Genomic DNA, 110540 nt, shown 5'->3' on the forward strand with positions numbered 1-110540 from the left:
TTGAACCGGGCCAGTACAAGATTCTCGGGTATGACGCGGCCGGCGTGGTCAAGGCTGTCGGCCCCGACGTCAAACTCTTCAAGCCGGGCGACGAGGTCTATTATGCCGGCGCGATCAATCGGCAGGGCACCAATGCCGAATTCCATCTGGTGGATGAACGGATCGTCGGTGCAAAACCGAAGACGCTGAGCTTCGAACAGGCGGCGGCGCTGCCGCTGACCGCGATCACCGCTTATGAGACGCTGTTTCACCGGATGCGCGTTCAGGATAAGGTTGCCAGTGCCTGGAATGCTGTCCTGCTGATCGGCAGCGCCGGCGGCGTCGGCTCGATCGCCATCCAGCTTCTGCGCGAGCTTTCCGACGTCACCGTGATCGCGACCGCTTCACGCCCGGAAACCCAGGCATGGACACAGGAACTCGGCGCCCATCACGTCCTCGATCACTCGAAACCGCTCGCCAAACAGATTGCGGATTTGGCAATCGGTGCGCCCGCCTTCGTCTTTTCGATCACCGAAACGTCGCAGCATATCGGCGACATTCTGGAACTCATCGCCCCGCAGGGCCGCCTCGGACTGATCGACGATCCGAAGGAACCGGTTGATGTGCGCCAGTTCAAACGCAAGGCGCTGTCGATCCATTGGGAGACCATGTTCGCACGGCCGGTCTTCCAAACCGCGGACATGATCGAACAACACAAGCTTCTCAACCATGTGGCAGAGCTGGTCGACGCCGGAAAAATCAAGACGACGCTGTCGGACATTCTCGGTCCGATCAATGCGGCCAATCTGAAGGCGGCACACGCGCTGATCGAAAGCGGGAAGACCCGCGGCAAGCTGGTTCTCTCGGGTTTCTAAGGAGCCCGAAGGTTCTTATCCGGCCTCGCGACATACTTACCAAAATGCAAATTTCTCGCTATGATTGTTCCTCCAGCCTATGGGGGGACATCATGGCTACATCACAGACATCATCATTCGGCAATCCGGTCGCTGCGCTGACCGGTGCGACATGGTTCGGCTATCTCGCGCGCACCGTCCTGACATTCATGTTCTGGGCGAGCGGTCTTGCCAAGCTTATCGACTTCAATGCCGGCGTGGCCGAGATGGCGCATTTCGGGCTTGAGCCTGCGGTCGCCTTCAATGTCGCGACGATCATCACGCAGCTCGCCGGGTCCATTCTCATCATTCTCAACCGCTGGACCTGGCTTGGTGCGGGTGCTCTCGCAGTCTTCACCGCCCTGACGATCCCGCTCGTGCATCACTTCTGGACGATGGAAGAGCCTTTCAAGACGATCGAGTTCTATGTGGTGATGGAGCATATCACGGTCATCGGCGCACTGATGGTGGTCGCCTGGAAGGCCCGGACCTGAAACGCGAAAACCCGCCGCGAGAAACGCGGCGGGCTTGTTTTAGAGCAGAATATTCAGACCTCAGGCCTGGATAACGACGACCTTGGCGCCGACCTGAACACGGTTGTAGAGATCGATCACGTCATGGTTCATCATGCGGATGCAGCCGCTCGACATGGCGTGGCCGATCGATTCCGGCTGGTTGGTGCCGTGCAGACGGAACATCGTGTCATTGCCGCCGCGATAAAGATACATGGCGCGGGCGCCGAGCGGGTTGTTCGGGCCACCTGCCATGCCGCCGGCGAGCTTGCGGTAGCGCTCTTCGCGACGCTGCATAGCGGGAGTCGGGGTCCAGGACGGCCATTCGGCCTTGCGTCCGACATAGGCATTGCCGGAAAGAGCCATGCCTGCACGGCCGACGCCGACGCCATAACGGATCGCCTGCCCGCCACCAAGAACGTAATAGGCGCGTCTTGCCGGGGTATCGACCACGACAGTGCCGGGCGCATAGTTGCCGGGGAAGGCAACCTGCTGGCGACGCAGTTCCGGCTTGATCTTGTCGATCGGTATGCGGTGAAGAGGAAACTCCTCCTCCGGCACGGCAGCGTAGTTCTGCTGCTCATTATAGGTCGAAGCGCAACCGGCCAGCAGGAGCGGCAAGCCAGCCAGAAGGCCGCGGCGAGAAATCGGCATGAACGTGTCCTTGATGCGTCGAAAAGATGACGCAAGCTAAGGACGTTATGGTTAACGCTTCGCTAAAGACGCGCATTGCTGCGGCATCTGCCGGTCACAATCGTGTTTGATGTCACTCGTCTTCGCAGGGCCACTTGTCCGGCGTCTGCAGTCCGGCGGGCAATTTGGTCGCGCTGTCGCCACAAGCAAGCGCAATCTGTTCCTGCTCGAGACCTGTCGCTTTCGACAGATCAACGCCCTCGATCCGGGTCAGGAAGAGGAAGGCGTTGGTGAAATCGATCGGACCGCTGATATCCACATTGTGGAATGTCGAGCGTGACAGGTTTACCAAAGCGAAGCGTGTATTCGCCAGCTTTGCCTTGTAGAAAACCGCGCGACCGAGCTCCGCCTTGGTGAAATCCACATTGGTAAGGTCTGCATCGGAAAAATTCGACCGTTGCATTTCAGCCGATACAAAATTCGCGCCGCCCGCGGTAATTCCCGACAGGTTGCTACGATAGCCTTCGGCACGCTCGAAATTGGCGCCTTTCGCATCGGCACCGGCAAGCGAGGCACGAACCAGCATCGTCTTGCTGAAATTCGCGTTCTTAATGTTCGTCCGGCTGAGATCGGTCATGCTGAAATCGGCGCCGGAGAGATTGGCTCCCTCGAAATTGCTGTTGTCCAGCATGAGGAGACGCTTCTTGCAGTTGCTCCAGTCTACGCCGGGCGTCGGATATGCACGACAATCGACTGCAGCCGCATCACTGGCGCCAAAGACCGCCGCCATGATTGCAAGCGCGGCGAGAATAGGAGCCCCCCTGAAGGCTCCGATCAAGGAAGCGACGCCGAAGACTAAATCCCTGTTGCTCATCACATGCTGACCTGTTGGCGCAGAAGAAGCCCGATTGCCTATCTGGGACCATACTTATTCTTCTTTCAAACAACACGAAAGAGATAGGCAATCATCCAGATGTGATCAGATATAAGAATAAAATCAGCGTTACCAAGCCCTATTCATCACCTGACAAGGCCCGTCAGGCTCAACCGGCAAACGGCGGTTCAACGCACCGCCGTCCACCAACCATATCCTGCAGCATCTCCGCCCTTACAGTTTGACCATTACATGTTCGGATAGACCGGCCCTTCGCCGCCCTGCGGAGGCACCCAGTTGATATTCTGATTGGGATCCTTGATATCGCAGGTCTTGCAGTGGACGCAGTTCTGCGCGTTGATGACATAGACTTCCTGGCCATCCTTTTCGACCCACTCGTAGACGCCGGCCGGACAGTAACGCGCAGATGGCCCGGCATAGACGTCGTGCTCGGAGCGCTTCTGAAGCTCCATGTCCTTCACCTTGAGATGGACAGGCTGGTCCTCCTCGTGGTTGGTATTGGACAGGAAAACGGAGGAGAGACGGTCGAAGGTCAACACGCCGTCCGGCCGTGGGTAATCGATCTTCTTGTGTTTGGCGGCAGGCTCGAGCGACTGGGCATCCGTCTTGCCATGTTTCAGCGTACCGAACAGCGAGAAGCCGAACAGCTGGTTGGTCCACATGTCCAGACCGCCGAGCGGGATGCCGATGATGGTGCCGAACTTCGACCAGAGCGGCTTGACGTTGCGGACCAGCTTCAGGTCCTTGCCGATCGGGCCGTTGCGCCATTCGTTCTCGATCTCGACCGGCTCGTCATTGGCGCGGCCGGCGGCGATCGCGGCGGCCAGCTTGTCTGCGGCAAGGATGCCGGAGAGAACAGCGTTATGCGACCCCTTGATGCGCGGCACGTTGACGAAGCCCGCCGAGCAGCCGATCAGAGCACCGCCCGGGAAGGACAGCTTTGGAACCGACTGATACCCGCCTTCGGTGATCGCACGTGCGCCATAGGAGATGCGCTTGGCGCCCTCGAACACGTCCTTGATGGCAGGATGCGTCTTGAACCGCTGGAATTCCTCGAAAGGGAAAAGATAGGGGTTTTTGTAGTTGAGATGCAGGACGAAGCCGACGGCGACGAGATTGTCTTCGAGATGATAAAGGAATGAGCCGCCGCCTGTCTTCATGTCGAGCGGCCAGCCGAAAGAGTGCTGAACCAGGCCCGGCTTGTGCATCTCCGGCTTTACTTCCCACAGTTCCTTGATGCCGATGCCGAATTTCTGGACATCGCGGTCCTTCTGCAGATCGTATCTGGCGATCAGCTGCTTGGCCAGCGAACCGCGAACGCCCTCGCCGATCAGCGTATATTTGCCGAGCAGCGCCATGCCGCGGGTATAGTTGGGGCCGGGCTCGCCATTCTTTTCGATACCCATGTCGCCGGTCGCGACGCCGATGACGTTGCCCGCATCGCCATAAAGCACTTCGCTCGCGGCAAAGCCGGGATAGATCTCGACGCCGAGCTCTTCCGCCTTCCCCGCAAGCCACCGACAGACATTACCGAGTGATACGATATACTTGCCGTGATTGGTCATCAGCGGAGGCATGGCGAAATTCGGCAGGCGGATGGAACCTGCTGGTCCCAGGAACAGGAACTGGTCGTCGGTGACCTTTGTCTTGAACGGATGGCTCTCGTCTTCACGCCAATCGGGCAAGAGCGCATCGATGCCAACCGGATCGACCACCGCGCCAGACAGGATATGAGCGCCGACTTCGGCCCCTTTTTCCAGCACGACGACGGCGAGGTCCGGGTTGATCTGTTTCAGCCGGATCGCAGCGGACAAGCCGGCCGGGCCGGCACCGACGATCACGACGTCGAATTCCATCGATTCCCGTTCGGGAAGTTCCATCTCTTCGCTCATTCCAAATGCCTCCGCCTGGGCGGGATCCCCTTTTGTCAGACTCTTCCTTGGCAAATGCCAAGATGGTTGTCGAGCCGGGATGCGACACCGACTAACCTGACACGAAAACCCGCTCGTTTATCTGCAAGACAAATAACGTTTACGTCAACGTCAAAATGTCACACAAACCTCCGGATCTTTGTTGTCATACAACCTGACGACCTGCAATCAATCTTCGATACAGGTACATCCGTAAGGTTAAACTACGCCATAAGCCAAGCCTTGTTCCGCGGTTGCGTCCTAAGGCCGCCCCGCTTGTCTTCGAGCGCGGCGAAGGCCGTTCAAGGTCGGATCAAGTCTTCCAATGTGGGCACTGGCCACTATAACCGCATCAGACAACACCCTGACAGGAGAACGGAATGGATCTGGGAATTTCGGGCAAAAGGGCTCTGGTGCTCGCATCGTCGCGCGGGTTGGGCCTCGGCATCGCCACGGCGCTGGCCAATGAAGGCGTGAATGTTCTTCTGGTGGGACGTTCGGGCGACAAACTCGCCGAAAACTGCAAGACGATCAATGCCGCCGGCAAGGGCAAGGCCGAATGGGTCTGGGGCGATCTTGCCGACGAAAACTTCGTCGATTCCATGGTGACCGCGGTCAAGGAAAAGCTCGGTGGCATCGACATTCTCGTCAACAATACGGGCGGCCCGACGCCTGGTGGCACACAGGACATGAGTGTCGACAAGCTCGACACCTTCTTCCAGTCGATGGTGCTGCGCGTGATTACGCTGACCAATGCTCTGCTGCCGCAGATGAAAGAACAGGGCTGGGGCCGCATCCTGACGGTCGCCTCTTCCGGCGTCTTGGAGCCGATCCCGAATCTCGCGCTTTCCAACACCCTGCGCGGCGCACTGGTCGGCTGGAACAAGACGCTTGCGAGCGAAGTCGCCAGCTCCGGCATCACCGCAAACATGCTGCTTCCGGGTCGTATCCTGACGGACCGTATTGAGGAACTCGACGGCGCCAATGCCAAGCGACTCGGCAAAAGCATGGAAGAAATCCGCGAGGCCTCGGTGAAGACCATTCCGGTCGGCCGTCTCGGCAAGGTCGAGGAATTCGGTGCGGCCGGTGCATTTTTCTGCTCCGAGCAGGCAGGCTACATTACCGGCACGATGCTGCGCGTCGATGGCGGTGCTGCAAAGTCGCTCTGATGACCTCAGGCCCGGCCAAAAAGCCGGGCCTTTTCATGAGACGAGACGGTTTTCCGGTTTAGCGGGGGTCCCGCACATTGAGGACTGCGTCCTGCGCCATATCTTCCTTCCAACCAACGAAGACGGCGGAGTATGGCAATGCGCTTGATCAGGCTTCTCGCCGGTATTTTCGGCTTTCTCGTCGGCGTCATCGGCCTTGTCTGGATCGGCCAGGGCACCGGCGTCTTCCCCTACCCGCGCTCCAGCTTCATGATCGACCAGACGCCCTGGATCTTCTGGGGGCTGCTTGCATCTCTCATCGGAGTGCTGATCGTCTGGGCGTCGCGCCGCTTCCGGATCTGACGGGTTTCAGTTATCATCTGATTCCGGCGCGGCCCGCGCCTCCCCCCTCCGATCGGGAAAGTAGACTTCATACCGGGCACTCAAATTTCGAACCGACTGTTCGGGCAGAGCGCACAAGGAGGGATTGCGAATATTGCTCGCATCAGGAGGTTTATCGTTGAAACTCACTGCGCCTATCTATCACCTGAAACGCAAGGCCAAGGCCTTGTCGCGCGAACACTCCATCCCTCTCAATGCCGCGCTCGACCGCATCGCCAAGGCCGAAGGGTGTGATAGCTGGAGCCTGCTTGCGGCGCGCCATGTCGCCGCCTCTCCCGCCAAAGCGCTGTACCAACAACTGAAGCACGGCGATCTGCTTCTGATCGGGGCAAGACCCGGGCTCGGCAAGACGCTGATGGCGCTGGAACTGGCTGCCGAAGCGATGAAGGCGGGCGAACACTCGTTTATCTTCACGCTGGAATATAATGAACGGCAGGTCTTCGACCGGTTCCGTGCGCTCGGTGCAGATCCTGCCCAATATGGCGCGCTTTTCGCATTCGATTGCTCCGACGCCATCAGCGCCGACTATATCATCGCGAAATTGGCATCGGCGGCACCCGGCACGCTCGTCGTCATCGACTATCTGCAACTGCTCGACCTGCGACGCGCGAGCCCGCCTCTGGCAGAACAGGTCGCGGCGCTGAAATCTTTCGCGCGCGAAAAAGGACTGATCCTCGTTTTCGTTTCGCAGATCAGCCGGGCTTACGAACAGCGGGACAAAAGCTTTCCGACGCTCGAAGACGTTCGTCTGCCCAATCCGGTGAACCTCGCACTGTTCGACAGAACGTCTTTCCTCAACGACAGCGGTGTCCGTTTCCAGACTAATCCGTAACAAGGCAAAGCGAGCCGGAACATTTTCGTCCGGCTCGCTATCTCATCTCAGCGGCCGGCGGTCAGACCGGGCAGATCGGCGATCAGGCTGTCGCGCACCGTGTAACTGATCGGCTTGTCCGTGTGGCGCTTGTTGTCGACCAGCAAGCGGGCGAAGACCACCTTGCGGCCATCCTTTTCCGCCCAGCCGACAAACCAGCCGATCGGGCGGTTTCCGTCTCCCTTGCCACTGCCGTTGCGCATCGAGCCCGATCCGGTCTTGCCATGGATAATCCAGCCATCCGCCGCCTCGAAGACTGGCACGATCGCTTGCGTCCGCCTCAAGGCATCCGGCGAGATCGGCAGCTTGCCGGTGACGAAGCGGCGCATGAAATCCGCCTGCTGGTCGGATGAGATCTTCAAGGAGGACATCAGCCAGGCCTCGGTCAGGCCATCGGTACCGCCCGGCCCGCCGGAGACGTCGCGATTGCCGTAGCCGAAGCGGCTGACGTAATCGGCAAAGGACTGCTTGCCGAGGCGACGGGTAATCTCCTGCGAATACCAGACGATCGAGTCCTTTTCCCAAATGGTCGGATCGGTCGCCTTCCGCTCCCGCTGCGACCGGTTGAACTTCGCCTGATATTCCCAACGAGGATCATGCTCGTCCTTCAGGATGCCGGCGTCATATCCCATCATCGCCAGCGGCAGCTTGAACGTGGATTGTGGATAAACCGCCTGATTGCAGGAACCGCGACGGTGAACGACGCCACCCGTCTCGGCATCGAGAAGGACGGTACAGCGGATAGGCTCGGCGGCATGGGCCGGAGCCGCCTGCGCAAGCGCGGATAAGGGTGTCAACAGCAGGGCCAGAGACAACAGGCGACGAGAAAACAAGGGCAAGTCCTCCATTCGATTCGTGTGGAATGTAGACATTCCGGAACGGGCCAAAACATGGCGGGCGTGCGACTTGCGATCCCTTGCAACATCAAGTCGAAATCCATCGAGTAATCACATTTTCAACTGCTTAAATATTGATTTTATTTGTCATTCGCGCGTTGACCCGCTTTCAACGCGACACTGTTACAGGCCGCGCTACTTTAGTTAACTGCGGAGCAAATCGTGCTTATCGAGAATATTTTCGGGAGTGGAAACCAGTCTGGTTCGACAGGTCAGACGACGCCCTCGACCGGCTCTTCGAATGCCGGGGAGACGACATCAACGGAAACCACGACCGCACCATCGGCCGATAGCGGGCAGTCCGATCAGACGGAAAACACGACGCCCGAGGATATCGATGACGGCACCTATGGCCCTACCCCACCGGCAGACGCCGAAGATCAGGTAGAAGCGCCGTCAGAAAACGAAGTACCGGCCGAGACTGATACCGATATTGCCCCGGCAGACCCCGAGCCGGAAGTAGCCGAAACCGCACCGGGTGCGGAAGAGGATACACCGGACGTCGTTGCTCCCGAGAATGACGAGACACCCCAGACGGCACCGATCTCCGCAGCGCCTGAAGAAAATGAGTCGGATGCAGAAGCGCCGGCAGAAGGCGTACAGGACACCCGTGCTGCAGCATCCGCGAGCAAGGGCGTTCAGGACTTCCTCACGCCATTGCTCGGCGAGCTCGACACCATCCGGCAGCGCCAGGATGTAGACGCATCTGACGCCGAAACGGCCAGTCATCGCCGTGCGGCGGCCAATGTGCAGGACCAGTTGGTCCGGCAGATGCTCGACCAGATCACCACAAAAAGCGACAGCCGCGCATCGACGCAGCTTGTCAGAAGCGACGACGCGAAGCCGACGCAGTCCCTGCCGGCGCGCTGGTACGCCGAAGCCTGATCGAAATTACCGGAATCAAAGAAGGGGCGCCGCGTGCGCCCCTTCTGCATTTATCTGCCGCCTTCTCGCTTGCGTTGACGCCGAGCCTGTGGCATCAGGCCCGCTCTCAAAAAAGGGCAGCGTCTTTATGCGCCTGCCTCCGCGTCCGGGAGCGTCCCGGGTTCAATAATTTCAGCAGACCACAAGGAGCACGGCCATGGCACGGGCGCTCGGGCTTGATTTCGGCACGACCAATACCGTTCTGGCGCTGGCAGACAGCGGCAGCACCACCCATTCGATGCAGTTTTCGAGCAGCGCCGGCGAGACGGATTCGATGCGCACCGCGCTCTCCTTCATGAAGGATGCGCAGCTCGGCGCACAGGCACTGAAGGTCGAGGCCGGGCAGGCAGCGATCCGCCAGTTCATCGACAATCCCGGTGACGCCCGCTTCCTGCAGTCGATCAAGACCTTCGCTGCAAGCCCGCTTTTCCAGGGCACGCTGGTGTTTGCCCGCCGGCACATGTTCGAAGACCTGATGGAAGTTTTCCTCAAGCGCCTGAAAACCTATGCCGATGGCCATTGGCCGTCTGACGTCTCGCGTCTCGTCGCCGGTCGACCGGTGCATTTCGCCGGCGCCAGCCCGGACCCGGCGCTCGCCACCCAGCGTTATAACGAAGCGCTGACGCGGCTTGGTTTTCCCGAAATCCATTATGTCTACGAGCCTGTCGCAGCCGCCTATTATTTTGCGCAGACGCTGAAGAGCGACGCCAACGTTCTGGTCGCCGACTTCGGCGGTGGCACCACCGACTATTCGCTGATCCGATTCGAACGCCATGCTGGCAAGCTGACGGCCAAGCCGATCGGCCATTCCGGTGTCGGTATCGCCGGCGACCATTTCGACGCCAAGATGATCGAGCATCTGGTGGCGCCCGAGATCGGCAAGGGTTCGTTCTTCAAAAGCTTCGACAAGCTGCTGGAAGTGCCGTCGAACTATTATGCCAATTTCGCGCGCTGGAACCAACTGTCGATTTTCAAGACGACGCGCGAGTTCAACGACCTGAAATCGCTGGTGCGCTCAGCAGTCGAGCCGGACAAGCTCGAACTGTTCATCGATCTCGTCGAACATGACGAGGGTTATCCGCTCTATCAGGCGATCTCGGCGACCAAGATGGCGCTTTCGGGCGCAGAAGAGGCCGAGTTCAACTTCTCGCCGCTCGGCAAGGCCGGAAAGAAGATGGTCAAGCGCGCCGATTTCGAAACATGGATTTCCGACGATCTGGCCCGTATCGAAGGGGCGCTGGACGACGTGCTGACCAAGACGAACACGGCACCGGCCGACGTGGACAAGGTGTTTCTCACCGGCGGCACATCCTTCGTGCCGGCCGTGCGCCAGATCTTCACCCGCCGCTTCGACGCGTCGAAGATCGAGAGCGGCGGCGAGCTGCTTTCCATCGCCCATGGTCTGGCGCTAATCGGTGAAAGCGAGAATGTCGGGGAATGGGCCGCGTAAAGGCTGCCTGCACCTGGATAGCCCGCAAAAATCTCCTCACTTGCGATTTCAAGCACTTGGCTTCAGCTAAGTGCTAAATTTGGTTGGTGAGGGGATAAGCTCCTTGCGCTTCAAACAATTTCCCACTTTCAGCCAACATGCTGTAAGAACGGATCCATGAACGCCGCCTCAGATCTCAACCCGGCTGAACTTGCCGCCCTTCTGCATTTTTATGCGGATGCGGGTGTCGAATGGCTTGTCGATGACGCGCCGATAGATCGGATTGCCCAGTTCGAGGCCCAGAAGGCTGCCAAGACCCAGGCAAAGGTTCCGGCAAGCGCCCGAGAGCGCGATCCGCAGGAGCGTCCATCCTCCCTGAATGGCGGCAACGGCACTGCTCCACAGCGGTCGAACGGCGTAGCGTCGGCTCCCGCAGCGACAGCGTCGGTTGCCGTTCCGGCTGGGGAAGCGGTTGCAGCGGCGCGTGCGGCGGCAGAAAACGCCGGTTCGCTTGTAGAACTGAAGACGGCGATCGAGACATTCAATGGCTGCAATCTGAAGAACAGCGCCCGCTCGACGGTTTTTGCCAGCGGTGACCCCTCTTCCGGCATCGTCGTCATCGGCCCGATGCCGAATGCCGATGACGATCGTGGTGGTGCCCCCTTTTCCGGCCGCGCTGGCGATCTGCTCGACCGGATGCTTACAGCGATCGGTCTTTCCCGCGATGGCGTGCTTATGACCAATGTCATTCCCTGGCGTCCGCCGGGAAACCGCATGCCGTCATCAGCGGAGATGGATATCTGCCAGCCCTTCATCGAACGGCAGATCGCACTTTCCAAGCCGAAGGCGCTGCTGCTGCTCGGCAATTTCCCCGCCCGTTTCTTCCTCGGCGGCAATGGAACCATCCATACGATGCGCGGGCAATGGCGAAGCATATCCTTCGCCGGCATCGAGATGCAGGCGCTCGCGACATTCCATCCACAGGAACTGCTCGCAGCCCCCGCTAACAAGGCTTTGACCTGGCAGGACCTATTGACGTTTCGACATGGTCTCACCTAGCCAAAATTGCACATATTTCGTGCAGACCGCCTGCCGAAACGCAAAATATTACCGTTATATGAAGCAACCCATGCGCGTATTGCATGGCAGCGTGGCGTTCTGCCGCATTGTGGAATCGGGGTATTTTAGCAATATTACTAATGTCTTGGGAGGAACCAAGGCTCAGGGACTAAATCAATGACCACCCGCTTCCGCCCAATCCATTCGGGTTTTGAAACACTCCGCGCCGCAGGCGTCGGCCCGCGTTCGACGCAAGGCTACCACCGTTTCGGCTCCACGAATGAGCAGATCACGTCCCGCGCCATGGTGCGTCCGGCAGGTATCTCGCGTCCTTCGGCCATGTTCGCCGATTTTCGCGAACGTTGAGGAGACTGTGCGATGAGATCGATCTTCAGGCCTCTTCGCACACTCCGTGAGAACTTGCGTCAGATAAACGCGGCTGTGAATGCGTCGCGCGAGTTTTCCGAAGCGAGCAAGAACCGCGGCGACGTGACAAGCTCCATCAGCCCTTTATCCGGCATTCCGCTCTGATCTTCCTTATTGGCTTCATACACCCGGTGGCGATGCCTTGCGCGCCGCCTTGCGTTCCAGTCCCAGGCGATGCTCCCGGTAGATAATGAAGATGCCGGCCGAGACGGTGATAGCTGTACCAATCAATGTATTGATGGCCGGAATATCCCCGAAAAGCGTATAGGCAATCGCAATTCCGAGAATGATGGACGTATATTCGAACGGGGCGACCGTTGAGACATCCGCGTGGCGATAACTTTCCGTCAGAAGAATCTGGCCCAGGCCTCCGAAAAATCCCGCGCCGATCAAGAACAGGCGCTCGGAAACGCTCAGAGGCGCCCAGCCGAACGGCAGACTGACGATCGAGAACACTGCCGCCGTCAGCGAGAAATACAGCACGATCGTCGCAGTCTTTTCTGTCTGGACAAGCTGACGCACCTGGATCATCGCGAAACCGCCGAGCACGGCGCCGCATAGAACGGCAAGCGCGCCCATCGCCTGTTCTGAGCCGATGCCGTCAGAGCTGAACATGCTCATTTTCGGCCAGGAGATGATCACCACGCCAACCATACCGATAGCAACCGCAGTCCAGCGATAAAGCCTGACGGTTTCTTTCAGGAAAACCGCGGCAAAGATCACGGCGATCAGCGGCATCGAATAACCGAGCGCGATCGCATCCGGCATCGGTAGATGCACGAGGCCATAAAAGCCGCATACCATGCCCATGATTCCAAGAACGCCGCGCTTCAGATGCCCCGACAAACTATTGGTATGGAAAGCGTGAAACAGTTCCCGGCGAAATGCCAGATAGCCCATGATCGGGACAAGTGCGAAAGCCGACCTGTAGAAGGTGATCTGTCCGGCCGGGAGATCCGGCCCGGCGGACTTGATGCAGGTCTGCATCATCACGAATACAACGACGGACAATACTTTCAGCATAATCCCGTGGAGGGGATTCTGGGCATCGGAGGCCATGGGGGAACTCATTGTGGTTCAGGCCGTAAGCCTTGATCCGGGAAGCGGGCGGGGTGGATTCGCAACGACATTAACGCAAAAGTGGTAAGCCGTGTGTGAAAACTGACGAAAGTTTGCCATTGCGCCAATCGACGCAGCCTGCCGCCATACCGGACCGAAGTTTCTTCCCGTTCTATGGCCTCTCCTTCAAATAGCCCTGTATGAAAAAGAACCACTATACTGACAGTGCGACACTTTATTTTAGCCGCAGTTCAACAATCGTTTAGCATTGGATGTAAATATGCACGCGGCGTTGGGGAACGTGCCGGTCTGATCGGGGACTGGAATCCCATTGCCATGTCCAGTTGTTAAGCCGTTTCAGGAAACATCATGCGAACAGATACGGGCCAGATTGTGCATCTGGCGGATTACCGCCCCACTGACTTTGTCCTGGAACGGGTGGACCTGACATTCGAGCTCGATCCGACCAACACCAAGGTCGATGCCCGGCTTATCTTCCATCGGCGCGAAGGCGTCGACGCGTCGCTGCCGCTGGTTCTGGATGGCGACGAACTGAAACTCTCAGGTCTGCTGTTCGACCAGAAGGAAGTGCCGGCCAGTCAATATGACGCCACGCCTGACAGCCTGACTGTCCGCGACCTGCCTGCGGAAGCCCCATTCGAACTGACGATCACGACCTACATCAATCCGGAAGCCAATACCCAGCTGATGGGCCTCTACCGGACCAACGGCGTCTATTGCACCCAGTGCGAGGCCGAAGGTTTTCGCCGGATCACCTATTTCCCCGACCGTCCCGATGTTCTGGCGCCCTACACGATCACCATTATCGGTGACAAGGCAGCCAACCCGGTGATGCTGTCGAACGGCAATTTCCTCGGTGGCGCCGGTTATGACGAAGGCCGCTCCTTCGCTGCCTGGTTCGATCCGCATCCGAAGCCAGCCTATCTCTTCGCGCTGGTTGCCGGCGACCTGGGCGTGATCGAAGACACGTTCGAGACCATGTCCGGCAACGAAGTGACGCTGAAGATCTATGTCGAGCATGGCAAGGAGCCTCGCGCGGCTTACGCGATGGATGCGCTGAAGCGCTCGATGAAGTGGGACGAAGACCATTTCGGCCGCGAATACGATCTCAACATTTTTCAGATCGTCGCCGTCTCCGACTTCAACATGGGGGCGATGGAGAACAAGGGTCTCAACGTCTTCAACGACAAATACGTGCTGGCCGACCCGGACACCGCGACCGATCAGGATTACGCCAATATCGAGCGCATCATCGCGCATGAATACTTTCACAACTGGACGGGTAACCGCATCACCTGCCGCGACTGGTTCCAGCTGTGCCTGAAAGAGGGCCTGACCGTTTATCGCGACCAGGAATTCTCCTCGGACATGCGCTCGCGCGCCGTCAAGCGGATCGCCGACGTGCGCCACCTGAAATCGGACCAGTTCCCGGAAGATTCAGGCCCGCTGGCGCATCCGCCACGCCCGGACAGCTATCGTGAGATCAACAACTTCTACACGATGACGATTTACGAAAAGGGTGCCGAGATTACCGGCATGGTCGCGACCCTTCTGGGGCGAGACGATTTCCGCAAGGGAATGGATCTCTATTTCGAGCGCCATGACGGCCAGGCCGTCACCGTTGAGGACTATGTGAAGTGCTTCGAGGATGCCAGCGGCCGTGATCTCAGCCAGTTCTTCCGCTGGTACGTCCAGGCCGGCACACCGCTCGTCAGCGTCTCGGGCGCCTATGACGGTGTGACCGGCACGTTTTCGCTCTCTCTCGAGCAGACGACACCAGCGACACCCGGCCAGCCGAACAAGGAACCGCTGCATATTCCGCTTTCCTTCGCGCTGATCCTCGACAACGGACAGGTCGCCCAGCCGAAATCGGTTACCGGCGGCGAAGTGACGGGCGACGTACTGCATCTGACCGAACGCAGCCAGACCTTCAGCTTCTCCGGCATTTCGTCGCGTCCGGTCCTGTCGCTCAACCGGTCCTTCTCGGCCCCGATCAATCTTGCATTCGATCAGTCGCCGGAAGACCTCATCCATATCGCACGCCATGACAGCGATCTCTTCTCGCGCTGGCAGGCGCTGAACGATCTCGCACTGCCTAACCTGACGCAGGCGGCGCGCGATGCGCGCGACGGCAAGGATGTCGGTTGCGATCCCGCCTTCGTTGCCGCGCTGCTGGAATGCGCAGGCGATGCATCGCTTGAGCCCGCCTTCCGGGCACAGGCGCTGAACCTGCCGAGTGAAGCCGATATCGCCCGTGCGTTGGGCGGCAATAACGATCCCGACGCGATTCATGCCGGTCGCAAGGCGATCCATGAAATGATTGCAAAGACTGGTGAAGAGGTTTTCGTCCGTCTCTACGATGAGATGAAGACCGAAGGCGCCTACTCGCCGGAGGCCGAGGATGCAGGCAAGCGCTCGCTGCGCAGCGCCGCCCTCTCCTATCTCACATATGCGGAAAACAGCCCGCAGCGTGCCGCTGAAGCTTTCGGCGCCGCCAATAACATGACGGACCTCGCCCAGTCATTGACGCTGCTCGCGCACCGTTTCCCGGACGCTTCGGAAACGACCGCGGCATTGGCAAGTTTCCTCACCCGCTTCGACGGCAATCCTCTGGTCATCGACAAATGGTTCTCCATCCAGGCAACGATACCAGGCATCGATGCGCTTGAGCGGGTTACGGCTCTGATGGGAAATGCGCGTTACAACGCGGGCAATCCAAACCGTGTCCGTTCGCTCGTGGGAACGTTTGCCTTCGGCAACCCGACCGGCTTCAATCGCGCCGATGGCGAGGGCTACGGTTTCCTCGCCGACCAGATTCTGGCGATCGACCCGAAGAACCCGCAGCTGGCCGTACGCCTCCTGACCTCGATGCGCTCGTGGCGGTCGCTTGAGCCCGTCCGCGCCGAACAGGCCCGGCTGGCGCTTTCGAAGATCGCCAACGCATCCGGTCTTTCGACGGATGTCAGCGACATCGTTGGGCGCATGCTCAAGGACTGACATGCTTCGTTGCCTGCAGCGCCTATAACGCTGCGGGCAACCCCATAATCCGCCCTGCCACATTTTTGGCGGCGATTGACACATTTTGAAACACTTTGCTTGACGCGACCCAAAATCTCGCATTCGAGTTTGAGTATCAAGCGCAGCTGATTTGCGGCACAAAAACATGCAAATTCCAGCGCATTTCAAATGGTTAACAAAATATTACCAACCCTCTGGACACGAAGAATCACTATATGATTCATTAGGGTAGATTCGGACGGGCGGCGTACCGGATCATCACGAGGGACTAGATGAACACGGTATCGGATGTGCAGCGGGAAACCGCGGCCGGCGCTTGGCTGCGGCTGAAATTTCCGAAGGTTTCGGGCCTGCACAAGGCACCCGCGAGCGACGGCAATCTTTCGGCCAAGCCGATCGTGCGGCAGACCCCGCGTGTTGAGCTGGTGCTCAAGCGATCCATTCCGCTGCTCATCATCGCGTTCCTGATGGTCATAGCCGCATCGCGCATTCTCGGCGTCATGGGCGAAAACAGCCGCATGGAAGACGCGGCACGGCAATCGACCGCGCTGATGGCCGCGACCGCCAAGGCTATATTTTCCGGCCAGGAAGCCCTGTTCAGCTCCGCCAACCGGGCTGCTGCCGAAGCGCGGCTTTCATCTTATCTATCGTCGGATCCGCAGCCGCATGGTTCCTTCACCCTTTTTGTCGATAAGTCAGGCATCATCTTCGGCGGATCCAAGGGCACCGCTTCCGCCTATATCGGTCGTCGCCTCACCTCGCTTCTGCCTGAAACCGCAACGCTTCGCCGCTTCGACGGTGTGATCGAGACCTATCTCGGCGACATGCCGCATTATGCAGCGATACAGCCGATCGGCAATGACGGGGCGCTGATCGTGTCCGCCCATTCTCTCGACATGACGAACCGCTTCCTGCGCGGCGAGATCTCGCTCAATGTAACGCTCTTCACCGGAATTTCCGCCATCCTGCTCGTCATTCTCTATGCCTATTACATGCAGGTGAAGCGGGCTCGTGACGCCGACGAGATCTTCGTGGAATCCACTCTTCGGATCGAGGCCGCCCTGTCTCGCGGACGCTGTGGGCTTTGGGATTTCGATGTCGCCAACCGCCGGCTTTTCTGGTCGGGCTCGATGTACGAAATGCTCGGCCTGCCGCCGGCCGGCAGCGTCATCTCGTTTTCCGATGCAGCAAGAATGATGCACCCGTCCGACGGCAACATCTATGCTTTGGCCCGCGCCATCGGCCGCGGCAATGCCAAGCAGGTCGATCAGGTGTTTCGCATGCGCCATGCGGCCGGGCATTATGTCTGGATGCGTGCCAGAGCGCAGGTCATCCGCAACACCTCCGGCCGTATCCATGTGATCGGCATCGCCATGGACGTGACCGAACAGCACCGTCTGGCGCAACGTTACGCCGAAGCCGATCAGCGCCTCGCCGACGCGATTGAATGCACGTCCGAGGCCTTTGTGCTGTGGGACAAGAACGACCGCCTTGTGATGTGCAATGCGCACTTCCAGCAGGCATACGGCCTGCCTGACAACGTGCTGGTGCCCGGCACCGAGCGTGCGACCGTGACTGCCGCAGCGGCGCGGCCGGTAATCGAACGTCGCGTGGCCGATGCGGACGGCAGCGGTTTTTCACGCACGACGGAAGTCCAGCTTGCCGACGAGCGCTGGCTGCAGATCAACGAGCGACGCACCCGTGATGGCGGCACGGTATCAGTCGGCACCGACATCACGCTGCTCAAGCGTCATCAGGATCGCCTGCGCCACAGCGAGCGGCGGCTGATGGCGACGATCGGAGACCTCTCCGCATCGCAGAAGACGCTGGAACACCAGAAGTCCGAACTTTCGACGGCAAATTCCAACTATCAGGCGGAAAAGGAACGCGCGGAAGCCGCCAACCAGGCGAAGTCCGAGTTCCTCGCCAATATGAGCCATGAGTTGCGCACGCCGCTCAACGCCATTCTCGGTTTCTCGGAAATCCTGATGAACGGCATGTTCGGCCCGCTCGGCTCATCCAAATACGGCGAATATTCCAAGGACATCCACGACAGCGGCAAGCACCTGCTCAACGTCATCAACGACATTCTCGACATGTCGAAGATCGAGGCCGGTCACATGCGCATCCAGTCGGAAAGGATCGATCTGGCGCCTCTGATCGAGGAGAGCCTGCGCCTGACATCGATCGCCGCGCAGGAGAAACACATCACGATCCACCAGCATTTGCCGAAGGCGCTCGACATGGTCGGCGACCGGCGTGCGCTAAAGCAGGTACTGCTCAACCTTCTGTCCAATGCGGTGAAATTCACCGACGAAGGCGGCAGGATCGAGTTGCGCGTCCGCAGGCTGGAAAAGGGCCTGATGCTGACGATCGCCGACAGCGGCATCGGCATCCCGAAGGACGCGCTCCCCAAGATCGGCCAGCCTTTCGAGCAGGTCCAGCAGAGCCAGTATGCTAAGAGCAAGGGCGGATCTGGTCTCGGGCTTGCCATCTCCCGCTCGCTGGTGGCGCTGCATGGCGGCAAGATGCGCATCCGCTCGAAGATCGGCAAGGGCACGGCAGTCTCGCTGATCATTCCCGACCGCCCCTTTGTCGAACCGCGCAAGAGGGCAGCGTAAGTTTTCAGCCAACAGCCTTTCGAAACACCTTTCGCACTTCGCCTGACAACCGTTTCACCTCTCCCTCCAGCGTGCCCAGATCCGGGCAATCTCCGGCGCGGCAGATCCGCTCTAGCAGACCGGCAGGCGCATCCTTGGCGTCGAATGGCCCGTCGACACAAAGCCGGATGATCTGTGAGAGTTCGGTGAACAGGTGCAAGGCTTGCAGGCAGGTATCGAGGTCAGCGCCGGACAAAGAGGCCATGCCGAGTGCCTTCAGCGCCTGCTGCGTCGAGAATCCGTATGTATCGATGGCCGCACCGTCTGCAGGCGCCACCAACCGCAGATATTGCGCGATGAATTCGATATCGATCAATCCGCCCGGAATGAGCTTCAGGTCCCATATGTCTTGCGGCGGCTTTTCCTGAGCGATCAGAGTGCGCATCTCGGCCACGTCGCCGGTGATCTTCTTGATATCGGGCTTGGCCGACAGGACCTCGTCGATGATCGTCCTTGCCTCCCGTCCAAGGCTTTCGTCACCGCAGACGATGCGGGCGCGGGTCAAGGCCATATGTTCCCAGGTCCAGGCATCCTCGCGCTGATATTTGCCGAAGGCGTTGATACGAGACGCGATCGGCCCCTTGTTGCCGGATGGGCGCAGGCGCAGATCGACCTCGAAAATCACGCCTTCAGCCATGGGCGCGGAAAGGGCGGCGATCAATCGCTGGGTCACTCGGGTGAAGTAGCGTTGCGCATCGAGCGGCTTCGGGCCGGTGCTTTCCTGCGCCACACTGTCATAATCGTAAAGCAGGATGAGATCGACGTCGGAACCGGCCGTCAGTTCGAACGAGCCAAGCTTGCCCATGCCCATGACGGCCACCCGACCGCCCGGATAGTGGCCATGCGCCATCTCGATCTCAGCCATGACCGCCTTCAGTGCTGCATCGATCAGAAGGTCGGCGAGATGGGTGAAGGCGCGGCCTGAATCGCCGCCGGAGATCGCTCCGGTCAGCAGCCGTATACCGATGAGGAAACGCTGTTCGGCGGCAAAGATGCGCAGCCTGTCGAGCCTGTCTTCATAATGGCGCGAGCCGGACAGGAATGTATCCAACCGCTTCGACAGGTAATCGCGCGTCGGCACTTCCGACATCAGGCCCGGATCCAGCATGCCGTCGAAGACATGCGGCTTGGAGGCGATGATATCGGCCAGACGCGGCGCGGATGCCATGATGGTGACGATGAGAGACAGAAGCGGCGGGTTGTTGCCGATCAGCGAAAACAACTGGATGCCGGCCGGCAGCGCCTTCAGAAAGCTGTCGAAGCGCAGGAGTGCCTCATCGGCCCGCCGGCTTTCGCCGAACGCCTTCAGCAGCGCCGGCATCATCTGCGTCAGCCGCTCGCGGGCTTCCACCGATTGCGTCGCGCGATAACGGCCTGAATGCCAGGTGCGGATCATCCGCGACATGTCGGCAGGTCGCTCGAAACCGAACTCCGCCAGTGTCTTCAGCGTGTCGGGATCGTCCTTCTGGCCGGTGAAGACAAGATTGCCCTCGCCGCCTGACAACCCCTCCTCCTGTTCGAAGAGACGTGAATAACGTCTCTCGACAGTCTTCAGGATGCTCTCCAGTCGAGCGGAGAAGCTGGCGACATCGGCAAAACCCAGCATGAAGGCGATGCGTTTCAATTCTGTATTGCTGTCCGGCAAACGGTGCGTCTGTTCGTCATGCACCATCTGGATACGATGCTCGACATCGCGCAGGAACCAGTAGGCCTCGGTCAGCGCCGTGGCGATCTCCGGCTTGATCCACTTCGCTTCCGCCAGCGCATGCAGCGCCGGTTCGGTCTCGCGGGTTCTCAGCGCCGGCATGCGACCACCGGCGATCAGCTGTTGCGTCTGGGCAAAAAATTCGATCTCGCGGATGCCGCCGCGGCCGAGCTTCACGTCATGCCCCTTCACCGCAATCGCACCATGCCCCTTGTGGACATGGATCTGCCGCTTGATAGAGTGAATGTCGGCAATCGCCGCGTAATCGAGATATTTGCGGAAAACGAACGGCGTCAGAAGTTTCAGGAAATTGTCGCCGGCCGCGATATCGCCGGCCACCGGCCGCGCCTTGATGTAGGCCGCGCGCTCCCAGTTCTGCCCCCTGCCCTCGTAATAGATCAGTGCCGCATCGAGCGAGACGGCAAGCGGCGTCGAACCGGGATCGGGCCGCAGCCGCAGGTCGGTGCGGAAGACATAGCCGTCTGCCGTACGCTCCTGCAGGATGCGGATCAGCCGCCGCATCATCCGGCCATAGGTTTCGGACGCGTCCAGCGGATCGGCGAGGATACCGGCCTCCGGGTCGTAAAAAACCACGATGTCGATATCGGAGGAGTAGTTGAGCTCGCGCCCGCCAAGCTTGCCCATGCCGAGCACGATCAATCCCGATCCCCGGTTCGGATCGGCGGGATCGACAAGCGTCAGCTTGCCCCCCTCATGGGCCGCCAGCAGAAGATGATCGATCGCCGACGCGACGCAGGCTTCGGCGAACTCGCTCAGCCAGCGCGTCGTCTCCTTGGCCGTAAAGATACGGGCGAGATCCGCCAGTGCCAGAATGAAGCTGAATGCACGCTTGGCAGACCGCAAGGCGGTCATTACCTCGGCTTCTGAAGGGACTTTTCCCTCTGCGGGCCGCCAAGCGTTGCGCGTCTTTTCGATCAGGGTGGAGAGTAGCGGTTCGACGGGCTGGCCGATGGCCTCGGCGACGAGTTTCGGCGTGACGCTTGCCGCATCACGCAGATAGGGAGAAAGAGAAAAAGCCGCGACCAGAAAATCCTTGAGCGCGCCCTCACCCTTGATAACCGCACTCACGGCAGGTTCGGATTTGCCGACCTCCTTGAGAACCGCCAGCGCGACCTTGGCTTCCGCCTGGCTCACTGGACGAATGACATTTTCCGCCACCTTGTCGAGCCGCTTTACGGTTTCCATCGTTGCCCTCCCTCGTTCCGACGTCTCCTCATCCCCGTGCTTGTTACGGAGATGGGGGAACACGCGCCCTCCCGTAACCTTTATGGTTTCACCACCGGAAACACCATCGTCACCGTCAAACCCGGCGTCTCCGTCTTCGTCTCTTCGGTGGCGGAAAGTTCCAGCCGGCCGCCGTGCAATTCCATCACCGCCTCGACCAGCGAAAGGCCGAGGCCCGTCCCCGGCTTGGAGCGGCTGGCATCGAGCCGGAAGAAACGCTTGGTCACCTCACCACGCTTGTCGGCGGGAACACCCGGGCCGTTGTCGCAGACCGAAAGCCTGACCTCGCCATCCTGCGCAGACAGTTTCACCTGGATTGTCGGAGCCTCACTGCCCTCACCGGCATATTTGATCGCATTGTCGAGCAGGTTGAACATCGCCTGACCGATAAGCTCGCGATTGCCGTTGACAGCAATACCGGGATTGATATCGGTGAGAAGCGAAATCCCGGCCTCCTCCGCCACCGGCTCATAAAGTTCGGCGCTATCGGCGGAGACGGCGGAAAGATCGACATTCGACATTTCGGCGGCGATCGATCCCGCTTCGACGCGAGAAATCATCAGAAGCGCATTGAAGGTGCGGATCAGCTGGTCGGATTCGGCGATGATGCCTTCGAGCGCGACCTTGCGCACCTCTTCGCGATCTTCGTCCAACGCATCGGCCGCCTTGTTGCGCAGCCTCGTCAGCGGCGTCTTCAGGTCATGGGCGATATTGTCGGAAACCTGCCGCAGACCTTCGTTCAGCTTTTCGATACGGCCGAGCATCGCATTCAGCGATCCCGAAAGACGATCGAACTCGTCGCCGGAACGCCCGACGGGAAGCCGCTGGGACAGGTCACCCGCCATGATCTTCTGGCTTGCCGCCGACATGCGGTCGATGCGCTTCAAGGCATTGCGCCCAATACCGAACCAGATGACCAACGCGCCAAGACCCATGATCGCCAGCGCCACCATCAACGCCTGTCGAACGATGTAGCGAAAACGGCTCGGATCACCCAGATCGCGGCCGATCATCACCCGCAATCCGTTGTCGATGCGCAGCACATTGGCAATGGCGAGATGGCGTCGCGAACCGCCGACCTCGGAAAAAGGCTCATATGAAAAGGGAAGATTGGTCCAGCCCTCCTGGTCGAGCACACCTGGCTGAACGGAGGAGACGTTGCCGGCGAGCATTTCGCCATTCGGTCCGGCAATCACATAGAGGTTCGCACCCGGCTGCCGGGCGCGCCGTTCCATGATCCGCAGCAGCAGGTTCACGCCGCCGCGATTATAGGAGCGCTGAATGTCGCCGACCTCCTCCTCGATCGTCTGGCGCGTCTGCTGCACCAGCGTCTTTTCGGACAGCGCCGTGACATAGATGACGAGAAACGCGGCACAGATTGCAAATAGCAGGATATAAAGCGCCGAAAGCCTCACGGCCGTCGAGCGGAACATGAGGCGGGCACGCTGGAAAATGCGCGAAAGCATTACCCCTCGTCCTTGATCATGTAACCGGCACCGCGAATGGTCTTCAGCAGCGGCTTGTCAAAGTCCTTCTCGATCTTCGACCGCAGGCGCGACACATGCACGTCGATGACATTGGTCTGCGGATCGAAGTGATAGTCCCAGACGTTTTCGAGCAGCATCGTGCGCGTCACGACCTGACCGGCATTCTTCATCAGATATTCGAGCAGGCGAAACTCGCGCGGCTGCAGCAGAACATCCTTGCCGGCACGCTTAACCTCGTGGGAAAGCCGGTCGAGTTCAAGGTCACCGACCCGGTAGACCATGTCCTGTTCGGGCGTGCCCTTGCGGCGACCGAGCACTTCGACACGCGCTAAAAGTTCGGAAAAGGCATAGGGCTTGGGCAGATAGTCGTCGCCGCCGGCGCGAAGGCCGGTTACCCGGTCATCCACCTGGCCGAGCGCCGAAAGGATCAGCACTGGCGCATTGACGCCGCGCTTCCGCAGCTCGCTGATGACGGACAGGCCGTCGCGGCGCGGCAGCATGCGGTCTATGACCATCACGTCATAGGAATTCTCCGTGCCCATGAACAGGCCGCTCTCACCGTCGCTTGCGTGATCCACGATGATGCCGGCCTCGCGAAAGGCCTTGGTCATATAGGCTGCCGCCTCTAGATCGTCTTCGATAACCAGAATCTTCATGTGCGGGACAATAGCCTCGCCAGCGTTTTTTGCACTATCGGAATTTTCTGTTTCACTGGAGGAAAACGATGGGGTCTGCATGATGGGCTCCGTTACAAGAAGAGCGCCGACGTTGCCGGCGGCGCCCCTTGATGACGTTGATCCTGCGGATGGGCCTGGAGGTGCCACCCCCGCAGGATCACTCAAATGGTGTGCCCGGCATCAGCCTTCGTTGATCGGCAGGGCGACGAAACGGCTCGTGCCATTGGCCTCGACCTGGAACAGAGCGCGAGTGCGTCCGTCCTTCTTGGCCTGCTCGAGAACCTTGCCGATATCCGTGGCGCTTTCGACCTTCCGGTTGTTGACCGAAAGGATCTTCTCGCCGTTCTTCAGGCCGCGGGCTGCAGCTTCACTGTCCGGATCGACATCCGTTACAGCCAGGCCGGAACCGTCTTCAGCCGGAGCAACTGTGATGCCGAGGCTTGCAAGTGCCTGCTCGCTCGCCGGAGCTGGATCATCCGGCTGCGTGGTTTCGGCGGATGCCGCCTCGTCGCTTGCCATGTTGCCGAGCGTCACCGGAAGGGTCTGCTGCTTGCCGTCGCGCCACAGATCGACATCGACCTTGGTGTTCGGGCCGAAGGCAGCTACGCGGCGGGCAAGATCACGGGCATCCTTGATCGGCTGACCGTTGACGGCACGGATGACGTCACCCTGCTTGATACCGGCCTTCTGGCCCGGAGAACCTTCCTGCGGGGCTACGACGAGCGCGCCGGAAGCTTCCTTGAGGCCAAGCGAGTCGGCGATGTCCTGCGTCACCGGCTGGATCTGCACGCCCAGCCAACCGCGCTCGACCTTGCCGTCCTTCATCAGGTCGGCGATCACATCCTTGGCGGTGGAGGCCGGGATGGCGAAGGCGATACCGACGTTACCGCCCGACGGCGAGAAGATGGCAGTGTTGATGCCGACGACCTGACCGTTGAGGTCGAAGGTCGGACCACCGGAGTTGCCGCGGTTCACGGCCGCATCCACCTGGATGTAATCGTCATAGGGACCGGAGCCGATGTCACGGCCACGGGCAGAGACGATACCTGCGGTCACAGTGCCGCCGAGGCCGAAGGGGTTACCGACGGCGACGACCCAGTCACCGACGCGGACCTTGCTATCGTCGGCGAAGGAGACATAGGTAAACTTGCGGCTGGTGGCATCGACCTTGAGAAGTGCGAGGTCGGTGCGGCTGTCCTTGCCGACAAGCTTGGCGTCAAGCTCCGTGCCGTCGCTCAGCACGACCGTATAGGCCTGGCCATCGGAAACGACGTGGTTGTTGGTCACGACATAACCGTCTTCGGAGATGAAGAAGCCGGACCCCTGTGCGGTCGGACGCAGGTGATGCGGACGGGCGGCGCCGGGACCACCACGATCGGCACGATCGCGATCACGCGGGCCGGCACCCGGACCGCTGGGACCACCAGGACCACCCTGGCCACCGAACTCCTTGAAGAAGCGCTTCAGCGGGTGATCATCCGGCAGCTGGTCAAAACCGCGACCGCCGAAGTTGAAGGAGAAATTGCTGTTGTCGTCGGAAACCGGCTGGGCGTCGGACTGGACGCGGACGGAGACAACGGCGGGGGAAACAGCAGATACGACATCTGCGAAGCTCGGAGCCTGCGGCGCGGTTACGGAAACCGGGGCGGCAAAGGAGGACATGACCTGGGCAGGAATGCCGGTCGAAAGCATGACGGCGGCGAGGCCTGCAACGGTCGAGGTCTTCAGCACTGTCTTGAGGGAGGGACGTCCAATGCTCATGGTGAAAGCTACCTTCTTCTCTTCGTCACTCAATCTTGGCCGGCTTGTCCGGCGTCGTTGGGATGACAGAGATATAGGCGCCGTCACCTTAACTGCAGGTGGCTAGAGCATGAAATGTTCGTAATATTTAGAAACAGGTACCCGCCCATGCGTCAGCCTGCGCGCAAGCCTACTGTCCAAGCAGTTCGTCGATCCGGGCTTTTTCCTCGGCGCTCAGGGCATCTGCAGGACGACGGCTCGGGCGGCTTCGAACGAAAACGACCAGCGCGAAAATACCGACGACCAAAAGGCCGATCGGCATGGCCCAGAGGATGATCGTCTTGGTGCTGAGCCGTGGATTTAGCAGCACGAACTCACCATAACGCGACACGACATAATCGATCACCTGGCCATCCGTATCGCCATCCGTCAGCCGCTGGCGGACGAGGACGCGTAGGTCCTTGGCAAGCTCGGCATTCGAATCGTCGATCGACTGATTCTGGCAAACCATGCAACGCAACTGCGCCGAAATCTGCCGCGCCCGGTGTTCCAGCGCCGGGTTGGACAGAACTTCGTCCGGATTGACGGCGAAAGCGGAAACGGGAGTGAGGATGAGGAAAAGAGCGAGAAGAACTTTGGAGAGTAGGCGTCGACCCTCTCCGCCCCTCATTCCTGTGCTTGTCAGAGGAATCCAGCCACGGCGCGTCCGCGTCGTGAATGAACCATCTTTTCCTAAGACGCTATCTGCGCCCAAGGACTTGGGCGCGCTGGATTCCTGTGACAAGCACAGGAATGAGGGCGAGATCCGTGAGCAGCTCATTCCGCCGGCTCCATCACAGGCTTGACGGACTTCGCCTTGCGGCTCGGCGCACCGACGCGCAGCCTGCGATCCGACAGCGACACGAAACCGCCAACCATCATGATCAGGCAACCGCCCCAGATGCAGAGGATCAACGGCTTCCACCAGATGCGCACGACGATGCCGCCGCCATCCATCGGATCACCGAGCGAGACATAAAGCTGGCTGAGCCCGAAGGTCAGGATGCCGGCTTCCGTCGTCGGCATCCGGCGAGCCGTATAGAGCCGCTTGGACGACCAGACGTCCGACACCGTAGCCCCACCGGAGCTGACCGTGAAATGACCGCGCTCTTCGGTGTAATTGGGACCTACGGCCTCTCGGAAACCGTCGAAGGTCAACGAATATCCGCCTGCTTCGACAGTCTGCCCCTGCTTCATCTCGACAACATGTTCGGTGCTGAAGGCCGACGCGGCGACGATGCCGACTACTGTCACGCCGAGGCCGAAATGGGCGAGCGCCGTGCCCCAGGCGGAGCGCGGCAGACCTTTGAGACGGCGCAGCGAGGTCATCACCGGCAGCTTGCCGAAATTGCCGCGACACCAGAGATCGGCGACCGCCCCCAGCATGCCCCAGCAGCCAAGCGCCAGACCGAAAATCGCCAGGATCGGACCGCCATTCTGCATGTACCAGAGCGTCAGTCCCACGATGAGCGCAAGGCCTGCGAAAATCCAGAGCCGCTGCATTGCGCCGAGCAGATCGGCGCGTTTCCAGGCCAGCATCGGACCTAGCGGCGCGGCGATCAGAAGCGGCAGCATCAGCAGGCCGAACGTCATGTTGAAGAACGGCGCGCCGACCGAGATCTTTTCGCCGGTCAGGGTTTCCAGTGCCAGCGGATAGAGCGTGCCGGTCAGCACGGTAGCGGTAGAAACGGTCAGGATCAGGTTGTTGAGGACGAGCGCACCTTCGCGCGAAATCGGCGCGAACAGGCCGCCGGCCTTCAGTGTCGGCGCCCGCCAGGCAAACAGCATGAATGCCCCGCCGATAAAGATCGCCAGAATGCAGAGGATGAAGATACCGCGCGACGGGTCGGTGGCGAAGGCATGGACCGAGGTCAGAACGCCGGAACGGACGAGGAAGGTACCGAGCAGCGACAGCGAGAAGGTCATGATCGCCAGAAGCACGGTCCAGATTTTCAAGGCCTCGCGCTTTTCCATCACCAGCGCCGAATGCAGCAGCGCCGTGCCGGCAAGCCATGGCATGAAGGAGGCGTTTTCGACTGGATCCCAGAACCACCAGCCGCCCCAGCCGAGTTCGTAATAAGCCCAGTAGGAGCCCATGGCGATGCCGGCGGTTAGAAACGTCCAGGCGGCGAGCGTCCAGGGACGCACCCAGCGCGCCCAGGCGGCATCGATCCGGCCTTCCATCAGGGCCGCAACCGCAAAGGAAAAGCACACCGAAAAACCGACATACCCGAGATAGAGCAGCGGCGGATGAATGGCGAGACCGAAATCCTGCAGGATCGGGTTCAGGTCCTGCCCTTCCGCCGGCGCCGGATCGAGGCGCACGAACGGATTGGAGGTGAAAAGGATGAACAGCAGAAAAGCCAGGCTTATCCAAGCCTGTACCGACAACACGTTGGCCTTCAGTGTCTCGGGAATATTACGCCCGAACACGGCAACAAGCGCGCTGAAGAACACGAGGATCAGCAGCCAGAGCATCATCGAGCCTTCGTGATTGCCCCAGACACCGGAATATTTGTAGAGCAGCGGCATTAACGAATGGGAATTCTCCCAGACGTTCTTCACCGAAAAGTCGGAAACGACATAAGCCCATGTCAGCGCTGCAAACGACAACGCGACAAGACCGAACATCACCAGCGAACCGGTGGTCGCCACCGCCATCATGTTCGCATCGCGCCGATAGACGCCGATAACCGGCAGGACCGAGACAATGATTGCTGTCGCCAGTGCCAGCACCAGCGCGAAATGACCGATTTCGACAATCATGGCGTCGTGCTCCCCACAACCTGTCCCTTCTGGTCCGGTGCTTTCTCGGCTGGAGCATCCTTGGCCGGTGCCATGCCCTTGCCCGTACCATCTTCCCAGACGCCGTCCTTCTTCAACCGGTCGGCAACTTCCTTCGGCATATAATTCTCGTCATGTTTGGCAAGAACGCTGTCGGCGACGAAAGCGTGGGTGGCGGCATCGAACGACCCTTCGGTCACAACACCCTGCCCTTCGCGAAACAGGTCGGGCAGGATGCCGGTATAACTCACCGGCACCGTTGCGTTGCCGTCCGTGACGGTAAAACTTACCGTCGATCCCTGGCCGCGCTTGACCGATCCCTGTTCCACGAGACCGCCGAGGCGGATGCGGGTTCCGGGCTGCAGATTGGCCGTCGCCAGATCCGCCGGCATGAAGAAATAGGCAACCGACTGGCTGAATGCGAACATCACGAGAAAGACGGCGATGATGATGAAGCTCATGCCGCCGCCGATCACGGCCAGCCGTTTCTGCTTGCGCGTCATTGCGTTCCTCCCGGATTTGCCACGCCTTCGGCCGACAGTCCTGTTTCCTGTGCGAGAGCAGCAAGCTGCCTGCCCTCGTTTCCGTCGGCGGGGAAATGCCCCAGCCCGGTTTTCAACGCGGCCTGCGCCTTGTCCCTGTCACCCAGCACCATGTAGGATCTTACCAGCCTCAGCCAGCCTTCAATATTGTTCGGATCAGCTTCCAACCTGGCCGCAAGGCTGTCGACCATGCCGCGGATCATCTCCTGGCGATCACCCTGCGACATGTTTTGCGCTGCCGCCACATCATCGGCGCTCGGACCGCCGAGAGTAGACGGCGCAGCAGGTGCCGCCGCGGTGCCACCGTTCTTTGCGATATGTTCGTTGATCATGCCCATCCAGGGTGCATCGGGGGGCGAAGCCTTGGCGATCGCCTCGAAGGTCGCTTTCGCGTCCGCAGCCTTTCCAGCCTGCTCCTGCGCAACGCCGACATAAAAGCGTGCCCGCACATTGCCGGGCTCAAGCCTTATCGCCTCCTCGAAGGCCGATCGGGCGTCTTCCGTGACAATGCCGTCATTGGCAACGACCAGCGTCTCGCCAAGGCCGGAAAGGCGCGCACCATTCGGCCCGATCAGCCGGATGGCGTTGCGATAGGCAAGTTCCGCGTCACCGAGCCGGGCTGTACGGAAATAGATCGGCGCGAGAATATCCCAGCCGGCACCGTCGTTCGGGTTCTGCGCCAGATGCCGTTCGGCTTTTGCCACCAGCAGCGACATGTCGTTGCCGGGGTTTTCCAAGCGCGCTTCCAGCGGCTGATCGGGCAAACCGGGGCTGCCCAGCATGATGTAAAGACAGAGCCCGATTGCGGGCGGCACGACAGTCACCACGCCGATCGCAAGCTTTCGCACAATACTTGGTTTTGAAGCGTCGCCTGCGCCTTCGCCAGACTTGGCCGCAGCCGCCAGAAGACGGCGACCGATCTCGGCGCGCGCATATTCTGCCTCCTCGGCACTGATCAGACCACCAGCGCGATCCCGATCCAGCTCCTTCATCTGGTCGCGATAAACCGCGATCTCACCAGCATTTTCGGGCGCAAGAGCCTCAGGCCGCCGGGAGAGCGGATAAAGCAGCGCTGCCGCGACGATTGCCGTCAGGAGCGCAAGAAGGATCCATAAAATCATGTTCGCCAATTACTGCAACGTCGGTGGCTTTCCAATCGATTGCCAGCCGTTGACGTGAATTTGAGAGCTCACCGCGGCCCGCAGCCGCGTCACAGGCCAAGGTCTTTAGAACGTTTCAAGACTGATGGAAATGCCTATCGACAGCCATGACCTGTATCAAATTCACGAATGCGTGGGGAATACATCCCCACCTCATCTCAATTCAGCGGCGTCCAGGTACCGTCATTATTGCGGCAGGCAGCGCCCCTTGCGACCATGTCCCGTCCCTCGATGGTGACCGTATGCCTGTATTGCCTGCAGTTCTGCGCGCCGACCTGGTAAGGAGCGTTGGCCACCACCGCACCGTTGGCATTGTCACCCTTCCACTGGACGGCCTGCCCACCGGCCGCCTCTTCCAAAGCCCTATACTCCGCTTCCAGCGCCCGCGAACGATCGCTGGACGACAGTTCGGCGCCGCTGCGCCCGACAATACCGCCCTGCAGGGCCGTAATATAGCCTGCGGATGCCGAGGGTTTTGGAGACAGCAATCCTCGCGCACCGGCCGCGGAACGCGACGTCGAAGTGCATCCGGAAACGACCGCAATTCCGCAAAGGGTCAACAGCACGGTTGAAAAGCTCGTGGGGCGCATCGCTTGCTTATGGTCTCCGACTTGCACGCTTGGCGGAAGAGTGCCGGTTCGTCATAACAGTATCTCAGACACCCCGAAGAATGTTTTCTCCGAATACGCTGATCGACACTGTTCCAGAACCCGGTCCGTCCGCCTTTCACTTCAATGATATAGCAGGCGGTGCGGGCGTCCAGAAGATATGACAGCAAGTCTTTAGCAGTTGCTCATTGGCCACAGCTTTTATCACCCGCGTCACGCCGCATCGCGCGTCATACCGGGAAGCAGCAACCGAACCCGCAAACCATCGCGCGCGCTACGGTCCAGATTGATGGTGCCGTGATATTCCGAGGCAATCTCGCTGACGATGGAAAGACCGAGACCCGCACCCGGCTTGCTTTCATCCAGCCGCTTGCCGCGCTTCAGCGCTATGACGATCTGATCCGGTTCCAGACCCGGCCCGTCATCCTCGACGATCAGCTCGACCCATGCCCTGCGGTCGGCATCACCTTCGGCACCCGGCGGTGGCGCGGCTTGCACGGCCGACACCCAGACGGCGGTCTTTGCAAACTTGGCAGCGTTTTCCAGAAGATTGCCGACCGTCTCCTCCAGATCCTGTTGTTCCAGCGCGATCGCCAGCGCCTGCGGCGCTACGGACAGATTGAACTCTGTCTCAGGGTTAAGCCTGCGCATGACGCGCACCAGCCGCTCGAGAACCGGCTCGACCTCACTGCGCGCCAGCAGTGACTCGCGTTGTGCCGCAATGCGTGCGCGGCTGAGATAGGACTGGACCTGGCTCTGCATCGCCTCTGCCTGCGAACGGACCAGATCGGACTGCACCTTCTCGCCGAGCCGCGATTCGTTGAGCATGACGGCGATCGGAGTTTTCAGCGAATGGGCGAGGTTGCCCACCTGCATGCGAGCCCGCTCGACAATGCGCCGGTTGCTTTCTATCAATGCATTGATGTCGTTGGCCAACGGCATGATTTCGCGGGGAAACTGCCCTTCCAGACGCTCCACCTCACCGCGGCGCACCCGCTCCAGCGCACGTTGCGCGCCCTTCAACGGCAGCAGGCCGTAAAGGATCGCCAGACCGTTGACGATCAGGCTGCCGATCCCGAAGACGGCAAGCGTGATATAGAGATTGCGCGAAAAGCCGCGAACGTCGTCCTCGACGACGGCCAGATTGCCGGAGACGCGAAACCGCGCCGCGCGGCCTTCGCCGTCGAGAACCACTTCCGTCTCGGCCACGAGGACATTGTTGCCGAAAGCGTCGCTGGTCCGGTAGAAACGCTCGTATCGATTGTTGAACGGCACGCTCAGAATGGTCGGCACCTTGATGTTCGATGTGCCGAGAGACGACGAGGAAAGCGGTGTCGCCGCAAATGTGCCAAGCGGCTCGATAATCCAGTACCAGCCGGTTTCAGGCTGGGAGAACCGCAAGTCGCCGAGCTGCGGATTGCCTGACAGCTTGTTGTCCTCGCCGATCGTCATCGAGTTGATGACGTTATAGAGCTGCGCGCGTAGGAGATCCGTAAAGGCCCGTTCCGACGATTGCCGATAAAGCTGCGAGATGACGATCGCGATCACCACCAACGCCACGGCCGACCATGCGGTCGCCAGAAGCAGCACGCGGGCGGTGAGTGACCGAAATCCTCCCATGCCCAGGCTCGGGGGCTGTTTCGGGATGCTATTGGGCATCGGCCGGGGCTTGCATCCGGTAGCCGAGTCCACGCACGGTTTCGATCAGATCGACACCGATCTTCTTGCGCAGTCGGCCGACAAAAACCTCGATCGTGTTGGAATCGCGGTCGAAATCCTGATCGTACATATGCTCGACCAGCTCGGTGCGCGACACCACCGTGCCCATATGGTGCATCAGATAGGACAGGAGGCGGAATTCGTGGGACGTCAGTTTCAGCGTCACGCCATCGACCGTCGCCTTCGACGCCTTGGTGTCGAGGCGCACCGGACCACAAACGATCTCGGAAGACGAATGGCCGGCGGCACGGCGGATCAGGGCGCGCACCCGCGCCAGCACTTCCTCAACGTGAAAGGGTTTTGCCACATAATCGTCGGCACCGGCATCGATACCCGCCACCTTGTCGCTCCAGCGATCACGGGCCGTCAGCATCAGAACCGGCATGCCCTTGCCGTTGGAACGCCATTTCTCGACGACGGTTATGCCGTCCATTTCCGGCAGGCCGATATCGAGGATCACTGCGTCATAGGGTTCGGTATCACCGAGAAAATGGCCTTCCTCGCCGTCGAAAGCGGTATCGACGACATAACCGGATTCCTTCAGAGCATCCGAAAGCTGTCGGTTGAGATTGACGTCGTCTTCGACCACGAGAATGCGCATTACCCGTCCCCTGCAATTAAATCTGGCACGTATCTAGCGCATCGGACCTGAAACCGCATCCGGTTTTCGAAAGCTGTGACGCGAAGACACCCGGCTTTTCTGCCTTACATCGGCACCCGGACGGTAACCTTGCGCGGCCGTTCGCTGCCGTTGCCCTGTACGAGGACGGTGACGACACAGGTCTGGCCGTCCGAGGACGGCTGGGCCGAAAGAAGCTGTCCACCGGTATCGCGAACGACGCGCGACGCGGCGGTGCCGCAGTCGCCGGCGACCAGCACGAGATAGTCCCGTGCAGTCGCAGGCTCTCCGGGCAAAGCTGCAAATGCAGTGCCGGCGGCCAAAATCGCGATGATCGGCAGTCGCGCCATGTTTACCCGTTTCCACTCAACCGACGAAAGGTCATGTCCAAAGCATGTTATGGATTATGTATCGGATGACGGCTGAATGGCAAATGAATGCTGTGTAATGCTGGCCTTCAGGAAGCCCCCGAGCCCCCTTTTCCACCGATCGAACCAGTTGCAACCAGGCGTCCGTAAAGGGCCAGAAGGCCGCCTGTCGCACCCGTCAGGGTTACCGCGATATCGGCCAGTTCCGCCTGGTCCGCGGCCCCGATCTCCAGTCCGGCCAGGTGCAACCCGGAGGCCGCGACTGCGATCAAAGCACCCCAGATCGTCTTCGACTGATACCAGTTTTTCATCATATCCATCCGTTCATCTCCTTGTTATCAAAGATTGATCACCGAGCGCGCCGGAATGCCGAGTGGAACGGCGCGCCCCATCTGCCTGACGGTCAAATCGATCACCGCCAGCCGCGTGCCGAAATCGGCAAGCTCGTCTTCTGCCGGATAAAGGAAGGACGGCTCGGTCACCTCGACGCTCCTCAACCACCGCTCCGCCCGCCATCAGATCGAGACGGTATCGCTCCTGCGGTTCGTCCAGCGGAATGTCGGAAGCCTCCCAGCCGTCCGCGTCGATCCGACCCCGTCTTGTCCAGCCGATCGCGATGTCACCATCGCTTCTGCGTTCTGCCCGCAGATGCACCGGAGCCATCGGCGTCTCGGCTCGCTCACCACCCGCAAAGACATGAGGCCCCACACGGTCGCCATTGCTGCCGAGGCTCTCGGCAAGCCAGTTGAGCGACCGGCCACGCTCCTCGCCGCCAAGCCCGAGCGGCACGATTGAGTCATCCAGAACCACGCACACACTTCTTGCCAAGGCACCTGCCGCAGTCGCGTCCTGCGTCCCAGAAAGTCCACGCATCAGACCCGACAGCCACCAGCGTTTGGGCGCGACTTCCTCGGCAGACAGGAAGCCTATGATTTCCCAGACATCGTTTTGGGCTCTCACCGCGATCCGGTTTTCGCCGGACAGCACGGCCAGTTCATCCGCGGACGAAAGCCCGCCGAAATGGAGGTCCAGTTCCAACACGTTCGCATGGTCGAACCGACCGGAAATGCCGGGAAGCAATGGAGAAGAAAGCGCTCCGAGCCGCGCCGGGCGGTCGATCGTCACCCGCGTCCTGTAGCCTTCGCTGGTCGTTGATGAAGAGATGGCCATGCGGCGCCAGGGCCGGCAATATCCGGCAATACAGGCGAAACTTTCAGCCGCCGCATCGGTCAGGCGCGGCAGATCCATGAAATGCAGGATCGGCTGGAACGCATCGAAGACGCCTCCGCCGCTCGTATTGCGCCGGCCGGCCATCACGTTTGAACTGGACGGAGGAAGAGCCGCATGGTGCCGCGCCTCGATCCGGCGCACCGCACCCTCCTCGACCCGCTCGACCACGAATGTCCCATCCGGTCCATGGACAAGCCGGATCGCATCCCCGTCTCGATTGCCTGCTCGCTCGGCGAGATGGCAAAGCTGAGCGTTCGCCTGGCAATACGGTTCGCTCGCAAAGCGGTTTCAACCGCGCCAAGCGCCGTTTCCTCAGAGAGCGTTGCCGGTAGATCATACCCCAGTACCCGGCGACTTTCCGCCGCGACCGGGCGTGAGCGCGCACTCGCCTGTTCGTAGTCCAGCATCGGATTGTAAAACGTCAGTGCCGCCTCGGCGGGAAAATCGCTGTCATGACCGCGATTTTCAGTCCACAGCGGTTCGTCTTCGATGTCGACCAGAACTATAATTTCATGCGGCTTGAGACTCGATCCAAGCCGCGAAAGAAAGCTGATCCGGCCAGAATCCTCGACCGCATCGATCTGAAAGACATCCATCAGCGGTTCGATCAAGGCCCGTGCCGAGATCAGATCGGCCTGTACATAACCGCTCAGATCGCCGCTCATCGCCGAAACATCGAAATTCTCGATACCGTGGTCGATGAGGATCGCTGCAATCGCATCGGCAAGCGTCGTGCCGCCGATACGTCCGTTGAGCCAGTGACCGGTCCGCCAGTTGCTGCCGTCACTCCATATCGACAGATCATCCGGAAACGCCGGCTGCGGTCGTGCATCCCAGGACCAGACGAACATGTGACCCGGATCGACCATGCCTTCCGGCGCATCACCGCCCTGCCAGTGATCGTGATGCGCTTCGAGGAACCGCCGCTGCTGACTGTCCGCCCTGCCACCCGACGAAAAATAAGGGAGACTGCTTTCCGCCGATTTCGGATCGACGAATACGTTCGGCTGGTTGGCGCCCTTGTCCACCGCGGGGCAGCCCAGTTCGGTAAACCACACGGGCTTCATGCCCGGCGTCCAGGCGGTTGGCACTGCCCTCTCCGCACCACCCACCCGGTCGAAATGCGGGTGCCACCACCAGTCTGAAATATCCTTGTAGCGAAACACCCAGGGCTTGCCGGCCAGTCCATCGCTGATTGGAGAGCGCTTTCGGCTGAACCGGTCGGCGTCGCTGGCGTAATACCAGTCATATCCCTCGCCGGCCGCAATCTGCCGCGCCATCCCAGCTGCATCGTCACGCGCCGCAAATCCATCCGGATTAACCTCAGCGAGATCCTCGTCGCGCCAGTCGGAGAGCGGCATGTAATTGTCGATCCCGACGGCGTCTATATCCGGCGACGCCCAGAGCGGATCGAGGTGGAAAAACACGTCCCCCGATCCATCCTGCGGATGATAACCGAAATATTCGCTCCAATCGGCGCCATAGGTGATCTTCGTCGCGGCATCCATCCGCGCTCTGACGTCGGCTGCCAGATCGACCAGCTCTTCGACGAAAGGAAAGCGATCCGCCTCATCGCGCAATTGCGTCAGTCCGCGCAGTTCCGAGCCGATGATGAAACCATCCACCCCACCCGCATCGACAGCCAGTTCCGCGTAGTGCAGAACCATACGGCGATACCCTTCCGCTCCACCGCCGAAAGCTTCGACCTGTGTCCGTGCAGCCGCCGTCTTGTCCGCCGTCCCAGCTTGTCCGGGCGCCGGATGGCAGGTGATCCGCCCACGCCAGGGATAGGCCGCCTGTTCCTCCCCGCCATGGGGATCGGAAAGGCCGTTGCCCGGCGGAATATCCATCATCACGAAGGGATAGAGGCAGACTTTCAGCCCTCGCGCCTTGAGATCTGCGATCGCCGCCCTGACACTGGCATCGCTCGGCGTGCCGCCATAGGCAGGCCCACCGTCCCGCCGGCTGATAAGATATGCGCTACCACGGTCTATGCCGGCCACCGACCACGGATCGCTCTCATCCCGCCGTTCATCCACCTCGACGCCGGGCAAGATCCTGCAATGCCCGGCGCGCAAGTCCGTGCCGAACCATGACACAACCAGCGCCACCCGTTTGAGGTTAGGGCAAAGCGCCTGCAACTCGTCGATGGAGGCCTGCCAGTCGGTCAGCGCCGTCGTCGTATGCCGGTTGATGATGCGGCCGCTGCCCTCGCTGGTCTTTTCCGTCACTTGGCCGGTCTGGTAGCCATGCTCCGTCGCGCCTGGAATGATCGTCACCGCGCGGATTTGGCTCTCCAGCGTTCCGACCGGCCGCAACACCTCGAATTGCAGAAGGGGGATACGATTGCCGAAGACATCGAGCGGCAACCGTTCGAAAACGACATAGGCAAGCCCGCGATAAGCAGGCGCCAACCCATCGCCCTGTTTCGCCTCGATCAGAGGATCAGGCAATTGATCTTCTTCGCCACGATAAACGCGCATCTCGATCGCCGTCAGGTCGATCTCACGACCGTCCGCCCAGACACGTCTTACCCCGGCGATCGGCCCTTCACACAACCCGGTGGCGAAATTGGCAAAATACCGAAAGGTCTCGACCCGCGGTCCCGTCGCCTTGCCGCCGGTGCGCTCGCTGGTCACCTCCTCCTCGAAACGCGTCGCCCAGATCAGCGTCCCGCCGATCCGCGCCGTCCCGTAAAGCCGGTTGATCGCGGTGCCCTCATCGGCTCCTGGAATGCGTGCCGTACCGAGCCTCGCGCCCGAAATCGTCTGGCTACCATTGATCAACGCCCGATCGACAACACTGCCGGCCAAAGCGCCTGCAGCCCGCCCGCCAATCGCCCCGATCGGACCGAAGACACCACCGAGCGCAGCCCCTGCCGCCTGAAAAAGAAGAGTGGCCATAAGCTCTCCCCACGCATCAGCCTTCACGGCTGGATGCGCGTTAAAATTGTGATAGCGTGTGAATGTTTGGGAGCAAAAGCAGCATGCGCCGAGCCAGCCCGGCGCATCAGCGAAGACTGGCTACGCTGACTTTGGCAGAAGCCCTGCTTTCAAACCTGGAGGTGATGTTATGAGGCTCAAGCCGATTAGCGTTACGCTTATCTGGAGGGTGACCCGGACGGGCTGGTCAATAGCCGTCCGGATCAATCTCAAAAGATAAGTAAACCGGTGGGCGGGGTTGCACCCCCGCTCACCACTTCAGCAATATACGCCAGCCCGCCGCCGTTTTCAATCAGTCCGTGCCGTTGGAAACCGATGCACCGCAGCGATCCGCCGTCTCCACGATGGCACCAGCGCCGAGCGTGTCACCGTGGCCTGCTCATAGGCATGGATAAAATGCGTCGGCGCTGCCAGAATGCCCGCATGCTTGGCGGCGCAATCCGGTCGCCAGCGAAACAACAGCAGATCGCCAGGCTGAGCTTCATCGAGCACCAGAGACTGGCCGAACAATCGCCGCGCCGCCGCGAGTAATCGGTCCTCACCGCTTCGCTCCGCCCAATCCGGCGCATAAGGCGGCACTGCCTGCGGCTCTTCGCCATAAAGCTCGCGCCAGATGCCGCGGATCAGGCCGATGCAATCGCAGCCCACACCCTTCTTCGCGCCCTGATGCCGGTATGGCGTGCCGATCCAGCTTTGCGCCAGCGCAACGATCCTGTCACCCATCTCGCTCATTCGAAGATCGGTCCGCCGTCGTGGATCCGCTCCCCGTCCGCATAGGAATAGGCGAAGTTCGCTCCCGGCACATGCGGGAACCCACGAAAATTCAGCTGGTTGGCAAAACGTGCCCGGCATGTCTCAAACGTCTTGTCGCATCCGGCCGTCACGGTGAAGGTCCGACCAGGCTCGACCTCCTCTTCCAGCGGCAGCCACAGCGAAAGCACCACCGTCCCGTCGGCGCGCCGCTCGTGCATGTCCACCTCTGCGAATATACCGCTGGAAAACGCGATCCTGCCCTGCCGGAAGAAACCACCGGCGAAACCCGCCAGCCCCGAAACCAGCAGCCTGCTCCGATCGCCCATCTCGATCACCTCGCCCTCACCGCGCCAAACGGCAAGGTTCACCCGGCAACGGCCATCCCCGAGGCTCGCGTCACAACGGCGATTGTAGAGCCTCCCCTGCGGCTGGTTCAGCCGGTGCGCCAGGCTGCGCAACTCGGCGCGAAACTGGCCGCCTGCCCGCACTACCTCGCCGATTTCCCGGACATTGAGCAGCATACGCTCATCCGGCGCCGCCCAATTGACCAGAAACAGCTCGACCCGCGCCCCGTCATACCGTCCGGCAGCCAGATCCGCCTCATCTATCGCGGCATTCGAAAACCCGCCCGCCACTTCGTCGGCTCCAGCGCCCAGCCCTGCCGCCTGCTCGCTTTCGCTTGCCGCAAACCCGCTCGCCGCCAAAAAGCCCGTGTCATCAAATCCCAGATCCCGGTCATGGTCGGTAAAGCCGATCACTACGCCGTCGCGTCGCGTCACCCGCCAGCAATGGCAGATCGTCGTCGCCTGCCCGTCGAGATGCGCCTTCAGCGCCGAAGGGATCGTTCTCATGCCAGCACCTCCGTCAACGGTATGGTCGGGATGCGCCCGGCATCGAAATGCGCGAGATTGACGTCGATCCGATCGATGTCGAAACGCACCGGCACATCGAACTCATATCCGGCCTCGACCAGCGCACCGACAGCCGGTATCTCGCCCGCAGCAAAGCTCAAGATCCCGGTCGCCGCATCCACCGAATACGCGGTGCCGGGCACAGCCACGCCATCCACCGAAACCAGCACCGTTCCCGCAACCGGCTTGACGATCCGCCGCGTCCAGCCGCCGCCCGCGTCCTGATAGGTCTTGACCAGTTGAAACGAGGCAGTCACCCCATCCCCGGTGCCGATGGTCTGGTCACTCGCAGAAACAGCCCCGCCCGGCGGACACGAGGCCCAATCGACCGGATCGCGGAACCGAAACCCATAGAGCTGCCCCCCGGCGCGCCTCGAAAAACTCCAGCACCGCATAAAGATCGGCCAGCGACCTGATGCCCGATCCGGCATCATAACTGCGGCGACTGTCGCGCCAGCGCTGGTTGCGCTGTTCCCGCCCGTTCGAAAGGTTGACGATATCGGTGCGCCGCACCGGCCCGCCGCTCGCCCCGAGCGCCACCGGCAGCGGAAACCGCACTTCATGAAATCCGCTCATCATGCTCTCCCGTCAAAGCCCTCTGCGCCCGCGCATGACACTGCGTGCCAGCATGGCCGAAACCTGCCCCTCGCTTTTTCGAAAGCTCGCCGCGTCGGTTGCCGTCACGTTGAAAACGATCTGCGGCATCGCCCCGCCACTGCCAGCCGAAGCCACGCCAAGCGAACCGTCCGCGCCGCGTTTGAGCGGCAGGATCGCTTCCGGCCCTGCCTCGCCCATCAGCCCGGTGCCGCCATTTATCGGAAAATAGCTCGGCGCCCGCACCACGCCGCCATCGGCAAACGGCGTCACCGAGCCGATCAGCGATCCCACGGCATTACCAAGCAGCCCTTCAAGCGGCTTCAAGCCTGCACTGAGAGCAATATCCGTCAGTCGGTTGCCAAGACCGCGCAGCACGTCTTCCAGCCCCTTTCCGCCCGTCGTTGCCGATCTCAAGGCACCGGTCAGCGCCGCGCCGAACCGCTGCGACCGCGCCTCCAGATCGGCCATCACATCGGACAGCGCCTCGGCCCCTGCCAGCGTTTCGGATACGTTCGTATCGTCGTTTTCCATTCTGTTCTCTCCATGGGTCTTTGCCCCTCACCCACCTCCCGAAACAGGTCAAAACGCCGTCGTCCACACTGCCTGCCGGCAGCAACGCGTGTTAAATTCACATCGTGAATCACGGAGCGGCGCGGGCATGGCAGTGGACAATTGGGAAGAAGACCGGTTTACGGGCCGGTGGGAAATTTTCGCCACTGAACCGAACCACGGATGGGTCGATTGGAACGGCGGCTCACCGCCGTTCACTGTCGGCGATGTGGATGTACGTCTCCGCTCCGGTCGCCTCATTTTTTATCGAGGCGTCGTGGGGATCGGTGGAAGGAAAAATGACGGTGGCAATTGGCTGCATCTTGGAGAGCGGACCGACATTATCGCCTACCGCCGTCATCCAGTTTCCCTTTATCCGGGCGACCCAAACGAGGTTATTCCATTCTAACGACACCCTCATCGAGGCGCAGGGCGATGGTGAAGATATCCGCAATCACCTGTCCGGAAACGCCCGCATCAACTCGTCCAGCTCCGCCCTGCCCGTCGCCGCCCCGCGCGGTCTTGCGCCACCAGCCATCAGAAAGAACTCCGCCGGCGTCATCGCCCAAAAGTCTTTTGGAGGAAGCCGCAACAGGCAGAAGCCGACATGCATGACGACATCCCAGGGAAAGGGCGCCGTCGCGCCAGCCCGGCCATCATCTGCATCCCTGCCCGTTGCGGCGTTCAAGGGTTTGCCGAAACCGCCTCCCCGCGCCCAGCAAAGGTCGCCGTCAGCAGCTCGCCGATAATTCCGGCATAGGTCGCAATCCCGCCCTCGACGCTCATCGCCGCCACCTCGTCGTCGCATAGAAGGTTGCCGCCGCCGCGCAGGCCCGCACCGATGATGCGGATCATGTCGGCCGCCTTCAATTTGCCGGAGGAAAAGCGTGCGGTGAGCCCGCTCAGATCGTCGACGGCAAAAGCCGTCTCCAGTTCAGCCAATGCGCCGAGCGTCAGGCACAAAATACGGCGCTCGCCATCTATCAACGCCACCACCTCGCCACGCCGCCGGTTAGCCCGGCTGCCGATCATACCCGCCAAAGTCATACCCCTCCCGGCCATCACAGCACCCCGAATGCCAGCGCGCCGGCCGATTCCAGCGCAAGTTCAAACCGCACCTCGCCATTGTGCTCGCCGGAATATTCGAGCGCCGTCAGCTGGAACGGCCCGGCGATGGTGCCGAAACCCGGAATGACGACCTGCCAATTCAGGATCGCGGAGGAAAAAAACGCCGCCCTCACCTTCTCGTCACTCTCCTGGTCCTTGAATATCCCGGCCCCCGTCAGCGATGCGCGCTGGACACCGGCACCGCCCAGCAATTCCCGCCAGCGCCCGACACTTTCGGCATCCGTCACATCCACCGTCTCGGCATTGAAGGCGAGGCGGCGCGACCGCAGTCCCGCCACCGTCGTCAACACGCCACCCTCATCGACCTTCAGAAGCAGGTCCCTGCCTTTCTGCGCTGCCATGCTGTCATTCCTTCTCGATTGGATCTCATCTTCTCGCAGCCTGCCACTTCTCCGCGATCACCGGACCTGCTACAGCCGGAGCCGCCTGCCCCTTCCTCGATGTCGCATCCCATGACCTTTTCCCTTCGTTCGGCCCAAACCGTGGGCGTCCTTGCCATCACGCAGTTGATCGGGTGGGGAACGACCTTCGAGTCGATCGGTGTGATCGGCCGCAAACTGGCGCCGGATCTCGGTCTGGCGAACGAGATCGTCTTCGCCGGTCTGTCGGTGATGATGATGGTCAGCGCGCTGTTAAGCCCGCTCACCGGCCGCCTTCTCGATCGTCATGGTGCGGCCCGCGTCATGGCGGCAGGATCGCTGTTTTTCGCCGGCGGGCTCATTCTCCTGGCCAGCTCCACCGGCATCCTCACCTATGCGGCGAGCTGGATCATCCTCGGTCTCGGCGGCGCCATGGTGCTGTCCGCGCCGGCCTATACTGCCGTGGTCGAACGGGAGGGCATAAACGGCAAACGCACGATCGCCATCCTCATGCTGTTCACCGGCTTGTCCGCGACGATCTTCTGGCCGCTGCTCAGTCTCTCTTCGGATCTCTTCGGCTGGCGCACCAGCCTGCTGATGGCGGCCGCGCTGCATGCCTTCGTCTGCATGCCGCTCTATCTCTTCTGCCTGCCCAAACCGATCGTCTATGCCAAATCCGATACGACCGCGGACCTTGCTCCGGTTCCACTGACACCCGGCAATAGAAAGCTTGCCTTCCTGCTGGTGGCGATGACGACGGCGATTGCCTCCTTCGTCACGTTCGGCCTCTCGCCGTCGCTGCTGGAGATCCTGCATCAGTCAGGCGCCTCGCCGGAATTCGCCCTGCAGCTTGCCGCCGCACGCGGGGTGCTAGGCATTTCCGCCCGTGGCATCGACATGCTGCTCGGCAAGCGCGGCAATCCGTTCATCACCTCGGTCGCCGGCTTGAGCTTCATGCTCCTCGCTTTCGCCTGCCTGCTGCTTCTGCCGGCATCGAGCTTCAGCCTGTGGATCTTCATCGCCCTTTACGGCTTCGGATCGGGCATACTCGTTGTCGCCCGCGCGTTGCTGCCGCTGGCTTTATTCTCGCCGCGCGAATACGGCCGCCAGGCGACCCGCCTTGCCATGCCGCAGAACATCGCCAATGCGGCGGCGCCGATCGTCTTCACGGCGCTTATCGACCGCACCGGCATAATGACCGCGCTGGTGTTTTCGATCGCACTCGCATCCGTGGCACTGGTTTCGATCATCAGGCTGATCTCGCTGGTGCGGAAAGCCAAAGCTCGGGCGGAACTCATTCCGTCACAGCCCTGAACCGGATGTCTGCGAGATAATATTTTGTCTTCGCCTCCCGCCGCGTCCGCATTCCGACCCGCAAAAGGCTCACCAGAACCGCGCCGTCCAGCACCAGCGACGCATCGTCGAGGAGCGCCGTCACCTTCGCGGCGATCTCCAGCACCTGACGTCGCCCGTCGCCCTCCGACCAGACCTCCAGCGCCAGAAGATGCTCCTCGCCGGGCTCGCGCACGGTGGAGAAATCGCGTGTCTCCATATCGCCGATCACGATCGCCGGAAGTTTCGGCCGCGCCAGCAAACGGTCACGAACACCGTCCGCCCCGATCACCACTGTGAGCCCCGCATCGCCGGTCAGTCGCGCATGGATCGCCTGCAGAAGTGCATTTGCAGCGTTCATCTCCCGTCCTCCTCACAGAGGCAGGTGAGGTAACGCCCTGTCTCGTCCGGGTCCTGCACCAGTTTCACCGCAAACAGCCGCGCCCCTTTTCGCAATCGCTGACCTGTCGACACACCTTCGCGAAACCGCAGCCAGATACGATGGGTGATCGTCCCGATCTCGGCACCGGCCCTTTCAGCAAGGCTCGACGATACCGGCTCGATCTTCGCCCACATGGCGGCGATCTTCGTCCAGGTCACCGCCGCGCCCCCCTGCCCGTCCGGCGTGCTCACCGGCTCTTCCAGCGAAAGCCGCGCCGTCATCTGGCCGGGATCGAAGAAGACGACCATCAGAGCCTCCGCAGACGAAATGGCGCGATCAGCCGCTCGTAACCGTCCGGCACGCCCGCCGGCTGCTGCTCCGCAGAAATGACACCGCGGAAAGCGAACATATGACCGATATGGACCAGCATCGCCCGTTTCAGCGTGTCCGGCACATCCGTCCCCGCCTCGCCGTAACCGGCGGAAAAATCGATCTCGATGCCGTTCACGGCGTGACCAGGAGAAGGCGGATCGCGCAGCCACAGCCTCGCAGGCCGTCCCGCGCCATCGAGCAGATGATCTTCAAGCGAAACATCTTCCCTTGAAGCTTGAGCTGAACATCATCTTCGCCGCCCGCCGCATCTGGCGGACGAGTTCGGTTTCCCGGTCGCGGAAAAACCGCGCATGCTTGACGTCGGAGACCCGCGCCGATGGCAGCATCGGAAAGGTCACGACGGAAATTTCCCAGAGATCGGCTTCCAGAATGCGCCGCACCCCGGTCTTGGCATCGGTGCGCGCCTTGACGGTCCGAAACCCGATCGACAGCCCGTCCAGCGCGCCGGATTTCATCAGCGAAAACACCTCGTGGGACCGCCCGACGCCGGGCGAAAGCACGCCCTCGACATAAAGTCCGCGGGCATCCTCGCGGATCGTCTTCCAGGCGCCGATCGGCTCGTTCGGATCGTGCTGGTAAAGCATCCTCACCCCCGGCGCGCCGCGCGCCACAAGCGAGTTCATAAATGCTCCGCGCTCGATCCGGTCCTTGCCCAGATCGACCTCGCCGAAAACGCTGGCATACCCCGCAAACGTCCCGTCGCCGGTAATGCCAGCCAGTTCCAGATTGGCGAATTTTCGCGCATTCGGGCGCGTCAGAATACGCATGGGGGCGCGGTGCCCGCGGTGAGCGTGCATGAAAGTCTCCTGAATTGAATTGAGCGATCGGTTCGGCCACGCGCCGTGGCTGCGTTGAAGCCTTCCGCAAGGCGGGTTATACTGACCGCATGGGTCCCTGAATGGGGCATGTCATGCAGACATTGATGCTGATTGCGCTCGGCCTCATCTCAGGCACTGCAGTCATCGCCGGCGCTGTCAGCCTGGCTCTGCATCCCCCGGCTATTTTCCGAAAGCCACTGTTGGCTGATGCGCTCGACAGGCCGGATCATGCGTTAGCGGATGCGGTCATGTATAACGGCACCGACGGAGAAGGAAGCAGCGGCGACAGCCACGGCTGACTTCTAACGCCGCCCACCATATCTCTCCGCCACCCGCGACAAAGCCCCCAGCACCCACCAGGCGCACAGGCTCGCCGCAGCCGAGCCAGCCAGCATCGTCTCCGGTCCTGAAAGCGTGCCGGATATCTCGAGCCGCTCCACCAGCCACAATCCCGTCGGCCCGCCAAAAATCAGCCCGCAGCTCATGCCTGTCGCAAACCGGCTCGCCGCCTCACGCCTGCTCTTCGGCAGAAGATAGATCAGCGACACGCCGGCACCGGCAAAAGCCCCGGCCGTCTTCGCCGCCCAGACGCCGAAAAGCGCCCCCGGATCCTGTCCAAGGTCAGCCATTGTTAATCTCTTTTCGATTAGAGGGGCGCGAAGATTGGCCTTGCCCAAGATACGCTACCGCCACCAAGGCACATGCCTGTGGCATACAGGGCTACGGCGGTATCAGGTTGCCACTCTCGGCGACGAGACATTCGTTAATGTTCAGAATCGCTTGAGCCGTGATCTTTAAAGATTGAGTCTAGGACTTCACGGGTTGAGTGAGGCTGCACTCATGCGCCCCTACTCTTCCGCATCAGGCCGCGTCGCTCTTCGTCTCACCAAGCAATTCGGCGAGGAATTCTTCCGCATCGACAGTTTCGCCGCGCTCGATCTGCTCCTCACCCTTGCGGATCTGCAGAACGTCGTTGCCCTCCGCCATCAGGTAATATTTCAACGCCCGAACGATCACCCAGCTGCGGCTGCGATCGGCCGTTTCGGCAATTTTCTCGATATCGTCGAGAATGTCCTGCGGCACACGCAAGGTGATCGGGTCAGACAGAACCGGCTTTTCGGCATTGTTCTTCTCGGCCATCGAAACCTCCATTTGTAATACGGCGTATTACAAATTACACCTACAGGCCCCTTCCATCAATATCCCACCGCCTCGCGCTTTTCCTCGTCACTGAGAAAACCCGCCGCCCCGACCCGCGCCCACGGCGTTTCGCGCTCGGCGCTCAAGCCGGCGATCCGGTCGAGATCCGGTTCCAGCCGCAAACCTGCATAACTCTCCGACAACCAGCCGGAAAAGCTCGCGGCCGTGCGGGCGATCAGCGGCAGAACCGTCAGCCGGTAGAAGGCGCGGTAGGCCTCCTGGTAATTGGCATAGGTATTGTCGCCGGGAATGCCGACCAGCATCGGCGGCACCCCAAGCGCCAGCGCGATATCCCTTGCGGCGCCATTACGCGCCTCGATGAAATCCATATCCTTCGGCGAAAGCCCCATCGCCTTCCAGTCCAGCCCGCCCTCGAGCAGCAGCGGCCGCCCGGCATTGACCGCTCCGGAATAACCAGCCTCAAGCTCCTCCTTCAGCCGCTGATACTGGTCGCTGGACAGATTGCCGCCATCCTTGGGCTGATAGACCAGCGCACCGGAAGGCCGTGCTGAATTGTCGAGCAAAGCCTTGTTCCAGCCCGCCGCCGCATTGGAAAGATCGAGCGCCGCCCCCGCCGCCACCAGCGGCGAAAACCCGGAATGGTCGTCGAGCGGATGAAACAGTTTCAGATGCAGCAGCGCCGGCCGCCCGTCTTCATTCTCCGCCGCCAGCCGCCGCGTGCCGCCTCCGGCACGATAATCGTAGCCCGTCACCCAGCCATCGCGCCCCTCGACGACATTCACCCGGTCGGGTCGCAGCAGATGCAGCTCGCGTAAACTTCCGCCGATCGTCAGCGGCTCGACATAGGCATTGCCGGACAAAAGCAGATGCCCTTACAACGCCTCGAAGAAATCCGGCCCGCCCTGCCGCCCGTTCGGCCTTGTGAGAAGCTGCAGCGCCGGATGATCCGTAACCTCCGCAGCGCCCTCATAGGCCAGCCACGGCACGGCGGCAGCGGCCTCCGCAATCATCCGCACCGCCCGATGCGCCACTGGATTGCGCATGAACCCGGTCCGCGCCAGCGCCGCATAGGAGCGTCCCGACCAATGCGCCGTCCCCTCTCCCGAAAGCACGGCAAAGGCGGAAGTGACACCTGCCCCCATCTTCGCCTCGGTGACAGGCCCGGCAGCCGCCTGGTCGCTGCTCCCCTCACCTGCAGACACGGCTTTGCGTTCCCCCGTGGAAAACCACGGCAGGCGAAAAGGAGATCTCATTCTGATGGTCCTCTGTTGCGTAAGGCCTGGCCTTACCGCAGCGGCGTCTTTACCGCCGTGTCGCTGTCATAATCCGCCGCGATCCGAACCTCGCGGATCGGCCTCACCGTTTCGGTCGACTTGTGATAGATCGGATGCGCCTTGTAGGCCGCCAGCGCCGCCTCGTCCTCGAACTCGCCATAGACGACGAAATCGACATCCGTACCCCACTGGTCCGTCTTCACATTGGTGCCGATTTCGAGCAGCGATGCATGCGGGTTTGCGGTCAGCATCGAAAGCCCTGCCCGAACCTCTTCGAGATTTTCGGGCTTAGCCGTGAAAAACACGATATGGCGTATCATCGAAACTCCGCAGCACCTTATTCAAACCAGATGCCTGCTAACACGCGTCCCGGCCCGCATCAATGCGCCGCCGGCAAAGCCGCCCGGAATGCCCTGGCATAAACCGCCACCAGCTCCGCCCGATCCGTGCCGTTGATGATTTTTCGCGCCCCAATCCAGTCCGCCTCGCCGTTTCCAAAATAATCGCCAAGCCCATATCCGGTAAAGCTGCCCATCCGCATGCCGCCAATCAGGATCGCGACGGCGACCTTCATCTCCATGGCGCGACCTGGATCGGAGGCGAGATCGATGCCGGTCAGCGCCGACATCGCCTCGTAATTCCGCCGATGCGTCAGTTGCACGAAGCCGCGGCCAAGCCATGTCCGGCCCTCGGCATCCGGCCGCCAATAAGGTGTCTTCACCGCCGAAAGCCTGCCCGCCGCAAACGCCTTTTCCAGCCGGATGACCGCTTCGGCATCGCTCAGTGCCAGCGTCTCGCGCACCGGCTGCATCGTCGCTGCGGTCTCGTGAAAAGCGGTGGCCAACAGATAGGCAAGCGCCTCGTCGCCCCCTGCCGACCTGCAGGCAACATCCGTCAACCCTGCCCACCCGTTGAGTATGGCATCGAGCCCTTCGACCTGAGTCTGTCTGAGACGCCCGGAAAACAGGCTTTCCCGCACCTCCCGGAAGAAAATGCGACGTTCCGTAGCAGCATTAAGCTTACCCATTTACCGCCCGCCTTCACTCTGTTGCGACTTTCAATCGGTTTAAGAAAACTAAATCGTTTTAACGGCTTAACGGCCGATTTACTTTCGCCGCCGGCTGTGGAACCAATATGGGCATGCGACGTTATGTCGACGCTTTTCCATGATGGTGCAGCGCAACAAAAAAGGAGATCATGATGATGCAGCAGTCCGCACAGGCAGCCCCCTCGAAACCGATCCCGCAGGACGTACTGGATCGCATGGAATCCGAATGGAAGCAGGTGAAGGAAAACAATTCCCGCCAGCCGAACCAGCGTTGATACACACAGCCTATCCGGATATCGCTGATGTCCGGATGGCGTGATTACGTAGCACCGGTCCTTATGGGAACGGTGCTTTTGTTTGGCGCAAGCATGCTGATCCGGATTTCCGTAGATCCATCCTGCGCGCCGCGGCAAGCCGAGCACACACGCCGGATGCAGCAGTCCGATCAGGCATTGTTGCGACTGTCATCGCTCACCCGCCGCGAACAATGCCTCTTCTACGGCGAGCGCGCCGCGCTGTTTGCAGAACAGATCAAACCGGCGGATCGGTGTTTCGGGGTTGGCCGCAACGGCGAAGCCCTGAAGAGGCAGACAGAGGCGCGGCTTTACCGCCAGCTTGCAGAAGGCTGCACGCTCTAACCTTGCCGTCATATCCCGCGCACCCGCGGTTCCCCATGCCCTTCCAGCACCAACGCGGTCAGCGCCCAGACCAAAGCGTCCAGCCGGTCGGGCGAACGCCCTGACGACAGTCCGTCCGGGCCGAAATCGCACATCTCGTCCTCGAGTTCGATAAACCGCCCTGCATGCGCCACCCGGCCCTGCTCGTAGAGTGCCGCCACCGGTTCGGCCCGCAAAAACTTTCCGTGTGTAGCCCGCACCAAGGTGATCGGCAGCGCCACATCGACGCTTCTGAGCATCGCCGTCACCATCTCGCCACCCTGGTTCACCTCGGCGACAATCCGGTCCGCGGCAAAACGTCGATAGGCCTTCACCACCGCCTGCGCCCAGGCTGCGGGCGTTGCGCCCTCCACAGAACAATCGGCCAGCACCACGGCCCGCCCTTCCGGCTCCAGCCCCGCCACGACGATGCCGCAGCAGGAATTTGGTCCTATGCCTGAGGGCGGATCGACCGCGACGACGATCCGCCTCAAGGCCGGCACGACACGGATCACGCAGGCCTCGATCTCGCCGCGTCGCCACAGCGCATCCTCGCGGTCCTCGATCAACTCGCCGGCCAGTTCCTGCCGTCCCAGCCTTGTGCCGCCATAACGGCGCTCCAGCGCTTCGATGAAACCCGGCGCCAGGTTGTTCCGGTTGTCGCCGGTGGCAATCCTGACCAACCGTGTCGAAGGGTCGGCGATCAGCCGTTTCAGCACCGGCACCGGCCGCGGCGTCGTCGTCACCAGTTGCCGCGGATTCCCGATCCCGTGCCAGCTGCCGTTGAAGGCTGTTGACCTTTTCGAGCGTGCGCACGATCAGGCTCATGGCGTCGGTTGCCGCCTTCACGTCCGCCCGCGCCAGTTTCTGCGCTGCCTCGTCGCCGTCCGCCAAAGCGGCGGTAGCGCTCTCGCGCATCTGTCGAAAGGTGGAAAATTGCGCCCGCATCTCGACCGTCATCTCGTTCAGGATTTGCCGCAGCTCTTCGCCAACCGAAACCATGCCCTCCGCCGATTTGGTCTCCAGCGCAGCCCTCGCCACTTTTGCCAGTGCAACATCGTCCATCGGGATCTCGTCGCCATAGGCCGGGCGGTCCCGCCACGTGCCAAACAGGGCCGGATCAAAACTGTCGAATTCATCCATGAAAGGACCCTCGAAGCGCATAGGAAAACCGGCCGCCAGCCTTGCCGGCTGGAGCGTGTCGTCCCCGTGTCGCGATGTCGGATTAGTATTTTATCATCGGTGCAGCGCCAAAACATGGGCGCACCTTTCGAAGCTTCCCGCCGTTCGGCGCAGTTCTTCGACTATGCCTGAACCCTATCAAAGCACCGTCACGCCGTCAAGGATTATTTTCCTATTTCTGTGATTTTGTCCAATGGCAGGTCTGTTCGACGAACCTGCCGATCTTCTCCCTTGCGATCGTCCTGCAATCACTCATAGTGGCGCACCGTTCGTCCTGCCGGAGAATTCCATGCCCACCACACCGCAAGCCTTTACCGGCCTTTCCGCCTTCCCGCTGACGCCTGCGGACGAATCCGGCCGCGTCGATACCGATGCGCTGCAGCGACTTCTCGCCCGCATCGTCGAGGCGAAAGTCGATTCGATCGGGCTGCTCGGCAGCACCGGCACCTATATGTATCTCTCCCGCGAGGAACGTCGCCGCGCCGTGAAGGCCGCCATCGAATGCGTCGCCGGCCGTGTCCCACTCATCGTCGGTATCGGCACGCTGCGCACCGACGATGCGGCAGCACTTGCCCGCGATGCCGCCGGTGCCGATGCGCTTCTGCTTGCGCCGGTCTCCTACACCCCCCTCACCGAAGAAGAGGCCTTTCGCCATTACGAGGCGGTTGCCGGCGCAACCGACCTGCCGCTGTCGATCTACAACACCCCGTCGACCACGCATTTCTCCTTCAGTGAGGCCCTCATCCAGCGGCTTGCCGGGCTTGCCAATATCAGCGCGATCAAGATGCCGTTGCCAAAGGATGGCGATTTTGCCGGCGAAATCGGGCGCATAAGAGCCACTGCGCCGTCCGGTTTTGCCATCGGCTATAGTGGCGACTGGGGCTGCCCTTCGGCACTGCTCGCCGGAGCCGACTGCTGGTACAGCGTCGTTGCCGGTCTCTTTCCGAAGCCGGCATTGGCCTTGGCCCGTGCAGCCATTGCCGGCGATGCGGAAGAGACCGCGCGTCTCGAAAGGGCATTCCAGCCGCTCTGGGACTATTTCAAGGCCCATGGCGGGTTGCGCGCCAGCCATGCCGCGGCGACCGTCCTTGGGCTCAAGGTGGGACCGCTGCCCCGTCCGCTTCTGCCGCTCGGCCCAGATGCCCTTGCCAGCATCGAGACAGCCATAACCGGGCTGGATGCGTAACCACCATGGACGTCACCATCTACCACAATCCGGCCTGCGGCACGTCGCGCAATACGCTCGCCATGATCCGCAATGCCGGGATCGAACCAACGATCGTCGAATACCTCAAGACGCCGCCCTCGCGGGCAGAACTCACCCGGATGATTGCCGATGCCGGGCTTACCGTGCGGCAGGCGATCCGCGAAAAGGGCACTCCCTATGCGGAGCTCGGCCTCGACGACCCGGCGCTTTCCGATGAAGCGCTGGTCGATGCCATGCTGCAAACGCCGATCCTGATCAACCGGCCTTTCGTGGTCACGCCGCTCGGCACGCGACTGGCGCGACCGTCGGATTTGGTTCTCGACATCCTGCCGGATAGCCACAAGGGACCTTTTTCCAAGGAGGACGGCGAAGCGGTGATCGACGAAGACAGCAAGCGCCTTCGCTGACCCCTCACGTGCCGCAAAATGTCCGCGTGACCCTCTCGGCCGGCGTCGGCGGGGTCATGTAACCGGCGAATTCGGCACATTCCTCATAAGGCTTTTCCAGCGCTTCGAGCAGCCGCTCAAAAAAGGAGAAGTCGCCGTAATTGGCCGCCGAAATTGCCTCCTGGATCCGGTGATTGCGCGGAATGATCGCCGGATTGACGGCGCGCATCGCGTCTGCACGGCCGTTGTCCGTCTGCGGCTCCAGCGCCAGTCGCTCGCGCCAGAGAGAGAGCCATTCGGCCGCCTTTATCGGCTCGACGAATTGGGCCAGGAACCGTTCGTCCCGCCCCTCCGCCGCATCCGCCAAACCACGGAAAACAAGGGTGAAATCGGCCTCCACTTCCTGCATGATTGACAGCAGATCCTGAACCAGCTGGCCGTCGCCATCGGCTTGCGTCGCAAGCCCCAGCTTCCTGCGGAACACCGCGATCCATTCCGCCTGAAACCACGTGCCGAATTGCTGCAGAACGTCGTTTGCCGCATCCACCGCCCTGTCCTGATCGTCGGCGATCAGCGGCACCAGTGCTTCGGCCAGACGCGCGATGTTCCATTGGCCGATACCCGGCTGGTTGCGATAGGCGTAGCGACCACCGCGGTCGATAGAGGAAAACACCTTCATCTGGTGGTATTCGTCCAGAAAGGCACAGGGGCCGAAATCGATCGTCTCGCCCGATATCGTCATGTTGTCGGTGTTCATCACCCCATGGACGAAACCGACGCCGAGCCAGCGCGCGATCAGTTCCGCCTGCCGCTCAGCCACGGCGCCAAGCAATGCAAGATAAGGATTTTGTTCAACCTTCAATTCGGGATAATGCCGCTCGATAACGTAATCCGCCAGCGCCCTTATGCCATCAGTATCGCCGCGGGCGGCAAAAAACTGGAACGTGCCGACCCGCACATGGCTTGCCGCCACGCGCACGAAAACCGCCCCCTGCTCCACCGTCTCGCGAAAAACCTGTTCTCCGGTCGCGACCGCCGCCAGCGCCCGCGTCGCGGGTATGCCAAGCGCCGCCATCGCCTCGGAGACGATATATTCCCGCAATACCGACCCAAGGGCTGCACGACCATCGCCCCGCCGCGAAAACGGCGTCGGTCCCGCACCCTTCAGCTGAACATCGCGGCGGAAACCCTTGTCATCCACCACCTCGCCAAGCAGGATCGCCCGGCCATCGCCGAGCTGCGGCACGAAGTTGCCGAACTGGTGACCGGCATAGGCCATGGCCAGCGGCGAGGCTCCCTGCGGCACGACATTGCCGGCAAACGTCGCCGCCAACCGGTCGAAATCGGAAAAATCGGCCTCGATGCCAAGCTCTTTCGCTAGAGCCTCGTTGAATTTGATCAGTTTCGGCCCCTCGACCGGTTCGGGATAGACCGAGGCATAAAACCTGTCGGGCAGGCGTGCGTAGGAATTGTCGAAGTGGAACACGTGTGTCTCCATCGGGCTCATCAGGCCGTTTTGCCCAATATGGGAAATCGCCGTCAGTGAACAAGCCGAAACAGAAGCTGCGGCCGGGCCGGAGAACAAAGCGCCCATACTATCTTATTGAGCACCCTTTCCTTTTCAGCATCGGCTCATAATTACAGTTTTGTGATCGGCGCAGGACGCGCCGCGAAATATGGAGACTGGGGCTATGGGTTTGTCACTTCTGATCAGCATCCTGATCACTTTCCTCGTGATCGTGCTGGTGCTTTATCTTGTCAACATGCTGCCGCTTGACGCAAAGGTCCGCCAGATCGTGCGGGTGATCGTCATCATCATCGGCATCATTTCGCTGCTGAAATATCTGGCGGTATTCTGAGCCCTGTCCGTAAACACCATTTGCCCGGACGGATCACTGGGATCCGCCCGGGCAACGGCGGCTTTCGCCTTGGGAGCCTGCGATTTCGGTGTCTCAGGAATTCATCGACTTCAGGTGGCTGACAACTTCCGCCTGATGCCTGTCATCCAGAGTTTCCACCCGATCGTGCCAGAAGTGTGACGCTTCCTCGGGCTCGTCATCCCATTTTCGGGTGCTGACGATATTATCGTCCATCTTTGCCAGCCGCGTTCCGCCGAGCCGGCGATATTCCTGCGCAAGCTCCAGTGCCTGCGTCTTTTCTCCATGAGCCTCGACCATTTGCTTCCCTTTCCTGTGCCTGTCTCCGGAGTAGAACAGGAAGGCAGGTCTAGAGTTCCCGCGCGAACGGCGGGAGCGCCAATAAAATCACCTAGTTCGTCAGCCGGTTGACGGGCTTGATCGCGTTGTCGGCGATCGCCTTGAAGGATGCGACAAGCGCGTCCATCGTGTTGGGTTCGTAATAATTCGCCGCAGTCGAGGCACAATATTTCAAAAGATCCTGGCCCCTGGTCGGCGCCATGAAGGCGACGGTATAGATCTTGATCCCACCCGTCTTGGCGGCAGCGCAGCCGTCGCGCACACTCTGGTCCAGCCTCGGGCTCCAGGTCGTGCTGTTGCCGGTCATCTCGCCGTCGGTCATCAGGATCATGATCCGGTCGGATGTCGTGTTTCCCTTCTTGGCCTGCTCCACGCTCTCGGTGTCGGTACCGTATTGATTTCTCTGGATATTGGAGGTTCCCGTGGTCACGGCGGCCGTCGCATCAGTGCCGCCGGTCGGGTTGAGCGTCATGGCCGCGACATACTGGCGGGCAGCGGCTGTTCCCCAGGCAACCGCCGACTGGCCCTTGAGGCCATTCGTATAGGAAATCGTGCCGGTCCGGACAAAGCGGGTCTTGGGGTCGGACTTATCGAGGGCGTCGAACAGGGTGGACGCCGCCTGCTTCAGTGCCTCCACCTTGGTCACGTAAACGGTCTGGTAGGACAGGCAGATGCCGAGCAAGTTGAGGACGCATTTCTGCCCCTTCACCGTCGTCGTATTGTCCGCCATCGAGGCCGATTCATCGAGCAATATGTCCATGGATATACCGTTGCTTGCCGCTGTCGTCCCGTCAGCGCCAGTGCCGCTGCCGGTGCCCGATACCGTCTTGCTGGCGGCGGCGACGGAATAGGTCTGTCCGGCAAAAAAACCGGTGAGCGGGGTCAGTGGAATATCGGCGGAGGAGGTTACGGAGACCGCGTAGCTCTTGCCTCCGGTCGATGCGTCCGTGTTGGTCGTGATCGCCACCGTGGTCGCATTCTTGATTGCCGTTGTATCGGTCGTGTTCATGTAATTCGCCAGCTGACCCGCCAGAAAATCCTTGCCGAGCTTCTGGCCTGCAGCCGTATCCGAGCCATTTGCCATTGCGCCCGAAACAGCAAGGGCCGCGGCATCCGTCGCTTCCTGCAACTGGCGTTTCGATACCATGAGATTGGCGGTGTCGATCGCCAATCCTGCGCCTCCCACCAGCATGGGCAGGATGAGTGCGGTCATCAGCCCGAAATTGCCGGTCCGGTCGGAAAAGATGCTGCGGTGGGGTCTGTTGAATATTAGCATGACGGCATTTAACGCAAAGATACGTCAATCGTGTCCTCATACATTCAAACTTGCTTAATTATTGATGACGCAGGCACTCTGCGCCGTCTGGGAACGCAAAGACATTCGTCGCCGTAAGCACCTCAGGTGACATAGGGTACAAGGGCCAGCAACTGCTGTTCGTCCTTCACGCCGATCCGGTAGAGATAGACGAGATTGGCAGCCAGCACCCGCGGGTCCCCCTCCGCATGCACGCCTTCGGCCCGCAGCTGGCAATAGACGCGGCGGATCATCAGGACATCTCCCGCAGCAATAACCTGCTCGGCCATCATGGCCGCCCTCCCCCGAGGCTTCACTATACTTAAGTAAATCTGAAAATATCACCAGATCTCAAGCGCAACAACCACAGATCATGCAAAAATCGTCGTTCAGAAGCCGGAAAAACTCAAATATCAACTCTAAAATACCAAAAAAATACTCAACTTTGTTGACACGCCTTTGCGTTGATTAAATAACTATAAACCAATTAAATCCGCGGAATTCTGCAGTTATGCATTCGCTTTAGCCATATCGCCGGTAATACCGTCAATCCGAGACACGTCATCCAATTACACCCGTACAGCTGCATCGCCCGAAGCCGTGTGAGACCTCGGGAACAGAGAGACTACGTCCATGGAAAATGGCGCCATGAAGTATATCGATGCGATTACCGGTCTTAGAACGGTTGCGGTTTTTGTCGTCTTCCTCTGCCATTCCTATGTGGATTTCGCCCCCGGCGGGTTTATCGGCGTCGATGTCTTCTTCGTCATCAGCGGCTATCTGATCACGTCCATCCTCCTCAACGAGGTGGCTCGTACGGGAACGATCTCGATTGCCGGATTTACAAGCGCCGTGCCCTGCGGATTTTGCCGGCTTCGCTTTTCTGCACCCTGATCGTTTATCTGCTCGGCAGGAACCTGCTGCAGCTTCACGGTGAGAATGCAGATCTCGGCGCGGTGGCATCGGCATTCAGCTTCATGAACTGGCTGAGGGCCTTTTCTACGACGACCGGCGGCGCACTCGGACATTACTGGTCGCTTGCAGTGGAAGAGCAGCTCTATGCCTTCTGGTCGCTGATCGTACTGGCCGTGGCAGCATGGCGCAGCACTCAATCGGTCCCCAAGGTGGCGGCCGCTCTGCTGGTCCTGTCGGTAGCCTGGCGAACCTATCTGTGGATGTCCGGCGCGGATGCCCACCGGCTTTACAATGGTCTGGACACGCATTGCGACGGCCTGCTGATCGGCTGCATCATTGCAGGCCTGCAGGATAAGCTGGCGGAAACCGGGATTTCCCGGTTATGGCCCGTCGCAGCCCTGGCCTTCGTCGTGGAACTGTTCTTCTTCAATGCGCAATCGCGATGGCTGTGGCTCTACATTCCTGCCGCATCGCTGACCGCCGGACTGATCGTATCGTGCGCAATTGCCGCAGGAAATCCGCTGGCAAGGCTGCTTGCGATGAAGCCGTTGGTGTTTCTCGGAAAGCGTTCCTACAGCTTCTATCTCTGGCACCTACCGGTCATCGGCTTCTTCTTCGCATCCGGCATATCAAGAAGCCTGTGGATCCTGCCGAGCCTCGTGCTCTGCCTGATCCTTTCCGAATTGAGCTACCGGCTGATCGAGCGTCCCTTCCTGCAGTTCAAGGATCGCCCGGCCGGCACCGGCATCGCTGCCGCCTGACAGGTCGAGGCCGTCACTACCAGAACGCCGGAGCCTCTCACTCTTCACACAAAACGCCGGGTTTGCTGCCCGGCGCTTCATTTCAACAGGGCATGAGAAACGGGCGTTCTGTCGCCTATCGGCCCCTCTGCGCCGCCTCGATCGCGTCGGACATGATTTCGACGCCGCGGTCGATCTCGGCTTCGGAGACGGTCAGGGCCGGAGCGATGCGGAAGACGCCCCCCATGCCGGGCAGTTTGACGATGTTCATGCTCATGCCACGAAGCATCGCTTCCTCCATGATTTTTGCCCCAAGTTCGAAACCGGGCGCCTTGGTATGGCGGTCGGTGACGACTTCCAGCCCCAGCAGAAGCCCGCGGCCGCGTACGTCGCCGATGCATTCGAAACGCTGCTGTAGAGACATCAACCCGTCCTTCAGGCGCTGGCCGCGACTTACCGCCTGCTCCACCAGATTGTCGCGTGCCATGACATCCAGCACCGTCACACCGACTGCCGCCGGCAGCGGATCCGATACGTGGGTCGTGTAGAACAGGAAGCCCTTTTCGAAGGCCTTCTGCTCGATCTCCGCGCTCACCATCACGGCTGCAAGCGGCAGGCCGGCACCGAGCGTCTTCGACAGGGTCATGATATCCGGCGTAACGCCATCCCGCTGGAAGGCGAACATGTTGCCGGTGCGGCCGATACCGGTCTGGGCCTCGTCGAGGATAAGCAGCATGCCGCGCTCCTCGCATTTCTTCTTCAAGGCCGCGAGATACCCAAGCGGCAGTTCGAGAATGCCGCCGGAAGACAGGATCGGCTCGGCGATGAAGGCGGCGAGATTGCCGGTCGACTGGTTGTCGATCAGGTGGAAGGCATCATCGAGCTCAGCCTGCCAGTCATTCGATCCGTCCGCATGCTTGAAACGTGGGCGATAGGCGTTCGGCGCCGGGATGACGAAAGAGCCGGCCGAGACCGGGCCGTAACCCTTGCGGCCGGCGCTGTAGGTGGCGGAAGCGGCCGCCCCGGTCATGCCGTGCCAGCTCTGGGCGAAGGCAACGATCTCATGCCCGCCGGTGACGAGCTTGGCCATGCGGATCGCCGCCTCGTTGGATTCGGCACCCGTGGTTAGAAGCTGGACGCGATCGAGGCCGGGGGCAAGTGCTGCAAGCCGTGCCGCCAGTTCCACCACCGGTCGCGACAGCATGCCGGAAAACAGATGCGCCACCGAGCCCATCTGGCGATTCACCGTCGAGACGATATCCGGGTGGGTGTGGCCGAGCACGGCGCTCATCTGGCCCGAGGTGAAGTCAAGAATGGCGCGGCCATCGGCGTCATAGACGTAACTTCCCTCGGCACGTTCGATGATGACTTCTTCGAAGGCCGGTCCGTAGCGGGTCAGGTGTTTGTCGGCATCGGCCCAGAAGGCGGGATCGTCGTTCAGCGACGTTACGGTCTTGGCGGCGTTGTCCATGGCAATTCCCCTCTGTGTTTGATTGGTCGGAAGGGTAACAAGTCGCTGGCACACCAGTCCAATTGATAGTATTTCAATCCGATATCCATTTTCCTGATATCGCCATGCTTGATCTCGCGCTTTTGAAAAACTTCGTCGTGGTGGCCCGCACGGGCTCGATCAGCCTTGCCTCGACGCAGGTCGGGCGGACGCAATCGGCGCTCAGCATGCAGATGCAGCGGCTGGAGGAACAGGTCGGACAACCGCTTCTGCAGCGTACCGGCGCCGGCATGCGGCTGACTTCGGCGGGCGAAAGGTTGCTGTCGCATGCCGAACAGCTGATCGCCCGGCATGACGAGATTTTGGCCGATATGGGTGGCGTGGCGCTGAAGGGCACGGTGAGCCTCGGCTGCCCTGAGGATTATTCGATCGCCTTCCTGCCGGAACTGCTGAAAAGCTTCTGCGCCGCCAATCCGCAGGTCGAATTGCGGCTGGTCTGCGCTCCGACGATCGGGCTGAAGCCTCTTCTGCAGCGGCGGCAGATCGACATGGCGCTGGTCTCATTGCCGGATGCGGAGGACGCCGCGGTAATCCGCCGCGAGCGTTTCGTCTGGGTGGCGGACCGACCGCAGACGCCGGTGCTTGCCAATGCGATCCTGCCGCTGGCGCTGTCGGCGCCGACGACGCTCGATTACCGTGCCGCCTGCGACGCGATGGAGACCGTCAACCGGCGTTACCGGGTGGCGTTTGCCAGCGACAGCCTTGCCGGGCTGATCGCGATTACCCGCGCCGGCCACGCGATCAGCGTGCTGACCAAAACGGCCGTGCCGCCCGACCTTCACATCATCGATGAGGGGCTGCCGAAACTGCCGACGATCGGCATCGCGCTGGAATTTTCCGAAACCCGGCCATCGTCAGCCGCCGCGATGCTGGGCGAGCACATCAGCCGCCACCTGCCGTCGCTGAAGGAGCCGGCAGTCGCGCGCGGCCTTTGAACGAGCTCAGTCCAGCCGGATTGCCGGATCGAGGCTGATCTGGTTGCGGCCGCGCATCTTGGCCGCGTACAGCGCCAGATCGGCGCGGCGATAGATCTCGTCCGCCTTCTCGCCCCCTTCCGCAGAGGCGATGCCAGCGGAGAAAGTGTAGCGAAAACTCAACTGGTCCGGCACCGGCCGCGAAATCCGCACCGCGTCGAGCATGCGGCTAACGATCGCCTCGGCATCTCCTGCTGCGGTATTGGGCAGGATGAGAACGAATTCCTCGCCGCCGACGCGACCCAAAACATCCGTCTTGCGGACATGGCCCTGCAAGGTGGCGGCAAAATCCCGCAACACGGCATCTCCCACCAGATGGCCGAAGCGGTCGTTGATATATTTGAAATTATCGATATCGAGCACGGCGATACAGCCGACATGCCGCGAAATGCGCCCGTTGTCATCGGCCTGTGCGGCCAGGAGATCGTTCAGCTTGGCCATGACGAAACGGCGGCTCGGAATGCCGGTCAGCTCGTCGGTCTGCGAAACCCTGATCGCTTCATCCCGATCCTGCCTGAGAGCCCGCTCGTCGGGCCGAATCGAGGTGATGTCGCTTGCCACGCACAGCATCCAGCCGTCGTCCTGCATGGTCTCGGTCATCCACAGCCAGCGGCCGTCATGCAGGTCGGTTTCGAAGGCGCGAAAACCGGCCTTGCCGCGCCGCGAGACGGTGGAGACCAACCAGGCTTCGAAATCCGCGACCTTGATGACGGTGCCGCGCCGGGCGTGAAAATTGCGCCGCATCAGGTCCGGCCAAAGCGGGTGCTCGCCCTCATCGACGAACCATGCCACGCGAAAGGCGCGGTTGGCATAACGCAGCCGGTCCTCGTCGTCATAGACGGCCACGCAAACGCCGGCGGCTTCCATCAGCCGTGCGGCCTGCAACATCGTTTTGTCGTCGTCCAAGGCCTTCATGCCCTTAGAATGGTCTTCATACGGCAAGCATTTAATCACGAGGTGTGAAGGATAGGTTAGAGGTTTCCGTGCAAGCCGGCGAAGCGGCGATTGGCCTCAGCTACCGCGCCTGCTCAACTTCCTTTGCGATTTCGCCGATCAACCCGCGCAGCCAGCGATGCGCCGGGTCGTTGCGGTGGCGCACATGCCAGGCCATCTGCACCGGAAATGTCCCCAGATCGACCGGCGGGGCGAGCACCTTCAGCCGCGGATCGAGCGCGATGCGGCGACAGATCAGCGCCGGTAGCGTGGTGCAGTAATCGGTCACGGCGACGAGTTCCGGGATCGACAGGAAATGTGTCACCGAGACCGCCACCTCGCGCTTCAGCCCCTGCTTTTCCAGCGACTGGAATAGGCCGGCGCGCAGGCGACCGGGCGGTAGCATGTTGACGTGCTTCAGCCGCTCGTATTGTTCGCGCGAAATACTGTCGCCGATTTCGGGGTGGCCGGTGCGGACTACGCAGGCGAGCCCATCCTGCATCAGATGCTGGACGACAAGATTATCCGGCGGATCGGTGAGCCGGCCGAGCGCCATCGCCGTCGTGCCGGACATGACGCCGGTCTCGCTGATATCGCTTCCGAAAGGCGTCAGCCGCAGCCTTATGCCCGGCGCGACATGCCCCAGCCGCTCGACGATCGCCGGCACCAGCACGAATTCCACATAATCGTTGGGGGCGATGGTGAACAGGCGTTCGGCGGTCAACGGGTCGAAATCCTGCTGGCCGAGGATCACGTCATCGAGTTTGGCCAGCGCTTCGATGATCGCTGGTGCGATCTCCTCAGCAAGCTCGGTCGGTCTCATGCCGTAACGTTCGCGGATGAAAAGCGGATCGCGCAGGCTTTCGCGCAGGCGGTTGAGCGTATTGGAGAGCGCCGGCTGGGTGATGCCGAGGCGTTCGGCGGCGCGCGTGACATTGCGCTCCTCCATCAGCACGACAAAGACCGGCAACAGGTTGAGGTCGTATCTCATTCGAAGACAACGCCTATTCAGTTATAACTTTTGACGAATATCTAGAATAATCTAAATAAATTTCCGAAATGTATCGAGCGGGCTCATCTTCAGCTTGTCCAATGGGGACAATGACAACAAACGGAGATGACGATGAGCAAGGGTAAGGTTCTGATTGCCGGTTCCAACGCAACGGCGATCGAGGTTCAGGGCGGCCGTTTCGGCGCGACCGGCCAATATCTCAACGAGACGGTCGTACCGGCGATGGCGCTGATCGCTGCCGGTTACGAGGTGGTGCTCGCCACCCCGAACGGCACCAAGCCGCATATCGACCCGGCCTCCGATGCACCTGAGCATTTTGGCGGTGACGCGGCGGGCTATCAGAAGGCCAAGACGTTCTGGGCCGAAGATCCGTCGATGAATAACGTGCTGACGCTTGGCGCAGCGATCGAACAGGGTCTGGAGAACTATTCAGCAGTCTTCGTGCCCGGTGGACAGGGGCCAGTCGTCGATCTGATGACCGATGCGGATATGGGCGAAATCCTTCGCCACTTCCATGAGGCGGCAAAACCCACGGCACTTCTGTGCCATGGCCCGATCGCCGTCGTTTCCGCCATGCCGCATGCCCGCGAATTCCGCTCGGCGCTGATTGCCGGCGATGAGGCCAAGGCTCGGGAATGGGCCAAGGGCTGGCAATATGCCGGTTACAGGATGACAGTCTTTTCCGACACGGAAGAAAAGGTCGTCGAGGACTATATTCTGCACGCCAAACTCTATTTCAACATGATCGAGGCGCTGAGCGCAGCGGGTGGTAAGGTAAGCAAGACGACGGTGGATTTCGAGCCGAACGTGGTGATCGACCGCGAACTGATCACCGGCCAGAACCCACGTTCGGACCACCCGATTGCGGCTGCATTGATCGAGGCGCTGGATCGCAGGCAGGTGAGGTGAAGGGGGTCTTTGGCGAAGGTAAACCCCCTCTGGCCTGCCGGCCATCTCCCCCACAAGGGGGGAGAACAAATGCCGCGAACGCCTGCTTCAATCAGGCAACAGCGGAACGGTCGGGTTAAGCCCTCCCCCTTGTGGGGAGGGTTTGGGAGGGGTCTTCTTCCAGCTGCAACTACCCACGGTTCACACGAAGGAACACCCCGTGACCACCGAAACAAACGCCGCAAAAATCGTCGCTATCCTCACCGCCCTGCCCGGCAAGGCCAATGAGCTGCAGGCGCTGCTTTCCGGCATGGCGGCGTCCTGCCGCGCGGAACCCGGCAACCTGCGCTGGGACATCTGGCAGGATCATTCCAACCCCGAACGTTTCGTGCTCGATGAACTCTATATCGATGCCGCTGCGGTTGACGCGCATCGACAGACGCCCCACTTCAAGGACTACGCCTCAAAGATCAACACCTTAGCCGAGCGGACCGCCTATGTGGTCACCCCCGTCAATCTCGGTTGACCTCGGCAAAAAGAGATAAGGACAAGCACGATGGCACTGAAAGACATTCTTCCCAGCAGGCTTGGTTTCGGTTCGGCGCCGCTCGGCAACATGTTCCGCGATATTCCCGAGGATGAGGCACGTGCCACCGTCGAAGCCGCATGGACCGACGGCATCCGCTATTATGACAACGCGCCCTTTTATGGTGCGGGCCTTGCCGAGATCCGCATGGGCGACGCGCTCAAGGACAAGCCGCGCGACCAGTACGTCATTTCGACCAAGGTCGGCCGTTATATTCTCGACGAGGTCGAGGATGTCAGCGCCCGCGAACAGGGCGAAAAGGCAGGCGTGTTCAGCCACGGCCTGCCGAACAAGGTGGTCAACGACTATTCCCATGACGGGACGCTACGCTCGATCGAGGACAGCCTGAAGCGGCTGAAGACCGATCATATCGAGATCGCTTTCGTGCACGACCTCGCCCAGGATTTTTGGGGCGACATCTGGCTGGAGAAATTCGAGGAAGCCCGCAAGGGCGCCTTCAAGGCACTCGACCGGTTGCGTGACGAAGGGGTGATCAAGGCCTGGGGTCTCGGCGTCAACAAGGTCGAGCCGATCGAGCTGGTGCTGGAGCTGGACGAACCGAAGCCCGACGCTTTTCTGCTGGCAGGTCGCTATACGCTGCTCGACCATGACAAGGCGCTGCAGCGGGTGATGCCGATGGTGGCAGAACGGGGTCTTGGCGTGGTTGTCGGCGGGCCTTACAGTTCCGGCGCTCTGGTCGGCGGACCGAATTTCGAATATGCGCCGATCAAGCCCGCGATGGCCGACAAGATCGCGAAGATCAAGGCTATTGCCGGTCGACATGGCGTCACCATGAAAGCCGCCGGCCTGCAGTTCTCGCTCGCCAACCCGGCCGTCGCCGCCGTCATTCCCGGCGCCAGCCAGCCCTCGCGCATTGCCGAGGATAGTGCGGCTCTCAAGGAGGTCGTTCCAGCCGATTTTTGGCGGGAACTGAGGGCGGAAAAGCTGGTGAACCCGGACGCGCCACTGCCGGTTTGAACTGAACGCTCGTGAAGATCATGCCCCGGCAACATTCCGCCGGGGCATTTTTTTGATCTCAGTTCGCCATGGTCGAACGATGCGCCCAGCCGGTCATGCGGCGTTCGATAAAGGCCATCAGCGAATACATGGCGATACCTTCGACCGCCAGCGCCAGCAGGCCGGCAAAGACCAGCGGCACGTTGAACTGGCTCTGGGCCGAGGCCATCATGTTGCCGAGGCCATAATTGGAGGCGACGGTTTCGCTCAAGACCGAGCCGACAAAGGCGAGCGTGATGGCGATCTTCAGCGAGCCGAAGAAATAAGGCATCGAGCGCGGGATGCCGACCTTCAGCATGATGTCGAGCTTCTTGGCTCCCAGCGCCCGCAGCACGTCCTCCGTCTCCGGCTCAATGGTGGCCAAACCCGTCGCGACATTCACCACGATCGGGAAGAAGGAGATGAGGAAGGCGGTGATGACGGCCGGAATGGTGCCGATGCCGAACCAGATCACCAGAATCGGCACGACCGCGACCTTGGGGATAGCATTGAAGCCGATCATGATCGGGTAGAGCCCGGCATAAATCGTCTTCGACCAGCCGATGAACAGGCCGATCGCCAGACCGCCGACAACGGCCAGACCGAAACCGAGCGTGGTGGTGAACAACGTCTGGGCCGAATTTTTCAGAAGAGGCGACCAGTACTGGACGACTGCCTGAAAGATACGGCTCGGGGCCGGCAGGATCGTCACCGGCGTCCCCAACCCGCGCACCAGCATTTCCCAGAAGAGAAACATGCCAAGCGTGAAGAGCCAGGGTGCAGCCTTGACCCAGTTGATACGCGCCGGCTGTTTGGCGATTGCGGGGGTTGCTGTCGAATTTTCGGTCGCAATCGTCATGCCGTCACCCTCGCCTGCGCGATCTCGCCGTGCAGCTGGTGCACGAGGTCGTTGAACCTGCTTTCATACATGATCTCAAGATCTCGCGGCCGCTCGAAAGGCACGCGGTGCTCCTTAAGAATACGGCCCGGTCGTGCGCTCATGACAAAAATCTTGTCGGCCAGAAACGCCGCTTCGCGCAGGTCATGGGTGACGAGCACAATGGTGACGCCCTGTGCGGCGTGAAGATCGCGGATGACGCACCAGAGTTCCTCGCGGGTAAAGGCATCGAGCGCGCCGAACGGTTCGTCGAGCATCAGCAATTCCGGTTCGTGGATCAGCGCCCGACACAGATTGGCGCGCTGCTGCATGCCGCCTGACAACTGCCAGGGGAATTTTGCACCAAAACCCTTGAGGCCGACGAGTTCCAGAAGATGCTCTGCCTTCTCGATGTATTCCTTCTTGTTGGCGCGCAGCCTGTGCCGGTGCTTTTCGACGATTTCGAGCGGCAGGAGGATGTTTTCCAGCGTCGTGCGCCAAGGCAGCATTGTCGGGTTCTGAAAAGCCATGCCGACGATCGAGATGGGTTGCGTCACATGCTGGCCAGCAACGATGACGGTGCCGACCTGCGGGATATGCAGGCCGGTGACGAGTTTCATCAGCGTGGACTTGCCGCAGCCGGACGGCCCGACAACGGCGGCGAAATCGCCCTTGCCGACACGCATGGTGAGGCCGGAGACCGCAAGCGTGCCGTCCGCGCCGCCGTAGCGCATGTCGACGTCATCGATGGATACGAGGTGTGCCATGGGGTGTTCTTTCGGTTGGGATGTGGTGCCGGTGGCGATTCCCTCACTTGCGATTTCTAACACTTAGCCTTTGGCTAAGATGTTGAAATCGCTTTCTCTCCCACAAGGGGGAGAGATACCGGTGAGGCTCCCTCGGCGCCCTACCTCTCCCCTTGTGGGAGAGGTTACAAAATCAAGATCTTAGCCAAAGGCTAAGTCTTAGATTTTGTTGGTGAGGGGATGAGCCCCCTCACCCGCATTCGCCCTTACGGCAGCATCCGCTCGGCCTTTGCCGGCAGGAAGCTGGCGTCAAAAACCTGTTCGGCCTTGACCGCACCCTTCAGGCCCATGGAAACCTTGAGCGTTTCGATGGAGGCGGAAAGACGGGCCATGTCGACGCCGCCGATGCCATTTTCGACCACGTAAGGCGTCTTGATGTTCATGGCGTTGGCCATGTTCAGGCGCTCAAGCTCGATATCCGGGTTGAGCGTTTCGTTGCGCTTCAAGACGGCATCAACGCCTTCCTTCGGGTTGGCGACGGCGGCGGCAAACCCCTTGGCCAGCGCCTTCATGAAGCCCTTGACGGCTTCCGGGTTTTCCTTGGCGAAATCGGTATTTACCAGAACCGAGTTGCCGTAGAGATTGAGCCCGTGTTCGGCCATCAGGATCGTCGCGATATCGTCATCGGCAATCCCCTGAGCCTTCAGGTTGAGGATGACGGAGAAGGCGAAACCGAAGACGGCATCGACATCGCCCTTGGCCAGCATCGGTTCACGCACGGGAAAGCCGATCGATTCGATGGTGATCTTGCTGTCGTCGACCTTGGCCACCTGCTTGAAGGCCTTCCACTGGGCGAACGCGCCATCCGGCGGCGGTGCGCCGAGCTTCTTGCCTTCGAGCGACTTCGGATCGCTGGTGACGCCGAGCGACTTGCGGCCGACGACCGCGAAGGTCGGGCGCTCGTAGATCATCATCGCCGCCTTGATCTTCTGCGACGGGTCTTCATCGAGGAATTTGATCAGCGAGTTGATGTCGCCAAAGCCCATTTGATACGTGCCGGTTGCAACGCGCGGGATCGCCTCGACCGAACCATTGCCGGTATCGATCGTGACGTTGAGGCCTTCTTCCTTGAAATACCCCTTGTCCACGGCCAGCAGAAAACCGGCTGCCGGGCCTTCGAATTTCCAGTCGAGCGTGAACTTGATGGCCGTTTCGGCAAATGCCGGGGCTGTAAAACCGGTGGCCAATGCGACCGTGGCGAGAGCGGCTAATTTGGAGAGATATCTACGCGTCAGCATTATGTTCCCCTGCTGGTTGTTATTGCCCCATAGAAAACGACAAATCACCAACCACGCAAGCCCGATTGCACATTTTATCATCAATAATTTGCGTGCTTATTTTCAAATCACAATTTTGAAGACGATGTTGCGACAACAACCCGTCGCTCGGCAAGGGCGGAGCGTTGCGCACCGCCGAAGCGGGAGCCGGTTAACCGTGATGAGAAAGAATGAAAGCCAGCGCTAAAATACGATTGCCGATCCCGGCAGGTGGCCTATTTTCTTCATCTGGAGGACGAAGAATGCGCATAAAGCTGTTTCTGGCCTGCGTCGCAGTTTTGACCATAGCGTGGCTGACAGGGCTTTTCGCCCTGGTTTGGTCGCTGCTCTGAGAGGCAATTTATTATCTGCGGCGGTTCTTTTCCGCCACCGAAAGCGCGACGACGGCACCGAAATAACCGACCTGCATAAGAATAAGAGAGGCCAGACCAAAGCTCATCGCCCACCACGCTCCATCGCCCACAACGAGACTGGCGCAAGTAATAAGGGCCGACATAAGCAGCATCCGCAGAAAACCGCAGGGCAGCTGAAGATGACGAGAAATATTTTCCATGCGCTCGCCCAATAGTTAACCGGACATTAACTATATCGTATCTTGCCAATACGTCATACCCCATATGAGGGATACGGTGCGAATTGTCGGGATCTTGGCCGGCAGCGCAGCAAAGCTGACGGAAGGCGATATCCGGCTGCCGGCTACCGCGTGGCGGCGATGCGGTCCAGATTGGCGATAAGCCGCTGAAGAAGGCCGACAAATTGCCGGGCCTCGGCATCGGTAAAACCTTCCAGCGCCTCGCCATTTCCCTGAAACAGCGTCGCGATCGCCTCAGGCATGCGCTCACGCGCCGAGGTAGTCAGCGCAACACGGCTGCTGCGGCCATCCGCCGGATCGGCTGTCCGCTTGATCAGGCCGTCTCGCTCCATACGCGCAAGCATCTGCGCCATGGGCGGCTGCTCAACCCTTGCAAACCGGGCAAGATCGCGCTGCGTATTCGCGGCATCTTCCTGCAAAGCGACCAATACAGGCAGCTGGCCGACGCCAAAACCGAGCGGCTTGAGGCGCGCCTCGCTCAAACGGGCAAAACCCCTTGCGGCAAGACTTATCAGATGACCCGGCGTGGAAAGCACATCCTCGACCAATTCTGCGTCCTCATTATCGATTGACGGAAAAATACATATGCGCATATGTATCTAGATATAGTCAGCATGGCAATTGCCGCCTGGTGGTGTATGCAATTTTCACTCTCGATGAGGACGCGACATGTCAGACGATAGGACCCTAATCATCCGGCGCATATACGAGCGCTTCAATGCCAGAGACATCGATGGCGTGTTAGCCACGCTTGCCGACGACGTCGCCTGGGCCAACGGCATGGATGGCGGCCACGTTCACGGTCATACGGAACTTCGCCAATACTGGACGCGGCAATGGTCGCTGGTCAGTCCCCGTGTCGATCCTGTCTCTTTTCGGCAGGTTTCGGATGACACCATTGCCGTCGACGTGATCCAGACCGTCTTCGACCTCGATGGCAAGCCGCTTGCGGGGCAGGCGCACGGGCTGACGGACAAGACGGTGCAGCATATTTTCCGCTTGATCGGCGACAAGGTCGTGCGTTTCGATATCGAGTAGGAGGAATGATACTCGACGCTCCATGCAGGAAAATTATCCGCACCATCAAAAGCCTCCCGATTTGAGACCGCGGACAAGATCATCATAGGACGCGGCAATGACCGGCATCGATACAATTCAGGCCCCCTGCCAAAATCTAAAAAACCGTCTCGGATCAAAGATTTCCGCATATTCAGCGCGCCAGTAAGAGCAACCCTTCCGATTTATTCGGCAGCGAGAGCAGCATCCGCACAGATAAGTCAAAATTAACGAAATTCTGCTTTCCGGTCTAACTACATCTCCAAATACATATTCGAATGTGCTTAATATTACTGCGGGGAAGATATCGGGAGGGGACAATGATTGTCGAAGTGGCCCAGCGTCTTGCAGACTGCGACGAGATATCGAGCGAACGGCTGGAGGCCATCGCCATCTATCTGAGTGACAAGCTTAGATGCGAGAAGGAGGAAAGCCGCGCCACGTCTCTCATCGCGCATAAGACCATGCGGATTCTCGAGGAGACGTTGAGAATTCGTTCCGCGAGAAGCGGCGGAAGTGGCGCGGCTCTTGACGATGACGTGGGTGTTCCGCGGTTTTCAGTTCGGGACGGCGACTGACAGTCGTCAGATCGAAACCGGCGGAGAGCGCAAGGCGCAGCGTTACGAAATTCCGCCGGAAATCCGGTTTGAATTCCGGATAATCAATGACGATGTCAGGGAACGGGGTGCCCTTACCATCGGCCGGTATGGTGTTACTCCAGACCGTGAGCCGCGCGGGCGGTCATGCAGGCGTAGTCTCCGGGCAGGCAGGCGCGACAGACATCGGGACGAACCTCGTAGACAAGGCATGCCGTGCCGACGCCGACACGGCCGGAAAGCGCCGAGCATCGCTCGTCTTCGCATCGCATGCCCCGCTGATCCGCACTGACGAACTGCAGCGGAATCATGTCCAGGGCATCATCGCTTTCCATCGTGAATCTCGGCCATTCGGACGAGTACGAGCAGCACGCCCCACAGGTCTGGCACTCCGGAACATCGCCATTGCCCGCCTCGTCTGCGAACAGACCGTCGAGGCGAGGCTGGCTATCCGGTTGCGGCAGCCCTGATGAGGCGCCCTTCGCCGTCATTTGTGTTTCAGCAGCCACATCTTGCCCGCCATGGTAATGCCATGCGGGGTCTCGGCGGCAGCGCCATCAGGATTGAGAGACTGCAGAAGGCCGTATTCCCTCAGCTGACCGAGGGTGATCGAGGTTGCGAACTTCACCTTCAACGGCTTTTCCTTGAAGCGATCGGATTTCGCGTAGGTTACGGTGGCATCCTGATGGGTCCATTTGTTGCCATCCTGCGGATGGAGGTCACCCAATTTCGCCAGCTTCAGTCCGCGGATCTGGGTTGGCGTCAATTCAACTGTCAGTGCAGCAGTTGTCGTGCTGATCATGTCTCTGTTCTTCCTCTACGTGACGACGCGCAGCGGCGTTCAACATGTCACTTTAAAGCTGGTCTATTTTAGAGACCGCTTCAGGGCTTCTTTATGTTTTTGTCGGGAGCGTCAGCAGCCTGCGGCGCAGAATTTTGCGCCTCCATGGCAAGACGCGCTTCCCGCAACCGGGAAGTCTTTTCCTGACGTGCCTTGGTAACCACGTCAAGCTCTTCACGGGCGCGATCACCGGCGGCAATCGGGGCCTTGGCCTTGTCGAATGCCTTCTCGGCCGCCTGCCGTGCCTTGCTGTGATTTTCGGTCATTGTCTTCCTCGGTGTGCGTGCCGGCGCTTAAATCAGAAGACCGGAACCGTTTTTCGGAAAGCGGTATTCGCAGACTTTAAACTGCTACAGCGACGTGTGAACGCCATCGACAGCGCGCGGTGCGCTCCTCAGGAGCAATAAAAAAAGGCCAGGCGGCTGCCTGACCTCCTGTGGTCCCGTGCTTTCGACAGTGCCAGTACATCCGTGGTCACACGAAAGCGGATACCAGATCAAACGGCCTGGAGATTGCAGGCCGACATCTTGCCGGACTTCTTGTCGCGTTCCATCTCGAAGGAGATCTTCTGACCTTCTACGAGTTCGCGCATGCCCGAACGTTCAACGGCCGAGATGTGTACAAACGCATCAGCTTCGCCGTTGTCAGGCTGGATGAAGCCGAAGCCCTTGGTGGAATTAAACCATTTAACTGTGCCAGTGGTCATGATGAACCCTTTCATAGCAGCATAGAGGGACTGCAACGAACATACGTCGCAGATGATGATAACGATGCTTTAAAGGGAGGGTCGTTCAATACGCGGTGCCACTCGCGCAGTAACCAAATCTCGGCAAGAAAAATATCGATGAACTCTAGATAGTGGGCTGGGCGCGAAAAGTCAACTTTTAGTTTTTCCGACGGTTAAGGAGACACTGAGCCTCCAATCACCGAGTGCTATCCCTCAAGGCCGCGCGGCCTTTGGCTCTGCACTATGCACCGGCTTTCACTGCGTGCTTGAGCGCTGCAAAGGGATGGACCGGCTGCACCCGGTTCGTATGGCGCCGAATAAGATCCATGCCGATGCTGATGGCCAGTCTTACCCCTTTCAGATGGCGCCCGTGGACGTCGATTCCAGAGATGATCCTGATGCGCGGGACCGCAACGCCGTTGATAACGGCACCACGCTTTCCGGCCACCCGCGACAGCATCTCCCTCATCTCGTCCATGGCGCTGGCGCCTTCGCTGCGCGACATGAACTGATGCAGACTGCCGCCCACCGGGCGGGTATGGCAGACGCTGACGCTGTCGACGATCGCTATGCCTTTGAACGAAGCGCCACTGATCTCTTCGGCCATCAGCGGCCAGACGAAGTCGATGCCGAATCCGCTTCGCGTGTCCTCCAGCAATGGAATGGTTCTGATCAGGATCTCACGGCTGACGACCGGCACCATGACCTCGACGAAGTTGGTATATCGAACGACGAAACTGGGGTGCAGCAAGGTAACCAGGTGGGAATAATAGGAGTGTTCGTTCAGCGCCGGCTGGAAGACCTGATATTGGTGGGCAGCGCCGATGCCGAACAACCGGTCAATATCACCGGGGTGGGCAGAGATGTCGTCATCCGGCAGCCAGAAATAATCATATCTGTCGATGACTTCGGGAAACTGCTGAAAAAAGCCCAGCAACCCATCCCACTTTCCACCCTTCGCACGGTGAACGTAGCGAGCCTCTGGAAACGCCTTGTGCGGATCGTTGCCGAAATAGCTGACACCGACGTCAAACGCATGATGACCTTCGGCCCAGGTCGGGTGCAGACTGTCATCGCCGCAACGAACCACCGCCAGTCGGCGCTCGCCTGGGGGAAACAACGGGGAAGCAGGCATCATAATCGTCTCCCGTAGAACATAGCCTTCACCCCTCGGGTTGGGGCGTGGCCCAAAACAGCCCATGTGGAGAGCCGCCACCGCAAATCAACCTAGAATTGCAAGAAAATCAACCAAGCACTTGCAAACCAATGATGCATCTTATTTGTGTCAAGACAGTTAAACCCAGGATAGTAGACCGACATGCACAGTAGATCAACAGACGATGCTTAAGCTTATCCCGCTCGTCATGCGCCGGCGGCCCGAAATGCCTTGTATTTTCCGATCGAATATCAGCCCGGAATGCACATTGATCCCTTCGACGTACGCTCCGGGAGCGATGGGTTCTTAGGGCCAAGGACAAATCGAGACGGAAGGAACCAGGGCGCGAACGACCGATCTGCACTGCCCGTTCTGGGCCGCACCTATGGATTTTAAGTTGGACTTATCGGCATCCGTCTGTCAAAAGCGCGCCCGGGCGCGACTGCCGTTAACTTTAGAACGGGGTCGGGCGATAGATTGACGTCACGTCGCTGCCGCGAGATCACGCTGGCCGTCCTTTAACTCTCACCGTGCAAACTTTCTCGCCGCTGCTACGCAGAGGATGACGCCGAGCGTGACGGCGAACATTGCGGGAGTGACGGCTTCGCCGAGCAGGGTTGCGGCAAGAGCCAGGCCGAAAAAGGGTTGCAGCAGCTGCAGCTGGCCGACCGAAGCCGTACCGCCCTGGGCAAGGCCGCGATACCAGAAGATGAAGCCGATCAGCATCGAGAACAGCGAGACATAGGCAAGACCTGCGAAGGCCGGCGCGCCGACGGTGGCAAAACTTTCCGGCATCAGCGCGAGTGCGCCGACAGCCATGACCGGCAACGAGATGACCAGCGCCCAGCAGATGACCTGCCAACCGCCGAGCCGCTTCGACAGCGCCGCGCCTTCCGCATAACCCAGGCCGCAGACGACGATTGCCGCCAGCATCAGCCAGTCGCCGAAGGACAGGCCGAGCGATGCAGCCCCCGTTCCCGGAGATGCGCCGCCCTGCACCAGCGCAAATCCCGTCACCAGCATGCTGCCAAGCACGGCAAAGACCCAGAAGGCCAGCCGGGGGCGTTCACCACCGCGGATGACGCCGAAGATGGCGGTGGCAAGCGGCAGAAGCCCGATGAAGACGACCGAATGGGCGGACGAGATGTGCTGCAGCGCCAGCGCCGTCAGCAGCGGGAAACCGACCACGCAGCCCAGCGCGACGATCAGAAGAGACACAAGTTCGGTTTTCTGCGGCCGTTTCTGCCGGAAGGCCAGAAGCAGGAGAAGCGACAAAAGCCCGGCGATCGTGCCGCGGGCAACAGTCAGGAAGAGCGGGTCGAAACCGATTACCGCCAGCCTTGTGGCCGGCAGCGAGCCGGAAAAGATCAGCACGCCGATAAAACCGTTTATCCAACCCGACAGACCGCGATCCATATTTTTCTCCCCTCGCCGCACGGTCGATCCGTGGGCGCTATTCCAGGCAATCCAATGGCGGCGTTATGCTCTTTTGGGCATGGCCATGCCAGAAACGGTCTGATACGATTTTGCCAAACTGTTATGCTTTATGCAGCAGTACAGTCTGGAGTTTTGGAAATGGACTTAACGGCAACCCCGTCCAAGGCGGAGATGGTGATGGGCGTGATTCGGCAGCGGATCACCGGGCGGGTGCTGACGCCGGGAGCAAAGCTTCCGTCGGTGCGCTCGCTTGCCGCAACGCTTTCCGTCTCCACCTCGACCGTGGTCGATGCCTATGAGCGGCTGGTGGCGGAGGGGGCGATCGTCTCGCGGCCGGGATCGGGGTTTTATGTGGCCAATCAGGCGGCGCCCTTTTCTCCCGCAGACGCCGGGCCGAAACTCGACCGGGCGGTCGATCCGTTCTGGATCTCCCGGCAATCGTTGGAAAGCGACGAAAACAGCTTGAAGCCCGGCTGCGGCTGGCTTCCCCCGTCATGGCTTCCGGAAGAGGCGATGCGCAAGGCGCTGCGGGGACTTTCGCGCGCAGACGCGTCCTCGCTTGCGGATTACGGCACGCCGCTCGGGCTTTCTCCACTGCGCCGGCTGATTTCCCGGCGGATGGGCGAGCGCGGCATTGAAGCCTCGCCGGACCAGATCATGCTGACGGAATCCGGCACGCAGGCGATCGACCTTCTCTGCCGTTTCCTGATCGAGCCGGGCGATACCGTGCTGGTCGATGATCCCTGTTATTTCAATTTCCATGCCCTTTTGCGTGCGCATCGGGCGAAGATCGTCGGCGTGCCTTATACGGCAAACGGGCCGGATCTGGCCGCCTTTGCGGCAACCGTGTCCGAACATCGGCCGCGGCTCTACATCACCAATTCGGCGATCCACAACCCGACCGGCGCCGTGCTTTCGCCGGTCACTGCGCATCGGGTGCTGAAGATCGCAGAAGAGTTCGACCTGACGATCGTCGAGGACGATATCTTTGCCGACTTTGAAAGTGTTGCGGCACCAAGGCTTGCGGCCTTCGACGGGCTGGAGCGGGTGATCCATATCGGCAGCTTTTCGAAAACGCTCTCGGCTGCGGCGCGCTGCGGGTTTATCGCGGCGCGGCCGGACTGGATCGAGGGACTGACCGACCTGAAGATCGCCACGTCCTTTGCCGGCGGGCGACTGACCGAAGAGGTCGTTCATGCCGCCCTTTCCGACGGCGGGTATCGCAAACATCTCGACACGCTGAAGGCACGGCTTTCCAAGGCTATGGCAGAGGTGACGGACAGGCTTGGCTCGATCGGCATCGAGCCGGTATTGCGGCCGCAATCGGGCATGTTCCTGTGGTGCCGACTGCCGGGTGAAACGGATGCGGCTGCGGTGGCACGCGCCTGTCTGCAGAAGCAGATCGTGCTCGCGCCCGGCAATGCCTTCAGCCTGTCGCAATCGGTAAGAAGCTGCATGCGCTTCAACGTCTCGCAAACGCTTGATCCGCGTATCTTCGAGACGTTGAAAGGCGCGTTGAGGAGCTGACGATCAGCCGCGTTTCAGCTTCACGCCGAAGCCGAGGACGAAGCTTACCAGCGCGCCGAATGCGGCGGTACCGTAGAGCCAGCTGGCAGTATCGCCGGCAGATCCCGTTGCAAGGCTTGCGGTCAACCCGGTTGCGGTTGCGATCGTGCCGGAGAGTGCGGCTCCTACCGCATAACCGGCCGTCGACATGGTGGGCAGCAGTGCGCTGGCGCGGTCACGCTCCGTGGCGTCGGCCGCCTCCATCGCCGCTTCGTTGACGTTGGCCCAGGCGAGGCCGAAGCCGATGCCGATCAGGATCTGGCCGAAGATCACCAGAGGCAGCCATTGAAGGCCAATCGCGACGGCCAGGGCAACGAAGCCGAACAAGTGGAAGAGCGGCCCGACCCACATGGTCGCATCGCGCCATGCGAAGGCCGCGTAGCGGCTGGCGACCATGGCAACGACGCTCCAGACCAAGGCCATGGTCACGACGATATACCCCACAAGCGCCGGGCCGAGGTCGAACACCTCGCTGACAAGCAGCGCCAAATAGGTGCTGCCCGCCGAATGGCCGGCCGACATCAGGAACAGCATGAGAAAGGCGCGGCCGAGCACCGAACTTGAACGAAAGGTGCCGGCGGGGAAAAGCGGCGCCCCGAAACGGCCGTCGAGCAGGACGACAGACAGAAGCGCCAGCACGCCGAACACCAGCAGCGCAGCCTGCCAGAGCGGCTCGCCGCTTGTGGAGGACGATGCGAAGATGAGCGCGGTCACCACGCAGAGCCCGACGGTGACGGGCGCAAAGCTCGCGGCCTTACCCTCCCCCGTCTTCGGTTTTGTCAGAGCGGTGAAAAGTGCCAGCGTGACGAGGAAAGGCGTCACGGCGAGGAAGGAGGACCGCCACGAGATCGCCTCGGTCATCACACCGCCGATCAGCGGCCCAAGCAGTGCCGTGACCGCCCAGACTGTCGCTTCGACAGCGAAGACGCGGGCGATCAGTGACGACGAAAAGTTCGCCGGGATGAGGCTGTAGCAGATCGCCACGATCAGGCCGTCTGCCACGCCCTGCAGGAGACGCCCAAAAACGATCCAGCCGAAGGCGGGCGCGGCAAAGGCCATCAGCCCGCCGAGTGCAAAAACGAGCGACGCGATAGCAAGGCTCATACGCACGCCGAGCCGGTCGCGGATCGAGGCTGCTGCGGTGCCGCCGGCGATCGAGCCGATGAAATAGAGGCTGTAGACCCAGCTGTACCAGTCGCGCCCGCCGAGTTCGGCAGCGGCTAGCGGCATGGCGGCGACGATGGCGAACTGGTTGAAGGCATGCAGCCCGATGCCGCTCGAGATCAGCGCCAGCATGCGGCCGCTTTCTCCGGAAAGCAGGTCTGCATAACCCGAAGCATCCGTCCCGGCCAGTTTCACATCCCGCATCGGGCCGTTCCGTTCCTCGAGCAATTCCGTCATTCCGTTCGTACCTTTTCATGCCGGCCAGCTTCAAGTCGGACTTTCCACATAGGGCCTTCCCACATCAGGATCGGCACCCTAAAATCTCAACCTTGGTTGAGGTCAACGGTAAAAGATGATGAAATCCGAAAAGATCAGGGTCCCCCAAGGCTTGGGCGTGGGACAGGTGGCGGAACGTTCCGGCGTGGCGATCTCGACCCTGCATTTCTACGAGGAGGAAGGGCTGATCGAAAGCTGGCGCAATGGCGGCAACCACCGGCGCTACAGCCGCGACGTTCTGCGCCGCATTGCCGTGATCCGCGTGGCGCAACGGGCCGGCGTGCCGCTGAAAGAAATTGCCGGAGCGCTGAAGACCCTGCCACAGGGGCGCACGCCGAACGCGAAGGACTGGGCGCGGCTTTCAGCCGTCTGGAAGGCGGAACTCGATGCCCGGATCGAGATGCTGACGCGGCTGCGCGACGAACTCAGCGGCTGCATCGGCTGCGGCTGCCTGTCGCTCAAGGCCTGCCCCTTGCGTAATCCCGGCGACCAGATGGGTACCGGTGGAAGCGGCCCGGTTCTGCTTTCCGGCGGTGACGGGAGATGATTCGCGCAACCGAATCCGCAAAATGTTCCAACGCATAAATCAAAAGCAAAATGCGCAATTATTCGGCGGCCTATGATCGATTTTTCAGCATGTGACATTTTTGCTACTGCCTTTTCAGCAATCGCACCTACATCCCAATTCATCACGCAATGCTTATGGAGGGAAAATCCATGAAGGGTCTTTTCATTCTCGCCGCTTCCGTCGCCGCTTTGAGCGCATCGACCGCAGCCTATGCAGCAGACGCCGTGGAGCAAATTCCAACCGCCCCTGTCGCCGTCGAAACCGCACCGTCCTTCACCTGGGAAGGTTTTTATCTCGGCGCCCATACCGGCTACGGCTGGGGTAACGGCGATCTGGAAGGTTTCGGCTCGGAGAATTTCGACGGATGGCGGCTCGGCGCCTTCGCGGGTTATAACTGGCAGCTTTCCAACGGCTTTGTCGTCGGTCTCGAAGGCGATGCCAATTATGACTGGAGCGACGCCAATTACGGCGGCGGCGTATCGGTCGACAACGGATTCTCCGGTTCGGTTCGCGGCCGCGTCGGTTATGCCTTCGACCGCACGCTGGTTTATGCAGCCGGCGGCTGGACAGCGACCAATGTCGACCTCAACGCGCCGGGCGGTTTCGACGACGACGACACGCTGCATGGCTGGACGATCGGCGCAGGTGTCGACCACGCCTTCACCGACAACATCTTCGGCCGGCTGGAATACCGCTACAACGATTACGGCAGCGGCAGCCTCAGCGGCGCAGACTTCGACTTCGACCAGCACGTCATCCAGGTAGGCATCGGCGTGAAGTTCTAAGACTACCGCCAGTTATGGCACGAGGAAAAGCCGTCCGCACTTGAGGTGCGGGCGGCTTTTTTTGTTTGGTGGAGTATCTGAAAAAACAGTGGAACCGAACGCCGTGGCACGGCCCGCGGCCTGTGGAGCAGGTCATACGGGCATTGCCGCAGCGCGATTTTTTAACGCCAGGGCCGGTTGCTCTATCAACTGCCAGCTGATCCAGCCGCACAATGCTGCAAGCGGAAGCGCAACGAATGTAAGCGCCATCGGCGGGATTCCATTCGCGTAATATACGATCAAGCTCTGTATCGGCCATCCGTAGAGATACAGGCCATAGGAAATATCGGACTTGGGCAGTCCCCCAAGACTGCCCAATGGGCCATGCAAAGCGAACCACAGGATAACATAGGCGCCGAAAACACACAGACCGGTCTCGGCGATCGGAGGCACCAGCATGCAGATTACCGTCGCAAACAAACAAATGGCCGCGCCAACTGCGGAATAGCTGATTTTGTCGCGATATAACTGGTGCAGTGCGCCAGTAAGGAAAAGTGCCAGAAACCGTATGCCGTTCTCAGCATTGCCAATAAACAAATAACCGGGCGGCGAATATTCAATACTTAGGAAGTTTAGAACAAGCAGCACACCCAGGATAGCCAAGACAACCGATCGCCGCTCCAAAAGCCCAATAATGCCAAGCCCGGCGAGAATGACGTAGCAGCGAAATTCGTAGGCGATCGCCCAGGCAGATCCGTTGAGAAGGCTGAAAGTCAGACCTGGGAACTCGGTGCCAAGCGTGGGGGGGGCGCCAGCAGGAATGCCTTGGCAACAATCCCTGGAATGTTCGATGCAGCAGTCGGCGTCGCTCCGCTGAACGACGCGACAAGCGTTATGCAAATCAAGTAGCAGACAAGATAAGCGGGATAGATCCGCAAAACGCGCTTTTGAAAGTAGTGCAATGCGCTCTTGCTCTGCAGATAGCTTCCCGTGATCAGAAAACCGCTGACGATGAAGAAACCATCGACAGCGATTTCGCCCAAGGACAATGAACCAGTCAGTCGATGCAGAATGTCCCGATCGGCGTGTCCGTCATATATTACGTAAGAGTGCGTAAGAATTACAGTTGTTGCGAAAACAAACCTTACCAAATTGAATTTATTCTTATGTATTATTTTACTAATAAGTCCAACCCACTTAAACAAGTAGGTATCAACCTTAAATAACTTCAGTATTTATGCAAAAATAATATTCCTTATTTTTGCCCGTAATATTGACAATACGCAATTCTAGTTATTATTTATTATCAATTCGGAACATTTCCTGGCACGTTGTCAACGTTTCCCGAGTGAAGACGGCGTTCAAGTCATGAGGTCGGCAGACCTGACCCACCGCCGTGATACCAGGAATTCCGCTGGCGCAGTCGGTGGCCATGAGCCGGCCGCCCGCGTCCCCTCACCCGTGGCTGGAATTGTTCGGCACGACCGGCTCCACGTCCTTCACCTTGGCGCGGTGGAAGATGAACATGCCGGCGATGACGATGATGGCGGCACCTGCCAGCGTCTGGGCATCTGGGAAATCGCCGAAGAACGCCCAGCCGAAAACGATCGCCCATAACAGCAACGTATATTGCAGCGGTGCCAGCACGGATGCGGGCGCCAGCTTCAGCGAGCGGGTGATCATCAGATGCGCCGAGCAGGAGACGACGCCGAGGAGGAGAAGCGCGAAAAGTTCGCTTCCGGTGAACGGGCTCCAATTTCCGACACTCAGCCAGATGCCGGCGGCGAGGCAGCCCAGGGTCTGCCAGGTTACCAGCGTCACATCCGGCGTCGAGCGCAGCACGCGGCCGAGCACCAGCGACAGCGAGAAGGACAGGCTGCCGATCAACGCGAACATCGACGGCCATGAGAGCATGGCTTCCGACGGGCGAAGCGCGATGATGACGCCGATAAAGCCGATCAGGACGGCAAGCCAGCGCCGCCAGCCGATCCGTTCCCCGAGAAGGAAATGCGAAATCGCCGCCACATAGATCGGGCCTGCCATGTAGAAGGTCATGACGTCGGCGAGCGGCAGATAGATGACAGCGGCATAAAACAGCCCCGTATCGGCGGTCGCGAGAACCACACGGGCGAACTGCCAGTACGGTTTCTCGATCCTGTAGAGCGCGGTGACCGGGGTGCGCGCCAGCATAGGGCCGAGAACGAGGAAAGCGCCGAGAGAGCGGATCAGAAGAACCTGGCCGACCGAAAAACTGGCAACCAGCCATTTGCCCATGGCATCGTTCAAGGCGAACATGAAGTCGCCGATCAGCATCAGCAGGATGCCGGCCAGAATGGCGTTGCCGCCGACGGCATAAGCCGCTCTTGTTTTCATGATAAGTGGGCGCTCCGCGACGCCATTTTCGATGGCGGCCGGACAAACCGGAGACAAGACCCCGCTTTATCCCGGGATCGTCTCGATACCTGTTGGAATTGCCGCTCCATACTCCTCATGCCAACCCGTTTGCAAGCGGCATTCAAGCAGAACGTCATATTGTCCTGCGGCAATGAGGAGAGGGCCGGCAGGCGGCATTTCAGCCGCGGCGGGCAGCCTCGATCGCCGCCACATCGATCTTCTTCATCGTCATCATCGCATCGAAGGCCCGTTTCGCCTCGGCGCCGCCGATGATCAAGGCGTCCATCAGCGTGCGTGGGGTGATCTGCCAGGAGATGCCCCAGCGATCCTTGCACCAGCCGCATTCGCTTTCTTCACCGCCATTGCCGACGATGGCGTTCCAGTAGCGGTCGGTCTCCTCCTGATTTTCTGTAGAGATCTGGAAGGAAAAGGACTCGTTGTGCTTGAAATGGGGGCCGCCGTTCAGGCCGACACAGGCGACGCCGGCAACGGTGAATTCGACGACCAGAACATCGCCCTCACTGCCATCCGGGTAATCGCCGGGTGCGTGGATAATCCGCCCGACCGCACTGTCGGGAAAGGTTTGCGCATAAAACTGGGCTGCAGCCTCGGCATCCTTTTCATACCACAGGCAGACGGTGTTCTTCTCCATGACAGTCTCTCCCTTTGTTGTTGCGTCCGGTTCTCCCAGCTGGCTCCTCCTTCTGGGCGGATCGCAAACAGACCTCGTGTTCAAGACGTAGGGCGAAACCTCGATCCGACAGCAGGCCTCATTTTTTCCCGATAAAATAATGATCGACGATGTTCTGGCCGTTTTTCAGGATATGGGCTGCCAGCTGCGGATCGCCGCCGCGAAAGGTTTCCGGATCGCCGCCGCACAACAGGACAAACAGCTTCTGGTGGGCTACGGAGACGAAATAGTCGTGGGCCGGCGGCGCATCCATCCATTCGGTCAATTTCAGCGCTTCGGCGGCTTCCGCCGTTGCCTCCTCGATCGCCTTGTAGATTTTTGCCAGCATGGTCTGCCGGGCACGTTCCTCTATCTGCACATATTGTCTCTCGATAGGGCTCAGAACCGGGCAGCTGTCATTCATCGGATAAATCTCCCTGCATGGGTCTCGGTAGGATGTGGCGGGATTTCTCGCATCGGAATGCGTCGGCATTGGGCCGACTGCCGTTCAATCGCCGAGCTTCTCCAGGAGAGCATCGGCCGAGGGCCACTGGTAACGTAGCAGTTCGACCGGTGGATTTCCGGCACGAACGACCTCGCTTCTTTCGATCACGGTGCCGCCGAGCCGATCATACACGGCTGTTGCAACGGCATTTTTCGCGAAGGCGAGAAGATGGATGGGCAAGTCTTTGCGTGAAGCCTCGAAGGCCGATACCGCATGGTGCAGAAGCGATTTCGCGACGCCCTGCCCCTGAAACTGCGGGGAGACATAGAGATTGTGCAGGTAGGTGCCGAATTCCGTCTCTTCATTGAAGTCAAAACAACAGAAACCGCCGATCTCGGCCCCATAGCTAGCGACGAAGATTAGGTGGCCGGGCGAAGGCGCTGCGAACCTTTTTTCCCAAAGCTCCTGCTTTTCAATCGGAAGCGTGTGCTTCAGATATGCTTCCGGTAAAATATGCGCATAGGCACTCTGGCCTATCGAAACGTGCAATTGCACGATCATCTGCATGTCCGAGCTGACAGCAGGGCGGTATTGCAACATGACGACGGATCTTCCTGCACGAACCTGAACCGGCGGCATTCAAACCGACACATGGTCGTAAATCAATGCGGCTGTTTCGATCGCAGGGATGGCAGGATTTGTCCGGCAAACAGGGCAAGCCAGATGATCAGCGGCTGCAGTGGCAGGCGGATGGTGTGGTAGAGCCATTGCCAGGGTGAACCGGCGCCGCCACCCAGGCTATCCAGCGCATGCTTGATATTGGCGGGGAAAACGCAGACCGCGTAAAGCGCCAGACCAATCCCGGCATATCTGCGGAACGCGGGGATGAGAAGGCCGATGGCGCCTGCGATTTCGCACAGGCCGGTCAGCATGATCACTTCGGTGGCATCCGGTATCCAGGCGGGGGTGATCGACAGGAAGGGCTTTGGCATTGCGAGATGCAGAATTCCGGCGAGGCCATAAAAAACCGACAGTCCGATCCGGCTTCGGTTTTCCCAGAGATCAGTCCGTTGCATTGCGAACCTTGTCACCACGTGGCTTGCCGTCATCCGCTATGCGTCGCTCGACGGCTCTGGCTACTGAGGAGAGGTTGACCTTGCGTCCGGCAACCTTTTCGATGGCGGCAATCGCGAGGTCGCTTGCGACGTAATCCGACTTGTGGCCGAGGTTTTTGACGGTGACCAGCGTCGCGCCACGAATATCGCGCGCCAGATGCCGCGAATGGATTTCCGGAGAAACGATGCCATCCGTATCGCCAGTGATGATGACGGTGGGCGCGCTGATCCTGCGATAACCCGGCGATGCGGTTCTCGCCCAGTCGCTGAGGGATGCGACTTCCTGCGCATTGTGGCGAAAGGCGACCGGTCGCAGCGCCTGCAGCGCGCGGGTTTTCTCGACATAGTCCGGCGGACGGCGATTGGGGGCGAAGACGCCGCGCGTGGCGCGATCGATCGCCAGCAGGCCGAGCGGCGGCACGACCAGCGTGCTGAACAGCGGCCCGGTGACCGGCGCGCTTGCCGCATCGTAATACCAGGCAACGCCGCTATCCCATGGGTAGACCGCAGGCGAGAGGAAGACGAGGCCGGAAACCATGTCGGGGTGGCGCATGGCAAGAGCCGCGGCAATCGCCCCGCCGAAGGAATGGCCGACGACGATCGCCTTCGATATGCCGCGTTTCTTCATCAGCCGGGCGATGGCATCGGCCTGTCCGTCCGGCAGGATATTGTCTTTTCCGCCGATATCCGAATTGCCGTGGCCCGGCCGGTCGACGAAGAGAAGTTTTGCCCTGCCCTCAAGCTTTGCACGGAAGGAAAACATCGGATCGTCGAGGCTGGCGCTGGCGCCGTGGATGAACACGACCGGCGGCAGGTCCGGTTTCTTTCCGGGCTCGACCAGAATGCTGTTGAGAGAAAAGCCGCCGACATCGATGCGAACAGGAGCTTCATCATCCGCCCTTGCCTTGGGCGGGGCGATCGCAAGCGCGACCATGAGATAGGCGATGAGCAAAACGGCAGGCAGCAGAAATTTGAGCATGGTTCCTCGAAAGACTTTGCCTTGATCGGCGAGCACTCCCAACTGGATACGTATTCCGGCGCAAAATGGTTTCATCGATGGCGGATCAGAAACGCCGGGTTAAGTAAGGTTCCGGAATACCATGCAGAATTCTGAAGTTTCTTTGGTCGCCGAATGCGGAACAAACAGGCTTCCATTCGGTTAGCCCATCACCAACCACGATGGAGGAACAGACGAATGGACCATACCAATCACGTCAGGCTCGATACCGCCGAACTCACCCCGAATATCCTTGAGGGTGCTACGATTTATGGCGCCGACGACCACAAAGTCGGCAAGGTTCACCATGTCCACGGCATCGGCCCGGCCAGTGCTGCGATCATCGATGTCGGCGGTTTTCTCGGTATCGGCGCCAAGCCGGTCGCGGTGCCGCTGACCGACCTGCAGTTCATGCGCGACGAGGATGGCGACGTCCATGCGGTGACGAGTTGGACGAAGGATCAGCTCAAGCAGATGCCTGAACACCACCACTAACTTCGTTTCCTGCCAAACTGAAGCCCGGCCGCAGCGCCGGGCTTTTTTTGTGTTGTGAGCACGCATGTAACCGACAGAGCATTTGCCCATTTCTTCGAAATGCAGAACCGGTTGCCGCTTTTGCTTAAATAGTCTCTAGAGCAGGCCCTTTGCAGTCAAAGTCACACGCGTCGCCGCGTTGAGGTCGAACGTGTTGAATTCGCCGGGGCGCACCCAGGCGTAATCTCCGAACTCGTCATTGATGGCGATGTCCCGATTGGTCGAGCGGCAATCGAAGATGAGGTAGATCATGTAGATCTCCTCCGTCGAGCCATCCGGATAGGTCTTGGTCCTGACATCGTCGCGAAAGGTCCATGGCGTGATTTCGGCAATCTTCAGCCCCTCACCCAGTTCCTCGCGAATTTCACGCCGGAGCGCCTCCTCGATCTTTTCTCCGACCTCCATGCCGCCGCCTGAAAGCGCCCACTGGCCGGGAAATACGCCCCGGTCCGAAGGCATCTTGCAGAGCAGATAGGCGCCATCGTTTTCGATCAACGGGCAGACGATAATCCGTTGCCTCATAAGGCCGTCCTCTCTTTTAAAATGCGGCTCAGACGACGACCGCTTCGGGCGAATATCCTGCCTCGCGAATTGCTTCCTCCGCCGTATCCTTGTCACCCTCTACCGTAACCCTGCGGGAGGGGAGGTCGACGGTGACGGCAGCGCCGGGAAGCGCTTCGGCCAGAGCTGTCCGAACGGTCTTTTCGCAATGGCCGCAGGTCATGTCGGATACGGTAAAAACGGCGATCATCTCAAAAACTCCATGGCTTGTTATGATGGTTATGCGTGATGGCTAAGGGTTCTGACTATGCGACGTTTTCGCCAGCCAAATCATCGAGGATCGGGCAATCCGGCCGATGGTCGCCGCCGCAGCAATGGCTAAGATGTTTCAGGGTTTTCACCATGCTTTGCATTTCGGCGATGCGACGCTCAAGGTCGTTGATATGGGTGGTGGCGACTTCCTTGACGGCAGCGCTCGTGCGGCTCTTGTCCTGCCAGAGTTTCAGCAGAGTCTCGGTTTCTTCCAGCGAAAAACCGAGCGACCGCGCCCGCTTGATGAAGCGCAGCACATGCACTTCTTCCGGGCCGTAAAGCCGGTAATTGCTTTCGGTGCGACCCTTGGGCGCAATCAGGCCGATCTGCTCGTAATAACGGATCATCTTTGCCGATACGCCGGATGCGCTCGAAGCTTCGCCGATATTCATACCGTATCCTCCACCTTAAAGGTTTTCAGCCGCAGCGCATTGCCGAGCACGAAGACGCTCGACAGCGCCATGGCGCCGGCACCGATCATCGGCGACAGCGTGAGACCGAAGGCTGAATAAAGCGCGCCGGCGGCAACCGGGATCAGCGCCACGTTGTAACCGAAAGCCCAGAACAGGTTCTGGCGGATGTTTTTCATCGTCGCACGGCTGACGGCAATCGCCGAGACGACGCCGGTGAGTTCACCGCCGACCAGCACCACATCGGCGCTTTCGATCGCCACATCCGTACCGGTGCCGATGGCAATGCCGATATCGGCCTCGGCCAATGCGGGGGCATCGTTGATGCCGTCACCGACAAAGGCGAGTTTGCGGCCGTCGGCGCGCAGGTTGTGGATCGCCTGAACCTTGCCCTCCGGCAGGACTTCGGCGACGACCTTTTCGATGCCGACCTGTCGGGCGATGGCGTCGGCCGTGCGACGGTTGTCGCCGGTGACCATGACGACCTCGATGCCCATCGATTGCAAGGCGCTGATGGCCTTGACGCTTGACAGTTTCAGCGGGTCGGCGACGGCGATGATGGCGGCGAGTTTTCCATCGATAGCGGCATAAAGCGGCGTCTTGCCCTCGTCACCAAGACGTTTTGCATCGTCGGCAAAGGTCCCGACCGAAGCGCCGAGTTTTTGCATGTAACGGTCGGCGCCGACGGCGACCTCCCTGCCCCCCACAAGCGCGCGGATGCCGAAACCGGTGACAGACGTGAAGTCTTCTACACCTGCAGCTTCAAGCCCTCTCGCCTTGGCGGCCTTGACGATGGCATCGGCAATCGGGTGCTCGGAGCGGGCCTCGACGGCGGCGACCAGCGCGAGAATTTCGGCTTCGTCGAACCCTTCGGCGACAATGAAATCGGTGAGTTCCGGCCGGCCTCTGGTGATGGTGCCGGTCTTGTCGACGACGACGGTCGATACATTCTGCAGACCTTGCAGCGCATCGCCCTTACGAAACAGCACGCCAAGCTCGGCGGCGCGGCCGCCGCCGACGACGATCGAAACCGGCACGGCGAGCCCCATGGCGCAGGGGCAGGCAATGATGAGCACGGCGACCGCCGCGATCAGGGCATGGGTGATCTTCGGGTCCGGGCCGACGATGTACCAGACGGCGAATGTGACGATGGCAAGTGCTATGACCGCAGGCACGAACCAGGCGGTCACCCGGTCGACCAGTGCCTGGATCGGCAGTTTGGCGCCCTGCGCCTGCTCGACCATGCGGATGATGCTGGCGAGCATCGTGTCGCGGCCGACCTTTTCGGCTTTGAAGCGCAGCGTGCCTGTGGTGTTGACCGTGCCGCCGATGACGGTGGCGCCGGCAGATTTCGACACCGGGATCGGTTCGCCGGAAATCATCGATTCATCGATATTGGACTGGCCGTCGAGCACGGTGCCGTCGACGGGGATACGTTCGCCCGGACGGAGGACGACGATATCGCCGGGAACGACCTCTGCCGTCGCGATATCGATCTCGTGTCCGTCGCGTTCGACGCGGGCGGTTTTTGCCTGCAGATGGCCAAGCTTTTCGATGGCCGCACCGGTGCGGCCGGTGGCGCGGGCTTCCATCAGCCGGCCGAAGAGGATGAGCGTGACGATGACGGTGGCGGCTTCGTAATAGACGTAGCGGGCAGCCTCGGGTAGCAGGTCGGGCGCGAATGTGGTGACCAGCGAATAGCCGTAAGCGGCAGCCACGCCGACGGCGACCAACGAGTTCATTTCAGGATGGCCACGGAAAAGCGCGGGCAGACCCTTTTTGAAGAAGCGCAGGCCGGGCCAGAAGATCACTGCGGTCGCCAGCACGAAATACAGATAGTAGAGATTCTGCGTGTCGATGACGCCCATCAGCCAGTGGTGGAACGGCTCATAGGCATGGCCGGTCATTTCAAGCACGAAAAGCGGCAGGGTGAGGATGAAGGCGATCGCCAGCTCGCGCTTCAGGGCCGCCTCTTCGCCGTGGTGCATGTGAGCGTGGTCGTGGGCGGTCTGAGACGTGTGATGGTGGTGAGCGTGGTCTGCGGCGTTGCCCCTCATCCGGCTGCCGCCACCTTCTCCCCATTCTAACGGGGAGAAGGGATATGCCGCACCGTCTTCATCCACCGCGCCCCTGCTTGGCCCACGTCCCCTCTCCCCGTTCACCGGGAGAGGGTTAGGGTGAGGGGCAGCCTCCGGCGGATCGGTTGTCAGCACCCTTCCCGCCTCGCGCAGCGCATGCGCCATCGCGCCGGCCGGCACCTCATAGCCAAGCTTGTGGATCGCCTTTTCCAGCGCCTGCGGATCGAACCCCTCGCCCGTCTCGACAGTGAGTTTCTTCGTGGCGAAATTGACGGCGCTCGTCTTGACGCCCGGCAGTTTGGCAGCGCCGGTCTCGACCCGGCGCACGCAGGAGGCGCAGGTCATGCCCTCGACGGGAATGGTCAGCGGCTCGGTGTTGCCGGAAGTGTTGTGTCCAACGTGCTGGTTCATGAGATGCGATCCTTTCGCATCCGCATGTAAGGCTTCCCATGATGGGAAGGTCAAGGACATGAGGAAATAATTCCGCAGCGGCGAAAACGCACAGGGAGGATCAGGCCTAACGTCCGCCTGGCCCCATGCCCGGCGCATTCAGGCCGGAGAGAAGCAGAACGAGTTCGGCCTGCCGTGTCGTGCCGGTTTTCTGCATGATGCGCTTCAGGTGCGAGCGCGCCGTTTCCAGCGAGATGTTGAGCGAAGCGGCGACCATTTCCGGCGTATGCGCCATGGCGATGCCGCGCGCTACCTTGGCTTCCGCCGGCGTCAGATCGAAGAGACCGCAGAGAACCCGCATATCCGGCGGGCCCACCTGCCCGACCTGGGTAACGGCGAGCACGGCCATGGAGCGGGAGAAGATGTCGCGTGCGGCGCGGCGGATCGGCAGAAGATGGAGGATCAGCGGCGGCAGTTCATCGCGCGAAAGAATGGGCACCGACTGCACGGTCGGTACGGCCTGCGCCTTGTAGCGTTCGATCGCTTCGTCCAGCAGCGCGCGGGCGCCCGCTCCTTCGAGGATCAGCCGGTCGCCGGCACCGGTGCGAATCCGCGGCGCAAGCGCTTCCAGTTCCTCGTTCATCAGGATCGCCTGACCACCATCGCCGATCACGGCTGCGGGAAGGCCGAGCATCGAGAGCGTATCGGTCATCGACCGCGCCTCGGTAAAGGCAAGCCGCGACGACATATAGGCGGCCCGCGCCAGATCCGGCTTCAGCGCATTCAGCCTGGCGATATCCTCATGCGAGAAGTTGTCGAGGTGCCTGGCCTTGAGCAGGGCAATGATGATCGTATGCCCTGTCGGTTCCTGAAAACCGTAACCGGCCTCCCACTGCATGCCGGCCGGCTGGATGAATTCCTTGAGAATGACGTCCTGTTCCAGCTCTTCCGGCGTCAGGAAGTCGATATCGCGACAGAAGGAGAACGGAAACTTCTCCATCGCCTTCTGCGGCCGGATGTTCTTGAAACGGAGTTCGCTTTTTGCAAATTGCTCATAGACACCGGCGATATTGGGTGTGGCAACGTAACGGTGGGTGCCCTCGGCATCGAAGGTGAAGATCGCAGCGGTGGTGGAACCTGCCTCAACCGCCAACTGCTCGCAAGTCTGCGTCCACAACTCGGGAACGAGTGCGGCCTCGTAAAGGCGATCTGCCAAAGTGCTTTGAGCATACATCAGGTGAAATCACGCTTTTCGACAGTTGCAACGATACATATCGATGCATCATTAGACAATATATGCGTCAAACAACATAGAAGAACGCCAGTTTAGTCGTCGAAAAAGCTTCGTACGGTATCGTACACCCGCAACGGAAACCTGTGCTTTATCTCGATTTAACGCTCAGCCTCCGCGCTCGCCACCCACATGCAGCGGCCAGCTGACGACATAGTCTTCGAAGTCGTCGACATCGACCTCCGTCTCGCTGACGGTGCGGCCGCGTGCCGAAATGCCTGCCTGATGCACTGTCTCGGGATCGCCGGAAACGAGCGGATGCCACCAGTAAAGATCCACACCTTCGCGCACGAGGCGATATCCGCAGGTCGGCGGCAGCCAGTGGATCTCGCGCACTTCCTGCGGCGTCAGCTGGATGCAGTCGGGCACGGTCTTCTGCCTGTTGGGATAGTCGCTGCATCGACAGCTCGTCCCGTCCAGAAGCCGACAGGCAACGGAGGTGAAGACCACGTCGCCCGTGTCCCAGTCCTCCAGCTTGTTGAGACAACAGAGGCCACAGCCGTCGCACAGGCTTTCCCATTCGCCCTGACTCATCTCGTCGAGGGACTTCAGTTTCCAGAAAGGTACGTCGTTCATCATCACTTTTGCGGCAGGAAGAAACAAATCGTGCGGGCCGCCCTTTGCGTGTTGCGATTTTGCAATCGCGCGTCAACCAATTGTCAGCTAATGCTGATTAACCGTGGCCGGCTTATGCTCTTGATCGTTGTCAGGGGCTACGTCAAGCCAAACGCAAAAGCTAAAATAACGGCATTGCGGACGGGAGGATAGATTGCAGGACGAACCCAGAGATCCAGAGGGACGGCCGCGCAAGGCGCGCCATATCCTGCTGCGTATCGACAGCTGGATCGATTCGACCGTCTGGAACCTCGGCTTCAAGCTCACCGAAATCTGGGAAGAGATCACCATTTTCTTCCGCCGTTTTCGCGTGCGCGGCTGGAAAAAGCTCGCCTTCGAAGCCGCCGGTGAAGCGATGACGCTCGGCACGGCCGGTTCCGTTGTGCTGCTGGCACTCGCCCTTCCCGCTTTCGAAGAAACCAAGGAAGACTGGAGAAACCGCGGCGATTTCGCCGTCACCTTCCTCGACCGTTACGGCAATGTCGTCGGCCATCGCGGCATCATCCATGAGGATTCCGTGCCGATCGACGAGCTGCCGGATCACCTGATCAAGGCGGTCCTGGCGACGGAGGACCGGCGTTTCTTCGATCATTACGGCATCGACTTCATCGGATTGGGCCGGGCGCTTTCCGAAAACGCCAAGGCGGGCGGCGTGGTGCAGGGCGGCTCGACGCTGACCCAGCAGCTGGCGAAAAACCTGTTCCTGACCAACGAGCGTTCGCTCGAGCGCAAGATCAAGGAAGCCTTTCTGGCGGTCTGGCTGGAAGCCAACCTGTCGAAGAAGGAAATCCTCTCGCTCTATCTCGACCGCGCCTATATGGGCGGCGGCACATTCGGTGCGGCGGCGGCTTCGCAATTCTATTTCGGCAAGAACATTACCGATGTCAGCCTGGCGGAAAGCGCCATGCTGGCCGGCCTGTTCAAGGCGCCGGCGAAATATGCCCCTCACGTCAACCTGCCGGCGGCCCGCGCCCGCGCCAACGACGTTCTTTCCAATCTGGTGCAGAGCGGCATGATGTCGGAGGGTCAGGTAATCGGCGCAAGGCGCAACCCGGCAACCGCGATCGACCGCGCCGACGTGAAGGCGCCCGACTATTTCCTCGATTGGGCTTTCGACGAAGTGCAGCGGCTGGCGAAGGACGGCAAGATCAGAGAGCATTCCGTCGTGGTGCGCACCACGGTCGACATGGGCCTGCAGCAGGCGGCAGATGCTGCGATGGAATCGAGCCTGCGTGAATTCGGCGAGGGCTACAAGGTCAAGCAGGGTGCGATGGCGATGATCGAGAACGGCGGTGCCGTTCGCGCCATGGTCGGCGGCCGGGACTATGGCGAAAGCCAGTTCAACCGTGCCAGCAAGGCGCTGCGCCAGCCGGGTTCGTCGTTCAAGCTGTTTACCTATTCGGCCGCGATGGAACACGGCATGACACCGGAGACGACGATTTCCGATGCGCCGATCACCTGGCGCGGCTGGTCGCCGCAGAATTACGGCCGATCCTACAAGGGCAAGGTGACGCTGCTCACCGCCATGTCGCAATCCTTGAACACTGTGCCGGTACGGCTGGCGAAGGATGTGCTCGGCACGAAGGTGATCGTCGACACCGCCAAGGCATTCGGCGTCGAGACACCGCTGCGCATGGACAAGACGATCCCGCTCGGTACGTCGGAAGTGACCGTGCTCGACCAGGCAACAGCCTATGCGGTGATGCCGGCCGGCGGCATGCAATCACGCCGCCACGGGATCGAGCAGGTTCTGGGTTACGGCGGCGAGGTTCTCTACGATTTCAACCGCGATGAAGCACCTGCTACCCGCGTTTTGTCTGAAAAGGCGACGTCGTCGATGAACCGCATCCTGACACAGATCCCGGTGATCGGCACGGCAAAGCGCGCAGCGCTTGACGGCGGCATCGTCACCGGCGGCAAGACCGGCACCTCGCAAAGCTATCGCGACGCCTGGTTCATCGGCTTTACCGGCAACTATACGACAGCCGTCTGGTTCGGTAACGATGACTTCACCTCGATGAACAACATGACCGGCGGCGCACTGCCGGCGATGACGTTCAAGAAGCTGATGGACTATGCGCATCAGGGCGTCGAACTGCGCCCCATTCCCGGCATCGAAAACCCTCTTCCCACCGGCAACCATAAAAAGGGCGATGCGGTGGCGAAGGCACAGCAAGAGGATCCGGCACTGGTGGCATTGCAACGGCCACGATCTCTGTCAGGCGAATCGACGCGCGTGCTGAAGCAGTTGGCGCTGACGTTGAAGGCAGCTCCGCCGCTGGTGGCCGGCGTGGAAAAGGTTGCCGAAGCGACAAGAGCGGCGGCCGGCCGGCGTCAGGGTTCGAACGACGACTTGCGCAAGGGCACGGCGGTGATAAGCCCGGTCGTGACGAATTCGGTGCCATGATTGTTCGGCGGTACATCAGGCCGCCCGCGGTTCAATCCTGTCGAGTTCGTCTCCCAGCTCGCGACGACGCTGCATGAGGTCGTAATCGGCCTGCAAACCGAGAAAAAAGCCTTCCGAAAGCCCGAAATAGCGGGCAAGCCTTAAATCCGTATCGGCCGAGACCGAACGCTTTCCGAGAACGATTTCATTGATGCGTCTCGGGGGAACAACGATGGATCGTGCAAGCTCGTTCTGACTGAGTGCCATTGGCTTAAGGAACTCCTCAAGCAGAATTTCGCCGGGATGCGGGTTGGGCAGCCACTCGGTTTCAGTCGTGGTAATCGACGATTTCAACATCGGCAGGCCCTCCTTCGGTCCAGACAAAACAGATACGCTTCTGATCGTTGATGCGGATTGAGAAACGGCCGGCAAGATCGCCCTTCAACGCTTCCAAACGGTTTCCGGGCGGCACACGCAGATCACCCAATTCACGTGCCTGATTGAGTAGACGCAGCTTTCTCAGCGCAACAGCCTGAATATCCGGTGGCAGTTTGCGGCTCCTGAGACCCCACCAGATCCGTTCCGTTTCTCGATCCGCAAAATCCCTGATCATGGCTGCTACTATAACGCACTGCGTTATAGATAACAATGTATGGATCGGGCCGATGGTTCCTTCATAATGGAATCAATGCTAATCCTCGCTGCACCGTCTTGCCGAGGACCAAAGCAGCCCGTGTTTCGTGTTCCCTTTCTCGTTGCCATCGCGCTTGTCATTGCCTTCGGGGGCGGGATCTGGTCGACCCGGCTGGCGCTCGATGCCACGATCGGGTTCGGCGCGATCAAGCTCGGTTCATGGGAAGCCTTTCCGGAAGCGCAGACGGCGGATGCAGATCCTTATGCCAAGTCTCACCGCGCCAATGCCGGCAAGCTTCTTTATGCGCGGGCGGAGGGATTGAGCTTCACGGCCGCTACCGACGACAGCGGCGCAAGGCTTTCGGGAAACTGTGCCTACCAGCTCGCCGGCCAGACACCGACTGCGCGGTACTGGACGCTGTTTGCCACCGGACCGGACGGGCGTCCTCCGGCAGCCGACGCGGATCTGCCCTCCTCGCTCAATTCCCGCATGGTGGTACGTCTGCCGGACGGTTCGCTCGACATCACGCTGGCATCGCGGGCGCGGGCCGGAAACTGGCTGGCCATTCCGGCGCAGGGCCAGTTTCGCCTGACGCTGACCCTGCTCGATACGCCGGCGGCGGGCAGTTCAGGCCTGATCGACCTTGCCATGCCGGCGATCCGCAGGATCGGGTGCGGCAATGTCTAGGTTTTCCAGGCTCCCCTCCCTCCGGCGCGATTTTCTATGGCTGAAAATCCTGTTTGCGATCGTCACCGGGCTTGTGGGTGCAGCCCTCCTGCACCTGATCATCGTCTTTTCGCTGCCGCAGTTTTCCCAACGGGACGCCTATACGCGCATCATTGCGGAAGGTGAGAGCCAGCGTTTCTACCGGCTTGGCGAGCAGCCGGACCGCGCCGGGCTTTCAAAGGAAGACCCGATGATGGAGATGTCCGTCTGCTCCTTCGACATCAGCGAAGCACCGGTCCGGCTGACGGCACCGAATGGTGGCGTGCCGTTCTGGTCGCTCGGGGTGTTCGACGCCTCGTCGGACGAGATCTTCTCGATCAACGACCGCACCTCCGCGGATCATGTGCTGGATGTGGTGGTCGGCACGCCGGCGCAGCTTGCCGCGCTTCGCAAGAGCCTGCCGCGGGGATTTTCCCAGACCGTGCTGGTCGAAACACAGCAGACGGAAGGTTATGCCGTGCTCAGAAGTTTCGTGACGCATAGAAGCGTCGCTCCGGTCGTGTCGAAATTTCTCGATCAGGCGACCTGCGCTCCGTTTCAGTGGCGCACCAGAGTTCAGTTCTAAAGCGCATCGCGATCCTTCGGATTCGCTTTACACGCTTTAAGCCTTTATTTTATCGCATGTCTTCTGCGCAAAACCGCTGCACGTTTTTGCGCGACATGCTTTGGGTTTTCTGCGTCACTTCAGCTCGATACGGACGGCGTGATTTTCGGCCTTGCGGTCCATCCGATCGTCGAAACGCTCGTAACGGACGCCGGTGAACATCACGATCTCGCCCGCCAGAGCAAGGTTCGAGGCTGCAGTCGGCACGGAGACCTTTCGGCCTTTCCGATCCCGCCAGACATTCATTACCACTATCTCTGCCATGCTCGTCTCCATTCAAGGGATCGAGACGGATGAAGACGGTTCGATTTCACCCTGCCCTTTCGGGCCGACGCACCCATGAAGATCCCGGATGGGGCTCACGGACATCCGCGTCTCTCTCGTCAAAGCGTCATTTCGCCCAACGCTGCGACATCTCCTGCCGGTTCCGCCTGAGCCGACAGAGGCAGCGACAATCAAAGTCTACTGCTCTTTCCGGCCTCATGGCCGGTCATGACTGAAATTCAGCCATAACGCGGTTAACAAGACCTTAACGCTAAAGTAGCGCCCGCTGGAAATGCATTCTGATGAACCGATCAACAACGCAGTGTTGCAGATTTGGTTCAGTGCGATCACGGTTGAATGCGAAATTCTCGAAGTGCAGGATTGTGACGGCAATCAAGGAGGTCATTCCTCGCCACTTTTGCCAATCGCGACAACAGCGTATCCGCTGTGGACGAACTGTGCCGAAACGGGCCGTCTTCACCAGACATTAACCCTATTGAGCCTAGCATCTCCGTTATCTTAAGCGAGCAATGAGGCTGGCGGAAACGCCAATCGACACTGCCCGCCCACCGGGAGTTTCCAAGGTAAGGTAGATGACGTGTCGGCTGCCTCGCGGCGGCCAAACGCATTTGTCGGCACCTCTGTTTGTATTGCGTTTCAAAGAGTTTGCCCGTGACGAGTGAGTTTCGAGATCTTGAGAGACCGCAGGCGCTGCGCAGGAAGGACGTCGTGCTGATGGCTACGGTGACGAGCTTCGAGGAGCTCTCCCATCCGACACGTTCGGAGCTGCGGCAGTTCGCCGAACTCTTCATGCCGATCTTTTCGGCTTCGTCCGACGATGCGCGCCGGCAGGCGGTCGCAGCACTGTCGCAGTCTCCCAATATCCCTCCGTCCGTCGCCTTTTTTCTCGGCAGCCAGCCGATCGCGGTTGCGGCTCCATTTCTGGTGACCTCGACCTGCCTCACGGATGAGGCACTGATTACCATCGCCCGCTGCCAGGGCGCGGATCATGCACGCGCGATCGTGCGCCGCGCGGCCCTCTCCCCCACCGTCATCGATGCGCTCGTGGGGCTGCGTCCCGAAACGGTACGGCAATCCAGAAGTGCCGTTGCGGCAACGGAGGCCGGTTCGACGATCGCCGGGACGTCGAATATCGAAACACCGGTGATCGATACCGATCGGCTGGCGCGGGAAGAAGATCTGCGCCGCCGGATCAAGCTGCTTGCGGGCCATGTGGAGCGGGCAGACGATGATCGTCTCGGGTTGCGCAGCCTTTCGGAGATACAGGAAGCATTGCTGGTGCGGTTTGCCCGCAACCGGGAGGTCACGCTTCTCGTCACTGCCCTTTCGGACATCCTGACCACCAGCCGCTGGCTCGCCGAGCGTGTTCTGCTTGATCTTTCGGGTCGTCAGCTCGCCACCGTGTTGAAAAGCCTCGGCATGTCATCCTCCGATGCTACCTATATTCTCACCCGGCTCTACGGCCATCTGGCACAAGCCGCAGACGGCATGTCGCAGGCTGAAAGCCTGTGGCTGTCGCTGAACGAGGACGAGTGCCATGCGCGGGTGGAAGCCTGGCGCAGGGCCGACCGTTACACCTACGGCGCGGATCAGGCAGGTTCCAGCATGCAGGCCGGTGCGGCCGAAGATGCCGAGAATGCAGGGGCTTTCACCGAGGACCGGCCATTGCGGACCTCGGCCACCGTGCGCCGCAGCGCTTCCGGCTTCAGGATCCGCTAACGCTCAGATATCCGGTTTCACGACCGGAAAAAGATCGCCCAATTCGTCGATTTCCAGCTCCACCAACCACAGGTCGGAATCGAAGCGCAACTCCCTGTCGAGAGCCTCGCGCACAATGTCCGGTTCGACACGCGCGAGCCGTGTCTCGAACTTGCGGCTACCGTCATCCTCATCGGAAAAGAAGTTCTGCGGCGCCGGCGCATAAAGGCTTTCCAGCCCGTCGCGAAACCGTTGGCGGATAAAGATCGCCCCGGCGGCCTCCGCTCCCTTGTGCTCAACGGCCGCAAAACCGCCAAGGCCGAAGACGCGGCGGATGAGAGCGGAAACATAGATATCGGAACGGAGGCGCATGGGGCTTGCATAGGACGGTTTGCGGGCGGGTGCAAATGCGCCGTCACTTGCCAGTGCGGACGGGTTCGCGGCCTGGCAGTCGAGGATCATTTGCGGTCGCATTTTACCGTTACGTAACTCCTGCCCCTGGCCGAGAGCGTCTACCTTTCAACGATGGATGATGTTGGAAGGCGCGACAATGTCGATATGCAAATTTCGGATGGCTCTCAGTGCAGTACTTCTACTGTCGGTCGGTAGCTATCCGGCATCGGGCGACGCTGTTATCGGCGGGACAATGCCCGTCACCGTAGAAAACTTTTCGCGGGCCGAAACGGACGTGACAATGGCGGCCTATGCCAAGGAAGACGCGTTCGGCAAGTTCATGCATGCACGAAAGCCTGCATCGATCGACGATCAAAAAATCGTTCGCATGAACCGCGACACTCTCTACTCTATCGGAGTGTTCGACCTCGATGCCGGTCCGGTGACGCTAAGCCTTCCCGATGCCGGCAAACGCTACATGATGGCTCAGGTCATCGACGAAGATCACTACACCCACGACATCGCTTATGCGCCGGAGACCAAGTCCTATTCAAAGGAGACGATCGGCACTCGTTATCTGGTGATCATCATCCGTACGCTCGTCGATCCGCAGAGCGAAACAGACATCAGGGACGTCCATGAGCTACAGGACAAGACGAAGGCCGAGCAAGCTTCTTCCGGCAAGTTCGAGGTTCCGAACTGGGATCAATCCTCGCAAGCCAAAGTGAGGGATGCGCTGAAGGTGCTGGGCTCAACCCTGCAGAACTCGGAGCGTATGTTCGGCTCGAAGGAGGAGACAGACCCGGTGCGCCACCTGATCGGCGCGGCAGTCGGTTGGGGCGGGAATCCAAGCTCGGCCGCGATCTATCTAACCTCCAAACCCAAGGATGAGAGCGGAAAAGCAATAGAGAGGATTATCGTGAAGGACGTGCCGATAGACGGGTTTTGGTCGATCAGCGTCTATAACGGCAAAGGCTATTTCGAAAAGAATGATCTCAACGCCTATTCGATCAACAATCTGACCGCAAAGCCATCGAACGACGGGAGCATTGTCGTCCAGTTCGGAGGCTGTAATGCCACCACGATCAACTGCATACCGATCATGGAGGACTGGAACTACACGGTGCGCTTATACCGCCCGCGCCCGGAACTGAGCGAGGGAAAGTGGAAATTCCCAGAGCCTGAACTGGTCAAATGATCGCAATGTGCAGTTGCCCTTAAGGGACCTGTGCCGATCTCAACTCTCAAACCAACGATTGGGGAAAACCCCTTCTGATGGCGCCAGGCGCCGTCAGATCGTGACAACAGGGTTTTTTATCCGAAATTACGCCGACTTGACGGATGCCATCGACGGTCGCCGTCATTGCCGATACGCCTTCATAGGTTGCAGCGCGGCTTCTGCCTTTTGACAGGCCGCGTTCCGATCTGTGCTGGGGGTTGCGCAGGTCGAACGTATGAGGAGACCTGTCTTGAATTTATTTGAGAATAACAGACGCACGTTCATAAAGGGCTTGTGCCTTATGCCTTTCAGCACAGTTTGCTTCAACGCCGCCTCGGCAGCGCAGGATCGGAAACCGTCTGCCTGGGTCGACACCAACCATTCCGGCAAGGCTGGAGAGCTTGTCGAGGGTGCGCCTGTCTATCGAACGATAGACGAGGCATTGGCAGCGGCTCCCGGAGCCGCGACCCAAACTTGGGTGATCGCGATCAAGCCCGGCCGGTATCGGGAAAAGCTGACGGTGACCAAGCCCAATATCTCGTTTGTCGGGGCAGGACGGGACAGTACCGTCATCACCTTCGATGCCTTTGCCGGGCAGGACAGGCCGGACGGCCAGGGCCAATGGGGAACGCCGGGTTCGGCGACCGTGACCATCCAGGCTCCGGATTTTTCCAGCCGGGGGATCACCATCGCCAACACATTCGATTTTCTGGAAAACGACCGCAGGGACAAAACCAGTTCCGATCGCGTCGGTGCATCGCAGGCTGTTGCCCTGATGCTCGATACGGGCGCGGACAGAAGTCTTTTTCAGGAGGTGGCTCTCACCGGTTATCAGGATACGCTTTTCGCCAATGTCGGCCGCAGCCTTTTTGAAGGATGCCATATCAGCGGCAATGTCGATTTCATCTTTGGCGCAGGCGCAGCCTTCTTCGAACGTTGCAATATCGTCAGCCGTTATCGCGGCAGCGCCGATACGCTTCCCGCCGGCTTTGTCACCGCGCCCAGCACCATGATCGACCAGGAGAGCGGGCTTATCTTCCACAATTGCCGCCTGACCAAGGAAGGCAGCGACATTCCCGCAGGCAGCCACTATCTGGGGCGGCCATGGCATCCGACCAAAACCTTTGCGGAGGGTCGTTATGCCGATCCCAATGCGATCGGCGTCTCGGTATTCCTGAATTGCCATATGGATGATCACATCGCCGAAGACGGCTGGACGGCAATGCAGGGGACGGCCCTGACCGGACCGAGAAAATGGTTCCAGCCGCTGGAGGACGCCCGCTTCTCCGAATATGGCAGCACCGGCCCCGGCGCTTGCATCAATGCCAAGCGCCCGCAGCTGGATGAGGAAAAAGCTGAAATTTACAGCATGGCCAACGTGCTGCAAGACTGGCAGCCGACACCGATGCGATGAGTAGAGCGCGTCAGGGCGGCATTGCTGCCCTGAAGCGAGAGGCTCCTGTGACGGCCGCCTTTCCCGAAAGGCAGGTCGGCGCCAGAGCATTTCCCGACGTAAAACCGGTGCCACTTTTGCTGGAACTGCGCTAAAGCGCGCCGATCGCTTTCAGCTTCTGCAACACGATCTGGTCGGGTTCGCCGGTTTCGGGCAGGCGATAGTGTTTCTGGAAGCGGCGGATGGCGGCCTTGGTCTGGCTGCCGGCGACACCGTCGACTTCAACATCGGTATAGGCGATGTTCGACAGGCCCTTCTGGATCTGCAGCACCATTTGCGAGGCAGGTACGGGATCGGGACGTTTGGGCGTCTGTGCCGGCGAAGTCGCAACCCGGCGCGAGCCGGGGATTTCGGCCGGGGGCGTCATGCCCGGCTGGCGCTCGGAAGAGCGGATTGCGGCGGTGATGGGATCTTCGTTGCGGGCCGGTGCTTTCACCTGCTGGACGTAAGGCTGGGCAGCGGTGCGGCTTGCAGATCTCTGTGCTTCGGCTTTGGGGACTTCCGCCTTTTGCGCATCCGCTCTCGGCGCCTGCCGCGGGATCGGCAGCGGCGTGGCTGCGGCCTGAGCCTGAGACCGTGAAGGCGATTGCAGGACGGCCAGCAGTTCCGGCGTCGCGACACCGCGTTGCGGCAGGCCGGAGGCTTCCTCGAAGAACAGGATGGCGGTTTCGGTGCGCGGTCCCATCAGGCCGTCGTCGGTGCCCTGATAGATGCCGCGACGGGCAAGTTCGCGCTGGATGCCGGCAACAAGCGCCGGATCGCCTGCCGAGGATGCAGGGGCGGATTGCCCCCCTTGCGTCTGGCCGGCGATGATCGAACGGATGTCGTCAACCGGTACGGCTGCCGGAGCCTGTATCGCGGGCTGGGCCACGGGCGAGGCAACGGTCTGGCCCGAAGATGGCTGGCGGGGTGCGGACTGGCTGGATGACGATTGGGCAGGCGAGTTTTGCCCGCCGGAAGGCGCACGCTCTATCCGGAAGGTGGTGACGTCGGCGGGATCTGCCTGACGGGTCTGGCGATAACCGGCAATCGCGTTGGGATCGCGCGCATCGCGGGTAGCGAGGAAAGGCGACAGGTGACCGGCCGGCTGGTACCAGAGCGCGTTTGCTGCAACAAACGAGAAGGCGACGATGAAGGTCGTGGCATAAAGCGTCGCCTTGGGATTGCGGGCGATGGCGCCGCCGATACCGCGTGCGGAACCCGTCGCGCCGTAAAGCACGGCAGAGCCGGTACCCGCAAGGATGCGGGACGGAAGGCTTTGTTCCTTCGCTGTCCGTCGCCCCTTAGGCGATTTTCGCTTCCGCGTGGTCATTCGCACATCCCAGCTGAATTCCAGACCGCTCCATCGCGGTCCCTTCCATCATGGCCTTTTCATCAGAATTCTTCAACTGCACGGTCTTCAGTCGCGGCGGAAACTCCACGGTTTCCACCATTGCGTCTTCAGCATCCGCCGTATCGGGGCCGCCCATCGGCAGCGTGATCGTCACGACCGTGCCCTCGCCCGGACGGCTGGCAATTGCAAACGTACCACGGTGGAGCGCAACCAGTCCCTTGACAAGCGCCAGGCCGAGACCGGTGCCTTCGTAATTGCGGTTATAGCTGTTGTCGACCTGGGTGAAGGGCTGGCCGAGCGTGCCCAGCTTTTCCGCTGCGATGCCGATGCCGGTATCGCTGACGGTGATGACGAGATCCTGGCCGCGCAGCGATGCATCCATCGACACGACGCCGCCGCGATCGGTGAACTTGATCGCGTTGCCGGCAAGATTGATGAGGATCTGCTGCAGGGCGCGGCGATCGGCCAGCACTTCCGGCAGGGCGCGGGAGACGCGTGCGGTCAGCGTGATGCCCTTGTCGCGCGCCTGGAGATCCAGCATGGCGCGGCAGGTTTCGACCGCTTCGGACGCGGCGAAGGGTTCGATCAGCAGCTCGTAGCGGCCGGCCTCGATCTTCGACATGTCGAGCATGGTGGTGACGACGGAAAGAAGATGGCCGCCCGACTGGCGGATGAGGCCGACATATTCGCGCTGGCGGTCGTTTGCCAGCTTGCCGAAATATTCGCCGGCCAGCACGTCGGAAAAACCGAGGATCGCATTGAGCGGCGTGCGCAGCTCATGGCTGACGGCGGCGAGGAAGCGCGATTTCGTCTCGTGCGCGGACCTTGCCTCTTCCTGACGGCTTTCGGCCTCACGGCGCAGCGCATCATATTCGGACACGTCGCGGGCCTGGGCGATCACCTGGACGAGGTTTCCCTCGCCATTGCGGATGGCGGTGAAATCGAAACGGACGAGGATAAACTGGCGCCCGTCGGCAACGGAAGACGTCTTCTGTACCCGCACATCGGTCTCGGCCCGCGAAGCGCCCTGGCGAAGCATGTCGAAAGCCTGGAGAAGCGCGATCTGATCAGAGACATGGACCCGCTCGGCAAGCGTTACGCCGGCGCAATCGCGGATTGCCGAAGGAAAGCTCTGGGCATCACGGCCGCCGACCCTGAGGACCTGACCCTGGGCGTCGAGGGACAACATCAGGCCGGGGCATGTGTCGAAATAGATATCGTCGCTCACGACCATTTGCGGCAACGAACGGGGCCGGGAAAAGGCGATCACGGAGATGATGAGGAATACGGCAACAACCACGGCGGCCCCGACAGGCAGCGCCAGAACCGGCCGCAACAGCGCGGTAAGGCCCAATGGAATGGTGACGAGGGCAACGGCTGCGGTCAGCACCATACGGCGCAGCAATGTGATGTCGGCACCCCGCACCACTTCGCCACCCAGGCGCGCCAGCCAGCGTTCGGCGGTCACGTCGACCACCTCAACAGCCTTCCCGGCAATGTTACCCAATACGCGCACTCAAAACCCTGACACAACTCGTTTTACGCGGTCACATTAGGCTTCCGCGACTTAAAGAAAGGCTAAGAGTGTGTGATTCCCGGCGCGGCCAAAAGACTGCATTTCCGGCTTTGGCACATAAAAGGCCGCACTTCTCCGGTTGTGGTTAACAGGGCGTAAGCGACGGATTTATTTCGTTTTTTCGCTTGGCGTTAACGATTGTGGCAACGAGTGCCGCGCAAAACGCCTTGCCTTTCGGACGCCCGCCCCATTTATGCTTAACGGCATTCGCTAAAGTTTGAACCAAATGCCGTGCGGGACGGCGAAAATGACGGGCATGTGTCGATTTAGGTCAAATTTTAGATAAATCCGAACGGTACCGTCAAAGGGGTATTTGCTTCCCGTCGGTACGGTGGTGTGCAAGAGCGGCACAGACCGGTCCCCCGGCGGAGGCACTCCGCTGTGGATAAGAACAGGTGAGCAAGGCCGGAGCGGCCAGGGTCAGGCAGGACAGGACTATGTGGTTTCTGATCAAGGGAAGTATCTTCTTCGCAGCCGTGCTGGTGGTGCTTTCGTACTTCAGCAACCGGCCGCTTGCAGTGACCGAGGATGCAGGCGCCGTGGAAATGGGCGACGCGATCTCGGTTGCGACCGGAGCCTATAGCTATATTGCCGGCCTGTGTGCCGAAAAGCCGGATGTCTGCGCAAAGGGCGCCGAGACGCTTTCGGCGCTTGGCGTGAGGGCCGCGGAAGGCGCGCATGTCGCCTTCGAACTGCTCGACAGCCATTTTAATACCAAGACTGCCGATGTGGCGCTGAAACAGGATCCCGATCCGACGCCTTTCCCGGCAGATGCCGTGCAGACCCGATCGATCGCCCCGCCTGCCACTCTTTACACGGGTTCGGTGCCCCTGCCGCTGAAGCGGCCCATACAATAGACCGGACATTCTTTGAATTTGACGACTTGCGCCGGGCTCCCAATGCCAACGGTTCCCCGGCGCCTGACTGCCTGCCCAAAATTCAGCGCCTGCTGACGCCGCAAGGAATAAACCCCTTGCGGCGATTTTTTTTGCGCGATGGGGCAAGGGCAAGCAATGCCTCCATGACGGCAATTTTTTCTGTTATCGGCGCGCAAAAGACCTATATGGAAAACATCAGAAAACCACCGGACAAGACCATGGCAGAGCTTTCCCAGATCATCGACGACTTCGCTTTCCTGGATGAATGGGAAGACCGCTACCGCTATGTGATCGAACTCGGCAAGGCGCTGCCGGACCTTGCAGACGACAAAAAGACCGCCGAGTACAAGGTTCAGGGCTGTGCCAGCCAGGTGTGGCTGGTGAGCCATGTGAAGGATGAAAGCGCCGACCCGGTGATGACGTTCGAAGGCGATTCCGATGCACATATCGTGCGCGGTCTGGTCGCCATCGTGCTCGCCACCTATTCCGGCAAGCACGCCTCCGAAATCGTCGCCACCGACGCGATCGACACCTTTAACCAGATCGGCCTGGTCGAGCATCTCTCCTCGCAACGCGCCAACGGGCTGCGTTCGATGGTCAAGCGCATCCGTGAAGAAGCCCGCCTGAAGGCTGCTGCCTAAGTTACGGGAGACGTTCCGCTGCTGCCATAGGCTTCGGCGGCGGGGCGGAAATCTTCCGTGCCCCAGTGATGGTTGTTGCGCCGCATTGTCTGGCGCGGTGGCGGGGCGTAGTGGCGGGCAAGCGCCAGGAGCGCCGTCCTCAGCATCAGCTTGGCGGAGCGCACCGGCCATTGCCGTTCCCGCTCTACCAGTTCCAGCCCCTTGCCGAAACAGCAGACATCGGCGGCAACGCCAGCAAGCTCGGGTCCCATCGCCTCCATCGCGCGGCCAAAACGCCGGCGCGCCTCGATGGCGCTTGCTGCAATATCGGCAAGACCACCCGCCTCCCCCTTGCCACGTGAGGAAAGCCGCGGCTCCCAGGAGGAGGTGATGCGCGGCTGCAGCTGGGCGCGGGTAAAATCATCCAGCAGCCGTTCGCCGGCATCGATGGCTTGCGGCGGAAAGAAAGCAGCCCCCGCTTTATCCTTCAGACGGGAAATGCTCGAAAGCGGCGACTCGTCGAGATTGCGGCTGACCTTCTGGCGGGCACCATCGATCTCCACCGTGGTCTCGACGAGATCGCCATGCTGGCCGGCGAAACCATGCCCCTCCTCCATTCCCGCCGCGACCAGCGTGCGGCGGAGAAAACTACGGGCTTCGCCAGTCGCCTGCACGATGCCGGCCGATCGGCGCACGAGGCCGAGCGATACCGCATGGCCGAGCAAAGCTTCGGGATAGGAACGGCATTCCGGGCCAAGATGGAGGATGCCATCCGTGCCCGCCACGATTGCCAGTCCGGCCTTTCCTACGCCGAGTGCGTGGCGAACCAACCGCGTGAGGCTTTTTGTCGAAATAGCGTGCGGTGCGGATGCCGGCTCTGCCCCGGTGATCCCCCGTTTGGCCTTCGATGTCTCAGTCATGACCGCCCCCGATAAGATCCGAGGACTGGAACACGGCGGTCGCTATGCGCTCGATCGCCGAAACAAATTCGTCGAAGGCGACATCATCTCGCCGGTCCTCGACCACATGGCAGGCATGGCCGACAGTGGTACGGTCCCGGCCGAAAGCGGCGCCGATATCGCTGAACGACATCCTGAGCGCCACATGGCAGACATACATGGAAATCTGCCGGACATGGCAGGATGGCCGTCGCCGTTCGCTGCGGACGATGACCCGGTCGCTCAGCAGCGAGATCGTTTCCGCCGTGATCTGGCTGACGATGCGGCAGACAATGCGTGCCGGAAGGCTTGCAGGATAGGTCGGGCTGGCATCAGCCAGCAGCGGAACAGCGCCGATGTTGTAAGCAAGCGTATCAGGGCGGTTCCTGTTCGCTGGTGCGCCCTTAAGTGTCGAAGTCTCAAAAGGCATGACAACTCCTTATCGAATAGGAATTAATTCATACACCTTGAAGACGAGCGGGGAATGCAGCTTATGGCCGTTTTTTATTGCATTGTTGAAAATGCTGTTCTTTTTTTGTTCTGACGCGAGATAAATAGGATTTATTTCCTCTTCCCGTCCCCGCTTTTCCGGGAAGCGATAGATTGAGGACGGGGCCCGAGAACCAACCGGATACGCAAAAGCCGGGCGATGGCCCGGCTTTTCGTGGCGCCACAGGGCGCACAGATTGCCAAAGCAAACTCGGCGATATCGGACCGCGTTGATTGCCTCAACTTTTACTTCTGTGCAATTCCGAAGGAAAATCCGGCCAGCACCTTCAAGGGAGCAGCGGTTTTACCGAAATTGCTTTTGGCCGGACAAAGCCCGGCCAGCATCTGCAGATCAGTTGCGGGCGCGCTTGCGGCGCTGGCCCAGACCCATTTCCTTGGCAAGACGCGAACGGGCTTCGGCATAGGCCGGAGCGACCATCGGATAATCGGCCGGCAGGCCCCACTTTTCGCGGTATTCATCCGGCGTCATGTTGTAATGGGTCATCAGGTGGCGCTTCAGCGACTTGAACTTCTGACCGTCTTCGAGGCAGATCAGATAATCTTCCTCGATCGACTTCTTGATCGGCACCGGCGGCTTCGGCTTTTCAACCGCTGTCACGACCGGGGTCGGGGAGGATGTGCCGCTCAATGCGGTATGCACGTCCGCGATCAGGTTTGAGAGATCGCTGACGGGAACTACGTGGTTACTCACATAGGCAGCCACGATATCTGCGGTGAGTTCCACCAGCAGCTCGGGACCCTTGCCCAGTGCCATATCTGTCATTTCCTGTCTCCTGTTCGACTTTAATACGGGGCCAGCCGCGACCTCCGCGGCTGTTTCCGTAGTCGAGCGATGGCGACGAGAACCCAAACTTCGCGCAGCGTCCAAAGACAGAAGCCTACCCCTAAGCCTCCTGCGGGAAAAACGGATCGTCACCAGATGCTGCATGTAGCCTCCGCAAACCGCATATTCGTCCAGTTTATCCGAAGCGGCCTTATCAAGACCGATCTAATTCAGATAAATACGCGGTAAAACGTTAGTCTACAACAGCATCATTGCTCTACTTCTATTCAATTATCACTACAATCTGGAAAGTCCAATTGCGAAATCTAGTAATGCTGAGTGAATTATCGGCGAATATCGCATATTTCTGACATTTATTGCTGGCAATAAGGCTATTTTACAATCATCGCGCGCTTATAAATACCGTCTGAAAAACTTTATTCATTGTTGACCGGCGACATTTCGTTGCAGGCAGACTGATTCGCCATGGAATAGCCAGCCCTCAATGAGGCCATCGCCAGCAAATGCGCGGATACCGGGGCCGTGAGCACGAAGAAAAAGAAGCCTGCAAGCGCCCGCGCGAGCACCGCGATATCGCCGGAATGAAGACCAACGGCAAGCAAAAGCAAGCCTGATCCCACCGTTCCGGCCTTGGATGCCGCATGCATCCTGGAGTAGATATCGGGCAGACGGTTGAGACCGATTGCCGCAACCAGGGCGAAAGCCGAACCTGCAAGTATCAGGACAGAGGTCAATAGCGCCACAACAAGCTCCATCATTGCCCCTTACCCGGTTTGGTCGTTTTTGGTGATTTTGCCGGCCAGGCCGGTTTGCCTGATGTTTTTGCGGCAGTTTTTCCGGCGGTTTTACTTGCGGTTTTGCCTGTCGTCTTTTTAGTTATTTTGGCGGATTGCTTGCGTGGCCCGGTTTCATATGTCGTCTCAGAAACGGCCACCGCCTCCTTGACTGCGCCGGACAAGATAAAGCGGGCGAAGGCGACGGTTGCCAGGAAGCCGACCAGACCAAGCGCGATGGCAATATCGATATAGAGCGTGAAGCCGGTGCGAATGGCGATCAGCGCGATGAAACCGATGACGATGCCGACCAGCATATCCAATGCGACGACGCGATCGGGCAATGTCGGCCCCTTCACAACCCGCCAGACCGTAGCCATGAAGGCGGTGGCGAGCAGGAGAAGCGCGATCCAGATCGATGTGTGGAGGATCGTCTGCGCAATATTCATCGGAAGGCCTCGATGATCTTGCGCTCGAAACCGTCGGCGATCTCCCGTTTTGTCGCCTCGACATTCGAGCAGTCGATGGCGTGGACGTAAAGAAACTTCCTGTCCTTCGACACGTCGACCGACATGGTGCCGGGCGTCAACGTGATGAGATTGGCGAGAAGCGTGATCTCGAAATCCCTATCGACGGTCAGCGGAAAGGCGAATATGCCGGGCTTGACGTCCATATTCCGGCGGGTGACGAGCACGGCCACTTTCCAGGCCGACAGAGCCAGTTCCTTGAAGAAGAGAAGGACCAGGGACAGGATACGGCCGAGACGGAGGAGATAACCGGTGGCGCTCATCTCGTCGCGGACGATCCAGAGGGCCGCGGCCGCGAGCGCGAAACCGAAGACCAGATTGTGGATCGTGGCGCTGCCGGTGATCGCAACCCAGATGATCGCCAGCATCAGCGACAGGACGTAGATGATCATGGCACCAATCCTCCCGGAAAGACCGAACGGATATAGGCCGACGGATCGGCAAGGCCATCGGCGGCCGCCTGGCTGAGTGCAAGCAAAGGTTCGGGATAGAGGCCGAAGACAAGAACGAGCGTCGCCAGCGCTCCGATCGGCAGGGCCGTACGCCAGTCTGTTGCCGTCGCGGCTTCGCCCTCCCCGCCCGGCGCCGGCCGCCAGTAGGCCAGAAGAAACACGCGGGCAAGCGCCAACGTGACGAGGAAGGCGGAGACGAGGATCGCCGCTGCCAGCCACCAGGCACCGATATCGAGCGAGGCCTTTAACAGCATGATCTTTGGCCAGAGGCCGGAAAACGGCGGCAGGCCCGAAGCGGCCAGTACCAGCGCCAGCGACCCTGCTGAAAACCACGGGGCGCGGCCCCACAATCCGCCGAGACGCGACAGTTCGAACGTACCAGTCAGCCGCCCCGCCTCGCCGAGGACCAGATACAGCGCCGTCATGGTGACGATCGAATGCAGCGCATAAAGGATCGCGCCGCTGACGGCGACCGATGAGCCGATCGCGACACCCGCCAGCATGTTGCCGATGCCGACGATGACGACATAGCCCACCATGCGGCGCAGATCGTTCTGGGCAAGCGCCCCGAGCGCGCCGAGGATCATGGTCAGCACAGCCGAGGTTGCGATGACGAGGCTCAAGGCCTCGCGTTCGACCGGCAGCAGCATGATCGTGACGCGGATCAGCGCATAGATGCCGACCTTGGTGAGAAGGCCGCCAAACAGGGCGGACACGGTGATGCGCGGGGTATGATAGGAGGCGGGCAGCCAGAAATTCACCGGGAATGCGGCCGCCTTCATGCAGAAGGCGAGCACGAACAGCGCCGTCAGCGTCATCAGCGGCGCCGCATCCTCCGTCATTCCGCGGATAGAACCTGCCTTTCGGGCGATATCGGCCATGTTGAGAGTGCCGAAGATCGCATAGAGGTAACCGACGGTGATGAGGAAGAGCGTCGTGCCGATGAGGTTGAGGATGGCGTATTTCAGCGCGCCTTCGATCTGCTTCGGTTCCGAGCCTAAAATCAGCAGGCCGAAGGAAGAGATCAGCAGGACCTCGAACCAGACATAGAGGTTGAAGATATCGCCGGTGAGAAATGCGCCGGACACGCCGGCCATCAGCAGCATGAGGAAGGCGAAGAAACCGTGGCGCAACCCGCTCGCGTCGATATCGCGCAGCGAATAAATGGCAGCCAGCAATGCCGCGATGGCCGCGGCAAGCGCCATCACAGCGCCGAAAATGTCGGCGGTGAAGGATATGCCGAAGGGAGGCAGCCAGCCGCCCATGGTCATACTGACCGGCCCTCGTGTAGAGACCTGCCAGAGCAGCAGCGCATCCAGCACAACGAGCAGGGCAAGCGCCGTGATCGCGATGACCGCATGCAGGCGGACCGACTTTCGGATCATCATCAGCGTGGCGCCGGTGAGGATCATCAGCGCGGTCGGCAGAATGACGAGCCAGTCGGAAAGCGCCGGTGCTGTCGTGACCATGGCGGCGGCGAGGTCGATGGAGGCGAAGGAAGAGGCCATCAGATGGGGCCTCCCTGTTTCGCGTCCCGTCGGTGGCAAGCAGTGTTTTCCAGCACGCACATCAACTCAATACCCCATCGGCGGAAGCGGTTCGTCGAGAGGTTCGGCGAGACGCATTTCGTCGGTACTGTCGGTTCCGAGTTCCTCGAAGGCACGCCAGGTCAGCACCAGCAGGAAGGCGAAGAAGGAAAACGAGATGACGATCGCGGTCAGGATCAGGGCCTGCGGCAACGGGTTGGCAGCTCCGGCGGCAAGCGTGGACGTATCAGCGGGAATGATCGGTGGGACTTCGCGGGTGATACGGCCGGCGGTGAACAGCAACAGGTTCACGCCGTTGCCGAGGAGCACGATGCCGAGCAGGATGCGGATGGTGAATTTCGACAGCATGAGATAAACGGCGGCGGTGAAGAAAAGGCCGATCAGGGCGACGAACAGGACTTCCATCAGCGTGAGCCCTCGTCGTGTGCGCTGCCGTTTTCCGGTTCGGTTTCGAGTGCCAGCGCAATCGCCGTGATGGCACCGACGACGACGAGGTAAACGCCGATATCGAAGGACATGACGGTCGAGAGCGGCACTTCCACACCGAGAATATCCGGATAGACCCAGAGCCCGCTCATGAACGGAACGCCGGCGATCAGGGAGGCGAGCCCGGACATGGTTGCCAGAAACAGGCCGGCACCGGCAATTGCCATCGGATGGAAACGGATCGCCCGCTGCACGGCTCCCGGTCCATGGGCGATGCCGAAGATCGCCAGCGCCGAGGCAGCGATCAACCCGCCGATAAACCCGCCACCCGGCTCATTATGGCCGCGCAGGAGGACGAAGACGGAAAAGAGCAGCATGAGGGCGGTGATGACGGGGGCGGCCGTGCGCAGGATGAGAGTGTTCATGGGGCGCCATGCTCCGGGCCAAGCGGGTAATTCGTCATGCTCATCCCTCGCCTCTCTTCCCCACCCGCAGCTTGAGCAGCGCCAGAACGGCCAGCCCGGTGATCATCACCACGGCGATTTCGCCCAGCGTATCCGTCCCGCGGAAATCGACGATAATGACATTGACGACGTTGGCGCCGTGGGCGATCGCCTTGGAATAGGCGTCGAAGAAATCCGTCATAAACGGATCGAGCGGGCGACCGACCGATTTCAGCAGCATGAGCGCGAAACCGAGGCCGCAGGCGATGGCGATGGTCGCGTCCAGCACGACCTGACCTGCCGGCCGGTGATCGCTGACCGACAGCCGCAGCCGGGTCATGACAAGGGTCAGGATGACAACCGAAAGCGTCTCGACCATGAACTGGGTGAAGGAGAGATCCGGCGCACCGAACAGAAGGAAGATCACCGCCACGGCAAAGCCCTGAATGCCGAGCGATACGATCGCGGTCAGGCGATCGGCGGCACGCAGGACGGCGATGATGCCGAGTGCCGCAATGACGAAGAAGGCCGCCTCCTGAACCAGAAGACCGGTCGGCCATGCGGGCATGTCCGGCAGTTCGTCGAAAACGAACAACGGCACGAGCAGAGTCAGGGCCACGAGAATGAAGGTGATGGTGATGTAGATTTCCAGCCGGCCGGGCTGAATGATGCGCATCAGGCCGGCCGAAAAGCGGACAAGGCCTGTGACCATATGATCGAACCAGCGGTCCGGCCCCGGCCCCAGGCTTTCCAACATCTGCGCCATCAGCCAGCGGGCACGCTCGAGCTGCCAGTAGATCAATACACCGATTGCCAGCGTGAACACGGAGAGCGCCAGAGGCAGGCCGAGATGCGGGATGGTGGTGATCGTCACCACGGTCGGCTCGTCGATGATGGCGCTTGCCATCGGTGACGAGAGATAGGCATGCAGAAGCGGGGAAAACACGCCGAAGACAATGCCGAGTGCTGCCAGCACGACAGGGCCGAGCCAGAGGGTGATCGGCGCCTCATGCGGGTGACGCGGCGTGTTCTTCCGCTGACCGATGAAGGGTTTCAGGCCGACGGCAAGGGCAATGGCCA

122 protein-coding genes and 4 pseudogenes (2 of these 126 running past the window's edge) are annotated in these 110540 nt (G+C 60.4%); 40 read left to right on the forward strand and 86 right to left on the reverse strand.

Features of this window, described 5'->3' with window-relative positions; translation table 11 throughout:
* Both FHP24_RS04975 and FHP24_RS04980 read left to right on the forward strand, forming a co-directional pair.
* Positions 1-854, forward strand: the 3' portion of a protein-coding gene (locus FHP24_RS04975) for a zinc-binding alcohol dehydrogenase family protein (protein WP_139673668.1). It extends 163 nt beyond the left edge of the window; 854 of the gene's 1017 nt are visible here — the last part of the coding sequence; its start codon lies off the left edge, out of view; its stop codon occupies positions 852-854.
* A 92-nt stretch (positions 855-946) separates the two neighbouring features.
* Positions 947-1366, forward strand: a complete 420-nt coding sequence (locus FHP24_RS04980; protein WP_139673672.1) for a DoxX family protein — start codon at positions 947-949, stop codon at positions 1364-1366.
* Positions 1367-1426: 60 nt separating this feature from the next.
* Here FHP24_RS04980 and FHP24_RS04985 read toward each other — a convergent pair whose 3' ends face one another.
* From FHP24_RS04985 to FHP24_RS04995, 3 genes are all read right to left on the reverse strand, one after another.
* Positions 1427-2038, reverse strand: coding sequence for a L,D-transpeptidase (locus FHP24_RS04985; RefSeq protein ID WP_139673675.1), 612 nt, complete (start codon positions 2036-2038; stop codon positions 1427-1429).
* A gap of 112 nt (positions 2039-2150) precedes the next feature.
* Positions 2151-2891: a pentapeptide repeat-containing protein gene (locus FHP24_RS04990; RefSeq protein WP_139673679.1), complete on the reverse strand. Its 741-nt coding sequence runs from the start codon at positions 2889-2891 to the stop codon at positions 2151-2153.
* Between the two features lie 248 nt (positions 2892-3139).
* Complete coding sequence (locus FHP24_RS04995) at positions 3140-4804, reverse strand: electron transfer flavoprotein-ubiquinone oxidoreductase (RefSeq protein WP_139673682.1); 1665 nt, start codon at positions 4802-4804, stop codon at positions 3140-3142.
* A gap of 398 nt (positions 4805-5202) precedes the next feature.
* On the opposite strand from FHP24_RS04995, the gene FHP24_RS05000 reads away from it, so the two are divergent.
* The 3 genes from FHP24_RS05000 to FHP24_RS05010 all read left to right on the forward strand — a co-directional run bounded on the left by FHP24_RS05000 (position 5203) and on the right by FHP24_RS05010 (position 7204).
* Positions 5203-5991 carry an SDR family oxidoreductase gene (locus FHP24_RS05000; RefSeq protein WP_139673683.1) on the forward strand — a complete coding sequence of 263 codons (789 nt, stop codon included), beginning with the start codon at positions 5203-5205 and terminating at the stop codon, positions 5989-5991.
* A gap of 138 nt (positions 5992-6129) precedes the next feature.
* Complete coding sequence (locus tag FHP24_RS05005) at positions 6130-6333, forward strand: hypothetical protein (RefSeq protein ID WP_139673686.1); 204 nt, start codon at positions 6130-6132, stop codon at positions 6331-6333.
* A 157-nt stretch (positions 6334-6490) separates the two neighbouring features.
* Positions 6491-7204, forward strand: a complete 714-nt coding sequence (locus tag FHP24_RS05010; RefSeq protein WP_139673689.1) for a DNA helicase — start codon at positions 6491-6493, stop codon at positions 7202-7204.
* 47 nt (positions 7205-7251) lie between these two features.
* On the opposite strand, the gene blaOXA is transcribed toward FHP24_RS05010, so the two are convergent.
* Positions 7252-8091, reverse strand: a complete 840-nt coding sequence (blaOXA, locus tag FHP24_RS05015) for a class D beta-lactamase (protein ID WP_139673692.1) — start codon at positions 8089-8091, stop codon at positions 7252-7254.
* A 210-nt stretch (positions 8092-8301) separates the two neighbouring features.
* On the opposite strand from blaOXA, the gene FHP24_RS05020 reads away from it, so the two are divergent.
* From FHP24_RS05020 to FHP24_RS05035, 4 genes are all read left to right on the forward strand, one after another.
* Positions 8302-9024, forward strand: a complete 723-nt coding sequence (locus tag FHP24_RS05020) for a hypothetical protein (protein ID WP_139673695.1) — start codon at positions 8302-8304, stop codon at positions 9022-9024.
* A 196-nt stretch (positions 9025-9220) separates the two neighbouring features.
* A complete protein-coding gene (locus tag FHP24_RS05025; RefSeq protein ID WP_139673698.1) occupies positions 9221-10513 on the forward strand; it encodes an Hsp70 family protein in 1293 nt (430 codons plus the stop codon).
* Between the two features lie 156 nt (positions 10514-10669).
* A complete protein-coding gene (locus FHP24_RS05030) occupies positions 10670-11551 on the forward strand; it encodes a uracil-DNA glycosylase (protein ID WP_139673701.1) in 882 nt (293 codons plus the stop codon).
* 177 nt (positions 11552-11728) lie between these two features.
* Positions 11729-11917, forward strand: coding sequence for a hypothetical protein (locus tag FHP24_RS05035; RefSeq protein ID WP_139673704.1), 189 nt, complete (start codon positions 11729-11731; stop codon positions 11915-11917).
* Between the two features lie 180 nt (positions 11918-12097).
* Here FHP24_RS05035 and FHP24_RS05040 read toward each other — a convergent pair whose 3' ends face one another.
* The gene (locus tag FHP24_RS05040) at positions 12098-13036 is read right to left on the reverse strand and encodes a DMT family transporter (protein ID WP_139673707.1); all 939 of its coding nucleotides are present in this window, start codon (positions 13034-13036) and stop codon (positions 12098-12100) included.
* A gap of 369 nt (positions 13037-13405) precedes the next feature.
* On the opposite strand from FHP24_RS05040, the gene pepN reads away from it, so the two are divergent.
* Positions 13406-16054 carry an aminopeptidase N gene (pepN, locus tag FHP24_RS05045; RefSeq protein ID WP_139673710.1) on the forward strand — a complete coding sequence of 883 codons (2649 nt, stop codon included), beginning with the start codon at positions 13406-13408 and terminating at the stop codon, positions 16052-16054.
* A 293-nt stretch (positions 16055-16347) separates the two neighbouring features.
* The gene (locus FHP24_RS05050) at positions 16348-18696 is read left to right on the forward strand and encodes a PAS domain-containing sensor histidine kinase (protein WP_139673713.1); all 2349 of its coding nucleotides are present in this window, start codon (positions 16348-16350) and stop codon (positions 18694-18696) included.
* A 4-nt stretch (positions 18697-18700) separates the two neighbouring features.
* On the opposite strand, the gene FHP24_RS05055 is transcribed toward FHP24_RS05050, so the two are convergent.
* The 19 genes and pseudogenes from FHP24_RS05055 to FHP24_RS05140 all read right to left on the reverse strand — a co-directional run bounded on the left by FHP24_RS05055 (position 18701) and on the right by FHP24_RS05140 (position 40392).
* Complete coding sequence (locus tag FHP24_RS05055; RefSeq protein WP_139673716.1) at positions 18701-21646, reverse strand: bifunctional [glutamine synthetase] adenylyltransferase/[glutamine synthetase]-adenylyl-L-tyrosine phosphorylase; 2946 nt, start codon at positions 21644-21646, stop codon at positions 18701-18703.
* An 80-nt stretch (positions 21647-21726) separates the two neighbouring features.
* Positions 21727-23151, reverse strand: coding sequence for a sensor histidine kinase (locus FHP24_RS05060; protein WP_139673719.1), 1425 nt, complete (start codon positions 23149-23151; stop codon positions 21727-21729).
* A complete protein-coding gene (locus FHP24_RS05065; protein ID WP_281287392.1) occupies positions 23151-23909 on the reverse strand; it encodes a response regulator transcription factor in 759 nt (252 codons plus the stop codon). Before FHP24_RS05065 ends, FHP24_RS05060 begins: the two co-directional genes overlap by 1 nt.
* Positions 23910-24029: 120 nt before the next feature.
* Positions 24030-25610 (reverse strand): Do family serine endopeptidase, encoded by a 1581-nt coding sequence (locus FHP24_RS05070; RefSeq protein ID WP_139673730.1) that lies wholly within the window; start codon positions 25608-25610, stop codon positions 24030-24032.
* 169 nt (positions 25611-25779) lie between these two features.
* On the reverse strand, positions 25780-26259 hold the full coding sequence (locus tag FHP24_RS05075; RefSeq protein ID WP_246091606.1) for a cytochrome c-type biogenesis protein: 480 nt from the start codon (positions 26257-26259) through the stop codon (positions 25780-25782).
* Between the two features lie 146 nt (positions 26260-26405).
* Complete coding sequence (locus FHP24_RS05080) at positions 26406-28394, reverse strand: heme lyase CcmF/NrfE family subunit (RefSeq protein ID WP_139673739.1); 1989 nt, start codon at positions 28392-28394, stop codon at positions 26406-26408.
* Complete coding sequence (gene ccmE / locus FHP24_RS05085; RefSeq protein WP_139673746.1) at positions 28391-28915, reverse strand: cytochrome c maturation protein CcmE; 525 nt, start codon at positions 28913-28915, stop codon at positions 28391-28393. The genes FHP24_RS05080 and ccmE overlap by 4 nt, the downstream gene beginning before the upstream one ends.
* On the reverse strand, positions 28912-30075 hold the full coding sequence (gene ccmI, locus FHP24_RS05090; RefSeq protein ID WP_139673751.1) for a c-type cytochrome biogenesis protein CcmI: 1164 nt from the start codon (positions 30073-30075) through the stop codon (positions 28912-28914). Before ccmI ends, ccmE begins: the two co-directional genes overlap by 4 nt.
* A gap of 197 nt (positions 30076-30272) precedes the next feature.
* Entirely contained in the window at positions 30273-30704 is a 432-nt protein-coding gene (locus FHP24_RS05095; protein WP_139673754.1) for a hypothetical protein, read from the reverse strand.
* Between the two features lie 231 nt (positions 30705-30935).
* Positions 30936-32342, reverse strand: coding sequence for an ATP-binding protein (locus FHP24_RS05100; protein WP_139673758.1), 1407 nt, complete (start codon positions 32340-32342; stop codon positions 30936-30938).
* A gap of 28 nt (positions 32343-32370) precedes the next feature.
* Positions 32371-33042, reverse strand: coding sequence for a response regulator transcription factor (locus tag FHP24_RS05105; RefSeq protein WP_139673761.1), 672 nt, complete (start codon positions 33040-33042; stop codon positions 32371-32373).
* Positions 33043-33146: 104 nt separating this feature from the next.
* Positions 33147-33410: a hypothetical protein gene (locus tag FHP24_RS05110; protein WP_139673764.1), complete on the reverse strand. Its 264-nt coding sequence runs from the start codon at positions 33408-33410 to the stop codon at positions 33147-33149.
* Between the two features lie 107 nt (positions 33411-33517).
* On the reverse strand, positions 33518-33748 hold the full coding sequence (locus tag FHP24_RS05115; protein WP_139673767.1) for a hypothetical protein: 231 nt from the start codon (positions 33746-33748) through the stop codon (positions 33518-33520).
* A 4-nt stretch (positions 33749-33752) separates the two neighbouring features.
* Complete coding sequence (locus FHP24_RS29510) at positions 33753-34826, reverse strand: GTA baseplate fiber-binding domain-containing protein (RefSeq protein WP_449224053.1); 1074 nt, start codon at positions 34824-34826, stop codon at positions 33753-33755.
* The gene (locus tag FHP24_RS05120) at positions 34742-37561 is read right to left on the reverse strand and encodes a baseplate multidomain protein megatron (RefSeq protein WP_449224054.1); all 2820 of its coding nucleotides are present in this window, start codon (positions 37559-37561) and stop codon (positions 34742-34744) included. Before FHP24_RS05120 ends, FHP24_RS29510 begins: the two co-directional genes overlap by 85 nt.
* Positions 37562-37888: 327 nt before the next feature.
* Complete coding sequence (locus tag FHP24_RS05125) at positions 37889-38332, reverse strand: NlpC/P60 family protein (protein WP_139673770.1); 444 nt, start codon at positions 38330-38332, stop codon at positions 37889-37891.
* Positions 38329-39204 carry a DUF2163 domain-containing protein gene (locus tag FHP24_RS05130; protein WP_139673773.1) on the reverse strand — a complete coding sequence of 292 codons (876 nt, stop codon included), beginning with the start codon at positions 39202-39204 and terminating at the stop codon, positions 38329-38331. The genes FHP24_RS05125 and FHP24_RS05130 overlap by 4 nt, the downstream gene beginning before the upstream one ends.
* Positions 39201-39840: pseudogene (locus tag FHP24_RS05135) on the reverse strand (phage distal tail protein, Rcc01695 family). Before FHP24_RS05135 ends, FHP24_RS05130 begins: the two are co-directional and overlap by 4 nt.
* A 12-nt stretch (positions 39841-39852) precedes the next feature.
* Positions 39853-40392, reverse strand: a complete 540-nt coding sequence (locus FHP24_RS05140; RefSeq protein ID WP_139673776.1) for a phage tail tape measure protein — start codon at positions 40390-40392, stop codon at positions 39853-39855.
* 127 nt (positions 40393-40519) lie between these two features.
* On the opposite strand from FHP24_RS05140, the gene FHP24_RS05145 reads away from it, so the two are divergent.
* Entirely contained in the window at positions 40520-40819 is a 300-nt protein-coding gene (locus tag FHP24_RS05145; protein WP_139673779.1) for a hypothetical protein, read from the forward strand.
* A 45-nt stretch (positions 40820-40864) separates the two neighbouring features.
* Here the strand turns inward: FHP24_RS05145 and FHP24_RS05150 are convergent, their stop codons facing one another.
* The 3 genes from FHP24_RS05150 to FHP24_RS05160 are packed head-to-tail and all read right to left on the reverse strand — an operon-like array spanning position 40865 to position 41879.
* A complete protein-coding gene (locus tag FHP24_RS05150; RefSeq protein WP_180355835.1) occupies positions 40865-41098 on the reverse strand; it encodes a rcc01693 family protein in 234 nt (77 codons plus the stop codon).
* Positions 41095-41457: a gene transfer agent family protein gene (locus FHP24_RS05155; protein ID WP_246091607.1), complete on the reverse strand. Its 363-nt coding sequence runs from the start codon at positions 41455-41457 to the stop codon at positions 41095-41097. The genes FHP24_RS05150 and FHP24_RS05155 overlap by 4 nt, the downstream gene beginning before the upstream one ends.
* 14 nt (positions 41458-41471) lie before the next feature.
* Positions 41472-41879 carry a phage major tail protein, TP901-1 family gene (locus FHP24_RS05160; protein WP_139673785.1) on the reverse strand — a complete coding sequence of 136 codons (408 nt, stop codon included), beginning with the start codon at positions 41877-41879 and terminating at the stop codon, positions 41472-41474.
* A gap of 111 nt (positions 41880-41990) precedes the next feature.
* Between FHP24_RS05160 and FHP24_RS05165 the strand changes: the two genes are divergently transcribed.
* Positions 41991-43211, forward strand: coding sequence for an MFS transporter (locus FHP24_RS05165; RefSeq protein WP_246091608.1), 1221 nt, complete (start codon positions 41991-41993; stop codon positions 43209-43211).
* Here FHP24_RS05165 and FHP24_RS05170 read toward each other — a convergent pair.
* The 4 genes and pseudogenes from FHP24_RS05170 to FHP24_RS05185 all read right to left on the reverse strand — a co-directional run bounded on the left by FHP24_RS05170 (position 43192) and on the right by FHP24_RS05185 (position 44801).
* A complete protein-coding gene (locus tag FHP24_RS05170; protein ID WP_139673792.1) occupies positions 43192-43590 on the reverse strand; it encodes a DUF3168 domain-containing protein in 399 nt (132 codons plus the stop codon). The two genes, FHP24_RS05165 and FHP24_RS05170, sit on opposite strands and share 20 nt — an antisense overlap.
* A complete protein-coding gene (locus tag FHP24_RS05175) occupies positions 43587-43919 on the reverse strand; it encodes a phage head closure protein (protein ID WP_180355894.1) in 333 nt (110 codons plus the stop codon). Before FHP24_RS05175 ends, FHP24_RS05170 begins: the two co-directional genes overlap by 4 nt.
* Positions 43919-44188 (reverse strand): annotated as a pseudogene (locus FHP24_RS05180) (head-tail connector protein); the annotation flags it as partial. The gene FHP24_RS05175 and the pseudogene FHP24_RS05180, both read right to left, overlap by 1 nt.
* 4 nt (positions 44189-44192) lie before the next feature.
* Positions 44193-44801: an HK97 family phage prohead protease gene (locus FHP24_RS05185; RefSeq protein WP_139673796.1), complete on the reverse strand. Its 609-nt coding sequence runs from the start codon at positions 44799-44801 to the stop codon at positions 44193-44195.
* Positions 44802-44914: 113 nt separating this feature from the next.
* Between FHP24_RS05185 and FHP24_RS05190 the strand changes: the two genes are divergently transcribed.
* The gene (locus tag FHP24_RS05190) at positions 44915-45121 is read left to right on the forward strand and encodes a hypothetical protein (protein ID WP_139673799.1); all 207 of its coding nucleotides are present in this window, start codon (positions 44915-44917) and stop codon (positions 45119-45121) included.
* A gap of 3 nt (positions 45122-45124) precedes the next feature.
* Here FHP24_RS05190 and FHP24_RS05195 read toward each other — a convergent pair whose 3' ends face one another.
* The 5 genes and pseudogenes from FHP24_RS05195 to FHP24_RS05215 all read right to left on the reverse strand — a co-directional run bounded on the left by FHP24_RS05195 (position 45125) and on the right by FHP24_RS05215 (position 48284).
* On the reverse strand, positions 45125-45451 hold the full coding sequence (locus FHP24_RS05195; protein ID WP_139673803.1) for a DUF6107 family protein: 327 nt from the start codon (positions 45449-45451) through the stop codon (positions 45125-45127).
* A gap of 232 nt (positions 45452-45683) precedes the next feature.
* A complete protein-coding gene (locus FHP24_RS05200) occupies positions 45684-45962 on the reverse strand; it encodes a CopG family ribbon-helix-helix protein (protein ID WP_139673806.1) in 279 nt (92 codons plus the stop codon).
* A 56-nt stretch (positions 45963-46018) separates the two neighbouring features.
* Positions 46019-47125 (reverse strand): annotated as a pseudogene (locus tag FHP24_RS05205) (phage portal protein).
* 143 nt (positions 47126-47268) lie between these two features.
* Complete coding sequence (locus FHP24_RS05210; protein WP_139673809.1) at positions 47269-47577, reverse strand: Dabb family protein; 309 nt, start codon at positions 47575-47577, stop codon at positions 47269-47271.
* A 59-nt stretch (positions 47578-47636) separates the two neighbouring features.
* Complete coding sequence (locus FHP24_RS05215; protein ID WP_139673812.1) at positions 47637-48284, reverse strand: hypothetical protein; 648 nt, start codon at positions 48282-48284, stop codon at positions 47637-47639.
* A 173-nt stretch (positions 48285-48457) separates the two neighbouring features.
* On the opposite strand from FHP24_RS05215, the gene FHP24_RS29195 reads away from it, so the two are divergent.
* Both FHP24_RS29195 and FHP24_RS05220 read left to right on the forward strand, forming a co-directional pair.
* Positions 48458-48580, forward strand: a complete 123-nt coding sequence (locus FHP24_RS29195) for a hypothetical protein (RefSeq protein ID WP_281287394.1) — start codon at positions 48458-48460, stop codon at positions 48578-48580.
* A gap of 27 nt (positions 48581-48607) precedes the next feature.
* Positions 48608-48943, forward strand: a complete 336-nt coding sequence (locus FHP24_RS05220; protein WP_139673815.1) for a hypothetical protein — start codon at positions 48608-48610, stop codon at positions 48941-48943.
* Positions 48944-48951: 8 nt separating this feature from the next.
* On the opposite strand, the pseudogene FHP24_RS05225 reads toward FHP24_RS05220, so the two are convergent.
* Positions 48952-49719, reverse strand: a pseudogene (locus FHP24_RS05225) (phage terminase large subunit family protein); the annotation flags it as partial.
* 713 nt (positions 49720-50432) lie between these two features.
* Here FHP24_RS05225 and FHP24_RS05230 point away from each other — a divergent pair.
* Positions 50433-51329: a dihydrodipicolinate synthase family protein gene (locus FHP24_RS05230; protein ID WP_139673821.1), complete on the forward strand. Its 897-nt coding sequence runs from the start codon at positions 50433-50435 to the stop codon at positions 51327-51329.
* A 5-nt stretch (positions 51330-51334) separates the two neighbouring features.
* Complete coding sequence (arsC, locus tag FHP24_RS05235) at positions 51335-51757, forward strand: arsenate reductase (glutaredoxin) (protein WP_139673824.1); 423 nt, start codon at positions 51335-51337, stop codon at positions 51755-51757.
* A gap of 4 nt (positions 51758-51761) precedes the next feature.
* Here arsC and FHP24_RS05240 read toward each other — a convergent pair whose 3' ends face one another.
* Positions 51762-53243, reverse strand: coding sequence for a protein adenylyltransferase SelO (locus FHP24_RS05240; protein WP_139676139.1), 1482 nt, complete (start codon positions 53241-53243; stop codon positions 51762-51764).
* Positions 53244-53427: 184 nt separating this feature from the next.
* Here FHP24_RS05240 and FHP24_RS28645 point away from each other — a divergent pair, with 184 nt between their 5' ends.
* The gene (locus FHP24_RS28645) at positions 53428-53595 is read left to right on the forward strand and encodes a Thivi_2564 family membrane protein (protein WP_180355836.1); all 168 of its coding nucleotides are present in this window, start codon (positions 53428-53430) and stop codon (positions 53593-53595) included.
* 93 nt (positions 53596-53688) lie between these two features.
* Here FHP24_RS28645 and FHP24_RS05245 read toward each other — a convergent pair whose 3' ends face one another.
* The 3 genes from FHP24_RS05245 to FHP24_RS05255 all read right to left on the reverse strand — a co-directional run bounded on the left by FHP24_RS05245 (position 53689) and on the right by FHP24_RS05255 (position 55539).
* The gene (locus FHP24_RS05245) at positions 53689-53913 is read right to left on the reverse strand and encodes a hypothetical protein (protein ID WP_139673827.1); all 225 of its coding nucleotides are present in this window, start codon (positions 53911-53913) and stop codon (positions 53689-53691) included.
* Positions 53914-54004: 91 nt separating this feature from the next.
* Positions 54005-55228 (reverse strand): TadE/TadG family type IV pilus assembly protein, encoded by a 1224-nt coding sequence (locus FHP24_RS05250; RefSeq protein WP_139673830.1) that lies wholly within the window; start codon positions 55226-55228, stop codon positions 54005-54007.
* Positions 55229-55350: 122 nt separating this feature from the next.
* Entirely contained in the window at positions 55351-55539 is a 189-nt protein-coding gene (locus tag FHP24_RS05255) for a hypothetical protein (protein ID WP_139673833.1), read from the reverse strand.
* Positions 55540-55894: 355 nt separating this feature from the next.
* On the opposite strand from FHP24_RS05255, the gene FHP24_RS28650 reads away from it, so the two are divergent.
* The gene (locus FHP24_RS28650) at positions 55895-56140 is read left to right on the forward strand and encodes an acyltransferase family protein (RefSeq protein WP_180355895.1); all 246 of its coding nucleotides are present in this window, start codon (positions 55895-55897) and stop codon (positions 56138-56140) included.
* Positions 56113-56922: an acyltransferase family protein gene (locus FHP24_RS05260; RefSeq protein ID WP_180355896.1), complete on the forward strand. Its 810-nt coding sequence runs from the start codon at positions 56113-56115 to the stop codon at positions 56920-56922. Before FHP24_RS28650 ends, FHP24_RS05260 begins: the two co-directional genes overlap by 28 nt.
* Positions 56923-57037: 115 nt before the next feature.
* On the opposite strand, the gene FHP24_RS05265 is transcribed toward FHP24_RS05260, so the two are convergent.
* On the reverse strand, positions 57038-58372 hold the full coding sequence (locus FHP24_RS05265; protein ID WP_139673839.1) for an aspartate aminotransferase family protein: 1335 nt from the start codon (positions 58370-58372) through the stop codon (positions 57038-57040).
* A gap of 104 nt (positions 58373-58476) precedes the next feature.
* On the opposite strand from FHP24_RS05265, the gene FHP24_RS05270 reads away from it, so the two are divergent.
* Complete coding sequence (locus tag FHP24_RS05270) at positions 58477-59346, forward strand: LysR family transcriptional regulator (protein WP_139673841.1); 870 nt, start codon at positions 58477-58479, stop codon at positions 59344-59346.
* A 6-nt stretch (positions 59347-59352) separates the two neighbouring features.
* On the opposite strand, the gene FHP24_RS05275 is transcribed toward FHP24_RS05270, so the two are convergent.
* Both FHP24_RS05275 and FHP24_RS05280 read right to left on the reverse strand, forming a co-directional pair.
* Positions 59353-60300, reverse strand: a complete 948-nt coding sequence (locus tag FHP24_RS05275) for a sensor domain-containing diguanylate cyclase (RefSeq protein ID WP_394344595.1) — start codon at positions 60298-60300, stop codon at positions 59353-59355.
* A gap of 100 nt (positions 60301-60400) precedes the next feature.
* Positions 60401-61309 carry a LysR substrate-binding domain-containing protein gene (locus FHP24_RS05280; protein WP_139673844.1) on the reverse strand — a complete coding sequence of 303 codons (909 nt, stop codon included), beginning with the start codon at positions 61307-61309 and terminating at the stop codon, positions 60401-60403.
* Positions 61310-61441: 132 nt separating this feature from the next.
* On the opposite strand from FHP24_RS05280, the gene FHP24_RS05285 reads away from it, so the two are divergent.
* The 3 genes from FHP24_RS05285 (at position 61442) to FHP24_RS05295 (ending at position 63782) form a co-directional block, all read left to right on the forward strand.
* Positions 61442-62239 carry a type 1 glutamine amidotransferase domain-containing protein gene (locus tag FHP24_RS05285; RefSeq protein WP_139673847.1) on the forward strand — a complete coding sequence of 266 codons (798 nt, stop codon included), beginning with the start codon at positions 61442-61444 and terminating at the stop codon, positions 62237-62239.
* 199 nt (positions 62240-62438) lie between these two features.
* A complete protein-coding gene (locus tag FHP24_RS05290) occupies positions 62439-62744 on the forward strand; it encodes a putative quinol monooxygenase (protein ID WP_139673850.1) in 306 nt (101 codons plus the stop codon).
* Between the two features lie 30 nt (positions 62745-62774).
* On the forward strand, positions 62775-63782 hold the full coding sequence (locus tag FHP24_RS05295; RefSeq protein ID WP_139673853.1) for an aldo/keto reductase: 1008 nt from the start codon (positions 62775-62777) through the stop codon (positions 63780-63782).
* Positions 63783-63840: 58 nt separating this feature from the next.
* Here FHP24_RS05295 and FHP24_RS05300 read toward each other — a convergent pair whose 3' ends face one another.
* The 5 genes from FHP24_RS05300 to FHP24_RS05320 form a co-directional block, all read right to left on the reverse strand.
* Positions 63841-64659 carry an ABC transporter permease gene (locus FHP24_RS05300; protein ID WP_139673856.1) on the reverse strand — a complete coding sequence of 273 codons (819 nt, stop codon included), beginning with the start codon at positions 64657-64659 and terminating at the stop codon, positions 63841-63843.
* On the reverse strand, positions 64656-65444 hold the full coding sequence (locus tag FHP24_RS05305; protein WP_180355897.1) for an ABC transporter ATP-binding protein: 789 nt from the start codon (positions 65442-65444) through the stop codon (positions 64656-64658). The genes FHP24_RS05300 and FHP24_RS05305 overlap by 4 nt, the downstream gene beginning before the upstream one ends.
* A gap of 245 nt (positions 65445-65689) precedes the next feature.
* Positions 65690-66721 carry an ABC transporter substrate-binding protein gene (locus tag FHP24_RS05310; RefSeq protein ID WP_180355898.1) on the reverse strand — a complete coding sequence of 344 codons (1032 nt, stop codon included), beginning with the start codon at positions 66719-66721 and terminating at the stop codon, positions 65690-65692.
* A gap of 382 nt (positions 66722-67103) precedes the next feature.
* Positions 67104-67313: a hypothetical protein gene (locus FHP24_RS05315; protein WP_139673859.1), complete on the reverse strand. Its 210-nt coding sequence runs from the start codon at positions 67311-67313 to the stop codon at positions 67104-67106.
* Positions 67314-67456: 143 nt separating this feature from the next.
* Entirely contained in the window at positions 67457-67900 is a 444-nt protein-coding gene (locus FHP24_RS05320) for a MarR family winged helix-turn-helix transcriptional regulator (RefSeq protein WP_139673862.1), read from the reverse strand.
* A gap of 121 nt (positions 67901-68021) precedes the next feature.
* Here FHP24_RS05320 and FHP24_RS05325 point away from each other — a divergent pair, with 121 nt between their 5' ends.
* Together FHP24_RS05325 and FHP24_RS05330 are read left to right on the forward strand one after the other, a co-directional pair.
* Complete coding sequence (locus tag FHP24_RS05325; RefSeq protein WP_139673865.1) at positions 68022-68390, forward strand: nuclear transport factor 2 family protein; 369 nt, start codon at positions 68022-68024, stop codon at positions 68388-68390.
* A 338-nt stretch (positions 68391-68728) separates the two neighbouring features.
* Positions 68729-68986: a hypothetical protein gene (locus FHP24_RS05330; RefSeq protein WP_139673868.1), complete on the forward strand. Its 258-nt coding sequence runs from the start codon at positions 68729-68731 to the stop codon at positions 68984-68986.
* A gap of 134 nt (positions 68987-69120) precedes the next feature.
* Here FHP24_RS05330 and FHP24_RS05335 read toward each other — a convergent pair whose 3' ends face one another.
* From FHP24_RS05335 to FHP24_RS05360, 6 genes are all read right to left on the reverse strand, one after another.
* Positions 69121-69495 carry a YkgJ family cysteine cluster protein gene (locus tag FHP24_RS05335; protein WP_139673871.1) on the reverse strand — a complete coding sequence of 125 codons (375 nt, stop codon included), beginning with the start codon at positions 69493-69495 and terminating at the stop codon, positions 69121-69123.
* Positions 69492-69806 carry a hypothetical protein gene (locus FHP24_RS05340; RefSeq protein ID WP_139673874.1) on the reverse strand — a complete coding sequence of 105 codons (315 nt, stop codon included), beginning with the start codon at positions 69804-69806 and terminating at the stop codon, positions 69492-69494. Before FHP24_RS05340 ends, FHP24_RS05335 begins: the two co-directional genes overlap by 4 nt.
* Before the next feature lie 80 nt (positions 69807-69886).
* Positions 69887-70111, reverse strand: coding sequence for a hypothetical protein (locus FHP24_RS05345; RefSeq protein WP_139673877.1), 225 nt, complete (start codon positions 70109-70111; stop codon positions 69887-69889).
* A 230-nt stretch (positions 70112-70341) separates the two neighbouring features.
* Positions 70342-70551: a cold-shock protein gene (locus FHP24_RS05350; RefSeq protein ID WP_139673880.1), complete on the reverse strand. Its 210-nt coding sequence runs from the start codon at positions 70549-70551 to the stop codon at positions 70342-70344.
* A gap of 262 nt (positions 70552-70813) precedes the next feature.
* Positions 70814-71788 carry a DUF707 domain-containing protein gene (locus tag FHP24_RS05355; RefSeq protein ID WP_139673883.1) on the reverse strand — a complete coding sequence of 325 codons (975 nt, stop codon included), beginning with the start codon at positions 71786-71788 and terminating at the stop codon, positions 70814-70816.
* A 465-nt stretch (positions 71789-72253) separates the two neighbouring features.
* Complete coding sequence (locus tag FHP24_RS05360) at positions 72254-73144, reverse strand: DMT family transporter (protein WP_139673886.1); 891 nt, start codon at positions 73142-73144, stop codon at positions 72254-72256.
* A gap of 159 nt (positions 73145-73303) precedes the next feature.
* Between FHP24_RS05360 and FHP24_RS05365 the strand changes: the two genes are divergently transcribed.
* Positions 73304-74692 (forward strand): aminotransferase-like domain-containing protein, encoded by a 1389-nt coding sequence (locus FHP24_RS05365; RefSeq protein ID WP_139673889.1) that lies wholly within the window; start codon positions 73304-73306, stop codon positions 74690-74692.
* 3 nt (positions 74693-74695) lie between these two features.
* Here FHP24_RS05365 and FHP24_RS05370 read toward each other — a convergent pair whose 3' ends face one another.
* On the reverse strand, positions 74696-76132 hold the full coding sequence (locus FHP24_RS05370; RefSeq protein WP_139673893.1) for an MFS transporter: 1437 nt from the start codon (positions 76130-76132) through the stop codon (positions 74696-74698).
* 115 nt (positions 76133-76247) lie between these two features.
* On the opposite strand from FHP24_RS05370, the gene soxR reads away from it, so the two are divergent.
* Positions 76248-76718 (forward strand): redox-sensitive transcriptional activator SoxR, encoded by a 471-nt coding sequence (soxR, locus tag FHP24_RS05375; protein WP_210237807.1) that lies wholly within the window; start codon positions 76248-76250, stop codon positions 76716-76718.
* Positions 76719-76888: 170 nt separating this feature from the next.
* Complete coding sequence (locus tag FHP24_RS05380; RefSeq protein WP_139673896.1) at positions 76889-77524, forward strand: outer membrane protein; 636 nt, start codon at positions 76889-76891, stop codon at positions 77522-77524.
* A 132-nt stretch (positions 77525-77656) separates the two neighbouring features.
* Here the strand turns inward: FHP24_RS05380 and FHP24_RS05385 are convergent, their stop codons facing one another.
* From FHP24_RS05385 to FHP24_RS05420, 8 genes are all read right to left on the reverse strand, one after another.
* Positions 77657-78166, reverse strand: a complete 510-nt coding sequence (locus tag FHP24_RS05385) for an acyltransferase family protein (protein WP_139673899.1) — start codon at positions 78164-78166, stop codon at positions 77657-77659.
* 110 nt (positions 78167-78276) lie between these two features.
* Positions 78277-78708: an acyltransferase family protein gene (locus FHP24_RS05390; protein WP_342782333.1), complete on the reverse strand. Its 432-nt coding sequence runs from the start codon at positions 78706-78708 to the stop codon at positions 78277-78279.
* A gap of 250 nt (positions 78709-78958) precedes the next feature.
* Positions 78959-79876 carry a DMT family transporter gene (locus FHP24_RS05395; protein WP_139673905.1) on the reverse strand — a complete coding sequence of 306 codons (918 nt, stop codon included), beginning with the start codon at positions 79874-79876 and terminating at the stop codon, positions 78959-78961.
* 199 nt (positions 79877-80075) lie between these two features.
* Positions 80076-80549: a VOC family protein gene (locus tag FHP24_RS05400; RefSeq protein WP_139673908.1), complete on the reverse strand. Its 474-nt coding sequence runs from the start codon at positions 80547-80549 to the stop codon at positions 80076-80078.
* A 118-nt stretch (positions 80550-80667) separates the two neighbouring features.
* The gene (locus tag FHP24_RS05405; protein WP_139673912.1) at positions 80668-80991 is read right to left on the reverse strand and encodes a hypothetical protein; all 324 of its coding nucleotides are present in this window, start codon (positions 80989-80991) and stop codon (positions 80668-80670) included.
* A gap of 84 nt (positions 80992-81075) precedes the next feature.
* Complete coding sequence (locus FHP24_RS05410) at positions 81076-81612, reverse strand: GNAT family N-acetyltransferase (protein ID WP_180355900.1); 537 nt, start codon at positions 81610-81612, stop codon at positions 81076-81078.
* 62 nt (positions 81613-81674) lie between these two features.
* On the reverse strand, positions 81675-82088 hold the full coding sequence (locus FHP24_RS05415; RefSeq protein WP_139673918.1) for a DoxX family protein: 414 nt from the start codon (positions 82086-82088) through the stop codon (positions 81675-81677).
* A complete protein-coding gene (locus FHP24_RS05420) occupies positions 82075-83061 on the reverse strand; it encodes an alpha/beta fold hydrolase (RefSeq protein WP_246091672.1) in 987 nt (328 codons plus the stop codon). The genes FHP24_RS05415 and FHP24_RS05420 overlap by 14 nt, the downstream gene beginning before the upstream one ends.
* Positions 83062-83322: 261 nt before the next feature.
* On the opposite strand from FHP24_RS05420, the gene FHP24_RS05425 reads away from it, so the two are divergent.
* The gene (locus tag FHP24_RS05425) at positions 83323-83619 is read left to right on the forward strand and encodes a PRC-barrel domain-containing protein (protein ID WP_139673923.1); all 297 of its coding nucleotides are present in this window, start codon (positions 83323-83325) and stop codon (positions 83617-83619) included.
* Positions 83620-83754: 135 nt separating this feature from the next.
* On the opposite strand, the gene nudI is transcribed toward FHP24_RS05425, so the two are convergent.
* The 6 genes from nudI to FHP24_RS05455 form a co-directional block, all read right to left on the reverse strand.
* Positions 83755-84180 (reverse strand): nucleoside triphosphatase NudI, encoded by a 426-nt coding sequence (nudI, locus tag FHP24_RS05430; RefSeq protein WP_139673926.1) that lies wholly within the window; start codon positions 84178-84180, stop codon positions 83755-83757.
* Positions 84181-84208: 28 nt separating this feature from the next.
* Positions 84209-84409 (reverse strand): heavy-metal-associated domain-containing protein, encoded by a 201-nt coding sequence (locus FHP24_RS05435; RefSeq protein WP_139673929.1) that lies wholly within the window; start codon positions 84407-84409, stop codon positions 84209-84211.
* 55 nt (positions 84410-84464) lie between these two features.
* Complete coding sequence (gene cueR / locus FHP24_RS05440) at positions 84465-84863, reverse strand: Cu(I)-responsive transcriptional regulator (protein ID WP_139673932.1); 399 nt, start codon at positions 84861-84863, stop codon at positions 84465-84467.
* Entirely contained in the window at positions 84860-87370 is a 2511-nt protein-coding gene (locus tag FHP24_RS05445) for a heavy metal translocating P-type ATPase (protein ID WP_139673935.1), read from the reverse strand. The genes cueR and FHP24_RS05445 overlap by 4 nt, the downstream gene beginning before the upstream one ends.
* Positions 87371-87476: 106 nt before the next feature.
* On the reverse strand, positions 87477-88583 hold the full coding sequence (locus tag FHP24_RS05450; RefSeq protein WP_139673937.1) for a helix-turn-helix transcriptional regulator: 1107 nt from the start codon (positions 88581-88583) through the stop codon (positions 87477-87479).
* Positions 88584-88748: 165 nt separating this feature from the next.
* The gene (locus FHP24_RS05455; RefSeq protein ID WP_139676144.1) at positions 88749-89216 is read right to left on the reverse strand and encodes a YcgN family cysteine cluster protein; all 468 of its coding nucleotides are present in this window, start codon (positions 89214-89216) and stop codon (positions 88749-88751) included.
* Between the two features lie 193 nt (positions 89217-89409).
* Here FHP24_RS05455 and FHP24_RS05460 point away from each other — a divergent pair, with 193 nt between their 5' ends.
* The gene (locus FHP24_RS05460; protein WP_139673940.1) at positions 89410-91662 is read left to right on the forward strand and encodes a transglycosylase domain-containing protein; all 2253 of its coding nucleotides are present in this window, start codon (positions 89410-89412) and stop codon (positions 91660-91662) included.
* Positions 91663-91677: 15 nt separating this feature from the next.
* Here the strand turns inward: FHP24_RS05460 and FHP24_RS05465 are convergent, their stop codons facing one another.
* The gene (locus tag FHP24_RS05465) at positions 91678-91998 is read right to left on the reverse strand and encodes a HigA family addiction module antitoxin (protein ID WP_139673944.1); all 321 of its coding nucleotides are present in this window, start codon (positions 91996-91998) and stop codon (positions 91678-91680) included.
* Positions 91970-92254 (reverse strand): type II toxin-antitoxin system RelE/ParE family toxin, encoded by a 285-nt coding sequence (locus tag FHP24_RS05470; protein ID WP_139673947.1) that lies wholly within the window; start codon positions 92252-92254, stop codon positions 91970-91972. The genes FHP24_RS05465 and FHP24_RS05470 overlap by 29 nt, the downstream gene beginning before the upstream one ends.
* Positions 92255-92374: 120 nt before the next feature.
* On the opposite strand from FHP24_RS05470, the gene FHP24_RS05475 reads away from it, so the two are divergent.
* Both FHP24_RS05475 and FHP24_RS05480 read left to right on the forward strand, forming a co-directional pair.
* A complete protein-coding gene (locus tag FHP24_RS05475; protein WP_139673950.1) occupies positions 92375-92962 on the forward strand; it encodes a DUF1214 domain-containing protein in 588 nt (195 codons plus the stop codon).
* Positions 92955-93566, forward strand: a complete 612-nt coding sequence (locus FHP24_RS05480; RefSeq protein ID WP_139673953.1) for a DUF1254 domain-containing protein — start codon at positions 92955-92957, stop codon at positions 93564-93566. The genes FHP24_RS05475 and FHP24_RS05480 overlap by 8 nt, the downstream gene beginning before the upstream one ends.
* Before the next feature lie 114 nt (positions 93567-93680).
* Here the strand turns inward: FHP24_RS05480 and FHP24_RS05485 are convergent, their stop codons facing one another.
* Positions 93681-93869 (reverse strand): hypothetical protein, encoded by a 189-nt coding sequence (locus FHP24_RS05485; RefSeq protein WP_139673956.1) that lies wholly within the window; start codon positions 93867-93869, stop codon positions 93681-93683.
* A gap of 672 nt (positions 93870-94541) precedes the next feature.
* On the opposite strand from FHP24_RS05485, the gene FHP24_RS05490 reads away from it, so the two are divergent.
* Complete coding sequence (locus tag FHP24_RS05490; protein WP_246091609.1) at positions 94542-95609, forward strand: DUF2336 domain-containing protein; 1068 nt, start codon at positions 94542-94544, stop codon at positions 95607-95609.
* Between the two features lie 3 nt (positions 95610-95612).
* Here the strand turns inward: FHP24_RS05490 and FHP24_RS05495 are convergent, their stop codons facing one another.
* A complete protein-coding gene (locus FHP24_RS05495; protein ID WP_139676146.1) occupies positions 95613-95960 on the reverse strand; it encodes a DUF1491 family protein in 348 nt (115 codons plus the stop codon).
* A gap of 199 nt (positions 95961-96159) precedes the next feature.
* Between FHP24_RS05495 and FHP24_RS05500 the strand changes: the two genes are divergently transcribed.
* From FHP24_RS05500 to FHP24_RS28655, 3 genes are all read left to right on the forward strand, one after another.
* Positions 96160-97179, forward strand: coding sequence for a DUF1254 domain-containing protein (locus FHP24_RS05500; RefSeq protein ID WP_139673958.1), 1020 nt, complete (start codon positions 96160-96162; stop codon positions 97177-97179).
* Between the two features lie 322 nt (positions 97180-97501).
* Positions 97502-98614: a pectinesterase family protein gene (locus FHP24_RS05505; protein WP_180355902.1), complete on the forward strand. Its 1113-nt coding sequence runs from the start codon at positions 97502-97504 to the stop codon at positions 98612-98614.
* Positions 98611-98748, forward strand: coding sequence for a hypothetical protein (locus FHP24_RS28655; protein WP_180355903.1), 138 nt, complete (start codon positions 98611-98613; stop codon positions 98746-98748). Before FHP24_RS05505 ends, FHP24_RS28655 begins: the two co-directional genes overlap by 4 nt.
* On the opposite strand, the gene FHP24_RS05510 is transcribed toward FHP24_RS28655, so the two are convergent.
* Positions 98745-99965 carry a peptidoglycan-binding domain-containing protein gene (locus tag FHP24_RS05510; protein ID WP_139673964.1) on the reverse strand — a complete coding sequence of 407 codons (1221 nt, stop codon included), beginning with the start codon at positions 99963-99965 and terminating at the stop codon, positions 98745-98747. The genes FHP24_RS28655 and FHP24_RS05510 overlap by 4 nt on opposite strands.
* Positions 99937-101502 (reverse strand): sensor histidine kinase, encoded by a 1566-nt coding sequence (locus FHP24_RS05515; protein WP_394344596.1) that lies wholly within the window; start codon positions 101500-101502, stop codon positions 99937-99939. Before FHP24_RS05515 ends, FHP24_RS05510 begins: the two co-directional genes overlap by 29 nt.
* Before the next feature lie 497 nt (positions 101503-101999).
* Between FHP24_RS05515 and FHP24_RS05520 the strand changes: the two genes are divergently transcribed.
* Positions 102000-102419, forward strand: a complete 420-nt coding sequence (locus FHP24_RS05520) for a DUF5330 domain-containing protein (protein WP_139673967.1) — start codon at positions 102000-102002, stop codon at positions 102417-102419.
* A gap of 239 nt (positions 102420-102658) precedes the next feature.
* Positions 102659-103081 carry a SufE family protein gene (locus FHP24_RS05525; protein ID WP_139676148.1) on the forward strand — a complete coding sequence of 141 codons (423 nt, stop codon included), beginning with the start codon at positions 102659-102661 and terminating at the stop codon, positions 103079-103081.
* Here FHP24_RS05525 and FHP24_RS05530 read toward each other — a convergent pair.
* From FHP24_RS05530 to FHP24_RS05575, 10 genes are all read right to left on the reverse strand, one after another.
* The gene (locus FHP24_RS05530) at positions 103078-103980 is read right to left on the reverse strand and encodes a DUF6456 domain-containing protein (protein WP_246091610.1); all 903 of its coding nucleotides are present in this window, start codon (positions 103978-103980) and stop codon (positions 103078-103080) included. The genes FHP24_RS05525 and FHP24_RS05530 overlap by 4 nt on opposite strands.
* Positions 103973-104428, reverse strand: a complete 456-nt coding sequence (locus tag FHP24_RS05535; RefSeq protein ID WP_246091611.1) for a helix-turn-helix domain-containing protein — start codon at positions 104426-104428, stop codon at positions 103973-103975. Before FHP24_RS05535 ends, FHP24_RS05530 begins: the two co-directional genes overlap by 8 nt.
* Positions 104429-104839: 411 nt before the next feature.
* Positions 104840-105271, reverse strand: coding sequence for a MucR family transcriptional regulator (locus FHP24_RS05540; RefSeq protein ID WP_139673970.1), 432 nt, complete (start codon positions 105269-105271; stop codon positions 104840-104842).
* A 437-nt stretch (positions 105272-105708) separates the two neighbouring features.
* On the reverse strand, positions 105709-106050 hold the full coding sequence (gene mnhG / locus FHP24_RS05545; RefSeq protein WP_139673973.1) for a monovalent cation/H(+) antiporter subunit G: 342 nt from the start codon (positions 106048-106050) through the stop codon (positions 105709-105711).
* Positions 106047-106514, reverse strand: a complete 468-nt coding sequence (locus tag FHP24_RS05550; protein ID WP_139673976.1) for a cation:proton antiporter — start codon at positions 106512-106514, stop codon at positions 106047-106049. The genes mnhG and FHP24_RS05550 overlap by 4 nt, the downstream gene beginning before the upstream one ends.
* A complete protein-coding gene (locus FHP24_RS05555) occupies positions 106511-106984 on the reverse strand; it encodes a Na+/H+ antiporter subunit E (RefSeq protein WP_139673983.1) in 474 nt (157 codons plus the stop codon). The genes FHP24_RS05550 and FHP24_RS05555 overlap by 4 nt, the downstream gene beginning before the upstream one ends.
* Positions 106981-108552 (reverse strand): Na+/H+ antiporter subunit D, encoded by a 1572-nt coding sequence (locus FHP24_RS05560; RefSeq protein ID WP_139673985.1) that lies wholly within the window; start codon positions 108550-108552, stop codon positions 106981-106983. Before FHP24_RS05560 ends, FHP24_RS05555 begins: the two co-directional genes overlap by 4 nt.
* 66 nt (positions 108553-108618) lie before the next feature.
* Positions 108619-108996, reverse strand: a complete 378-nt coding sequence (locus FHP24_RS05565) for a Na+/H+ antiporter subunit C (protein ID WP_139673987.1) — start codon at positions 108994-108996, stop codon at positions 108619-108621.
* Positions 108996-109442 carry a Na+/H+ antiporter subunit B gene (locus tag FHP24_RS05570; protein WP_139673990.1) on the reverse strand — a complete coding sequence of 149 codons (447 nt, stop codon included), beginning with the start codon at positions 109440-109442 and terminating at the stop codon, positions 108996-108998. Before FHP24_RS05570 ends, FHP24_RS05565 begins: the two co-directional genes overlap by 1 nt.
* A gap of 40 nt (positions 109443-109482) precedes the next feature.
* Positions 109483-110540 carry the 3' end of a putative monovalent cation/H+ antiporter subunit A gene (locus tag FHP24_RS05575; protein ID WP_139673993.1) on the reverse strand. It continues 1276 nt past the right edge of the window, so 1058 of the gene's 2334 nt are visible here — the last part of the coding sequence; its start codon lies beyond the right edge, outside the window — the gene reads right to left on this strand; the stop codon is at positions 109483-109485.

Origin of the sequence: Aliirhizobium smilacinae, assembly GCF_006335145.1 — a bacterium.
GTDB classification, from domain to species: domain Bacteria; phylum Pseudomonadota; class Alphaproteobacteria; order Rhizobiales; family Rhizobiaceae; genus Neorhizobium; species Neorhizobium smilacinae.

Coding starts and splice junctions, on each gene's coding strand:
- FHP24_RS04980 (WP_139673672.1), top strand. CDS start 947: ATGGCTACATCACAGACATCATCATTCGGCAATCCGGTCGCTGCGCTG.
- FHP24_RS04985 (WP_139673675.1), bottom strand. CDS start 2,038: ATGCCGATTTCTCGCCGCGGCCTTCTGGCTGGCTTGCCGCTCCTGCTG.
- FHP24_RS04990 (WP_139673679.1), bottom strand. CDS start 2,891: ATGAGCAACAGGGATTTAGTCTTCGGCGTCGCTTCCTTGATCGGAGCC.
- FHP24_RS04995 (WP_139673682.1), bottom strand. CDS start 4,804: ATGAGCGAAGAGATGGAACTTCCCGAACGGGAATCGATGGAATTCGAC.
- FHP24_RS05000 (WP_139673683.1), top strand. CDS start 5,203: ATGGATCTGGGAATTTCGGGCAAAAGGGCTCTGGTGCTCGCATCGTCG.
- FHP24_RS05005 (WP_139673686.1), top strand. CDS start 6,130: ATGCGCTTGATCAGGCTTCTCGCCGGTATTTTCGGCTTTCTCGTCGGC.
- blaOXA (WP_139673692.1), bottom strand. CDS start 8,091: ATGGAGGACTTGCCCTTGTTTTCTCGTCGCCTGTTGTCTCTGGCCCTG.
- FHP24_RS05025 (WP_139673698.1), top strand. CDS start 9,221: ATGGCACGGGCGCTCGGGCTTGATTTCGGCACGACCAATACCGTTCTG.
- FHP24_RS05030 (WP_139673701.1), top strand. CDS start 10,670: ATGAACGCCGCCTCAGATCTCAACCCGGCTGAACTTGCCGCCCTTCTG.
- FHP24_RS05035 (WP_139673704.1), top strand. CDS start 11,729: ATGACCACCCGCTTCCGCCCAATCCATTCGGGTTTTGAAACACTCCGC.
- FHP24_RS05040 (WP_139673707.1), bottom strand. CDS start 13,036: ATGGCCTCCGATGCCCAGAATCCCCTCCACGGGATTATGCTGAAAGTA.
- pepN (WP_139673710.1), top strand. CDS start 13,406: ATGCGAACAGATACGGGCCAGATTGTGCATCTGGCGGATTACCGCCCC.
- FHP24_RS05050 (WP_139673713.1), top strand. CDS start 16,348: ATGAACACGGTATCGGATGTGCAGCGGGAAACCGCGGCCGGCGCTTGG.
- FHP24_RS05055 (WP_139673716.1), bottom strand. CDS start 21,646: ATGGAAACCGTAAAGCGGCTCGACAAGGTGGCGGAAAATGTCATTCGT.
- FHP24_RS05060 (WP_139673719.1), bottom strand. CDS start 23,151: ATGCTTTCGCGCATTTTCCAGCGTGCCCGCCTCATGTTCCGCTCGACG.
- FHP24_RS05065 (WP_281287392.1), bottom strand. CDS start 23,909: ATGCAGACCCCATCGTTTTCCTCCAGTGAAACAGAAAATTCCGATAGT.
- FHP24_RS05070 (WP_139673730.1), bottom strand. CDS start 25,610: ATGAGCATTGGACGTCCCTCCCTCAAGACAGTGCTGAAGACCTCGACC.
- FHP24_RS05075 (WP_246091606.1), bottom strand. CDS start 26,259: ATGAGGGGCGGAGAGGGTCGACGCCTACTCTCCAAAGTTCTTCTCGCT.
- FHP24_RS05080 (WP_139673739.1), bottom strand. CDS start 28,394: ATGATTGTCGAAATCGGTCATTTCGCGCTGGTGCTGGCACTGGCGACA.
- ccmE (WP_139673746.1), bottom strand. CDS start 28,915: ATGACGCGCAAGCAGAAACGGCTGGCCGTGATCGGCGGCGGCATGAGC.
- ccmI (WP_139673751.1), bottom strand. CDS start 30,075: ATGATTTTATGGATCCTTCTTGCGCTCCTGACGGCAATCGTCGCGGCA.
- FHP24_RS05095 (WP_139673754.1), bottom strand. CDS start 30,704: ATGCGCCCCACGAGCTTTTCAACCGTGCTGTTGACCCTTTGCGGAATT.
- FHP24_RS05100 (WP_139673758.1), bottom strand. CDS start 32,342: ATGGGAGGATTTCGGTCACTCACCGCCCGCGTGCTGCTTCTGGCGACC.
- FHP24_RS05105 (WP_139673761.1), bottom strand. CDS start 33,042: ATGCGCATTCTCGTGGTCGAAGACGACGTCAATCTCAACCGACAGCTT.
- FHP24_RS05110 (WP_139673764.1), bottom strand. CDS start 33,410: ATGGCGCGACTGCCGATCATCGCGATTTTGGCCGCCGGCACTGCATTT.
- FHP24_RS05115 (WP_139673767.1), bottom strand. CDS start 33,748: ATGGATATGATGAAAAACTGGTATCAGTCGAAGACGATCTGGGGTGCT.
- FHP24_RS05120 (WP_449224054.1), bottom strand. CDS start 37,561: ATGGCCACTCTTCTTTTTCAGGCGGCAGGGGCTGCGCTCGGTGGTGTC.
- FHP24_RS05125 (WP_139673770.1), bottom strand. CDS start 38,332: ATGAGCGAGATGGGTGACAGGATCGTTGCGCTGGCGCAAAGCTGGATC.
- FHP24_RS05130 (WP_139673773.1), bottom strand. CDS start 39,204: ATGAGAACGATCCCTTCGGCGCTGAAGGCGCATCTCGACGGGCAGGCG.
- FHP24_RS05140 (WP_139673776.1), bottom strand. CDS start 40,392: ATGGAAAACGACGATACGAACGTATCCGAAACGCTGGCAGGGGCCGAG.
- FHP24_RS05145 (WP_139673779.1), top strand. CDS start 40,520: ATGGCAGTGGACAATTGGGAAGAAGACCGGTTTACGGGCCGGTGGGAA.
- FHP24_RS05155 (WP_246091607.1), bottom strand. CDS start 41,457: ATGACTTTGGCGGGTATGATCGGCAGCCGGGCTAACCGGCGGCGTGGC.
- FHP24_RS05160 (WP_139673785.1), bottom strand. CDS start 41,879: ATGGCAGCGCAGAAAGGCAGGGACCTGCTTCTGAAGGTCGATGAGGGT.
- FHP24_RS05165 (WP_246091608.1), top strand. CDS start 41,991: ATGACCTTTTCCCTTCGTTCGGCCCAAACCGTGGGCGTCCTTGCCATC.
- FHP24_RS05170 (WP_139673792.1), bottom strand. CDS start 43,590: ATGAACGCTGCAAATGCACTTCTGCAGGCGATCCATGCGCGACTGACC.
- FHP24_RS05175 (WP_180355894.1), bottom strand. CDS start 43,919: ATGGTCGTCTTCTTCGATCCCGGCCAGATGACGGCGCGGCTTTCGCTG.
- FHP24_RS05185 (WP_139673796.1), bottom strand. CDS start 44,801: ATGCACGCTCACCGCGGGCACCGCGCCCCCATGCGTATTCTGACGCGC.
- FHP24_RS05190 (WP_139673799.1), top strand. CDS start 44,915: ATGCAGACATTGATGCTGATTGCGCTCGGCCTCATCTCAGGCACTGCA.
- FHP24_RS05195 (WP_139673803.1), bottom strand. CDS start 45,451: ATGGCTGACCTTGGACAGGATCCGGGGGCGCTTTTCGGCGTCTGGGCG.
- FHP24_RS05200 (WP_139673806.1), bottom strand. CDS start 45,962: ATGGCCGAGAAGAACAATGCCGAAAAGCCGGTTCTGTCTGACCCGATC.
- FHP24_RS05210 (WP_139673809.1), bottom strand. CDS start 47,577: ATGATACGCCATATCGTGTTTTTCACGGCTAAGCCCGAAAATCTCGAA.
- FHP24_RS05215 (WP_139673812.1), bottom strand. CDS start 48,284: ATGGGTAAGCTTAATGCTGCTACGGAACGTCGCATTTTCTTCCGGGAG.
- FHP24_RS29195 (WP_281287394.1), top strand. CDS start 48,458: ATGATGCAGCAGTCCGCACAGGCAGCCCCCTCGAAACCGATCCCGCAG.
- FHP24_RS05220 (WP_139673815.1), top strand. CDS start 48,608: ATGTCCGGATGGCGTGATTACGTAGCACCGGTCCTTATGGGAACGGTG.
- FHP24_RS05230 (WP_139673821.1), top strand. CDS start 50,433: ATGCCCACCACACCGCAAGCCTTTACCGGCCTTTCCGCCTTCCCGCTG.
- arsC (WP_139673824.1), top strand. CDS start 51,335: ATGGACGTCACCATCTACCACAATCCGGCCTGCGGCACGTCGCGCAAT.
- FHP24_RS05240 (WP_139676139.1), bottom strand. CDS start 53,243: ATGAGCCCGATGGAGACACACGTGTTCCACTTCGACAATTCCTACGCA.
- FHP24_RS28645 (WP_180355836.1), top strand. CDS start 53,428: ATGGGTTTGTCACTTCTGATCAGCATCCTGATCACTTTCCTCGTGATC.
- FHP24_RS05245 (WP_139673827.1), bottom strand. CDS start 53,913: ATGGTCGAGGCTCATGGAGAAAAGACGCAGGCACTGGAGCTTGCGCAG.
- FHP24_RS05250 (WP_139673830.1), bottom strand. CDS start 55,228: ATGCTAATATTCAACAGACCCCACCGCAGCATCTTTTCCGACCGGACC.
- FHP24_RS05255 (WP_139673833.1), bottom strand. CDS start 55,539: ATGATGGCCGAGCAGGTTATTGCTGCGGGAGATGTCCTGATGATCCGC.
- FHP24_RS28650 (WP_180355895.1), top strand. CDS start 55,895: ATGAAGTATATCGATGCGATTACCGGTCTTAGAACGGTTGCGGTTTTT.
- FHP24_RS05265 (WP_139673839.1), bottom strand. CDS start 58,372: ATGGACAACGCCGCCAAGACCGTAACGTCGCTGAACGACGATCCCGCC.
- FHP24_RS05270 (WP_139673841.1), top strand. CDS start 58,477: ATGCTTGATCTCGCGCTTTTGAAAAACTTCGTCGTGGTGGCCCGCACG.
- FHP24_RS05275 (WP_394344595.1), bottom strand. CDS start 60,300: ATGAAGGCCTTGGACGACGACAAAACGATGTTGCAGGCCGCACGGCTG.
- FHP24_RS05280 (WP_139673844.1), bottom strand. CDS start 61,309: ATGAGATACGACCTCAACCTGTTGCCGGTCTTTGTCGTGCTGATGGAG.
- FHP24_RS05285 (WP_139673847.1), top strand. CDS start 61,442: ATGAGCAAGGGTAAGGTTCTGATTGCCGGTTCCAACGCAACGGCGATC.
- FHP24_RS05295 (WP_139673853.1), top strand. CDS start 62,775: ATGGCACTGAAAGACATTCTTCCCAGCAGGCTTGGTTTCGGTTCGGCG.
- FHP24_RS05300 (WP_139673856.1), bottom strand. CDS start 64,659: ATGACGATTGCGACCGAAAATTCGACAGCAACCCCCGCAATCGCCAAA.
- FHP24_RS05305 (WP_180355897.1), bottom strand. CDS start 65,444: ATGGCACACCTCGTATCCATCGATGACGTCGACATGCGCTACGGCGGC.
- FHP24_RS05310 (WP_180355898.1), bottom strand. CDS start 66,721: ATGCTGACGCGTAGATATCTCTCCAAATTAGCCGCTCTCGCCACGGTC.
- FHP24_RS05315 (WP_139673859.1), bottom strand. CDS start 67,313: ATGGAAAATATTTCTCGTCATCTTCAGCTGCCCTGCGGTTTTCTGCGG.
- FHP24_RS05325 (WP_139673865.1), top strand. CDS start 68,022: ATGTCAGACGATAGGACCCTAATCATCCGGCGCATATACGAGCGCTTC.
- FHP24_RS05330 (WP_139673868.1), top strand. CDS start 68,729: ATGATTGTCGAAGTGGCCCAGCGTCTTGCAGACTGCGACGAGATATCG.
- FHP24_RS05335 (WP_139673871.1), bottom strand. CDS start 69,495: ATGACGGCGAAGGGCGCCTCATCAGGGCTGCCGCAACCGGATAGCCAG.
- FHP24_RS05340 (WP_139673874.1), bottom strand. CDS start 69,806: ATGATCAGCACGACAACTGCTGCACTGACAGTTGAATTGACGCCAACC.
- FHP24_RS05345 (WP_139673877.1), bottom strand. CDS start 70,111: ATGACCGAAAATCACAGCAAGGCACGGCAGGCGGCCGAGAAGGCATTC.
- FHP24_RS05350 (WP_139673880.1), bottom strand. CDS start 70,551: ATGACCACTGGCACAGTTAAATGGTTTAATTCCACCAAGGGCTTCGGC.
- FHP24_RS05360 (WP_139673886.1), bottom strand. CDS start 73,144: ATGGATCGCGGTCTGTCGGGTTGGATAAACGGTTTTATCGGCGTGCTG.
- FHP24_RS05365 (WP_139673889.1), top strand. CDS start 73,304: ATGGACTTAACGGCAACCCCGTCCAAGGCGGAGATGGTGATGGGCGTG.
- FHP24_RS05370 (WP_139673893.1), bottom strand. CDS start 76,132: ATGACGGAATTGCTCGAGGAACGGAACGGCCCGATGCGGGATGTGAAA.
- soxR (WP_210237807.1), top strand. CDS start 76,248: ATGATGAAATCCGAAAAGATCAGGGTCCCCCAAGGCTTGGGCGTGGGA.
- FHP24_RS05380 (WP_139673896.1), top strand. CDS start 76,889: ATGAAGGGTCTTTTCATTCTCGCCGCTTCCGTCGCCGCTTTGAGCGCA.
- FHP24_RS05395 (WP_139673905.1), bottom strand. CDS start 79,876: ATGAAAACAAGAGCGGCTTATGCCGTCGGCGGCAACGCCATTCTGGCC.
- FHP24_RS05400 (WP_139673908.1), bottom strand. CDS start 80,549: ATGGAGAAGAACACCGTCTGCCTGTGGTATGAAAAGGATGCCGAGGCT.
- FHP24_RS05405 (WP_139673912.1), bottom strand. CDS start 80,991: ATGAATGACAGCTGCCCGGTTCTGAGCCCTATCGAGAGACAATATGTG.
- FHP24_RS05410 (WP_180355900.1), bottom strand. CDS start 81,612: ATGTTGCAATACCGCCCTGCTGTCAGCTCGGACATGCAGATGATCGTG.
- FHP24_RS05415 (WP_139673918.1), bottom strand. CDS start 82,088: ATGCAACGGACTGATCTCTGGGAAAACCGAAGCCGGATCGGACTGTCG.
- FHP24_RS05420 (WP_246091672.1), bottom strand. CDS start 83,061: ATGGTCGCGCTTGCGATCGCCCCGCCCAAGGCAAGGGCGGATGATGAA.
- FHP24_RS05425 (WP_139673923.1), top strand. CDS start 83,323: ATGGACCATACCAATCACGTCAGGCTCGATACCGCCGAACTCACCCCG.
- nudI (WP_139673926.1), bottom strand. CDS start 84,180: ATGAGGCAACGGATTATCGTCTGCCCGTTGATCGAAAACGATGGCGCC.
- FHP24_RS05435 (WP_139673929.1), bottom strand. CDS start 84,409: ATGATCGCCGTTTTTACCGTATCCGACATGACCTGCGGCCATTGCGAA.
- cueR (WP_139673932.1), bottom strand. CDS start 84,863: ATGAATATCGGCGAAGCTTCGAGCGCATCCGGCGTATCGGCAAAGATG.
- FHP24_RS05445 (WP_139673935.1), bottom strand. CDS start 87,370: ATGAACCAGCACGTTGGACACAACACTTCCGGCAACACCGAGCCGCTG.
- FHP24_RS05450 (WP_139673937.1), bottom strand. CDS start 88,583: ATGTATGCTCAAAGCACTTTGGCAGATCGCCTTTACGAGGCCGCACTC.
- FHP24_RS05455 (WP_139676144.1), bottom strand. CDS start 89,216: ATGAACGACGTACCTTTCTGGAAACTGAAGTCCCTCGACGAGATGAGT.
- FHP24_RS05465 (WP_139673944.1), bottom strand. CDS start 91,998: ATGTTGAAATCGTCGATTACCACGACTGAAACCGAGTGGCTGCCCAAC.
- FHP24_RS05470 (WP_139673947.1), bottom strand. CDS start 92,254: ATGATCAGGGATTTTGCGGATCGAGAAACGGAACGGATCTGGTGGGGT.
- FHP24_RS05480 (WP_139673953.1), top strand. CDS start 92,955: ATGTCTAGGTTTTCCAGGCTCCCCTCCCTCCGGCGCGATTTTCTATGG.
- FHP24_RS05485 (WP_139673956.1), bottom strand. CDS start 93,869: ATGGCAGAGATAGTGGTAATGAATGTCTGGCGGGATCGGAAAGGCCGA.
- FHP24_RS05495 (WP_139676146.1), bottom strand. CDS start 95,960: ATGCGCCTCCGTTCCGATATCTATGTTTCCGCTCTCATCCGCCGCGTC.
- FHP24_RS05500 (WP_139673958.1), top strand. CDS start 96,160: ATGGCTCTCAGTGCAGTACTTCTACTGTCGGTCGGTAGCTATCCGGCA.
- FHP24_RS05505 (WP_180355902.1), top strand. CDS start 97,502: ATGCCTTTCAGCACAGTTTGCTTCAACGCCGCCTCGGCAGCGCAGGAT.
- FHP24_RS28655 (WP_180355903.1), top strand. CDS start 98,611: ATGAGTAGAGCGCGTCAGGGCGGCATTGCTGCCCTGAAGCGAGAGGCT.
- FHP24_RS05510 (WP_139673964.1), bottom strand. CDS start 99,965: ATGACCACGCGGAAGCGAAAATCGCCTAAGGGGCGACGGACAGCGAAG.
- FHP24_RS05520 (WP_139673967.1), top strand. CDS start 102,000: ATGTGGTTTCTGATCAAGGGAAGTATCTTCTTCGCAGCCGTGCTGGTG.
- FHP24_RS05525 (WP_139676148.1), top strand. CDS start 102,659: ATGGCAGAGCTTTCCCAGATCATCGACGACTTCGCTTTCCTGGATGAA.
- FHP24_RS05530 (WP_246091610.1), bottom strand. CDS start 103,980: ATGACTGAGACATCGAAGGCCAAACGGGGGATCACCGGGGCAGAGCCG.
- FHP24_RS05535 (WP_246091611.1), bottom strand. CDS start 104,428: ATGCCTTTTGAGACTTCGACACTTAAGGGCGCACCAGCGAACAGGAAC.
- FHP24_RS05540 (WP_139673970.1), bottom strand. CDS start 105,271: ATGACAGATATGGCACTGGGCAAGGGTCCCGAGCTGCTGGTGGAACTC.
- mnhG (WP_139673973.1), bottom strand. CDS start 106,050: ATGATGGAGCTTGTTGTGGCGCTATTGACCTCTGTCCTGATACTTGCA.
- FHP24_RS05550 (WP_139673976.1), bottom strand. CDS start 106,514: ATGAATATTGCGCAGACGATCCTCCACACATCGATCTGGATCGCGCTT.
- FHP24_RS05555 (WP_139673983.1), bottom strand. CDS start 106,984: ATGATCATCTACGTCCTGTCGCTGATGCTGGCGATCATCTGGGTTGCG.
- FHP24_RS05560 (WP_139673985.1), bottom strand. CDS start 108,552: ATGGCCTCTTCCTTCGCCTCCATCGACCTCGCCGCCGCCATGGTCACG.
- FHP24_RS05565 (WP_139673987.1), bottom strand. CDS start 108,996: ATGGAAGTCCTGTTCGTCGCCCTGATCGGCCTTTTCTTCACCGCCGCC.
- FHP24_RS05570 (WP_139673990.1), bottom strand. CDS start 109,442: ATGAACACTCTCATCCTGCGCACGGCCGCCCCCGTCATCACCGCCCTC.